Here is a 113,451-nt window from a genome sequence, read left to right on the forward strand (position 1 = left end):
TCGCTACCAACGGCCGTATAGGCCTGCTGCGAGAAATTCGCGCCTGAATCTTCGATGCGCCGAAGAAGGTCGCCGAGAAAGTCCTGCACGAGTTCACCTCACTTGCGATTGAGAATCCCGATGGCCGCAAAGGCTTGTATCGGGTCGTTGACAGGTTGTGCGGGACCGCACTGGCTCCGCACGTCCTCGGCGAAGGAGGTCAGATTCGCGGGGCGCTTGCAGGGTGCAGTCTTCTCAGTCGCCGTGCCGCAGCCCGCAAGGGTGACAGCTAGCGGCAACAAGAAGCCGATTAGCTTGGTGGATGTCATGTCAGTTCCCATAGGCAAGCGTCTTCTTCGTGTTGGAAATGTCTGTCAGCCGTCGCTGGTTTTCCGCCTGAAGAGATGTGACGGCGCCATTAAGGACCCCGATCATCTCGTTCAGCGTGAGGCCGGATTGGACTTGCAATTGTGTGTTCTGGTCGATGGAACCTTTGATATCCTCAGCCGCCCCAATCTGAGTACCCGCCTGCTCGAAGGCTGTGCGTCGAGACGCGATCGCTTGCTGCGACCCGCTGACCAACGCTGACACGCCAAGCACAGTCTTGACCAACTGCTGATAGGATTTGTCGCTGGAGAAGGAGCTTCCGTCTTGGCCGGAGAGCGATTTGACGAGCTGTAGGCCGTTGACGAACTCGGAGGCGGTTTTTGCAATATCGCTACTAAGCGACCCGAAATTGGGAACTCCATCCTTGAGGATCCCGTCGATTGCGGGGACTGCCGACGCACTGAACCCGCTCCCAATGGCCAGTCCCTTGAGGGGTGCCGCAGTGCCGGCCCGATCGCCCGTAACGGCTTTCAGAGTATCCTGGACGGTCGAAAGAATGTTCTTGTTGGTGTCGAGGATCTGATCGGTCGTTTCAGCGGTTTTCTTCGCGACCTCGTAATTGGTCTTATCGATGACCGGGACGTCCGCCCAAGCCATTGTCGGCAGTGCGGTAAGTAACGAGATGACCGCGGTTACTAACTTCATGCTAAACTCCAATCATTGTGCCTGTAAAAGAAGTTGTGGTTGCCCCGCTAATTCGCGCTGCTCGATGCAGGCGTGTTCTTCATCGCTCCAAACTTGGTTTTGGTGCGGATCGCAAAGCCCAATAAGCTTTTTTGGGTTTTGATTGACTGCGGTAGAGCCCGTACTTTGAGAGGATCCAGAGATGTGGGAGGCTGTCTCGGAGGTCCGTGAATTGAGTAAGCTTGCCATCGCAATCTCCAACTTAATGACATTACTCATCATGCTAAGATTGGCATTGCGCACAGTGGAATTATGATCCCAGCTGTCTTGGATAGTGCCGGTATCGATTTGCGCGACTTGCTGATACCAGGCTGCGGCATCTGGAAGGCTATCACTGACGGCCGATGTTGTTGCCATGGCATTGACTGTCGTTGATTGCGTTCCGGTAAAGGCAACTTCACCGCCGCCGAAATTCAAGGGTATCCCCGATTTATCCGAGCCGCCAAAAGCTGGCATCCATTGCTGCGTGATCGAAGCCACGTAGTTCTGGGTCTCTTTGAAAGGCGGAATCCCCCCGTACTTGCTGACATTGCCCGGCCCGGAATTATATGCCGCAAGCGCCAGTGGAACGCTTCCTCCGAAACTATCGAGCTGCTGCTTGTAATAGCGTGCCCCGCCGCGCAGGTTATCCTCAATGTTGTTCGGATTTACACCGAGCTGTGCCGCAGTTCCTGGCATCAACTGTGCCAGGCCGGTGGCGCCGGCCGGTGACTTTGCGCAAGGGTTGAAGCGGCTTTCCTGGTAAACCAGGCCAAGGAACTGATTTTCGTCGACGCCTTCCTCTTGAGCGATGCGGCGTACGAGACCGGAGATTTCTGGATTGGCGTCGGCCGATGCGACCGGATCGTTGTTTTTGGCAGGGTGGTACATCGCGCAAGTCACAGAGGCGTGCACCGTGTGGCGGTCATTATCCGTCTCTGCAATTCCACTCACGGCCCGATCGCGTTGCTGCCGCTCGTCGCGATTTGTATCGTCAACGGTGGGAACGTCCGCCCACGCCCGCGTAGGGGCCGATATCGCGATCAGCGAGGCGGGCACGATCGCAATCCCGATACGGAAGGCCTTGGCAGCCCTGCTTCGGCCCGGGAGTTTCGCAACAGGCAACAGGCTCATGTTACGCCTCCCATCCGCAGAACTCGGCGAGCCAATTGGCAGGATCATCTCCGAGGACGCTGCGCAGGCGAGTACATGCTTCAATCGTCTCCTTGCGGCCCGAAAGAACCTTGATAAGGTCGGGCATTGAGCCGAGGTCCAACTTGGCGATGACGCTGTCGTTGCCATGCTTGATCAGAAACGTCCGCCTTTCCGGCGGGGTAGTTCGGATGAAATTGAACTCCTTTTCCGTGAGGCCAAAGCGCTCGACGTAACTCTCCTCGTCGGCTCGTGGATTTGGAAAGTGGATGTTCGTGGCGGATTGTTCGATCAGAGTATGGGCGGCCGGCGAGTTGGAGATATCGGAGGCAGACTGTGTGCCAAAGCCGACGATGCCGTTGAGTTTGCGGATCGTCTTCATCTTGTCGACGATGAAATCGCTAAAACCTCGGTCTTTGAGTAGGCGCCATCCTTCATCCATAAAGATCAATGCTGGCGTACCATCAAAGATCTCGTCCAGCCGATGGTAGATATACATCAGAGCTGGCGTACGGATCTCGTCATTATCCAGGATGCTGGTCATGTCAAAGCCGAATGCGCGCCGCCCGGAAAAGGAAAGGGCGTCTTGGCGAGCATTGAACAGCCAGGCCTTCTCTCCTTCGACCCACGGTCGCAATCGTGCATGCAGATCATTCGGATCGGCCCGCGAGCGGCCGACCAGAAGCGCGGAAAGATTTGCGAGATTTCGTTCGGAGGCGGGCTCCTGCATCAGCCGGACAAGTGCGCGTTCGAGCGTATCCTCCTCTTCCTGGGGGAAAGAGGCGTCGCGCTCCTTACGCAGCATTGATTTCAGCAGGCGCAGGAGGAACTCCCTGTTCGCCCCTGTATTTTCGAGCTGGAGAGGGTTGAAGCCAGTCGGTGTTCCTGGAGAAAGAACCTCATAGCAGCCGTTCATCGCACGAATGAAGATCTCGGCGCCGCGGTCCTTGTCGAAGAAAACAGCTCGCGGCGCCGGGCGGATGCGGAATGCCTGGGCGAGAAGGAACGTCAACACGACCGTTTTGCCAGATCCAGTTGGACCGGTCACAAGGAAATGCCCGATGTCACGTTGATGAAAATTGAACCAGTAGGGTGTCTGGCTTGTCGTTTCCAATATTGTGATCGGCAAACTCCAATGCATGCCCTCACGTTGCCCCGATGCGAAATTGTGCATCGAGGAAAGTCCGGAAAAGTTGGCACTGGATAACATCGAGCGGCGGGCAATATAGGCATGGTTGCCAGGTAGCTGCGCCCAGAAGGCAGCCTCCAGATTTAGATCTTCCCTTAGCCAATTGATGTTCATGTCGGTCAGGCAGGCGCCAAGATCAGCAACCGCCTTGTTGACGCCCTCAAAGTCGCGAGACAGGCAAAGAAGAGACAAATGATGAAGGCCGAAAACAGCCTCCTGGTTCAGGAGGGCGTTCAGGGCGACATCAATATCATCTTCGACATCGCTGCCACCCGCGTCGGAAGCCCCAATCTGGCGCTTTAGGCGTGATATTCGCTCTTGCGCAATCGGCTTGTCAGCGATGGCGAATGATTGGGTAAGGATGAACTCATTATTGACCTGTAGCAACCCGTCCAGCATTCCCGGTCCTGTAAAGGGCGGATACTCCTTGATCGAGAGCATGGCACCGAACCGGTCATTCTCCTTGACGGCTGACTGTGTTTGCATCGTTCGACGCGAAAAGTGCAGCCGCGAGGTTCCGATGTAGTTGGAAAGACCCATCCTTGGCAGGCGCATTCTGCGCGGAACACCACAGGTCAGGATCAGATTCAGAAACTCGCAGACTTCTGAAAACGGCTGACCATTGCGCGTCCGTATGCCCAAGGGCCGCGCGCCGTACTTGTGGAGATCGCGGCAGATATTGGCGACGAGCTCCTCCAGCTCACTCGCCGTTTCCCGATTTTGCGCCTCCGCCACCTCGCGACCGGCCAGCCGGTTCAGCAGACGGGCCATTCGCTCACCGGATGCGAGTGCGCCTCGCATGCCGGAGCGCAAAATGGTGAAATAGAGTTCGTTTGTGAACATGCGCTTACCGGCCAATGACGCGGTATAGCGCCGGTCAAGCTCCGCGCAGAAATCATCGTCGAAGCCGCCTTCGATGGTGGTGTCGATCTGACGACGAACGACTGTCGACCAGATCGAGAAGCGGCTGGAGCCAAGGGCGCGAATGAGTGTGTTTTGGACGAGCGAACGCATGTTCAGTTCGGCTTGATCTTCAGTCTGAAAGAACAAGCCGTCGAGCTTTACGACGCTCATCATCGCGCCATCTTCAAGTTTGATGATAGTGTCGGCCTCGTGGCGACTATAGGGGATATGGGTTGCCATCGGTCGTTCGTGATGACTCGCTTTTCCAAAGCCGAGTTCTTGCCGGATAACGCGAAGCATGATCATGGTCCGTAGGAGTTGGTGCCCCACAGGGTCTTGTTCGGCGTTCTCGGGGTGAGACGCGTCGAGACCTGGAGCACATCAAGGATTCGGGCATCCCAGGCGCAGAGCGAAAACAACGCGGCATAAGAGGCCGGCGCGGTCAGGAGCGCCCAGAAGCTGCCGGTGGCGAGCCATGCGATGATCGTTACCCCGATGATGAGGACAACGGCCATATAGGGCACGCCCCAAAGCGTCGGTGCCCGCGTCAATCCAAGCACCAGTGGCGTGAGTTGCGGCTTTTCGTCTTCGGTTTGTCGCATCAGTCAATTTCCGACCGTAGAAATAAGCTGGTCGACGATGGTGGGTGCGCCGAAAACAAGTCCGATCCCAAGCACGACCGCGCCCGCGGTGAACCAGCTGAGCCTTCCGGCAAAGGCCAGAAAACCAAGGCCAATAACCGCAATGATTGCGATCAGGCGGCCGAATGGGCCCGTTATGAAATCGACGACAGATTGCACGACTGTCTGAAGTGGTGCGAAGGCCTGGCTCGTGCCTTGAGCTATGGCAAATTCCGCGCCGGCAAGCTGGCAGACCGTAATCGTGCAGAGAAACGCTGTGATTTGGACAGCCGTCCTCTGCCGAGGAAACAATCGGTAATTCATAGTCAATTCCTTTCGTTTGAGAACTGTAGGACCCCGTTGACGAAGTTTGCGCTGGGAGCGCCGATTACGCCCGGGGCAGGAGGTTTTCGGTTACTTGCGTCTGGCTGGTTGCGCTCGCTCCCTTGCTGGGGATTGGCGGAAACGGGGGCACCCAACTGGCGATTGATGACCGCTGCGACGTAACGCACTGTCTCCGGAAAGGCGGGCACACCGTCATGCTGGTAGACTGCGTGCTCGCCTGCATTGTAGGCGGCAGCGGCAAAGATCTGATTCCCAAAGCGGTCAAGCAGGATACGAAGATAATGCACCCCGGCATCGATGTTCGATGCTGGATCGCAAATGTCCGTCACTCCGAAGCGGCTTGCCGTCTCCGGCATCAACTGCATCGGCCCGCGGGCTCCTCGTGGGCTGTTTCGGACCCGATCGTACCGGCTCTCCGTCCAAGCGATGGCGAGAGCGAAATCGGAGTCGATGCTGTATTTGGCCGCAGCTCTCCTGACCAGGAGCTCGATGCCCGCTGGATTGACGGTGGAGGCCCCGCATTCGCCTCGCTCATCTTCTCCACCGTATGTATCTATATTAGTATTGTTAGGTGGCGCCTGATGTTTTCTTTCCGGCGGCGGAAAAAATAAACCAATATAGTTATCTAGTGTGATGCCTGCGGTTACAGCTAATTGCGCTGCGCTCTGATGCGTCCCGTTGGTTTCCGATCCGTTCTCCGTTGCAGCAGATTCCCGAGTGGTGACCTTACCGGACTCATCTGGTCGGTCAAAACCATCGCGTCCTGCGGCAGAATTGACACCGAAGGCCGCCTGGAGGGCTACGCCGGTGAGAAGGAAGAGCGCAGGCCACATGGCAATGCCTTGGCGGCCGTTCACTCGCGAGGAGTATCGATGTGTGGGCATTGGATGCAATTGACTTGACCAAAAAATATAACTGAATACGTTTAGCGATATATCGATTCTCACACTGATGGAAGGGAAAATAATAGAAATGGTTCTAAAAAAAGTAACGAAAATAGTTAATATGACTATGACCGGTGGATCGGTGGCCCTGTTGTTGGGCTTTAGCGCGGCGCAAGCAGCTGGGAACGTGAACGACGCCTACGTGAAATCGCTCGCGGCGCCAGGCAAAACCGTGCTCGTGATCGAGTACTATGATGGCAACAAGCAGGTGGCGGGCAGGAAGGGCTACACGTCGACGACCGGCTTCAAGGCGGCGTCGGCGACCGATATCGCCGTCGATGCCTCGAGGAGGTTGCATCTTTATGGACTTGAGCCGTGTAGCGGGGAGATGGTCAATCGACGAGAGGGCTTTGCAGGCAAATGCGAAGACTTCGCCAGGGCTCAACTCGCGATTCTCCTGAAGTCCCCCAAAGTGCTTTTCTGCAGAGCGTTTGTCTCGGAAGAGAATGCCGCTGATCAAGACGTCACATGCTTCGGCTACTACAACTATCCGGGAACACTCGACACAGTCGACAATCTGGAAGAACAGCTCCTCTCTATCGGTGCGGTGAAGCTTGCGAAGAAGCCTGACGGGTCTCTGATGCGACCCGATCTTGCACACGCCGAAACCATCGGCCGTGGTGGGTATGGCATGTGGGCGGATCCGAGGGAGCAAGCACAATGAACATTCGTCAGGTGTCTCCTAGATTGAAAGAATTCCCTCCTCTCCCGACGCCGGTCAGAACGATAAGGAGAATTGGCCGGTTTTATGTTGCTTTGGGGCAGATCGCTGCTCGCTCATTGGGGTCCAACCCGCGTTTGGGTGCGGGCATCGCATTGGTGGGGCTGATCGCGTTTGGAAGCTCGTTCGCACCGGCGCACGCGGACGAGTGGGGATGCGAGGTGCTGTTATGTGCCGCATCGGACAATCCATCCTGGCATGGAGTTGAAAGCTGTCATCCGCCAATGCAACGATTGATCACAGCAATGGGCGAGCCAGGGTTCTCATGGCCCACCTGTACCGAGGGCGGAACCGGAAAGCCGGGTTACGAGCGGTTTGCAGATTGCCCGACCGGGTGGCAACCGGCGCAGGGGGAGGAGGATTCAGGGCACGGGCTATCCGAAGACCTTTCGCTATGCACGCGGACCGTCAACGTCTGTGGAAGTAAGCAATCAGACAGTGACAACCGGGGTGGGAACGACCCGATCGACGTGGATCGTATCACGCGGGTCTATTCCAGTTCATCGACCTGTGAATATAGCGAGTCGATCGCCCGACCACTACGAGAACAGCCCTATTACTTCGACCTGCCGGGCGAGCAGGGAGGGGCCCCTGAACGACATTACTTTGACCTCGAGGAGTGAAGGGAGGGATCAGTCCACTCGTTGTCCGATGAAGGTTTGGACCGAGTCGAGGATGTGTTGTACCGCCTCGTGGTCGAAGATCACGCCCGTCAAGGACACACGGACTATATGCTCGACTTTTCGATAAGCTTCGCGCCGATCGCATGGCGACCACGCGACGATCTTGGCGCGGAGCTGTAATTCTGCCAAACGCAGTTCAGCGATGCCTTCGTGGGATACTCCGCGTTCGGTCTGGACCTGAGTATGGCGGTGAAGCCGGACGACAAGTTCTCCATGCTCGGCAATCAACCTGTCAAACTCGCGGGCCGCGACGTTGCAGTCCCTTGAGAATCCGTCGGAGGGAGGCTTTCGAGTGAAGAGGCGGGTTATCGCACGGACACCCTTTTTGATACGTCGGTAGCCAGAGACAACGCGGTTGATGTATGAGGGTAGCGAAAAATAACGGGTAGGATTCATGGCCAGCAGACTTGAAAAATACATTGATGAAAATGATCTGGTCGAAATTCGCGATCCGGAAATCGATAAGCCGACATATCGCCGACCCGGCTTCGAGGGGATTACGGAGTTTGCGGAACTTGACCGGCGTCTCTCGGAGGCATTGCGCGATGCGCGCGACAAGACGGGACTGACCCACGCCGATGTCGCGCCTTTGCTTGGGGTGCATCATATCGTCTATGGCAGATACGAGCGCGCCGAGACCAAGATGAATGTGTCGCGCCTGATACATCTCAGCGAGCTTTTGAATTTCTCGCCGCTCGATCTGATTATGGCGGCCGCGCCGTACCGGTTCGGTAACACGCAGGAAGAAGCCGAACGGCGCTGCCGATTAATCAAGGTAGTTGAGAACCTGCCCGAAGACGCAGTTGAATCGCTATTGTCGCTTGTTGAGGCCATGACGAAATTGGGCAACCGGGACGACAAGTGAAGTTTCGTATATACCTGAGGCAAGCGCTGCGGTGGTCTGGACGAACGCCGGTAGTTTCTATGAGCTGCCCCATAACCGGCAAGGAAGCTTGAGATAGACATATTCGGCCGGAATGGAAGGCGGGCAAAGCTCTCCCATAAATCTTTGAAGGCTGATGCCGCTGTTGCTTGCCGCAAGCGTATAGAAATTGCCGCTGTTCCAGGTGATGAAGCAATGCTTGAAATGGACGCGAACGGCCGAGGCGAAATCGGCGAGCGTGAGCAAATTCTTTTCCATACCCCTCTGAAGCATCTGCCTTTTCGTGTGGATATCATCTGATGAGAAGTAGCGAGCCTTGAAGCCGTGATCCTTCTGGTGCTCGCGGCGCCGATATTCTTCCTCGTCCTCATGTCGGAATTTCTCGACGAACAGGAATATGCCGCGAGGACGAAGGTTCTGTTTGACGAAACGGACCTGTTCGCGGCGATTGGGCGAGTACATCTGAAATGTCGTATCCTCAAGAATGATATCGAACCCATCCGTGAATGGTTTGTACCGTGGGTCGGTTTGAAGAAGCTCTCGTGTGAGCTTGTGAAATGGGCCGTGAAAGAAGCTCGCGTAGGGTGGGACGCCGTAGGCATAGAAGCTGTGGAAATTTTCCCGATCTGGACTGCAGGACAATGTCTCGACCCTACCAATCGCGAGTTCGGAGATTGTTCTCGCCATCGTGCCTTCGGCTGTCCCAAGTGAGTATACCTTCAACACGCCGGTCCGCTTGCGTGCAAAATTGAGGATAGCGCAACCGATGCGGCACTCCTCTTCGAGCCGATAGGGAATGTTCGTGAAGTAGTGTTGATCGAAATCACCCTGTCGAGCCTGATGCAAGATGGAAAATTGGGAGAATGGACCCGACGCCGGGAGCAGGCGGCGGTCCAGTTTTGGCCGTTGGCTTGGTACCCCAGAGTTTCCGCCGGCAGTGTCTGAAAAGAATTGTCGCAGCTCGTTGAGACGAGGCGCGCGTTCGCATTCTTTGAAGAAGTCGTCAAAGTTCCGCATGGAATAGTCCGCCTCATGAGTATGTCGCCTGCCTGTGGCGATCGGCGGGAGGTAGCGATCCTCACGCCGGAGCCCGGCACGCATTTCCTGATTGTGATGTTGGGTGTGAAGGTATTGCGCGGCGTTAGTTGGAGCCTCGCGCCTGCCGTCGGCATCCAGGATATTGATATCCTTTCAGAATATTGCTCAAAAAATTCGCCCAACGGTTAGACGGTATTTATTTGGCAACTTTCGGTGAAATAATTCCCTCTCGATGTAACCTGATTTCTGCTTAGGAGTGTCGTAGACGTGAAATGCTTGCGAGCCGTTGATCCGCGGCACATCAAAAATTCGGATGGTTTGGTCATTTTCCAAAAGCAGGTCATGTGGAACGGCGCCCGAGCTGACGTCGTGCACAGAACTGCGCTACAGCGGCAGGAGATCAAACTCGCGGCAGACAAACATCTCATCTTTCTGAATATCCGTGGCGCGGCCACTCTCGGTGAGGACTTCATCGATGGCCGAAGGGTCGGATTTGTAGCGCGACCGGAAGGTTCATTGACCTATCTTCCGCCGGGCTGCCAGTGGAGGGGCTGGGACGAGGGCGATAATAGCGCAGCCTATCTCCTGATCTCGATCGAAGAAGATTTTGCGTCGCGGATTTTCGACAAATCACCCCGCTTGCAGAGCTTGCATCCCGAGTTGGCGTTTAAGGACCTGCAAATGCAGTTCACGGCGCGGCGCATTGCCCATGAAATGGGGCATTGCGAGACGGGCAGCGGACTCGTCATTGAGGGATACCTGACGGCAATTCTTGGACATCTCCAGCGCCGGTCGGGAGTGAACGGAAAGGCATGCCGGGGTGGATTGACACCATACGTTCTCAGAAGAACGATCGAAAGAATCGACGTTTCGATCAGCGAGCCAATCAGCATCTTGCAGCTAGCGGAGGATGCCGGCGTCAGCCTTGCTCACTTCTGCAGGGCATTCAAAAAGTCAACCGGATCTTCCCCCTACGCCTTCTTCAATCGAAGGAGAGTCGAGCGAGCAAGCGAATTCCTGCGAACGACGACGATGTCGATCACCGAAATCGCGTTTGCCTGTGGCTATTCGAGCGCCAGCCATTTGTCGACAAGCTTCCGGCAAGAGATCGGCGTTCCCCCGATCGAATACCGAGCAACTTGGCTCGATTAAGTGCGCCGTGTGACGTTTGCATCAATATCCTGAAAGCGCGCATGTATCTCGCCCCCTAAGATCATCGTAGGCATGGCCATTCCCTGCCGCTGTTTAGACGGATCAACAGACCATCTTCGATGAGTTTGAGAAAGGCGGTTGGTGAATTGGCAGTGGCGGGATGGGACGCACCGAATGCAAATGACCTTTTGTCAAAACACCAGGTTTTGTCGCTTCTATCGACCATGTTTCCGTGGGCCCCTCGATATGGCGAGATGAATATCGCGCGGTATGCCGAGCTGGTCTTTGCCAGTACCCGCTTCGCGTCCGCATCCCCGGTGCGTGAGCATGCTCTATCATTGCTAGGCGAATGGATTGGCGTGAGCGCACGTGCTAACGGCTTTTCCGACGCGCAGGCAAGAATGTTCGAGGGAGAGATTTTGGCGGCGCCGGTTATTCAGACCGGGCCGCACCTTCATCTGCTCATCGAACCGGACGCATTCTTTACGCATCTGTTCTCTCTCATCGGCATGCGTCGCCACCAGCGATGCTGCTATCTTTCCTATGCCTGCGCGACCGTGAAGTTCCTCGAGAAGAGTAGGAAGGGGCCGGGATGGATTCGCGTTGGAGGACAGGCCATCAACCTCTTCGGGCTAAGCCGTAGCCGGATGGTCCCATTCAGCATCCTGGCGGCAAATGACCGATATCGGTTTGTGTTGCAGAATGTCGATCGTCCGGGCGAGGAGACCGAGCAATTGGCGCGCCTGCGTGAAGCCTTGCCGTCGGGAGACTTTTCGTCCGCGGCCGCGGCGATCAAAGTGGCCAACAGGTCACTGTGGAGCAGATATGTCGGTACGGATGCATCCTTTCTGCAGCTGGACGAAGGCGATATCGCAGGGCTAGTGATCAGGCATCTTCTGGATGAAAAGTCATGGTTGCGTGTTCGCCTGATTGAGGATCGGGACTTTGCCCGCAACATACTTGGTGCCATCGATTTTCTGGCAGAGACGCCATGGCGCGGATGGCTCAGAAATTCGACGCATTTCTTTTGGTCGAACCGAGGCGGCCATCTCTCGCCGCTACTGCTCGACGGCGCCTATCTTGTCGAGACTGAGGATCCGGATTGCAAGATCGAGTTCGCAGCCTCAAGTCTGATCGACGCCCTGACGGAAGGGCGCATTGTTCCGAATCTGGTGACCGTTTTCCTGGTGCTCGCCATATTGCCGGGCGTGCGCGTCCTCGGTGGTAGCCATCATGCCGTCTATTACCCACTGATGCGTTACGTCCTCTCGCAGGCGTTGCGGCACTGTGGCCAAGACCGATCGTTGCTGCGGGCCATATCACAGGACGAGAAGCCGTCTGCCTGGGGCCATCGGCTGATTACCTCGGACGCGGAACCCTTTTCGATCCTCGGCAATCTTGGCGCCAACGGTGTCGATAGCCTCATCGAAACCTACGGCCGGATGTCGATCAATGACGCGTCCGGATCTCTTTCCGGCTTTACGAACGATCCGTCCTGGGCGGACCTGGCTGCAAGATTTGCATCGGGGCGGGCAAGTGTAGCCTCGCCCGAATGGGCTTTCGCATAGCCTGGTGATTGCCGCGTGATTGAGAGCGGGACTAGCTTTCCCGCGCCCTTTCGCGCGTCTGCTTGCCAATCCCGATTCGACAGAAGCCCTTGAATCTCGTGATGAATTTTGTTGCGGCGCGACCCGATCTCATCTATCTTTTGCGTTGAGGCAGTACGCGCTGCCTTGGGGCGTAGTAACCCCTGTAAGCGGTTGGTGTCGGCCGGTACGGCACCACACTCCTTGACCTTTAAGGTCGGGGAGCCTGTGGCGTATGTCCAGGTTCCCCGGAACTAAAGGCCATAGGGCCGTCTTGCACGGTTACTAACTCCCCGATCTGTGGGTTGAGCGAGTTTCTCTGCGGGGGCGCACCGCATGAAACTCTCCATGCGGGGTCTCAAACGTGAATCACCGTAAAGCAGCCGGAAAACCTGCCTCAATGAAGCGGAATGCCGTCAATCGGCCGCCACTGGAGGCGCAGTCAGTCCATCCAGTCGATCGCTATGTCGGGCAGCAGATCCGCATTCGGCGCATCCAGTCGAATGTCTCCCTGAACGATCTCGGAGCCGGCATCGGCGTCAGCTTTCAGCAGGTGCAGAAATACGAAAGCGGCCGCAACCGCGTCAGTGCGTCAATGCTCTATGAAGTTGCGAGCTGCTTGAAAGTCCCCGTGTCGACGTTTTTTGAGGGGCTTCCCGACGTCCAGGGCCCCAGGGAGGAGGCAGCGATCCCCGATGTTGACGATCGCATCGCCTATATTTCGACAGCGGAAGGCCGCCGGTTGATTGAAGATGTCCTTCTTTTACCGCCGAGGGTCCGCAGCCGCGTCATTTCGCTTGTAAGCTCAATGGCGGATGAAGAGATGGATGACCGTTTGGACCGGGGCGCGTAGGCGAGAGCGGGCGCCACTTGGAGGCGCCTAAGCACCCGCTCGACAGTTAAGGGAAGATTCGTCCGGTATCCCCATCACGCATGATGACCGTATCATAGTCGATTGAGTTGCAAGCGAGATCTTCGAGGATGTCGGCTGCCATTGGTCCTTTGGCCCGCACCGGATACGGGAGCCGCCTTATGGACGGATCGACAAGTGCGTCAGGGCCGCCGATGACGATGGGATGAAGATCGATCTGGCGTAACCTGCCCTCAGAGGCAAACGAGCAGACTGCGATAACACTCTTCCAGACTTCGGCCGGTCGCCACTCTGTCTCATCGTGGTCGGTATGGAACAGGAAGTTTCCAAGGCCATAGAAGATCGGCGCGTCGCGATAGATTTCGATCGCCTGTAACGTCGGTGCACCATGGCTGACAAATATGCCGGCTCCCGCGTCGATGCAGGCGCGAGCAAACTGGCGTACCCAGCCCGGCACCTGCTGCCAATTTGGTTCCCAATGGTGATGGTGCAGATAGGCGATTACGAAAGTACCATTTCGCGCCTCTTCTGTGATCAGGCGCAGCTGTGCCGATGCACTTTCGGCGTCAACATCAATCCGCCTTGTATTCTGATCCGCCCGCCGAAAGGTTGTGCCGTAGAAATCGATTTCGCCAGGGGTATTGATGCGCGGTGGATCCTCCGGCTGCGAATAGTTGGCGCGCTCGAGCGGCGTGCTCATAAATACCTTCTGAATGGCCTCAAGTGTCTCGAACGTTTGCGGCTCAACGTCGAAGCTCCGCGACACCTGAAGGCGATTGACGCCAGGCCGCGCCATGCGCCCCTTTGTTCCGTTTTCTGCATACATGAAGTTTGGCCCAGGCCCCGCGTCCATGGCAATCAAGCCAAAGGTGCGGCCGGCAATGCGCTTCTTTCCGATTGCTTGTGCGTAGTGTTTGTCCGCACCGATCCCGGCATGGAGGAAGTCGTAAGCCTTCACCTCCTCAAGGGTGGACAAGATGCCTGGAGGGCCAAGGTCGAACGCATGATTGTTCGCCAAGGCAAGGCTGTTGAAACCCAATGCCCTGAGCGCCGCAATTACCGCGGGACCCGAACATCCAAAGTAGGAATCCTTAAGCGGCCAGCCTCCTTGTTTGCCGTAGATGGTAGTCTCGAGATTGGTGAACGTCAAATCGGCTCGCTTGAGAATATCAGCGATTTCTTTGAGGCGGGGGTCGCCGACGGACCGCAGGTCATCGTGGATAAGCGACTGGCCCGTCACGACAATCGAAAAGGGTGAAGACATGGTTCGTCCTATGTTTGGGGGAGCAGCGCGTCGGGCCACCGGCCGGCTGCAAATGAGGTGATGAGGCGACGGAAATCAGTTCGTCGGATGCGGGGATACATCGATCCCGAACCATTGCATGCTCAGCCGTTCCAGGGTGCCGTCTGTTGCCGCGGCCTTGATGGCGGCGTCGAAAGCGATCTGAAGGTCTTCGTCGCCCTTGCGAAGGCCAACTCCGACGCCTGGTCCCCACAACCCGCCTGAGAGTTCGGGACCGTAGAACGAAGCGATGCTGCCATCCTTGGTGTCCAGAAAGGCCTTCCAGGTGAAATAGTCGGCGAGGCCGCCGTCGATACGTCCAGCCACCAGGTCGAGATGCATATTGTCTTGTGTATCGTAGCTCCTGATCGTAGCGACCGTCCCGAACAGCTGATTGAGCACCGCTTCCGAATTCGAGGAGCGCAAGACGCCGAAGGTCTTGCCTGCAAGAGCGGTGCGAAGCGTATCCAAAAGCGCCTCTTTGGAGCTATCGATCAGGGTGAGATCGAGCTTAGCGCTTGCGTCGGACGGGGGCAGCGACAGATCCTTTCGCATCACCAACTGGTTGAAGCCGCCGGCATAAGGCTGCGAGAAGGCAATCGACTTCTTGCGTTTCTCGGTAATCGCCATGCCCGACATGATCGCATCGAATTTTCCGACGGTGAGCGCCGGTATGATACCGTCCCAGTCTTGCGGAACGAACGTGCAATCGACATGGATCCGTCTGCAAAGATCGCGCCCGACATCTATGTCAAATCCAATGAGTTTGCCGTTGCTGTCGATCGCATTCCACGGCGGCGAAGCGCCTTCCGATGCGATCGTAATCGACTTTCTGTCCATGGCATCTGCGTTCAACGTGCCAAGAATGAGGACACAGGTACCCAATGCAATTATATGCGTCTTCATCGCTTATCTCTCTTTTGATGTGAGCTGGTCGGTAACGCCGGGTGTCATCCACCCGTCGAGTACTAGGCACTTCCTGGATTTGGCACGGCGCCCGCAGCGGCCCGTTTGTTCGCCTGGCTTACCCTTTGGTCGGCGATCGCCCAGCGCGCTTCCACCATTTGGAACAGTCGGGTCATTGCCAATGTGAGAAGGAGGTAGAGTGTTCCCGCAACCAAAAAGACCTCATAGGGAGCGAAGGTTTCGGAAACGAGCTGGCGTGACAATCCGGTGATTTCCAGAAGCGTGATCGTGCTTGCGAGTGAGCTGGCCTTCAGCATCCCGATCGCGTCGTTGGAATAAGCCGGCAATGCGATCCTCATCGCTAAAGGGAATATAATCAATCGCATCGTCTGAAGGCGCGTGAGTCCGAGAGCCTTTGCTGCCTCTCGCTGGCCTGTCGGAACGGCCCGTATTCCGCCATGGAGGATTTCGGTGGTGTGGGCGGCGCAATTCAGCGTGAAGGCGATCAACGCGCACCAGAGTGGTTCCCGCATAATCGGCCAGAGAAAGCTCTGCCGCACGATCTCCAATTGGCCGACGCCGTAGTATATCAGGAAGAGCTGGACCAGCATCGGCGTGCCGCGAAATGCGTAGGTGTAGGCCAGCACTGCCGCCGAGAGATACTTGTTTCGCGAACTACGCGCCATGGCGAGCGGAATAGATAGGGCAAAACCCATAAGCAACGAGACGGTCGTCAAGGTCGCGGTAAGAATAAGCCCCTTTGGAAGGGTCCACATGGCTTCGAGGACGATACTGAGATTCATGGTTCTAACCTCTCACGCGGCGCATCGACGCGCGATTTTCCAGCAGCCGGAAGGAGAGCAGGGTGAGACTGGTCAAGACAAGATAGATCGCTGAGGCCGCCAGATAGAAAGATAGGGGTGCTCGCAGGGAGCCGGCGCCAACATTGGCAACCCGCATAATGTCGACTAATCCGACGACAGAGATGAGAGATGTATCCTTGATCAAGGAAATACAGATGTTGCCGAAGGCCGGCAGGGCGATGGGAACCATCTGCGGAATGACGATCAGGCACCAGCGCTGCCAGCGGTTTAGCCCTAGCGACATCGCTGCTTCGGACTGTCCACGCGGTATTGCGTTGATGGCGCCGCGAAAGGCTTCCGCGGCATAGGCACCAAAGACAACCGTGAGGGCTACAACGCCGGCTGTCATCGCATCGACCTCAACGTAGCGACCGACAACGGCGCTCACGGCAAGCGTCCCGCCGAAATAGACGATCAAGATGATCAGCAATTCAGGAATGCCGCGGATCGCGGTCGTATAGGCGGAGGCAAGCGCATAAGCGAGACCTCTTGCCGATGTCTTTATGATTGCGACCAAAAGGCCAAGCGCCGTGCCGAGAAGGCAACTCACACAGAAAACTATGAATACATTCTCGATTCCGTCGAGAAACTGAAAGTAATACTGAGATTGTATCACCGATTGCCTCGCATTAATTAAAAACAAGTCCCTTAAACGGCGTTTTAATGCGCTGTATTATAAATATAATCCGCTGTATCAACCAGTTGGCGAAATAGTATATTTCGACAATGATTGATAGATGCGCTGTTGAGTGAAGAATATGCTTTGAAATTCGACCGTCAATTTATAAGGTACAGAAATTGCGCTATAAGCGTCGCTTATAGCCCTGTTCACTTCTGCTTGGTGTTTGGACGGTCTGAAATGGAATTTGACGACTCCGGACTCAGAATTCGCCAGCTGCAGATCCTGCGTGAAGTCGTTCGCGCGGGATCCGCTCGTTTGGCTGCAAAGATGCTTGGCATCAGCCAGCCTGCGGTGAGCCAGAACATCAAACAGCTTGAGGACACCGTGGGGTTTGCGCTCTTCCGGCGCGAGAGTAACGGGCTCGCTCCGACGGAAAAAGCCTTCGAACTACTGAGAGTAGTCGAAGCTGCGCTCACTGGATTGGATCGCGTTAGGCAGTCGATCGGAGCGCTTCAAACGATAGACACAACGACGATTGCGATCGCCGCACCTGCGATATTCTCCTTGAACGCCATTCCAAGGGCTGTCTCCAAGATGCGGGAGAGCAATCATGCCTACAGGTTTCAGATCAAATCTGGAGACTATGAGCAAGTCAGCGATCACGTGCTCCGTGGTGTTGCCGATCTGGGCATCACCCGACTACCCTTGCATGACGAAATGTTCGATTGGGTCCCCGTCGGCATAGCGACCAACGTCTGCCTTTTCCGACCCGATCATCGATTTGCGACAAAAAAGATAATCACAGCTGATGATCTCATTGGTGAGACCCTTGTCGACATAGATCCTCAGGTCGCGTCTCACCAGATGAGCGTCAACGCGTTGCGCTATGTGGGAGCGAAGGCTGATATCGCGGTCGAATATGATGGCAATGGCCATGATGCGGGGTTTGTTAGCGCAGGCATTGGTGTTTCCATCACCAACGAGATCATCGCCCGCGAATATGCTGCCTTCGGTCTGACGAGCCGTCGATTTCAGCCCGGCGCTACTTATCATTATGTCGTCTTCTGGCAAAAGGGACGGCAGCTCAGTGACACTCTGCGCCTTGCCGCCGAGCACTTGGTTGCCGCCATCGCGGCATGAGCGCCGCCTCCCTCGATACTCTGTGGATAGCTGGGCATTTTTAGCAGTTCCCAAAAATGGACGGAGACAAGCTTAGAAAGCCCTCGTAGCGTTTTCGCCAAGAGGATTCGACTGGAGAGACCTTTGCCGGAAGTTGATACCGAGTTCGCTTATGCGGTGCGCCGGGATGCGAAGAGGACATGGACTGTCTACGAGACGACAAGTCACGCGCCTGCCTCGATGGGAGATATGGTGCTGGAAAAGCTTTCGCTGATGGATGCTGAGGATTTTATGGCGCTGTTGAATTGGGTTGATGCAAGGCGGCGGGAATGCGGCAATCTTTAAGCGACCGGACGCCTACCGTCCACTCGGTGTGACGACTTCTGAAGCCTTTCTCTCGCGCAGCCGGTTCACAGGAAACTGTTCATCCGCGGCTTTTTATCGTGACGAAGAGTCAACAAGAGAGGCAATTCGATCTTGCGTGCTCGTGGGTCGCAGCTGGTCGGCACATTAATTGCTTGCCATTTTCGGAAGTTTGCTTCGTACAGCTCCGCCTACCTCCGACATGCGGTCTCCACCACTCATTTCAAGCTCAAAAGAATTATGACAAACACTTTCGTGAAACTTGTATCCGTCAACACCGATCCCGATCGCATCAGTGAGATCATTCGCCGAACGCTCACGCCAGCGCGATATGAATGCCTCCCTTCAAACACCAGATTCCATCACAAGTTGGACTTCGGCACGGCGTGCGAGACCCATGTCTGGACCACTCAAACCGATACTGGTTACTCGGTCGCTTCGGACGACACTCTCAGGAACCACATCGAGGTCCATTTCGTGGAAGCGGGGCGCTATCAATCAAAAACAAACACGCAGCGAGTCGTTGCGGATGCCGGCCAGGCCTATCTTCTCGTCGATCCTGAGGGTCATCGTATCGCCTGCCAACCCGGTACGATTCAGAGCAGTATTGCCTTTCCAATTCAGAAGCTTTCTCGATTGATGGAACTCAATGCAGAGGACCCGATCGAGACCTTGCGCACTTTGGTCCCGATACTCGATGTCGGGCATCCGGCCCCCCGCCTCATCTGGCAGATCGGTAAACTCCTGCAAGGGGGTTGCGATCCCGATCTCGGTGTTGCTGCGTCACCAATTGCTGCCAGCCTCCTCGAGGAGGCCTTGCTGCAAACGCTGGTCGACGCGTGGCCGCGTCAAGGGCCAGAGTCCAGAGCGCGCCACAATCCACATCCTCGCTACATCAAACGCGCAATGGAGTGGATCGACGCAAACCTGTCGGGGAAAATCACTCTTGAGAGTATCGCTGAAGCATCGGGGGTAGGCGTTAGGACGCTTCAAACGCAGTTTCGGACGGAGCTCGGTATGAGCCCGATCCAATATGTGATCAAACAGCGACTGCAGGCCGCACATCGAGAGCTCATCGCAGCGGCGGACGATCAGACAATAGCCGCGATCGCGGCTCAATTCGGGTTCGGGCATATGGGTGAGTTTGATCGCCGCTATAAGGAGGTCTTTGGCCGCAAGCCTTCCGAGACGCGCAGATCATCACGTCACCTTCGCTAGTTCGGTAGAGATAGTCCGGATGGCAAGATCGTGGCCATTCGCCTTGCCGCGGAGACACTGACCGGTCCCCTAATCAGCGTGGGCGAGGGTTGAAATATCTACATTGCGAAAGGCTTGCGAGAAAGCGCAATGATTTTCCCTCGGGCATTCCTTGGGATCCTCATTCGAAAGGGTTCGTTTACTTTGCGAGCCAAATCGTGAGGTCGCTCGCGACACGTGGGTAGTCGATCTGCTCATCCTCTTAGCCCGCACCCTTCGCCTCGGTGGTGGAAAAAGGAACCAGATCGATTTGGGCCCAATGATTGGGCAATCGACCATATTCGTTTCAATTCGATTACCCGTGTCACGCGGGAAGCTCTCATGGAAGAGAATTTACCCATGTCTTTTCTGACCAACGCCAGCATCCGATCGAAAATACTTTCTGTTATCATCCCGCTGTGTATCGCTGGCGTGCTTGCCGCAGGATTTATGTCCTATCGTTACAAGCAGACCGACACCGCTTATTCCGGTTTCATTAGTATCAACAACATCGCAGCGATCGATATTGCCCGGGCAAGCCGGAATCTCTTGGCACTAAGCTATAGCGCATACCAGATCATGGCTTACGATCCAAAAGATCCTAACTTCAAGGCTGCGGACGCGCTGTATCGCAAGACGTCCGTCACGCTTATGACAAGGCTGAACAACGCAAGATCGAGCCTGCCCGATCAGCACGAGATCCTGGATAGATATATCGCAAAGGCACAGGAGGTGTTGGCGCTCACCGATAAAGCTGTCCAGTTTGGGGCCGCCAATCGAAACGATGAAGCGCGTATCGAGCTTGCAAAGGCGGACGCTATCATCGTTCCCCTCTCGAACGACATGAGCGACTTCATTACCAGCGAGACAGAAACCATCCTCAAGATGAGCGACGATCTGACAAGCGAGACCGATTCCACCATCTTCTTTGCATTGGTGTTTATCGTGACTGCTTTTCTTGCAGGGATCGCCGCGGCCCTGATGATCGTCTCGAAGGCAATTATAGGTCCGATTGGCCGTTTGAGGGAGCGAATGGTGGCTCTCGCTCGCGGGGAGACCGAGGCGCCTGTACCTGATAAAGGTCGAAGCGATGAAGTCGGTCAAATGGCCGGTTCAGTGGAGGTATTTCGGCAAAGCGCTGTTGAGCGTATCCGCCTTGAGTGCGAAGCGGAAGAGACCCGCGCTGCTCATAAATCCACACGTGAGGGATACGAAAGGCAGAAAGCTCAAGATGCCGCCGATATGCAATTCGCTGTCGAAAATCTTGCGACGGGCCTGTCGAAACTGTCCGATGGCGACACCTCATTCCGTCTTGAGAAACCGTTCGTCCCCAATCTCGACTCGCTGCGGACTGATTTTAATGTATCGGTCGAACAGCTCCATCTTACTCTCAGTCAGGTCGCGGCGTCCGCAGACGGTATCGCCATGGGCACAAATGAAATGCGGTCCGCTGCTGAACAGCTTGCCAAGAGGACGGAGCAGCAGGCAGCAGCGGTGGAAGAAACCGCTGCAGCCCTAGAGCAGATCACGACTACGGTCAAAGAGTCGACCGCAAGGGCAAGGGAGGCAGGCGTGCTTGTCGGTAAGGCAAAGGCGAGTGCGGAGCACTCCGGCGCCGTGATGCACAATGCCATTCGCGCAATGCAGAAGATTGAAGGCTCATCTTCGGAAATCGGCAGCATTATTGGCGTCATCGACGAGATCGCGTTTCAGACGAACCTTCTCGCACTTAACGCAGGGGTAGAGGCGGCCAGGGCCGGAGACGCTGGCAAGGGCTTTGCCGTCGTCGCCCAGGAGGTGCGTGAACTTGCGCAACGTTCGGCCAGTGCTGCAAAAGAGATCAAGACGCTTGTGACGGCGTCCTACGCGCAGGTTCAGGAGGGAGTAAAGTTGGTCGGCGATACCGGTGAGATTCTGCAGACGATCGTCTCGGAGGTCCATGTCATCAATGGGCATATGAAGGCAATTGTCGACGCCGCTCATGAACAGTCATCCAGTCTGCAACAGATAAATCAAGCCGTGGTCACGATGGATCAGGACACCCAGAGGAATGCTGCGATGGTTGAGGAAACGACGGCAGCAAGCCATAGCCTCGCGGGCGAGGCCGCATCGCTGAAGAGGCTCTTGTCCCAGTTCAAACTTGTTGCTGGAGCTTTCGAAGTAGCTCAGCCGCATCGGTTGCCGGTCACGGCCGACCAGAGCGGGTTGATGCCATCCGTTCATGCGCTTCACCAGACAATCGGGTCGGCATCTGCTGATCGGGGCACAATCCCGATGCGCAGACGAAGGGTTTCGTGATGATTGCGAAACTCGCCAGCCCAAGCGGGCGTCTTGAACATGCGGGCTTTGTCTAACCGTGAGATGGATTCAATGATTTGCGGCGGGTCCAGCACAGGTAGCGCCCTACAGATCCACCGTCGGTCCGGAACACCAAGCGCCGCTATGGACGCCATGATCACCAATTTCTTTAGTAAAATATCCTTATGAAAATCGCCGCGAGTATTCCCAGACCAGCGAGGTTGCCCGCTCTCCTTGGAGCTGTTTGTGTCGAATATGGATTCGAACTTTTCCTTGCGACTGAAGCCTCCGGATCGGGTGACGAAAGAGATGAAGTGAGCGTGATTGCGAGCAACTGGCCGGGCTATAATCGCCAGTTGGCTGGCTCGATACAGCGTCACTTCATTAAGGAACTGCGCGTTCATTTTAAACAGTCGAAGCTTTCAATCGTCCGGGCACCTATGTTCGATCATGGAGAAAGAGTGGGCCAGCAGTTGCAAGGCGTGAAAGTACTGGGCCATTCCGTTGCCTTCAGTTTCTACAATGGTCTCGGCATTCACCATATCGTTGCCTACACCTTTGGCCCAGAAACCCTTTCGGGACGAGAAACACACGAAATGCAGGCGCGTACCATCGAGGCCGTAAGGCTGGCGGAGCAGCCGAACGAACCTAGAGAGCGGCTGTCTGTTAGAGAGCTGCAATGCCTTCATTGGTCAGCCGAGGGAAAGAGCAGCGTCGAAATTGCCCGTATTCTTGTGCTCTCGCCTCACACAGTCAACACTCACTTGAGGAGCGCAATGCAAAAATTGAATGTCGCGAATCGCACACACGCAGTCGCAGAGGCTTGCCGTAATGGATTGATCTAACGGCCATGCGTATATTGCAGCGTATCCCACTTGTACAATGGACGATCGCGGTCGCCCTCCGGCGCGGTCGCTACGCGCCTTCGCGGCGAACGATACATCTGCCCACTGAAGTCGCCGGTGGGTTCGACGGCCAACGAAAAATCACGTTCTCGTGGCGTAAAATGTAGGAAGTGAGGCGCAGCCCAACCCCTCGCAGAGGGTGCTGACATCGATCATGCTTTTATGCAAAACCATCAATGATCCATCGGAATTAATGCAGACTCTGCACAAGCCGGTCAGTTCTTAAGTTGTTATGGCAGTTAGATACCGCCCGGTGTTACGGTTGTTGGATTGTCTAAGTCGTCGTCTTTTCCCTCTTCGGGCTTATGGTCAAAGCGCTTCACGTAATCCAGAGTTGGGAAATCCAGTCCGATGGAGATTGTTCGGCGTGGGCCAGGCGAAAAGTATTGCTCGTGACGGACGATCTTTCTGCCCGTCCGTTGCTCTTTTTGTTGAATCGCCAATTCGAGCGCGGCGCGGTCGCGGTTGAATATGGCTTGGCGATTTTCAAGTAACGCGTCGGTCTCGTCAGGATAGAGCTTATCCGTCTGGATATCGAACCCCTCAGGCGATCGAACGTTGAAAAAGTGAGCGAGGATGAACAAGGCCCATGGGGTCGGGTTCGACGAGGGGCCCGAGAACAATGCATTGATTGAGGAGGGGAACGAATGATTAAGCCAGAAGCCAGCCTCGCTATAATGGCTCAAAATCTGCGAACTGGGATTGTTCGCGGCTAACTTCTTCAAAATCAGTGAACGGGGAACAAGCTTCAATGCTTCTGTGGGACAATAGAGGTGGTAGCGGAGGCCGCCGTCCCCAACGACTTCTCGGAGCCGCTCTATAGCGATCGATTGAGGCTTGTCACGAGAGAAGGTGTCGTATCGATCCCATCCGCGCTGCTCGTCGCGTAGTTTCGCAACTTTCGACTGCATGAAATACGTTGCGCGCCAGCTGTTCTTGATCCCCACATGTGGGCTGGTATCGTGAAAAATGATGTTGAAGGCGTAGTCGGCTTGGGTGACATCGCCTTCGAAATTTTGAGAGAATCCCTCTGTCTCGAACTTTATACCGAGCTCGGGGGCATCACCCAAAGCGCTCCGAACCGCGGCCTTAAAAGCTTCGACCGTCCCATGGAAGTCGCCGCGGGGCCTTCTAGCGTTGTTCATAAACCAAAGTAGCTGGTTCGTAATCGTTTTTTCGTCTGTGTCTGGATTGTCATGCACATCAGATGAAAGGATACGATCGATAGCTGTGAAAAAATTGAAGAGGGGATCGAAGAGTATATTAGGAAGCATTTACAGATTGGATCGCTTAGTGGAAATCTTCCCACTGTGACCAGGAAACACTTAAAGACAGGTATCTTCGAAGGCCGAGAAGGTGTGTGCCCTTTCGAAAAGGGCCGTATCGTTGTGGACCTTGATGCCAAAAGTGAATTTTCGAGCAAAGATGACGCCCGATGAGGGTGAATATGAGTTCGTTTCGTCAGTAAGCTGTTCGCGGACTCATGCAAAGCGCGGATTGTCGATGATCTCTTCCCGCCCATTTCTGCGGATCATGAGCTTGCGCATTCCGCGCTCAAGGATATCGCCGTAGTCATGACCCGCTTCTACATTGCAGACCCAGACAAAGACGAGCTTTTCACCACCGGTGTTGATGGAACGATGCGCCCAGTCGGGTGGAATGAAGGCGCAGACCCCTGGATCCATGCGCACGATCTCGCTTTGTCCGTCCCTCGATTCCAGCAGAAGAACGCCATGGCCACTCTGGGTGTAATAGACCTCGCCCATGTCACGCCGCTTGTGGAAGTGGCCACGGGTCATGAAAAATTCCTCGCCGACTGTTCCCGGTTCCATGGTGGTGGTGCCGAAGAAGAGGTCGCTGCCTTCCTTCTTGTACTCGACAACTTCGTAGACGACCGGATCATTGTGCTCGGATACGAGCGTCTCCAATGCCGGACGATCCTGAAAGATCGGCCGCAGCTCGCTTAAACGCTTCGTGTAGCGGCCGGTCTCGGGCGAGACGCTTCCGGTTTGGCCATCGATGAGCACTCCTTCGGGCAAAAGCATACACAATTCCTTGAAATGTTGGCCTACTGATAAGCTAAAATGACAATTTTTCGCCGGCAGGAAATCGGATGTGTTCGGTTGACTTTGCTGCAGGAGAAGAAATGCAACTCTAACATTAAGCCTATGAGCACCCTCTCCGGCGTTGGGCAAATCTCGCTGAGATCGGTCTCATAGTCAATGTTGTTGTATGAGAATCGTTTTGTTCAACCATGTTGGGCGAGCCATAATCGACGAGCAGGACCTGCTCAGTCATGATCCAAACACCTGGCGAGGGGTCCGCGCACAGCTTCCAAGCGCCCACTGGCGGGCTCCGTATTAAACGGTTAGAACCGTTGCACGAATGCAGTTTTGGGTCGTAGTGGTGTCGGATAGCGTGGAAAAAAACGGAAAAAATGGTGGCGATAGGCCTGCCCGCCTCATCGATGTTGCACGTCTTGCCGACGTATCGCGTGCCACCGCTGCCCGTGCTCTCGGCGGGTATGGCCTTGTCAATGAGGAGACGAGAGAGCGGGTTGCCGCCGCCGCCCGTGAATTGAACTACAGCGCCAATGTTGTCGCCCGGTCCATGCGGGCGGGGAGCACGCGGACAATCGGTATCGTCGTCGCCGACATCAGCAACTCGTTCTTCAGCTATGCCACGAGGGCCATCATCGATACGGCCGGCCAGGCCGGCTACCAGACCCTCGTCCTCAACACGGACGATGATCTCATCAAGGAAATCGACGCCGTTCGGGTGCTGTTGGAAAAGCGCGTGGACGGGCTCATTGTCGTCCCGTCGTCGCCGACAAAATATGAGCACCTCGTACTCGAATCGGATCTGGCAAAGCCGCTAGTGCTGCTTGATCGTCGCGTAGAGGGCTTCGACGCCGTCACTGCATGCACCGACGACCGTTCAGGCGCGAAGGCCGCGGTGGATCTTTTCCTCGAGCGTGGCCATCTCCACATAGGGCTTCTGTTCGCGACTGCAGCCGCACATGGAACCGAAACGGCACAGCCGAAGGGCGTCGTATCCACAGTGCTTGATCGCGTTGCCGGCGCACTGGACGCGGTTTCCGGCAAGGCGATCCCAGCGCCTGTCATCCGGTATAGTCGCAGCGAATTGGGAGCGAGCCGTGAGGCAGCCCTGGAGCTTCTCGCGCAACGCCCGCGCCCGACGGCCATTCTTGCCACCAACGAAGAGATGGCCTTGGGTGTTTTGGCAGCCTGCGGGGAGCTCGGTCTTTCCATTGGCAGCGATGTCTCATTGGTCAGTTTCGACGATACGCCCTGGGCAAAGGTTATAGCGCCTGCCGTCTCCGTGATCCGGAGGCCCGTGTACGAGCTCGGATATGCCGCCGTCACTGCTCTCATTCGCGAAATGAAAGGCGAGGGCAGGCCCGCCAGCATCGAGCTGCCGACCCAATTGATCGACAGGTTCTCGGTTGCCACCCTTGTGAAAAAGTAGATCTCTACCGCCCATAGTCGCTGAAGGCCCACGCGAGACTCGATCTCGATCGGATGCGTCTTCGGGCTCGGTCAACGTATAGATCCCAAAAAGAGATCGATCTCTATTGACATAAACGCCTGTCTCAGTCATTTTCGCGATGTGAGATCGATCTCACTAGGGAGGATATTATGATTTTGATGGGAACGAAGCGTCTCCTGGCCGGAGCCGTGTTTGCTGGCGTTGCGCTTGCACTGGGAGCAGCAGCTCCAGCGGCAGCCAAAGAGGTTAAGAGTGTCGGCATCTCCGTCGGGTCGCTTGGCAACCCCGGTTTTGTCATCATTTCCAATACGGCGACACGGCTGATCAAGAAGGCCAATCCGAACGCACAGGTGACGACAGTCGGCTACGACTACGACCTCGGCAAGCAGGTCAACCAGATCGACAACTTCATTGCAGCTGGCGTCGACTTCATTTTGCTGAACCCGGGCGATCCGAAGGCGATTTCGCCGGCGATCAAGAAGGCGCAGGCCGCCGGCATTCCGGTCGTTGCCTTCGACACGACGGCTGAAGGCGCCGATGCGTCCATCACGACCGACAACGTCATGGCCGGCCGGGTCGCTTGCCAGTACATCGTTGACAAGCTGCAGGGCAAAGGCAACGTCATCATCCAGAATGGGCCGCAGGTCTCGTCAGTGATCGATCGCGTCAACGGATGCAAGGAAGCACTTGGTAAGGCTGCCGGCATCAGGATCCTGTCCGACGATCAGGACGGCAAGGGATCGCGAGACGGCGGCATGGCCGTGGCGCAGGGTTATCTGACCCGTTTCCCGAAAATCGATGCCATCTTCACTATCAATGATCCGCAGGCGATCGGCACGGCGCTTGCCGCCAAGCAGGCCGGCCGCAGCGACTTCTTCATCACCTCAGTCGACGGGTCGCCGGATATCGAGGCTGCCCTGAAGGATCCGAACTTTGACATGATCAAGGCTTCGGCAAGCCAGGACTTCTATGCCATTCCGAAGGTGTCAGTCGAAACGGCTCTCGACCTGATCAACGGCAAGAAGCCGGCTAAGCCGGTCATTCTGATCCCGTCCACCTTGGTTACTCGCGAGAATGTCGGCGAGTACAAGGGCTGGAACTTCAAGCACGAAGATTGAGCTTCAGAAGATCACGAGCAAAACCCTCTCCGGGCGCCGGGGAGGGCACCTTCAATATTGGAAAAGATCTGCACATGACGAAGCTCAGCCAAGCAACCCTGCGGTCTCTCGGACCGAATGTGACGACACCAGGCTATGATCGCAGCCTTTTGCGAACCGGCATCGTTCACTTTGGTGTCGGAAACTTTCATCGCGTTCATCAGGCGCTTGCGATCGAGGCTTGCCTGCATCATCCCGGCAATGAGGGATGGGCAATAACAGGTGTCGGTTTGACGGACGGGTTGGCGGCTTCGGCGAAGGCGGAAGCTTATCGCCGGCAGGACAATCTTTATACCGTTACCGAGTTGACGTCGCCAAACCCGCGTCAGACGCAGGTTGTCGGGGCAATGATCGAATATCTCCATGCTCCCAATTCCCCCGAAACTGTTCTGGCACGTCTCGTTGATCCTGCGACCCGTATCGTCTCGCTCACCATCACCGAAGGCGGCTATAACATCGATGAGATGACCGGCAATTTTCGCCTCGATGCACCCGAGGTGCGCGAGGAACTGGCCGGCGGTCCACCCAAGACCGTGTTTGGCTACATCGTCACGGCATTGGCACGTCGCCGTCAGGCGGGAGTACCGCCCTTCACCGTCCTCTCCTGCGATAATCTCCCGCGCAACGGCGATACCACGCGCCTGGGCGTCGTGACATTCGCAAAGGCCGTTGATGAGGACCTTGCCGCCTGGATCGATGCGCAAGGTGCATTTCCGAATTCGATGGTCGACCGTATTGCTCCGCAGGTGCCGGAAGTCGAACGGGTGCGCCTGGCTGAACTGACCGGTGTTGACGATCTCGTGCCGGCAACCTGTGAGACCTATACGAGTTGGGTCGTTGAGGATCGTTTCTGCGCCGGCCGGCCGCAGCTTGAGCTTGCTGGCGTTGTCTTTAGCGACGAAGTCGCAGCCTATGTCGCCGTCAAGGGCAGGCTGTCCAACGCCGCCCACATGCTGATGTGCTATCCCTCCTTGTTGATGGGGTCGCGCTTTGTCGACGAGGGGATGCGGGAACCGAATATCGTCGAACTGCTCCAAGCCTTCTGGGATCTCGATGCGAGTGATCTCGTTGTCCCCCCTTCGGGTTATTCCATTCCGGCCTTTACCGGCAAAGTCATTGAACGCTTTGCCAACCCAGCGATCAAAGATCACCTGCTGCGGGTTTGCGGCGACGGTGCCTCGAAGATTGTGGTCTTCCATGGCAAGACGATTACGCAGTTGATTGCGAACGGCAGCGATCTTACCCGGGAAGCTTTTCTTATCGCATGCTTTGGTCGCTATCTGCGTGGGATCGACGATAGTAGCGAGCGCTATGAAATCTTTGAGCCCCACATCAACGACTGTGACTGGGCGCTTTTGCGCTCGGAGGATCCGACCGCAGTCCTCGATATCGAAGCCTTCCGCGGATTGCAGCTACGGCAAAGCAGCCGCTTCGTAGATGCGTTCCAAACGATATCGGATCAGCTTCTGCTGATGGGAACGTCTGCCACACTAAAGCAGCTATTGGCTTAGGAGGAGAGAGATGAGCGACACATCGACAGTACCTTTTCTGGAAATGCGGAACGTTTCCAAAAGCTTCGGCCAGAACCGGGCGCTGACGAACGTGACGCTCGATTTCAAGTTCGGCGAAATTCACGCATTGATGGGCGAGAATGGCGCCGGCAAATCCACCTTGATGAAAATCCTGGCAGGCGCCTACATCCCGGATGAAGGCTCGGAGATCCTGATCGACGGCGAGAAAGTTGCGATCGACGGACCGATGGCGGCCAAGCAGCTGGGCATTTCGATCATCTATCAGGAGCTGGCTCTGGCTCCCAATCTGTCCGTTGCAGAAAACATCTACTTGGGCCGAGAGGCGTCGCGGGGGGCTTTCATCAATCGGGAGGCCATGTTTTCGGGCGCCGAAACTGTGCTGCGCCGTCTCGGTGCGAGCTTCACCGCCAGGGACAAGGTAGCGACCCTATCGATCGCTGAGCGGCAGTTGGTGGAGATTGCGCGTGCCGTTCACGCCCACTCGCGCATCCTGATCATGGATGAGCCGACGACGACTTTGTCCGAACGGGAGACCGAACGTCTTTTCGCCCTGGTTCGCCAGCTGAAGCAGGAAGGCCTGGCGATCGTCTATATCAGCCACCGCATGAAGGAGGTCTACGAGCTTTCGGATCGGGTCTCGGTTCTGCGCGATGGCAACTATGTCGGGACGCTGAATCACGACGCCATCACGCCGGAAGCCGTCGTCCGCATGATGGTTGGCCGCGATCTCTCGTCCTTCTACAAAAAAGAGCACGATGCTCATGGCAGTCGTGGTCGGGCTGTCCTCTCGGTTCGAGAGATTAGTGACGGGTGGCGGGTCAAGCCCTGTTCCTTCGATATTCATGAAGGCGAGGTTCTCGGTATCGCCGGCCTCGTCGGAGCCGGCCGAACCGAACTGGCACGACTGGTCTATGGTGCCGATCCTAAAGTCACGGGGACAATCTCTGTTGATGGGCGAGAGGTCGCCATTCGAGCGCCGTTGGATGCTGTCAATGCCGGTATTGCCTATCTGACAGAGGATCGGAAGGCACTTGGCCTGATGCTCGACATGTCGGTGTCTGAGAACATCAATCTCGGCGTGATTTCGCGCGATGCGCGGCCACTAGGCTTTCTCAACGGCGGCAAGGGCCGCCAGCGAACCTCGGCGGCAATTCAGGCAACGGGAATTCGCACCTCTTCACCGGATGCAACAGTCGGCGGCCTTTCGGGAGGCAATCAGCAGAAGGTTCTGCTCTCGCGGCTGTTGGAGACCAAGCCACGGGTGCTCATTCTCGATGAGCCCACACGCGGTGTCGATATCGGCGCCAAATCGGAAATCTACCGCCTGATTGACAAGCTCGCCCGCGAGGGCGTGGGCGTCGCTGTCATCTCTTCGGAACTGCCCGAGATCATCGGGATTTGCGATCGCGTTATCGTCATGCGTGAAGGCGAGATCGCCGGCGAAGTCGGCGGTACCGCCGGAGAAATCACGCAGGAAAACATCATGGCCATTGCGACCTCGGCAGGGAAGCAAGCGGCATAGAACTCTGCGTCGCCCCCGTGGGGGAGCGCAATTGCAAAGTGAGGAGGATGCCATGACATCGACCAACCCTTCAGCGGCAGAGGTGTCGCGCCGCAAATTTTCCCTGAGCGCCACGCTTCGTGCGCTCGGTATGTTGCCAGCGCTCGTGTTGATCGCCATCCTGTTCCAATTGTTGTCTGGCTACGTCGAGACTGGGACCCTGTCGTGGACGGACGGACGGTTCATGTCCTGGAATAATTTGTCGATCGTCGCCCAGCAAGCATCGATCAACACAGTGCTCGCGGCTGGCATGACCTTCGTTATCCTGACCGGTGGCATCGACCTCTCGGTCGGCGCCGTGCTCGCTGCCACTGCGATGCTTGCCATGATGGCCTCGCTCGTCCCTGGACTGGGCATGGTCGCGATTATCATTGCCCTCGTCGCCGGGATTGTCCTTGGACTGGTCAATGGTGCGTTGATTGCCTTCTTGCGCCTCCCGCCGTTCATCGTCACCTTGGGAACGATGACGTCTGTCCGTGGCCTTGCCCGGCTGTTCGGCAATGACAACACCGTGTTCAACTCCAATCTTCCCTTTGCGTTCATCGGCAACGGCACCGTCTTTGGTATCCCGTGGCTGGTCATCATTGCGCTGGCAACGGTGGTGGTCTCCTGGTTGATCCTGCGCCGCACGGTGCTGGGCATGAGGATTTACGCGGTCGGTGGCAACCCTGAAGCATCTCGCCTTGCCGGTATCAAGGTGTGGCTGATCACCCTCTTCGTTTACGGCATGTCCGGGCTGCTGGCTGGTCTCGGTGGAACAATGTCTGCGGCCAAGCTCTACGCGGCAAACGGTTCGCAACTCGGTCAGTCCTACGAGCTGGATGCCATCGCGGCAGTCATCCTCGGCGGCACCAGTTTCGTCGGCGGCGTCGGTTCTATCTGGGGCACGCTGATCGGCGCACTGATCATCGCGGTTCTTTCAAATGGCCTTATCCTGACCGGTGTCTCCGACATCTGGCAGTTCATCATCAAGGGTCTCGTGATCATCGGAGCCGTCACACTCGACCGGCTGCGCATGTCGGGTAATGCCCGGACCTAATTCGGTAGCGCGCAGATTGCGCGCTCACCTCCACCTCCCAAATGCGCCAAGAGGAATGATACTGTGGCAACCTCTCTCTCTCTCGCTAACCTGGTTGCAATCTCCGATCGCGTGCCTGTGCCTTCCTATGCGCGAGAAGATCTTTCCCCAGGCATCGTGCATTTCGGCGTCGGCAATTTCCACCGTTCGCATCAGGCTGTCTATCTCGATGCGCTCATGAAATCGGGAGACGCAAAGGATTGGGCGGTCATTGGTGCCGGTGTGACCGCCCATGACAGCGCCATGCGCGACAAGCTCAAGGCGCAGGACTATCTCACCACGGTCGTCGAGCAGGATATCGGCAAGACGGCAGCACATGTTACGGGCGTCATGGTCGACTTCCTGACGGCCGATGATCGCGAGAAGATAGTCGATGCGCTTGCTGATGCTGCCATCCGCATCGTCTCGTTGACGATTACCGAGGGCGGCTATTTCATCAATCCGGCATCGGGTCGATTTGATGTGGATCATCCGGCCATCCGGGCTGACGGGTTGACACCCAGCGATCCGAAGACCGTCTTCGGGATAATTCTCGCCGGGCTGAAGCGTCGGCGATCGGCCGGGATCGTACCTTTTACCGTCCTTTGCTGCGACAACATTCCGGGTAATGGACATGTCGCCATGAATTCGGTCGCAGGCCTTGCCCGACTGTCTGACCCGGAATTTGCCGATTGGATCGAGGCAAACGTTGCCTTTCCAAACGCGATGGTCGATCGTATCACTCCGGCGACGGGCGCTCGCGAGATCGATCATTGCCGCAAAACGTTCGGCATCGACGATCAATGGCCCGTCTATTGCGAGGAGTTCAAGCAATGGGTGCTTGAGGACAAATTCACCGCCGGCCGGCCGGCACTTGAGAAAGTCGGCGTCACCTTCGTTGAAGATGTGGCTCCCTATGAGCTGATGAAGCTCCGCATCCTCAATGGTGGGCATGCCTCCATCGCCTATCCCGGTGAACTTCTCGATATCCAATTTGTGCATGAGGCCATGGAAGACCCGCAGATCGGAGCCTTTCTGGCGAAACTCGAACGGGATGAGATGATCCCGACCGTGCCGCCAGTGCCTAACACTGATCTCCATGCTTATGCCGATCGGGTCCAACAGCGCTTTCACAATCCGAAAGTGGCTGACACGATTGCGCGCCTCGCTTACGATGGCTCCAATCGCCAGCCGAAATTCATCGTACCCGTAATTGCCGATCGAATTCGCTCCGGTGGCAGCGTCGATGGGTTGGCGTTGGTATCGGCACTTTGGTGCCGCTATTGCTTTGGAAGCACCGACTCCGGCAGGGAGCTCGCTCCGAGCGACCCCAAATGGGATCTACTAAGAGCAACATCAAAGGCCGCGCGCAAAAACCCGTCCGCATGGATATCGCAGGCCGATATATACGGCACTCTCGGACAATCTGAGGTCTTTGCGAAAGCATTTCGCAAAAGCCTGATTTCCCTTTGGGTCAATGGGACTCGTGGAACCCTGATGGGCTACGCGAACGGCGACTTTTGACGGGCAAGCTGCTTGTGCCCTGGAGTACATCAATGCACTGCTATCTTGGAATCGACATCGGCACGACCGCGGTGAAAGCTGCAGCGATTGGGCTGGATGGGTCTCTCATCAAGTCGTCAGAGGTGATGATTGAAACGATCAGGCCCAAGGCCGGTTGGTCGGAGCAGCACCCGGATGCCTGGGTCGAAGCTGCGCATTTCTGCATCGCCAAAATCGCCGAAGGTCTTCCGGCGAGATTGAACAACGTCTTGGCGATTGGTTTTTCCGGGCAAATGCACGGTCTCATCGCCCTGGGCGCTGACAATCGACCACTCCGAAATGCTATTCTTTGGAACGATGATCGCGCGTCGGCTGAAGCCGAATACTTGAACCGGGCGGATCCCGACCTTGCAGCCATTCTTGGTGTTCCCGCGACGCCAAGCTTTCTCGCACCAAAATGGATGTGGCTTGCCAAGCACGAGCCTGAGATCGCCGCGAGCACACATAAGATCCTGTTCCCTAAGGACTATGTGCGAATGATGTTCACAGGCGATGTATCGACTGATGTCGTCGATGCATCGGGCGGATGGCTTCTGGATCAGCCGACGCGGTCGTGGTCCGACCGCGCGCTCGATTTGTGCAATCTCTCTGCCGACCTGCTGCCGAAGCTCTGCGAAAGCGCGACTGTTGTCGGCGCAGTCTCCCCCTCGGCTTCGGCCCGCTTCGGCTTGCCGCAAGGAGTGCCGGTTGTTGCGGGTGCGGGCGACGCCGCAGCTGGATGCGTGGGCTTGCGAATGGTGCGGCCGGGTCAAGGTTTCATCAATCTTGGCACCTCGGCGCAAATCTTCGTCACCAGTGATCGGCATGAGCCGTCTCCGATTGAAATGATCCACAGCTTCAGTCACGCACTACCGGACCGATGGTTCCGAATGGCTGCTCTGTTGAATGGTGCGAGCGCCCTTGGTTGGCTAGCACGGATACTCTCCGAAACACCTGCGAAGTTGGCGGCGGGAGCGGCAAGGGCATGGTCGGCAGAAACGCCACTATTTCTGCCCTATCTGTCCGGAGAAAGAACCCCGCACAATGACCCGCGTGCGAGGGGCGTATTCTTTGGTCTTGCGTCAGCAAACGAGCGTGCGGATCTTGCTGCGGCCACGTTGGATGGAGTTGCCCTGGCACTGCGCGATGCTTTCGAGGCACTCGCTCGCAGCGGTTCGGTATCGTCTGTCATGGGTGCTACCGGTGGCGGTACGCGAGACAAGTTCTGGCTTGAGCTGATCGCTTCTGCTCTCAAGCTTCCGATCGAAGTCTATGGGAGTGCTGCCAGTGGCGCCGCGGTCGGGGCAGCTCTGCTTGCCCGAGCAATCTCGTTCCCGCTCGAAGATCTGCCGCCACTGTCAGTTTCAGATCGCATCGAGCCAAATCGCGAAATGTCGGACATACTCGACGGCCGATATTCTCGCTCTACGAAGCTGTATGAGACAATGACGGCCGACAGGGCAAGGAGCTTGGGTTAAATTCCGACTTGAGCGACCTAGAACTGAATGGCCATATCTCGCCTAGTGGAAGAACTAATAGTTGATCCTAGATACTTTATGCGGAGTGCATCTTGGCTCGATTTAGGGGTAGTAGATTGGTCCTCAGCGAACGATCACGGCACGCCTGCCGCAGTCATAGCGGGAGCACGGACTAGATCAGCTTGCGTTGCCGGCGCCGTTGAAAGGCGGTCGGGTTGGCGCGGAATCCGAACGGCCGCTGCTGTTTATGCGTGGTTATGCACTTCCATAGTTGTTGAAGCGATATTCCGCTTATTTGTGTAATAAGTTGCGTAATTCCGCATGCTTTGTTATTGTGTGCCCATAGCGATATTCCGCATGCTTTGGACAAAAGGGTGCTATTCCGCATGATTCCATCAATTTTCAATATGCTTGGCGACCAACTCCTCGCTGCACGAAAGGGGCGAAAGCTCAGCCAGCCGGAGCTTGCGAAGCGGCTGGGCCGCGACCGAGCACGTATATCGGAGTTGGAGCGCGACCTCACGAACGATCGCTTAGGACGAGACCGACTGACATTGTTTGCCGAAGTTTGTGATGCCCTTGACCTCGTACCGGTCCTAGTGCCGAGGTCGCGGGCGGCTGCCGTGCGACATCTCATTGACGAGCCCAGCGAAAATCGCCACACGGCGCAGGCCGCCAATGCATTTGACGAGCTTTTCGTTGACCTCGATGAAGACGAGATCGGCTGATGGCAAAGGCATCGGCCATTCTTGGTGTTCATATTCTTGACCGGACGCTTGGCCCAATGAGGGCAGGGACGCTGACACGGGACGCCGACGGCGGCGTCGCATTCATCGTTGCCGAGCCTTACCTTCGTCACACGAACCGCCCAATCTTAAGTCTTGGATGGTATGATCCCGATGACGACGCTGGCACGCGGGATCGTTTGGCCAGAAGAGGGGACAAGATCGGGCTGCATGGCACGCTACCGCCATGGTTCTCGGGATTGCTCCCGGAGGGCGCTTTGCGAGACCTTGTTCTGACAGAAATGGGACCAGGTAATCACGATGAATTCGATGTCCTGACGCGGCTTGGTGCGGACTTGCCTGGCGCCGTCCTCGTTGTGCCAGAAACCGAGACGCCATCGTCGGTAGGGCCACTCACCCTCGAGGATATGCAGGGGTTCAAGGCACCGCGTCCCACGGGAACCGTGAAGTTTTCCTTGGCCGGTATCCAGCTGAAGTTTACGGCAAATCCTGATGGAGAGCGACTAACGATCCCTGGTCGTGGAGATACTGGTCGCTGCATCATAAAGGTTGGCAGTGAGCGATTTCCAGGCCTTCCAGAGGCCGAATTCAGCGCCATGCAATTGGCAAGCGCAATCGGTGTCAGGACCGCCACGTGTCGTCTGGCACCTCGCAACACGGTGCAGGGTGTGCCCGAAGAATTATTGGCGCATGGAGAGAGTGTCCTGGTTGTTGACCGCTTCGACAGAGCGGACGAGGGCGCCCGTATTCATATGGAGGACGCTGGACAGGTGCTCGGGGCAATCGGCGATCGGAAATACACGATGGCAACGACCGAGACCATCATCAACATGGTTCGCCGGTTTAGCACTGACCATCGTGACGATATCTTGGAGGCGGTACGCCGCGTTGTCGCCGACGTCTTGATCGGAAACGGCGACAGCCACCTGAAGAATTGGTCCTTCCTGTTTCCGCGACCAGGTGAAGTCCGGCTGTCTCCTGCCTACGACATTGTGCCCACGGTTCTCTACATGCCAGCCGACACGATGGCGCTCCGATTTGTGAAAGCGCACAGTTTCGAGCATGTGAACCTTCATCGTTTCGAGAGGGTTGCGAGCTTCCTTAAACTGGATCCCAAACCCATCCTCCGTGAGGTGACCAATTCCATTGAGCGTGCACTGGAAATCTGGCCGGATCTGGCACCTGAACTGCTGGGGGAGGGAAGGGGGAAACGGATCCTGTCGCGATTACAAACACTCAGTTTGGTCCGTGAAATGTCGTGACCACGGCCAACATTTACATCCCGCAGTCGAATCAGGCTCCACCACAATAGGCCGGTGTGAGAGCAAGGATCACTGATTGAAACCACCGGAATCAATCCACGCTCAATCATGAGAATGCGGCCTGTGAGTTCATGCTGAATCGCGACTTGCAAGCTGGTTGAAGTTAACCGGCATGTCTCATCTGCGCGAGCAGTTTCTTGCGGAAGACTTCGGCCGGTGTGCGGAAGCCGAGGCTTTTTCGTGGCGTCGTATCGCAGATCTCGATCAGGCCGGCCTTGGATACGGATAGTGGATCAATCTCTCTCGAAAGCCATTTTCGCACCCGGCCATTGGTGTTCTCGACGGTGCCTTTCTGCCAGGGTGATTGCGGATCGCAGAACCACGTTTGGGTGCCGATGCTGGCTTGCAGATAAGGCCAGTCGGTGGACTCCGTGCCCAAGTCGAAGGTGATCGAACGGCGCGCGAGGTGGGGTAGGGCATGCAGCGTCTGGATGAGACCGTCCATGACAGGTCGGGACTGCCGGTCATTATTGCGCAGGAAGATCGCGAAGCGGCTGACCCGCTCAACCAGTGATGTAATATTGACCTTGCGGAACTTCTTTCGGAACTGGATCAGATCGCATTCCCAATGGCCGAACTGTTTGCGATCGGCAACGACGTCCGGGCGACGCAGAATGTTCAATTCCGGGCTAAAGCGTTGGCCATGCTTGCGTCTGGAATGTCGCGGTCCACGTCTGGCACGATGCTTCGCTAGGTACCGCCATAGCTTGATAGCCTGTCCGTCCGCCGAATAGGTGAACTTGTAAATTGTCTCGTGGCTCACTGAGATCGGATGACGTTCCTAGCGCATGCGACCGGCTATCTGTTGCTTATCAAAAATGGCAAACAGGGTGAGTTTTATGTGGAATTCAACACTTGGATACGAGCCTATTGATCTGGACATTGGCCTACAGGCAAAAAAGAACCCCACTGAGTGAACAGCATGGTTTAGGCTCAGAGATAGGAACGGGGGATGCCGTGTGGGCTTGGTCCGAAGACACAGGCCGTCTCCCGCGGCCCGTTGAAAAAGTGTTGCTGTCGGCGAAACTTGAAACAAGCGATATTTGCTGTCAGGGGCGGGAAGCGCTATATTCAGCGCATAGGAGATCAACGATGCTTTTGAAAAAGTACGACGAGAACAAGGAAGCCCTGAAGCAGATCGGCCGGGAAGCAATTGCCGAGCGACGCCGTCTGGGCTTGCCGATCTCCGCCAAGGACCTTGCTAACGAGGCCAAGGATCGCGCTGAGCACGAACAGGAAATCCGTGTTCCCGCTGCCATGAGGCGGTAATTGCTGAAACCATCGTGCATCATTCTGGGCGGTCCCAACGGGTCCGGCAAGTCGTCCGCTTATGGCAAGCTGAAGCTCGACGGCGTATGGATCAATGCTGACGAGATCGCCAAGGAGCTGACCGGAACCAGCGACGGCCGGGCGGCGGCCATGGCAGCGGGCAGGGCGGCCATCAACAAGATTCGGGAGATGATCGATGCCCGGCAATCTTTCGTTTTCGAAACGACTTTGAGCAGCCAGCAGGCCATCAATCTGATGCGGGATGCGAAGGCGGCCGGGTTCACGGTTGGCCTGTATTATACGGCGCTAGATTCTGTAGAGACGAACATCGAGCGCGTCAGACAGCGGGTCGAGGCTGGTGGCCATGACATTCCTGAAGCGGACATCCGCAGGCGGTGCAAGGGATCTCTGGATAAACTCAGTGCGGCCCTCAAGCTGGCAGATGAGGCTCTGCTGATTGACAATAGTTCGATCCAGCCTCGCGAAGTGATCCGGGTCAGCGCCGGGAAGGTTACGGCCTTCGACGTCGACGACGAGAACGAGCTGCACAAGCTGTATGTTGCAAAAGTCTGTGAAGTTCTGGGACTGGCGAGGACATACGACAGCTTCAGAACGCCGGAATCCGTTGCTCAGGAGGTCGAGGATCTGACAGCTCGGATCCTTAGGAGCATGCCGGGTCACAAACCGGACCCCTCGGGAGACAAGTAAGAGCGGCATGTTCGAACTGATCAAACCTGCTCGAAACGGTTTACGTACGCCACCCTTGTTGTTGAAGAAAGCTAGAGGCCAGCCTGCAATTAAGACGCGAAACCTTGCGCAACAGGTAGGATCCTCCACTGGATTCAGACGTGCCAAAGCCCCAACGCTGCTGGTTCCAGATTGAATGCAACGTTGTTCGGAAATCTACATGCTATGGCGTTCCATAGCCAATAAATGCCGACTGAAGATCTCCTTCGGTGTCTGGAACCCCAGGCACTTGCGTGGCGTGTCGTTGAGCCGGTTGCACAGAGAGCGGATCTCCTGATTGCTCACATCCAACACGACGGTCTCCGGCGGAAGGTAGCGCCGCACGCGCTTATTGGTGTTCTCGACTGTCCCTTTCTGCCATGGCGCTTGCGGGTCACAGAACCAGGCTGTCGTTCCCATTCCAATCTCCAGTTCGCGCCAGGAGACGAATTCCAATCCTCTGTCGAATGTCAGGCTTTGCCGCGCTTGCGCGGGCAGGGGTGCCAGCTGACGGATCAACTGGCTCATGATCGGCTTCGAGCGTCGGTCATTGTTGCGAAACAGAACCGTGTAACGGCTCTTGCGCTCCACGACGGTGGCGATATTAGCGGCGCCATGCTCTTTTCTGAAGATCATCAGGTCCGCTTCCCAGTGGCCGAATTCGCTGCGGGAATTGATGACAGCGGGCCTGTTTCGAATGGCGCATTCGATTGGAAAAACGAGACTTCTCGGCTTGCGCGCATATCTTGGCCGTCGCTTCCTGCGCCGCTCCGGCAAGTGTCGAGCCAGTTGCTGATCCCGACCTTCCGGAGAATAGACATACTGATAGATCGTCTCATGGCTCAGTGTTGCAGACGAACCGCTGACAAGCCTCAGACGCCCGGAAATCTGTTCCGGCGACCAGCCGTCCTTCAGCCGGTCGATCACCGCAGCGCACAGATGTGGATCGCGCAACAGCTTTCGATAGCGACGCCGGCGGCTCTCAGCCATCTGATGCGCCGTCACATGCCAGTAGCCTTCAGCGATTGGAACGTCGCGATCATGCCAGAAATTCCGGCGCAGCTCGCGACAGATTGTCGAGCGATCACGACGAAGGGTGCGGGCGATCTCCGCCTGGCTGATCTTCTTCTCATGCATCCGCGCAATGACGCGGCGTTCGTCCATACTCAACTGCACAAAAGAGCGGGCCATTCCATCCTCCTCAAATCATGGCCATTATTGTCTTCGTTGCATTTGAAATTGGAATCTGCCCCCGCTACACAAAAAAATCAGATAATAGAAATTATGGAACTTCATTCGCACCAAAGCTGCCACAGATTGGAGGGTTAGTGAAAACATTCAGAACCTTGTCCTGAGCTGCTTTCATAGCATGACGGTATTGTAAATATAACATCGCTTCTATCGCCACGCCTCGACAATAAGCCGTTTGAAATTCGGCCCGGCGACTCCTATCTCTCTTCCTACTTTGGGAGAGACGATGCGAGACTTTGTGCACGCGACATTCGGTTCGGTTGAGCTCGATATTATTAGCCAAGCCCTCGAAGAATGGCGGCGTTCAATTGGCGTTGGCCGAGACACGCCGGAATATGAACTCGCAGCGGCCACCATCGTCACCCTCTTCAGAGAGGGCAATCGCACGCTTCCAGAGCTTCGAGCGTCGATTGCCGGCCATCGATGGCTTTCCGGAGACGCCATGGAATTCGCGCGAAGCTCGCCGAGTTCAGAAAATGCGGATTGATAGCAAATGTCGCCATTGATGGCCGCAGAACGATCGAAGGCTGGGTGAACCGCCGATGCCTTCAAGACGAAGGCGACAGATCACCCTTCTCATGTAGTTCATCAGTATGAAGCGAAGGACGGCGCTTAGGCGCAGTCATTTCAGTCGCCTGGTCGATCAATCGACTTTTGCAAGCAACTTGGCAATCCGCATCTTTGGCTGCACAGGATTTTCGTGGCGCCCCGACAAAGACCCGATGATGACGGCAACGGCCGCAACCACGACGTAGATGATGGTCCCCTTAGGCTTTCGGTCCGACATGCAGTGCCTTGTCGACTCTAGCGAACGCGATTGCTCAGACATCTTGATCCTTTGGTACTGAAGGGCGCGTATGTAGTCCATCACCGACACCTAATAAATGCTCAGATTCGCGTGCCTCCTTTGCAAGGAGCGAATAGCGGGAGATCATGTCACGAGGTTGGATCGGTAGCCTGAGCTTCTCACGCGGGCCTGTTTGACTGCGGCAAAGATGGCTTAGGCACGATGGTCATAGGCGGCCAACTTGTTTGGCCTTGCGCGGAGAGCCGGGAACTGGAAATAGGGAGGTCAATGACCGGCAGCATCAACTCGCAGCCTTGAACAAGGAAACAGCCATGGTGAAGCTCGCATATCTTTTAGGAGGGCTGCTCGTTCTGATCGGCCTCATCTGGGTCGGTCAGGGTAGCGGGTATTTTCCATATCCTGCCGAAAGTTTCATGATCGATCAGTCACCTTGGATTTATTGGGGTGCCCTGGTAGCCGTTTTCGGCGTCGCAGTGATCGTGATGGCGCGGTTCAAACGGCCGCTCCAATGACTACCTTTTGAATTCCATGTGAAACTCACCACTTTTTCCATTTTTTGTGGTAACCCGAAATGGTTCAAAATAGTGAAGCACTTCATAGGCTTGCCTCCTCTCAGTAGGGTCGGCGCCGCTACGACGCCGAAATGATCTTCTCCAACTGATTGTTCGAGCGCGCCATGGCTTTCCCCAGCCGGGCGTACCGAGATAGCCGAGCGTCTGGCTGGAAACGCCGCGAGGGAACCGATGGCCGCAACATCGCCTATCGCCGGCTTTTGAACCGATCGAATGACGTCAACCGCTGGACCGGCGGATCGGCGTCCTCCCAATGGTAGATATCCTTCCGCAGAAAGCGAACCTCTTCCTCCATCTCTTGTTCAGCGACCTCGATCCACCATGATTTTGGCCGGCCGTCGGTCCCGTCTGACCAGCGGTAGCCCCTCGCCTTTAGATGGTCTTTCAAGTCAAACGGTGCGTTCTCCGCGAAGATGCGCATGCGCGAACGCTGGCTTGCGCGGTAAAGTTCGGCAAAGGGCGATGAACCTGCTCCACCACCCGAGGCGCCCAAAACCTCCAGCAAGGCAAAGCAGTCATCGACTGCACGATGCCCATCATGAAAATATCCGCTTTGACCGATAAGATAGCCAAGCTTGCTGCCCTCATAGCCCCTTGCACTCCAATCGATCTCGGAATTCGAGCAGGCCCAGGCCTTGCGAGCAAAAAGTGGCGACAACGCCTCACAGAACGGTCGGTCGAATGCGGCATTGTGGGCGATTGTGAGATCAGCAGGCTCCACGAGAGCCCTCACCGCGGACATGTCGATCATTTGGTCTCGGACCATTGCATCGGTTATTCCGGTCAAGCGGACAATCTCTGGCGGGATCGGAACGTTCGGCTGTTGTAGACCGCAGTAGAGGCCGGTGACGTCACCAATCTCGCCTTCGTCATTGAAGGTAAATGCAATCAGCCCAATCTCGATTACCTCGTCCTTTTTGGCATCGAGCCCGGTGGTCTCCGTATCGAGGATGATGCCTTTCAGCGGGTAACCTGCTCGGGGAGTTGTAGTAATCGCACGTGGCTCGAGCTTTCGCAGGATCTGATAGCGTCCAGTCGCCTCAAGGAGCCGCACCATCTCGGTCTCGTCTGGTAAAGAGCCAGCCGACCGCAAACGCACCGGCTTCGCACTCGCTGCGCCGGTAGGCTGTGCGGTCGCCGAGAACATGTCGAGCTGAGAGGTCATCGCGTTCCAATTGCTGCGAAGGCCAGACTCTAATGTCCGATTTCCCTCGTGAAAAGAAGCGGAGCACCGGGGATTGGCAATACCCACCGATATTCGCGAATATAGCATCAGATGACAAAGCAAGAGCCGATCTGGCTCATGGAGCAAAGCGCGCGTCCGACGACTGTTTTGAGGGCTGCCGTCGGACGCTGCAATGTCCGGCCCGTGGGTGGCGTCCGGGCCGGTATTTGGAAGACTAGAGCCTACCATAGGTTTAGTGAACCTGCCCGGATGGGCAGGTTCTGCCGGCTCGCGCATTGCGCTTACGAGAAAAGGAAACTGCAGTCGGTTACGAATTGTCGTTCGACGTGCGGTTGCGAGAGCACAGAGCTTTTTCCTGAGAGCACGATCCGATATCGCCGGGTTCTTCTCTTCGATCGCTAGTGAGGCCCGGTTCAAGAACTGTGCACAAAGAGATCCAGGGGCTGTCCGATAGCAAACCTTCCCCTATGTTCCATCACCTGACCAGCGAGGTGAGACGATGATCCCATTGACGAAACTGGAGCCCGATTGCTTTTATTGGGCTACCCCAAAGGCCGACCGCGGCGCAAAGGCCCAAGTCGTGCAGCTATCAACCATTTTCGGTGTGGAACCCGAATATTGGACGGTCGCTTGCCTCGGATCTGACGAGCATCGCATGCCGACGGACTTCGAATTCATTGCCAGGATCGTGCCACCGTCCTCTAGGTTCGCCATGGACGTTGCGGCCGAGTGAACACGCTACTGATCCATCGGGGAAGGATAGAGCTTCCTTTTGGGGTGCGTGCTTTTAGCCGCACGCGTTGCAGGCCACAGTCTGGGCACTACGGCGCAGGAGCGAAGAATAAGTCAACGAGATAACGGTGTCGCCTTCGTAAGCTAGCACCGATGATACTCCCCCAAGCAACGCGTGTTGCACACTCAGCCGAAGTCTTGTTTCTCGATCAAGTGTGGAGATCGAAACCTCCATCATGGAGCGATCTGATCGCACTATAACCGCGGACTTTGTCAACAGGGCCTAATTTCCGACAACACTCAACGGCCTACGAGCGGTCGAAGCGCTCAAGCATTTTTCTGAGCTGGGCATTCTGCAGTCGCAGTTTTTGAGCCAGCTGATCTTTCAGTTGCTTGATGTCGTCGTCTAGATTTGCCGCCTCGTCAAAAAACGGATTTGTGGACACCGAAAGAGATTGTAGAGTCGGCTCTTTGCCGGCGGTCGCAGAATGCGACGCAGCCCGATTGACGGGAACCTTGGTTGTGGGCTTCGAGGCTGTTTTCCGGGGCTTAGTGAACGGCTCAACAACTTCGCCCTCCGGCGCGAGGCTTGCCATACCGGTGACAAGCTGTGGATGCTCGTCAAGCGCCCCCACGCTTGGCGCTTTTGCTTCAGCAATCGGCGATACTGGCTCTGGTGGTTCGACTTCTGTCGGGTTCGACGCAGTCATCTCCACGGGATCTGGAGATCTGCTGTCGTGATCGTGTTCTCCACCAAGGGTTGCTGTTTGCGAAACCGGCGATGGTTCGGATGGTGGCTGCAATTCAATTTCGACAGGCTTGCGATCGTTATCGCCTTCGCGGGTCTGGTCGGTCTTGTCGGCCGATTGTCGCCGTGACACTAACTGGGCAAGGAACTTCCATGGTGGTTTCATCGTGCTTCAACCTCAAGCAACAGGCGCCGCGACAAGGTCGCAACTCCAAAGCCGGGCTCGCGACACGAGCCAGGTCTTTTCCAAACTGTCCGGAAGCATACCGGCGAAAGCCGATGGCGCAACCGTCCGAATGTTTGTTATGATCGATTAGGACCCGAGACGCTTGCGCAGGTCAGCATTTTCCGCGCGCAGCTTTTCAGCCAGAGCCTTGCGAAGCTGCTTGTTTTCTTCCTCGAGCTGAAGGAGGTCTGCCATTTCATCAGCAGCCGTGACAGGCGCCTTCGCCGGCGCTTTGGCAGGGCTCGCTACCTTGGTCTTTACAGCGGCCTTGGCGCGGGTCTTTTTGGCGACCTTCACAGCGGGTTCTGCGACGGCAACGGGCGCAGCTTCAACCTTGGTGGCGCGGGGCGCTCGGACCTTCGGCGACTTCACAGCCGCGGCAGATGCCGACCGAGCCGCTTCAATTTCAGTTTTCGAACGGCGTGGTGCGCGCTGCTTTTTAACGACCAACGGTTCTGCCGCTACCGGTGCCAAAACCACGCTCGTCGCGCCTGTGTTATTCTCGTCAGCCATCGTCGTCTCCCTCTAAAGATGCTTTTGTTTTCAACCGTGCAAAAGCCGGTGTCAACATCGCCGCTGTGTCTCCGCTGCAGTTTGGCAGAAAACGCCCGAGATTTCGGGTAAAATGACTGGAGGTCACCGCCGTCCGAGCATACCCGAACGACTGTCCGTTAGCACCATAACGGAACTACTCGGGGCCGGAATTGACAGCACAGTGATTTCACCGTGGCTGCGTTTCCAGAGTAAATCTTATCAGCGATAACCCAGCTCAAATCGGGTGGGCGAGTGTCTATCATTCGATAAGTGCTGGGAACGGCCGAGATACGCTTGGCATCCCGGCCGAAATGAGGATTCTTATCTAGACGCATCCTAAGTCAGTGCTCACAGCGACATCGTAGTTGTGCGCAGTTGACTTTCTATCGGAGGCTCCGGCGGCGGCGCTCTAAAGCCCGCGTCTCAGAGCGCCGCCGTAATTGCGTTCTCGACCCGATATCACCACAATGTTGGCATAGGAACTAACGGCGGATGAGTACGTTACACATCAACGATGCGAGCAACTGTCCCCGTCGCCGAGACATGCTCGAAGCTTCCAGTCAGCGATTTCGAATAGCCGCGGCCGAGTATTCTCGCTGCGCGGATTCTATAAAACATATCCAGAATAACGTAAATTCACGGCTCCAACGCCGTTGTTCCGCCCTACGCACGCAATCGCTCCCAACACGGCACACTTCCGCTGAAGCGTCTTTGAGCAGATCGATTAGGCACCAGTTATCAAAGCAATCAGGGATCGCTCCCAAAGGATTGGAAATTCCTATGAGCAGAAAAGGCATGGCCCGTAACGCGGCACGTGTAACAGCCTCGAGACAACATATGCTGGATCGATACAAACGGCACCTTCAGGCCGCGGCTTCGAAAATCGCCGCCGGTGATCGCATCGGTGCGGAAAACGACTATCAACACGCCGAACATTTCTTCCGCTGCGCTGCCGAAGAGAAAGGCACCCATCGACTATGAACGCGATACTATTGGCCGACCACCCCGGCGGTGAAACTGAGAAAGCTTGGCTCAAGATTCTCTCGAACTATCGCAAGCCCGTCATAGGTCGAAGCCTTTACGAGCTGGCCGTGACATTGATCCCGTTTTTATTCTTTTGGGCTGCAGCTTGGGCTGCCGTGCATTATGGCTATTGGCTCGGCTTGATCCTCATCGTTCCGGCAGCAGGCTTTCTTTTGCGCCTGTTCATGCTGCAGCATGATTGCGGCCATGGTTCATTCTTCGGAGTGCGGCGATGGGATGACTGGACCGGCCGCGTGATTGGCGTTCTTACATTGACGCCCTATGACTACTGGCGTCGCGCCCATGCTGAACATCATGCTTCAGCCGGCAATCTCGATGAAAGGGGTGTCGGTGACATCACGACCCTCACTGTCGCCGAATATCGCGCGCTCACGCGTCGAGGAAAACTCGGCTACCGGCTCTACAGGCATCCCTTGGTGATGTTCGGTATCGGCCCCGCATTTCTTTTCTTATTCAAGCAGAGATTGCCTTTCGGCATGATGCGAGCTGGTGCGCTGCCCTGGATTTCAACCATGACAACCAACGCAGTCGCAGCGGCTATAGCAATTGCCCTGGTTTGGATTTTTGGTATCGCGCCGTTCTTGCTTGTTCACCTGCCAATCGTCCTGCTTGCCGGCTCGGGCGGCGTGTGGCTGTTCTATGTCCAGCATCAGTTTGAGGATACTCATTGGGCCAAGCCTCCAGAATGGTCTTTCCCCTATGCGGCCATGCATGGCGCCTCGCATTATGATCTACCGCGCCCGTTGCGCTGGATCACCGCCAATATCGGCATGCACCACCTCCATCATCTCTCCAGCCGCGTGCCGTTTTACAGATTGCCTGAAGTACTGCGTGACTACCCCGAACTGGCGAAGCTCGGCCGCATCGGCCTGCGCGATAGCCTTGGCTGCGTGAAACTCATTCTCTGGGACGAGGCGACGCAGCGGTTGATATCGTTGCAGGAGGCGGAGGCGCGCCGTTCTCAGCCGCCCGGATCGTTCTCTTGAGAGGACAGCGTCATGGAAAGCTGATGCCGGTTTTCATATTTATCGAGTTGGCGGATGATGATCGCGATCGGAAAGTTGTCGCAGACACTTCCATGGCCGACGCGAGGGCCAAGCGGCGTGGTTCCAATTACGAGAGGCGACCTGAGCGATAATGAATGGCACAGATTAGAGCCATTCCTTTAGAGGGAAACAGTGACGTAAGCCGCGCCCCCAATCGATAGCCAGGCAAGGATTGAAGAGCAACGTCGCAGGCCCTCCGGCAATTTCGGGACCGATATATTTCAGAGCCAGCATTTGGAATTGGCTCAAATTCCGACGAACGGCTGGAGCAATCTGCCGAGAAAGCCACGGAAGTGGATTCGACCTTCGATCGCTGCGAGGGAAATGCATTCGCCCTCGCTACCGATGATCGGGCTGTGATCTGTCTCATTGTCGCCTTCGACGAAGTCACCTGGAATATACCTGTTACCACCATCCGAAAAGGATCCGGACAACACCTGGGTGACCTCTAGATCGGAGTGTCCATGGGCGGGCATATGCTTGTTTGCTTTGACCTTGAGCAGAATGACATTCGCTTCAGGTGCATAAGGTACCGTGATTCGACTGAGCTTGACGCCCGGACCGACAGACCGCCACGGCCCGATGCCGCAATGGCTGAGTACCCTTGGAAGGACAATGCCACCCATCGAGGCATCACCCGGTCGCGTTGCGCCCACGCTGATCTTTTGATCGTCTGTCTCCAGTTTCGCGAGTGCACGGTTGAGGGCTCCTGGAGAAAGCTCTTCCGGTTCGAGCCGCGCCAGGAACGCTCCTCCGACAGCCTCGAAATTCGCAACCTTCCTTCGGCAGGCGGGACAACCGCCAATATGGGCTGCAACTACGAGCGCAGGCCCGGCCGGCAAGTTGCCAGCTGCATAGCGCAAAAGCGTTTGATCACTGGGGTGATAAGTTGCAGTCATAGTGTCTCTTCAAGCATGGTCTTCAACCTGACCAGCGCTCTCCTTATACGTGATTTTACGGTGCCAAGCGGCAGGTCAAGTTCCTTCGCAATCTCCGAATGCGGGCTATCGCAGAAAAACGACAATCTCAGGATCGTTTCCTGCTCCGGGCTGAGAGCATGCATCGCGGTCCTTATCCTTTCCTCGTCCACCCTGACGAAAAGGAGTTCCTCGGGCGTTTGCTCGACTTCTTGAAAACTGCTCGGATCAGCCCCTGAAAACTTCGATGATTTCTGCTTGCGCTGCAAATCAATGCGCAGATTTCGAGCGAGGGTGAAGATCCATGTCGCAGCACTGGCACGCGCAGGGTCGAAATAGGATGCCTTACGCCAGACTAGCAGCATGGCTTCCTGCGCGATCTCTTCGGCAAGTTCCGGTGCCGAGCCGGTTCGCATCATGTAGGACTTAAGCTTCGGGGCCGCCAGATTGAACAGCTCAGCAAAAGCTGCCCGATCCTGTCTCTGCGCGATGGCGAGAACAAGCTGATTTGCATCATCGGATGACAGATTGTCACGGCCGGATAACCTCTTCACCACTCTCCTCTCGGCAAGCGCGACGTGGCGGGATGATTTTTTTGAGCGGTCGGTCTGCAGCGCTGAGACATTCATACTCCTTATACGACAAACCGAAACGCGCGGATCCCGTGATCCAACTCAAATTGGGTCTCGTATTACATTTTAAGTTTAAAAAAAAGGCCGCCTCTTAGCAACAACCTGAACCCACCATTACATTTTTGACTATCGCAGATGGAGCGCTTCTCGCTGGTCAACACGGCGAGGTACCGGCTGCGAAAGCCGAGCGAGGAAAACAATGTTGTCCGATACCGAAAACAGATCGAACCGCTGGATTAATGCGGCGCTAGCGATAATTCCCGTGGTTGCCGCATTGCTGCTCGGCCAGTGGGCCACTTTCCCCAGTCTGGCGAACTGGTACGCAAACCTCGCCAAACCTGATTTCAATCCGCCGAACTGGATCTTTGGGCCGATGTGGACGCTCCTCTACGCTCTTATGGCCTATTCCAGCTGGCGCATATGGAATCTACCGTCCGATCAGCCAAGACGATCGACGACATTGGTTGTGTTTTATGCGCAGCTTGCGCTCAACGCGCTTTGGTCATGGATGTTTTTCGGCCTCAATAATCCCCTCGCCGGCCTGCTCGATATTATCCCGCAATGGCTTTTGATTCTTGTTACGATCGGTAGCTTTCGCCGGCTAGACGCGCGCGCCGCTTACTGCTTGGTGCCAGTTGCAGCATGGGTAGCATTCGCCATAGTTCTCAATTTCGAGATCTGGAGACTGAACGGCTAGGCTTATCACGTATTGATGTGCCATCACCATTAGACGTTCGTTCTTGATTATCAGCAGCATACCGCCTATTGTTGGCAAGCCACACTTCATTTTACCACGTTGCCGACAAATTTGATGACGCAACAAGGCTTCCGGGAATCGCTTTTACTGGAGGCGGTGTACAGACGCTCTCCTGAAGATAGATCAACGCGTTCATGAAGCCATGCCGAGAGAATGGCTTGGATATCACACCGTGTGCACCGGCAAAATCGTCGGGGATCTTCTTCGGATTCGCTGTGACGAATACAATGATCGTGTCTGCCCAACGGCTCTTTATGTATGCACAGACATCCAAGCCGGTTGAGTTGTTTGCAAGCTGCATATCGACGAAAGCGATGTGCGGCGGCTTGATAGCTTGCATTTTCTCGAGTTCATATAAAGAAGCGGCATCCCCGACTACGATATGACCGGCGTCCTCAATCATCGTCATAACATCCATGACCAACAACGGTTCATCTTCGACAATCAAAACGCTCAACGGCGGCTTGGGGCGTTCCATTTTTCAGTTCCGATCATTCAGGAAAACGGTTACGCGTGTGCCCGTTGGTAGGCTCGCCCACTCAACAGTAGCGTTTGTCTGTTTGGCGAGCCGACTGATCAAGGTTCGACCGAGGCCTACGGGCGGCTTATAAGGCATGCCGAGCCCGTTGTCAGTGATGGTTATGGTCGCGTCACTCTTATGACAACGACCCGACAACTCGATCCTACCTGCCTTGCCGTCTGCGAAACCATGCTTGATGGCATTGGTAAGTATCTCGTTGAGGATGAGCCCCAGCGATGACGCATTTCCGGCCGCGACCGAAATCTGATCAACATCAGAAACCAGAGAAATATCCCCGCGCCCGCTCGCGCCAATGACATCTTCAGCGAGCTTCACTGCAAATCCGCCAATGTCAAATTTGCCCAAATCCTCGGACTGGTAAAGGGTCCTATGTACCGTCGCCAACGCGTCAATGCGTTCCATCATGGCGTCGAGCTTCGATGAAATCACGGGATCGCCGATCGCGCGCGACTGCAATCTGAGAAGGGATCCAATCATGGTCAGATTGTTCTTCACACGATGGTCGACTTCGTGGAGCAACAAAGTCTTCGCCTCAAGGGCGGCTTCAAGCTCCGCGGTGCGACGCTTTACCTCGTCTTCGACAATCGATTTTTGTTCGCTGACACGGTCCGTCGCGTCAACATGTTTGCTGACGTCCAGTTGCGACGCGAAGAAGAATTGGATCTTGCCGTCGTCGTTTCTTACCGGACTGAGATAAAGGGCGTTCCAGAACTTCGAACCGTCCTTTCGGTAGTTGAGAACTTCGACGGAAATGCTTTCCCCATCGGCGATCGCAGATCGAATCTGAGCAACAGTCCCCGCATCTGTCTCCGGTCCTTGAAGAAAGCGACAATTTTTGCCCAAAATCTCCAACTGATCGTAACCTGTGAGCTGCTGGAAGGCCGCATTGCAAAAGACAATCGGGTTATCTGCTTGGGACGGATCGGTGATAACCATCGGCATTCTGGTTGCCCGCACTGCCGCTGCAAAAGGATCGCCTCTACCGTGCGAATAGTGAAGCCTGTCCGTTAGGCGCCAATCGTCTCGTTCTTCCAAGGTACCTCCAAACATTCTCAAAATAATAGGCGACCCGGGAAACGCCACAATTCGCCAATTGGTTCCTCCTTAAAACGATGTCTGACATCTGTTGACACAGGAATAGGCCGGTGGCACGAGTTGAGCATGGTCAATCGTTCATCACTTAATGTCTCGCTCACCCCTGAACTTGAAGGCTTCATAAGTGAACGCCTGGCGTCAGGCGATTACGCAAACGCCAGTGAAGTCGTTCGCGCAGCTTTGCGTTCACTAAAGGCTGTTGCCACTGCTCCCCAACCAGCCCTCATCGATGGCTGGCCGAAGGGCGGAGGCGAATGCGGTTCGATCATCCGCGAAAAGGATTGGACCCAGAGCCCATTGGGCGCGATCCCAACGTGGTCCCACGAGCTGCGTGCGACGGTCGCCAACATCGTTAATTCCCCCGTCGCCAAGGTGTTGATGTGGGGGCCTGACCACATCATGCTCTACAACGACGCCTACAAGGAGATCGCCGGCGAACGCCATCCGATGGCGATCGGCGCGCCTGTCGCCAGTGCATTTCCGGAGGTCTGGGACTGGAACTGCCCTATTCTTGAAGCGGGACTGAAGGGCGACACGGTCTTCCATCGCGATCAGCCTATCGTTTTGCAGCGCGCAGATGGCCCGCAGACGCTGTTCCTCGATCTTTTTTACACACCTGTCTACGATGCCGACGGTAGCGTCGGCGGCGTCATGTGCACGATCGTGAACAATAGCGCTCGCATCCTAATGGAAACGCGGCTCGCGGCAAGCGAAGTAGAATTGCGCCGGGTTACGGATGCAGTGCCTATGTTGATCTCCTACGTCGATCGGGATCATGTTTATCGCTTTGCGAACGCCGCCTATCGCGACTGGTTTGGAGTCGAGCCTGAAGCGATGATCGGCCGGCACATCCGCGATATGATAGGAGAGGCTGCATACAACGACCGTTACCCCTCCATCGATCGCGGATTGGCCGGAGAAACTTTCTCTTCCGAAACGGATATGCCTCATAGAGATGGATCCTCCAGGCGTCTGGAGGTCCGCTACGTGCCTCGCATCGAACCAGACGGATCGATCCCCGGCGTCTATATTCTCGGTATCGACGTACAAGATCGGGCGCTTCGCGAAGCAGCACTCGCAATCAGCAATGGCCGTTTTCACACGGCCATGGGTGCGGTTCACGGCATTTTGTGGACCAATAGCGCTGAAGGCCAAATGTTGGGTGAACAGCCAGGGTGGGCGGCGCTGACGGGGCAGACGTTCGAACAGTACCAGGGCTATGGCTGGTCGAATGCAGTGCACCCGGACGATTCCGCCGCGAGTGTCACCGCATGGCAGCAAGCGGTCGCGGCCAAATCCATGTTTGTCCATGAGCATCGTGTTCGCCGTCATGACGGCGCCTGGCGCCAATTCTCTATTCGCGCTTTGCCCATCGTGAGCTCGTCGGGGGATCTTGTCGAGTGGGTTGGAGTTCATACCGACATTACCCATCAGCGCGCCGCCGAAGCCGCTCTGCGAGAGCAGGCAGAAATACTGACGCAACAGGTGCTCCAACGCGAACGCGCCGAGGAGCAACTCCGGCATCTCAACGAAACGCTTGAGGCCCGCGTCATCGCCGAAATTGACGAGAGGCGCCGAGCCGAAGCAAAGCTTGCCCAATCGCAGAAGCTGGAAACGATCGGAAAGTTAACCGGCGGCGTGGCGCACGACTTCAATAACTTGCTGCAGGTCGTGTCAGGCAATCTTGCTCTTCTTGCCAGGGATATAGCCGGCAACGAGCGAGCCGAAACCCGGGTTGCCAATGCGATGGCAGGCGTCAGCCGTGGAGCGAAACTGGCAAGCCAGCTTCTCGCTTTCGGTCGCAAACAGCCTCTCGAACCCAAAACCGTCAATGTAAGCCGCCTTGTGCAAGGCATGGACGATATGCTGAGGCGCGCGATCGGTGAAGCTGTCGAGGTAGAAACCGTCGTTTCAGGTGGATTGTGGAACACATTCATCGATCCCGCTCAGATCGAGAATGCTCTCCTAAATCTTGCCATCAACGCTCGCGATGCAATGGATGGCCGCGGCAAATTGACGATCGAGCTCTCCAATTCCCATCTGGACGACGCCTACGCGCGAAATCACGAGGAAGTGACGCCGGGTCAATATGTATTGCTGGCGGTGACCGATACCGGATCAGGAATGGCCCCGGAGATAATAGACCGGGTATTCGAACCGTTCTTTTCGACGAAAGCCGAAGGAAAAGGCTCAGGTCTTGGGCTGTCAATGGTTTATGGTTTTGTCAAACAATCCGGCGGCCACGTGAAGATTTATTCCGAGCTCGGTCACGGAACTACGATCAAGCTATACCTACCGCGTGCACTCCAATCGGAAGATATGGAAGTCGCCGTCGAGAACGGACCCATCGCCGGTGGTACCGAAACGGTGCTGGTGGTTGAAGACGATGAGGCCGTTCGGGAAACGGTGGTGGCGCTGCTGGCAGATCTCGGATACCGCGTGCTTAAGGCGACGGATGCCGCCAGTGCGCTCAATGTGATTGATAGCGGCATTCCGATCGACATCCTTTTCACCGACGTGGTCATGCCGGGAACCCTTAAAAGCCCCGAGCTTGCGCGAAAGGCGCGTGAGCGGCTTCCCAATATCGCGGTTCTGTTCACCTCGGGCTACACCGAGAACTCTATCGTGCACGGCGGCAAGCTCGATGCCGGCGTCGAACTCCTCTCGAAGCCATACAGCCGCGACGCCCTAGCCAGGAAATTTCGGCATGTACTCAACAATCAGCGCCAACGTAGCGGAGCGCCCATTGCCGCTCCGTCGCTTCAAACAGGCGAGTCTTCAGGAAGACTTGATGTCGCCAAGCAGCTGACCGTGGTGCTCGTCGAAGACGATGCTCTCATCCGGATGAACACTGCTGATATTTTGCAGGAGGCGGGCCATATAGTTGTGGAGGCTGCCAGCGCCGAGGAAGCTATGGCGGCTCTTGAAACCGTTCCGTTCGATGTGCTGGTCACAGACATCAACTTACCCGGCGTGTCCGGTGAGGTGCTTGCGGAACGTGCGCAAACATTGCGACCGTCGGCCGCTATTGTGTTTGCAACGGGCGATCCCTCCCGTATCAGCGCTGCCAACGGAGCAGCGATCCTGGGGAAACCATATAACGAGAGACAATTGATCGCTGCTGTTTCATCGAGCCGGTCCCGCGGCTCGGGGCAGGCACATAGCTTGGAAAGTGATGGCTAACGTCCAAGCACTACTGCTACCGACAATGCTCCTGCAACTCAGTATCCGATGAGCGCTTTGCCGATTGGCGGAGTATAGACACCAATAAAAGGACGGCGAACGATAGTGGCGGAATTGATCTCCTGCTTCGATACTGCAATACCGTGCGCGACGGAGACACCTTGACAGACCCAAGTGTGAGATCTGCGCCATCTAGTAGGCCTGAAGCAGTAGGAAAAGCCAACCGCGATCTACACTGACATGGCTCCGATCTACGGCATCGCGATCGCGCAGTTTATGGCCGAAGCCAAGTCTCCTTGGTAGCTTGCACATTGGCAGGTCAATCTAAACAATGTGATCGAGTCCGAGAGTGGCAAGTTTGTCGAATTCCACACGACGCTCACCCAGTTTACCATTTTGCGGTAACACGCGGATGAACCAAAATAGCGAAGGATCTCATACACCTGCCTCGGCTCAAGCAGGTCAACGCCAACCGGGAGAACTGGCCAAACCACGGTGCAATTCAACACATCGGGATGAGTTTGAGATGATCCTTGCCCTTCTCCCGGTCAATTTCCTTTAGCGTTGGCTTGCAAAAGCACTCCACGGCCTTGCAGCTTGTCGAGCTATGCTGATGGCCGTCAAAGAGTTTCACGCGATACTGACGTGTCACGCGGTAGATATCGCAAGGATAAGCGCTACGATTGGCCACGTAGCGCTCCAAGAACGTACTGCTGGATTAATAAAGTTAAATGCGTCCGCGTCGATATAGGGCCAAGAAAGGCTCTGCCGTATTGGAGTCCTCGACCATGAACATCATGCCGCGCTTCTCTCCTGTCCGCGTTGTTCGCAGCTCTACTGGCGAAATCAAAACCGTAAGAAGCGCCGACGATGCCTGGAAGACGCTTCTTGACGATTGGCCGGCCGACGAAGGAAACTGCTTCATGTCCGCGCTGCTGATCTGCATGGAAGTGCAGCTCGGCGAACGCTCGCCAGAGGAAGCTCGTATTGCTTTTATAGATGCCGCGGTGGAAGCAGGCGTTCCCTTGCTGTCGTGACATGGCATCCGGTTCGATCCCACCACCCACCGGAACCTTCAGCGTCCCGGCAAGTTGACTCTTCAAATTCACAGGAGATGTCCAATGGCCCAATGGTGGAACAAGCCCGTAATCGTCGAGACCCGTAAGACCGGCGACCGATTGGTGATCTCGAATAGCGAACGAGCTGCTGAGTACATGCTCAACGAATGGCCGACCCTTGAGGATGGCCAAGCGTATAGGGCCGCCCAGAAAGCGCTCCAGCAATCTCACGATGGCAATCTCGAGGCTGAAAAAGCCAGAGAGGCTTTCCTTGCGGCTCTCGCAGAAGGCGAAGTATTTGTCTTTGATGAGTGAGCTGGGCAATTACATGGGACTACATAGCCTACACCATTTCTATGCGAGTTGGCTAATCAGTCGAAAAGCGGATGGCGTTCTGGGATTGCCCGCGAAGATGGTTCACGAACGTCTTTGTCACGCTGCGATCTTGATGAGGATGGATGGGTGCGGAAATCTTTTTCGGCGGAAAGCCGAAGGGACAGAACTAGCACGAACGTCAGACATACCGCTCAGCTGAAGGCACCATGGATCCGACACGAGGCAAAATAGCGCTTTGAAAACAATAAGCGGTGAAATCCTGCAAATCCCCCTAGCTTTGGCGTGAATCCAGGCGACGCCTTCAGATTGCATACCTCACCTCACCACCATTGGAATTCTGAGCGTAAGAACCGCTTAAAGCTGAAACCGGCTGATCTGTCTGATATCTTCCGTAAAATGTGCCATCTCCTCATCTCGCCTGACCTGATCGGGAATACGCAACAGGTAAGACGGATGGACGGTCACAAACAGAGTACGCGTCTGATCCATGGCGATTGGCCGGCTGCGAAGATCCTCAAGGCGGTGCTTTCGATTCGTTAGCGAAAAAAGCGCCGTTGCTCCCATCGCAACCACAAGGCTGGGCTTGACCAGATCGATCTCACGCGTCAGCCACCACCTGCACTGCTCCACCTCGCCCGCATTTGGTCGTTGGTGTATACGACGCTTGCCCCTTGGCTCGTACTTGAAATGTTTGACCGCATTCGTGACGTAGAGCGCGCGCCTGTCAAGGTTGGTAAGCGACAAAGCCTCATCGAACACACGGCCGGCGGGACCGACAAACGGGCGCCCGACAAGGTCTTCCTGATCGCCGGGCTGCTCTCCGACGATCATGACCTTCGCCTCGACAGGTCCTTCGCCAAATACCGTCTGTGTCGCCCGGCAGTGAAGATCACAGCGCGTACAGCGTCTCGCCTCTTGGCGCAGCGCATCAATCGTACCGGCCTCGACCGTCGGTGCGTCTGGCGCACGCGCGGCAGCCTCCCGAAGGCGATGGTGAAAGGGAAGAGGTTCGGTTGCTTGCCGCCGTCCCATATTGATGAGCTTGGCTTCCGCGCCGGCGATTAGGCTCGGAATGAGCTCCGCCTCCGGCAGGTTCTTCCAATACTTCTTTGGCATTTCCGTCATCATCATCTTCACCTTCAACCGCGCGGGATTGAAAATGGAAGCATAGTAGGTGCGCCAGAGGTCGTCGATCTTATCGGATATATCAGGCTTTGGCGAAGGCTCGGTCGAGGTCTGAAGAGTTCGGCCATCCCAGGACGCCGAGCCGCGTGGTGTTGCAATGATCCAGTCCATGTCGTTGAAACGGCGCTGAAAGAATGGTGCGACTCGAGCGACGATAAAGTGGTCGGGCTCGAACCAGGCGAGAAAGCGGCGCCGGCCAGCGACGCCGGCAGGCAATGGAATTTCCTTGAACCGCACGAAAGCCGTCATCTTGTGATAGTCGCGACCGATTGATTTTTGCATGCGCAGCGCCAACGCGACGTCGGCATCGGTCTTCACGTTCAGCAAATGCCGTTCCGCCTTCAAACGAAAGAGAAGCCTGTAAAGCAAAGCGAATCGGTCGGGATTGGAGTGACAGACGACAGCATCCGCCAACCGAATGAAAGCAGGCGGCACAGACATTTGTGAAGCGTTACTTGAGGGAAGTTGCACCGGGGCAATCTCATCGGTCAGTACGCCAACGTCTGACCCAAACATCCCCTGCTCTTCGCCTTTCAGCCTCCAGTCAATCGCAGTCGGTTTGAGCCCCGCAGCCAGGAAACGTCGCGCCGCATCACGCCATTCGGACAGATCGCCGCGTCCTTCGAGAAAGCAGGTCTCTGTCATAGCAGCGAGAGCTGTTCCGGCTTCGGCATGAACATCGATCTCAGGTCGGCGCGATCAATCAGTCGATGTGGCGTCCAGTTTTCCGCAATGATGAACGTCTGCACCTTTTTCAACGACACGCCGAGCCGCCCGACATCCTCCAGTCGCAGCCGCTTGAAGCGTCGTGTCGACAAGATCGACTTGACGGTCTTGGTACCAAATCCGGGTACACGCAGGAGCGTCTCCTTGTCTGCAAGATTGATATCGACCGGAAAACGATCACGATGGCCGAGCGCCCAAGCCAGTTTTGGATCGAGGTCGAGATCGAGCATGCCGTCCGGTCGTGACGAGGTAATTTCCGAAATGTCGAACCCGTAGAAGCGATAAAGCCAGTCTGCCTGATAGAGACGATGTTCACGCATCAGCGGCGGCTTGATCAGCGGGAGGTTTTTCGACGAGTCGGGGATAGGGCTGAATGCGGAGTAATAAACGCGCTTCAGACCGTAGCTGCCATAGAGCCGTGCACTGGTTGCAAGGACGGTAGCATCGTCGGCCGTATCGGCGCCGACGATCATCTGCGTGCTTTGCCCAGCTGGCGCAAACTTCTTCCGCCGCTTTGTCTGCAACGTCGGCTCGGCCATTTCCTCGATCTTGAGGCGGAGATTGCCCATCGACTGACGAATACTATCCGGGCGCTTTTGCGGAGCGAACTTGCCGATGCCCGCATCGGTCGGCAGTTCGATGTTGATCGACAAGCGATCGGCATAGAGCCCCGCTTCCTCGATTAGTTGCGGGGATGCCTCCGGAATAGATTTCAGATGAATATAGCCCCTGAAATTATGCCTCGTGCGCAATTCGCGAGCTATCCGGACCATCTCTCCCATTGTATGGTCGGAAGAGCGAATGATGCCGGATGACAAAAATAGACCCTCGATGTAGTTCCGTCGGTAAAACTCAAGTGTCAGCCAGACGACCTCTTCGACCGAAAACCGCGCCCGCTCTACATTACTGGACGACCGGTTGATGCAATACGCACAGTCGTAGATGCAGAAGTTGGTCATCAGGATCTTGAGAAGCGAGATGCATCGCCCGTCCGGCGCGTAAGCATGACAAATGCCGGAGCCCTCGGTCGACCCCAACCCACCGGAAGCGGACGAATTGCGTTTCACAGTCCCGCTGGAAGCACAAGACGCATCATACTTTGCCGCGTCCGAAAGGATAGCTAAGCGTTCTCTGAGCGACTTCTTCATGAGGATGTTCACTAAATGTTCTAATAGCATTTGTCAATGAAATTACGATACCGAGGAAGCGACCGAATTTTGCTCCTGCTGCCCTCCAAGGGGTCGATTCGAGACAGGAGCGAAATAACGCGCTACTTCGCCCAATTGCAGGCCGTCGTGGATCGCGCTTGCGAAAAACGGTTCGGCGGTCGAAAAGGCTTGTTGCCTTAAGGGAAGACGCGTCTTCTTTGGAGGTAACGTCAGAGCCGGAGAAGCGCTCCTCATTGAACTTGCCGGAATGTCCAACGACCATCTCCATCTGCATTGTATCATCCGGTGAGGCGACGGACACGTGATTGGGAGCGTTTTCACCCAGTACAGAACTTGATGCGCTCAGGTAACTTGTCACTGCGACGATCGGGAGCTTGAACGGATTGGAATAGCTGGGCCACCTAATGACGAGCCTAACGATCAGCTCTGCCCAACGTCCCAATAGCCAGATGAACCCCAATTGCCGGAATCTAAGTTTCGGCGTTTGCCGTCACTCAAACAGGAAGATGCTATCCGTGTGCAGCAAACACAACGCTGGCGTCGCTGACGATGGCGACGTGCCTATAGGCCGCCTGCGTAGCTGCTTGAGTATCCGCACGCATAATCGCGGTAACGATCACGTCGTGCTCATCGAAGGATTTGGCCAGACGTCCAGGGAGCCGGAACTGCGCCCGGCGGAAGGGAGCAAGCCGGGCTCGGGTTTGCGTCACCAGCTCGAAGATATGGTCGTTATGCGCACCACGATAGAGCTGGGTATGAAACTCGACATTGTACGCGGCATAATCCTCCTCGGCGCCGGCGCGCACCAGCCGAGCGGACGCACGATGTTCAAGCTCGAGCGTACGACGTTCGTCGACAGTCATTCGTTCCGCTGCTAGGCGCGCGCAAATGGCTTCAAGCTCAGCCATCGCCTCAAACATCGAATGCAGATAGGCGCCACTAACATTCGCCACAACAGCGCTACGGTTCGGTTCGCGCCCGACAAGTCCCATCGCGCTAAGCTCGCGCAGCGCTTCGCGAACTGGGGTCCGCGACACTTCGAAGCGGCTGGCAAGCGTTGTTTCGTCAAGCTTCTCCCCAGGCAGGAGCGCACCCGTCACGATCATATCAGCCATCGCCCGCACCATCTGTTCGACGGTCGTTCCGGCCCTGACAATTTCTCGGCGCTTGGCTTGCTTCACAGGAATATGCGAATCCTCGATTATTGCATACACATGTATGCGCTGGGTACGCAAAGTCAAATAGTCATTTAAGTGCATGTTTTAAAAGAATATTATATCACCTATGACTTATTGTGATAGTTGATTTTCTTTCGACTCTCCAATTTTAGATTAAAAAACAAGCACTGCCTTCTGTTGAGCAGATTTCAGAATGAATCTGCATACACTTTTCGCTATCAGCATGTCGCGAAAAATTTTACACAACAATATCATATGCTTATTATCTGGCATAGCGATTGCATACACTTTCTTGCAACTCTTTTACAAACCGGGCTCCCGCCCTCAAGGAGCATTCCCATGACCAGACTCCTTCACATGAATCGCCGCAATTTTCTCCAGGCTTCGGCAGCAGGTGTGCTCGCCAGCGTTGCCCCGGGCCTTCTGGCATCCCGCGCCTATGCACAGTCCGCACTCACCGTCGGCTTCATCTATGTCGGCCCGAAAGACGATTACGGCTACAACCAGGCCCATGCCGAGGGCGCCGCCGTCATCAAGGCGCTGCCCGGTGTGACCGTCGCCGAAGAGGAAAACGTGCCCGAGACCGTCGACGTTCAAAAGACGATGGAATCGATGATCAACCTTGACGGCGCAACGCTGCTCTTCCCAACCTCTTTCGGCTATTTCGATCCACATATGCTGGCCATGGCCGCCAAATATCCCGACATTCAGTTCCGCCATTGCGGCGGCCTCTGGCAGGCCGGTAAAAATCCGGCCAATACCGGATCCTATTTCGGTTACATCTTCCAGGGCCAGTATCTGAACGGCGTCGCTGCCGGTTATGCGACGAAGAGCAAGAAAATCGGCTTCGTTGCCGCCAAGCCGATCCCGCAGGTTCTGCAGAACATCAACGCCTTTCTGCTCGGTGCACGCTCCGTCGATCCCGCCATCACCTGCCAGGTCATCTTTACCGGCGAATGGTCGCTGGCCGTCAAAGAAGCCGAGGCCACCAATGCGCTGATCGACCAGGGGGCAGACGTCATTACCTGCCACGTCGACAGTCCGAAGGTCGTCGTCGAAACCGCCGCCGGCCGCGGTGCCTTCATCTGTGGCTATCACGCCAACCAGAGCCCGCTCGCTCCGGCCAAATATCTGACCGGTGCTGAATGGGCCTGGGGCAATGTCTACTCGGACTTCGTCAAGAAGGCGCAGGCCGGCGAAAAGCTTGGCAATTTCGTCCGCGGCGGCCTGAAGGATGGCTTCGTCAAGATGAGCCCGCTTGGTCCCGGCGTTTCCGATGAATCCCGCAAGAAATTCGAGGCGACTCTCGCCCAGATGAAGGCCGGCGGTTTCTCGGTGTTCAAGGGCCCGATCAAGGACAACAAGGGCAACGTCGTCATTACAGCGGACAAGAGCTTCGCCGAGGACGCGATCGAGCTCGAAAGCATGAACTATCTCGTCGAAGGCGTCGTCGGCTCCACGGCCTGATCATCGAGGGACAAGCGTCATGACAGTTGAAGTCAATGAGCCAGCATTATCCGTCGCTCCGCAAAGCCGGGCCCAGCTGCGCCCTGCCCTCCAATGGCTCGCGCGACGTGCCGAGCCACTGGTAATCACGCTTGGCGCAATTCTGGTCGGCTTGGCGCTGTTCTCCCTGTTCATCCTGGCGGTCGGCAAATCGCCGGCCGACCTCTACCGCTTCATGTATACCGGCGGCTTCGGCAGCTGGTTCTCCATCCAGAACAGCCTCAGCCGCGCCTCTCCGCTGCTGCTCACGGCGCTCTGCGTCGCGCTGCCGGCGAGACTCGGTCTCGTCATCATCGGCGGCGAAGGTGCAGTCGTCCTCGGCGGCGTGGCGGCGGCGGCGATCGCATTGCCGATCGTCGGCCTGTTGCCGCCGATCATCGTTCTTATACTCATGGCGCTCGCCGCCATGATCATCGGTGGCGTCTGGATCGGCCTCGCCGGTTTCCTCAGGCACTATCGCGGCGTCAACGAAACCATTTCCTCGCTGCTGCTCGCCTATATCGCCATCGCTTTGATGAACCAGTTCGTTGAAGGCTTGCTGCGCGATCCGGCAAGCCTCAACAAACCTTCCACCAAGCCGCTGCCGCACGACTACATGCTCGGCAATATTCCAGGCATGGACGTACATTGGGGCCTCGTCATCGGCATTATCGCCTGTATCGTCTCGTGGATATTGATCGAGGTGACGAGCTATGGCTTCGCTGCCCGCATCGCCGGCGGCAATGTCCGCGCCGCGCAGATCCAGGGCTTGCCTGTGGGACGGCTGATCGCCAGTTTTACTGCCATTGCCGGCAGCTTCGCCGGCCTTGCCGGCATGATCGAGGTCGCCGCGGTTCAGGGTAGCGCCAATGCCTCACTCGCCGCAGGCTATGGCTACACCGGCATCCTCGTCGCCTTTCTCGCTCGGCACAATCCGCTGGCAATCATACCGGTCGCCATTCTTCTCGGTGGCATCAACGCATCCGGCGGCCTGATCCAACGCCGCATGGGCCTGCCCGATGCGACGGTCCTCGTGCTGCAGGGCACGCTCTTCATCACCATCCTCTTTGGCGAAACCTTCTACGGCCGCTTCAAGATCTTCAATCCAGACCTTTGGAAAAGGAGCGCATGATGGACGATACCGCTATCGGTCTCTGGGGTGTGCCCCTTGCCATCCTCGCCGGCGCCATCCGCGTCTCGACACCTTTCATCTTCGTCAGCCTCGGCGAGACGATCACCGAGCGTTCCGGCCGCATCAATCTCGGCCTTGAGGGCACCCTCGTCTTCGGCGCCATGACGGCCTACGCCGTCGCGGTCATGAGCGGGTCCGCCTGGCTCGGCGTGCTCGCCGCGATGGCGACCGGGGCAGTCTTCGGCGCCGTCCATGGGTGGATCTGCAAGTGGCCGAAGGTCAACGACATCGCCATCGGCATCGCCATGATGCAGTTCGGCCTCGGCCTTGCCTTCTTCCTCGGCAAGTCCTTCATCCAGCCAGTCGCACCGCATCTGCCGGCGATTCCCTTCGGCTTCTGGTCGAGCTTGCAGCCGGTGCAGGCAGCGCTGAACATCAATATCCTCTTCATTCTCGGCGCGGTCCTCGCCGTCCTCCTCTGGTGGGCATTCAAGAACACCAGGATTGGCCTTGTGCTGCGCGTCGTCGGTGACAGCACGGATGCGGCGCGCGCCATGGGCATCAATCCGGATCGCGTCCGACTGCTGGCAACGGCCGCCGGTGGAGCACTGGCGGCAATAGGCGGCGCCTATCTCTCGCTTTACTATCCCGGCTCCTGGAACGAGCGCATCTCTTCTGGCCAGGGTCTGATGGCGGTAGCATTGGTGATCTTTGCCCGATGGAATCCGATTGGCTGCTTCGCGGCAGCCCTTCTCTTCGGTGGCGCCGGCGCGCTCGGCCCGGCCTTGCAATCCGTCGGCGTAACGCAGGGCTACTACCTCTTCTACGCCGCCCCTTACGTGCTGACGCTCGTCATCATGATCATCACTTCCTCGCCCACGCGCACCCTTGCCGGCGCTCCCGGCGCACTCTCGCTCACCAAATAGGGGATCAGCCATGAACCATCTCGCGACCACCTCCACCAGCCAGACCCTGACCTATATCGACGCCGATCCCTATGCCTGGCCCTATAACGGAGCACTCAGGCCGGACAATACGGCCCTGATCATCATCGATATGCAGACGGACTTCTGCGGTCCCGGCGGCTATGTCGATCATATGGGCTACGACCTGTCGCTGGTGCGCGCGCCGATCGAGCCGATCAAGAAGGTGCTCGCCGCCATGCGCGCCAAGGGCTATCACATCATTCACACCCGCGAGGGTCATCGCCCCGATCTTGCTGACCTGCCGGCCAACAAGCGTTGGCGTTCGCAACGCATCAACGCCGGCATCGGCGATCCAGGCCCCTGTGGCCGCATCCTCGTGCGCGGCGAGCCCGGCTGGGACATTATCGGCGAACTCAAGCCGGTCGATGGCGAGACGATCATAGACAAGCCTGGCAAGGGTTCCTTTTGCGCCACCGACCTGGAACTGATCCTCAACCAGAAGCGCATCGAGAATATCATTCTCACCGGTATCACCACCGATGTTTGCGTTCACACCACAATGCGCGAAGCGAATGACCGCGGCTTCGAATGCCTGCTGCTGGAAGATTGCTGCGGCGCGACCGATTACGGCAATCACCTGGCCGCCATCAAGATGGTGAAGATGCAAGGTGGCGTCTTCGGCTCCGTCTCCAATTCCACGGCTCTGGTTGAGGCTCTGCCCTGATGCCGTCAATGTGTGCCCAAGTCTATCGTATCGCCGCCGACGGACCGGACGACGTCTCCGGCCTCGATGCACTTTTTGCCAACGGCGTGTCCGCGAAGAATGTTGTGGCCGTGCTTGGGAAGACCGAGGGCAATGGCTGCGTCAACGACTTCACCCGCGGTTACGCCACCCGCAGCTTTGAAGCCCTGTTTCAAAAACACGGCGTCGAGGGTGTCTCGCTTGTCATGTCGGGCGGCACGGAAGGCGCGCTTTCCCCACACTGGACGGTCTTCACTCGTGAAATGGTCGATGCCGTGGCCGGCCGCGCGCTTGCGATCGGCGTTGCCCGCACCTCGCATTTACCACCTCACCATCTCGGTCGGCGCGAACAGGTGTTGCTCGTCGCAGACGGTGTGCGCAAGGCGATGCGCGATGCCGGCATCGATGACCCGAGGGATGTGCATTTCGTCCAGATCAAATGCCCGCTACTAACGCTGAATCGCATCACCGAAGCGGAAGCCGAGGGCCAGACGCTCGCCACCCGTGACACATTGAAATCCATGGGCTTGTCGCGCGGTGCCTCTGCACTCGGCGTTGCCGTTGCCCTTGGCGAAGTGGACGCGCAGGAGATCGCCGATGCCGATATCTGCAGCCGTTACGAGCTCTTCTCGCATTGCGCCTCCAGCTCGGCTGGCGTCGAGCTGACCGATCATGAAATCATAGTGCTCGGCATGAGCGACAGATGGTCCGGGCCGCTTGAAATCGACCACGCCCTCATGCGCGACGCCATAGACGCTGCGTCCGTTCGTGAGGCATTCCGGCGTCTGCCGCGGCCAAGCCGCCTGGCCGCCGTTCTCGCCAAGGCGGAGCCTGATCCCTCCGGCAAGGTCGGCGGCAAGCGTCATACCATGCTCGATGATTCCGATATCTCGGGCACGCGCCATGCACGAGCCTTTGTCGGTGGGGTTCTCGCCGGCGTTTTCGGCATCACGGATCTCTACGTCTCGGGCGGCGCCGAACATCAGGGGCCGGCCGGCGGCGGCCCTGTCGCCATCATCGTCGAAAAGGAGCATTGAAGTGAGCGTCATCCGCGATACTCCCCTTCCGCAAGCCGGCAAAGCCGTCGGTATCGAAACGCTCGATATGACCATGCGTTTTGGCAGCTTTACAGCGCTCGACCATGTCTCGGTCAGCATTCCGGCTGGCAGCTTCCATGCCCTGCTCGGCGAAAACGGCGCTGGCAAATCGACTCTCGTCAAATGCATTATGGGCTTCTACCATCACATCGCCGGGTCATTGTCGGTCGACGGTCGCGAAGTGGCGATTACCTCCCCGAAGGATGCTGCCACCTATGGTCTCGGCATGGTCTATCAGCATTTCACGCTGGTTCCGTCGCTGACGGGCGCGGAAAACCTCGTCATCAGCCGCGCTAAAGTGCCCGCTGTTATCAACTGGGCCAAGGAGCGCAAGGCGCTTGCCGCCTTCATGGAACGAATGCCCTTCAAGATACCGCTCGATCGGCGGGTCAGCGAGCTTGCGGCCGGCGAAAAGCAGAAGCTCGAAATCGTCAAACAGCTCTATCTCGGCCGCAGCTTCCTCGTGCTCGATGAGCCGACCTCGGTGCTGACGCCAGCTGAAGCCGACGAGATGCTCGGCCTTGTGCGCGGGATGACCGAGCGCGGCGAGCTGACCGTGTTGATGATCAGCCACAAGTTCCATGAGGTGACGAAATTCGCCGATGCCGTTTCGATCCTGCGCCGCGGCAAGCTGGTTGGCGGCGGTAAGGTCGGAGAACTCTCGACAGGCGAGATGGCGGCGATGATGATCGGCGACGTCAAGCTTGCCGAGCTCGACACGCGCGTTCCCGTCACCGATACGGCAAAGCCGGTATTGCAGGTCGAACAGGTCAAGGCGCCGGACCGGTCTGGCCTGAAAGCCATCGAAATCGACAGGCTGACAGTCCACTCAGGCGAAATCGTCGGTATCGCCGGCATTTCCGGCAATGGCCAGAAGGAACTGACCGAGATCCTCGCCGGGCAGCGGCCGACCCAGAGGGGATCGGTCACCGTCAAAGGCGAGATCTATGGCGCCACACGGCCCGAGACACGCAGGAGCAACGTTCGCTTCATTCCCGAAGAACCTTTGCAGAATGCCTGTGCGCCACGCATGACGGTCGGCGAAAATCTCGCCTTCCGCACCTTCGACCTGAAGGAAAACGGCGCCGACGCCATCTGGCTGAACAAAGGCAAGATGAAAAAGCGCGCGGCGGCGCTGATCTCCGACTTCAAGGTCAAGACTACCTCGTCCTCGTCACCGATCGCGGCCCTTTCCGGCGGCAACGTCCAGCGCGCAGTCCTGGCGCGGGAACTGACCGGCGACGTCGATCTCTTGATCGTCTCCAATCCCTGCTTCGGGCTTGATTTTTCCGCCGTTGCCGAGATCCGCGCCCGCATCATGCGTGCCCGCAATGCCGGGACCGCCGTGTTGCTTTTGTCGGAGGACCTGGACGAGCTTCTGGAATTATCGGATCGCATCATGGTGATCTCCGAAGGCAGGCTCGTCTACGAAACACCGGCGCGTACAGCCGATATCTCCGTGATCGGCGCCCATATGGCAGGGCATCACTGATGGTGGATATCAAGGCTCAACCTTTCTCCTTCCCGCTGCAATACGGTGCCGTGGCATTGATCGTCATCGACATGCAGCGCGACTTTGCCGAGCCCGGCGGCTTTGGTGCCAGTCTCGGCAACGATGTCAGCCGCATCACGAAAATCATTCCCGACGTCAAGCGGCTGATCGCAGGTTTCCGTTCTGCTGGCTTGCCGGTCATCCACACGATGGAATGCCACAGACCCGATCTTTCCGACCTGCCTCCTGCTAAACGCGACCGCGGTAATCCCTCGCTCAGGATCGGTGATGAAGGGCCGATGGGTCGCATTCTCATAGCCGGCGAAGCGGGCACAGCCATCCTGCCTGAACTCGCACCCATCAAGGGCGAGATCGTCATCGAAAAGCCCGGCAAGGGTGCGTTCTATGCTACCGACCTCGGCGCTATCCTGAAAGAAAGGCGCATCAAGCAGCTCGTCTTCGCCGGCGTTACCACGGAGGTTTGCGTGCAGACCACCATGCGCGAGGCCAATGATCGCGGCTATGAATGCCTGCTCGCTGAAGAAGCGACTGAAAGCTATTTTCCTGAATTCAAAGCCGCCGCCATCGCGATGATCCGGGCGCAAGGCGCCATCGTCGGCTGGACGGCGCATGTCGACGATATACTGGAGGCGATCAGCAATGCCTGAAACGACGCGCGAACTGTTGACACTCGGAGGCTGGAAGGAGCTAGCGTTCGGCCCGTTTCGCGATGGTGTCACGATCCACTGGATCCAGCCTTTCGAGCGCGACCAGCCGGGCGTCGCCCTGCTGAAATACGAGATCGGCTCATCCGTCCCCCGCCACCGGCATGAAGGGCTGGAAACCATTCTCGTGCTCGACGGCATACAATCGGACGAGGCGGGCGACTACGCCAAGGGCTGCTATATCGTGAACGCTGCCGGGAGCGAGCATTCTGTCTGGAGCGATACGGGCTGCGTCGTCCTGATCCAGTGGGATCGACCCGTCAGAATATTGGAAGAGGAAAGCGCGTGACCGGCCCCGTATTCGACATTTCGTCCCTGCATGCCTTCTATGCAGGCGGCGGCACGGTTGCCGCAATCATAGAGGCCGCATTTGCGCGCATTGCCAAGGTCGACGATCCCGGCATTTTCCTGCACCTTGCCGACAAGGAGAGCCTGCTTGAACAGGCGACCACCCTTGGGGCCTTTGATCCGGCGTCAAAACCACTCTGGGGCATCCCCTTCGCCGTCAAGGACAACATCGACGTTGCGGGCATGCCAACGACTGCGGCGTGCCCCGACTACACCTATATGCCTGATACCGATGCCACCGTCGTTCGCCTGCTGAAGGAGGCCGGTGCCCTGGTGATCGGCAAGACCAATCTCGATCAATTCGCAACCGGCCTCGTCGGCGTCCGTACGCCCTATCCGGTTCCGCGCAACGCCATGGATGCCGATCTGGTGCCGGGCGGCTCAAGCTCCGGCTCGGCGGTGGCGACAGCACATGGCATCGTCTGCTTCGCGCTCGGCACGGATACCGCCGGATCGGGTCGTATTCCAGCCGGTCTCAACAATATCGTCGGCATGAAACCCAGCCTCGGCGCATTGTCGACGAGCGGTGTCATTCCTGCCTGCCGCACGCTGGATTGCGTATCGATCTTCGCGCTAACGGTGGACGATGCCTGGCGGGTCTTCACGGTCGCGGCCCGTCATGATGTCACGGACGCTTATTCGAGGTCCGTTCCAACCGATGGCTACGGCCGGACGCTACCGCCCCTAACCATTGGTGTACCTGCAAAGGCGGAGCGGCTCTTTTTCGGCGACGCCGTCATGGAAGCAGCTTATGACGACGCCTTGCGCATGTTGATGGAACTGGGCCATCGTCTGGTGGAAGTTCCTTTCGGCGACTTTTACCGGGTGGCCGAATTACTTTATGAAGGCGCCTGGGTCGCGGAACGCTACGCCGCGGTGAAGGATTTCTTCGACACCAGCGAGACAAGCTTTCATCCTGTCACGCGCAAGATCTACGCTGGCGCCAAGCAGCTTTCGGCCGCAGACGCCTTCAGGGGTCTCTATGCCCTGCACGCCTTGAAGCAGAAGGTCGCTCCACTGATCGCTTCAGTCGATCTCTTCTGCGTGCCGACCGCGCCAAGGCATTATACGCGCGCGGATCTCGAAGCCGAACCGATCCGCGAGAACGCGCGTCTCGGGACCTACACCAATTTCGTCAACCTCCTCGAGCTCTGCGGCATCGCAGTGCCAACGGGCACACGTAGCGGCAATCGCCCAGCCAGCGTTACCCTGCTCGCACCTTCGAGACGTGACGGCCTGACAGCTTCGCTTGCTCGTGACATTCACAGGAGCAGCGGCTTGGCGCTTGGCGCCACCGGCTGGCCGCAGCCGGTGGCTCAGGAGGTGGCCACGGTTGATGAACCCGGACTGATCGACATCGCAGTCGTCGGAGCCCACCTCTCCGGCATGCCGTTGAACGCACAGCTGGTTGCCCTCGGCGGACAGCTTCTCAGGACAACATATACATTGGATTGCTACCGGCTCTATGCCCTCTCGGGACAGACGCCGGCGAAACCGGGGCTTCTCCGCGTCGAAAAGGCGACAGGCGGTCAAATCGATGTCGAGATCTGGCAATTGACGCCGGCCGCTTTCGGCCAATTCGTTGCGGCGATCCCCTCACCCCTCAGCATCGGCACCCTGTTCTTAGCCGACGGCACTTCGGCCAAGGGATTTCTGGTCGAGGCCGCCGCCGTCGCTGACGCGACTGATATTACGGATTATGGCGGGTGGCGGAGCTATATTGCGGCAACGACGTAGAGCCAATGGGAGACGTATTTAAACCTGCCCTAGGCCGCCCCGTTTGCCAGAAAAACCGTCCCTTAAATGATCGCAGGGACATGAACATCACAGCAACATCGAGGCTCCGCGATCGAGATAGGTATCGAGGAATTGTTCGAGGCGCAGATTTCTTGGTTTTTTGAAGACCTCCTGCGGTGGGCCGGTGAATTGTACCTTGCCGTGGTCGAGGAAGATGATCTGCTGGCCGACCGTCGCGGCGAAACCTATCTCATGCGAGACGACAACCATGGTCATGCCCTCGGCGGCCAAATCGCGCATGACGTTGAGGACCTCTCCCGTCAGCTCCGGATCAAGCGAGGAAGTGGGCTCGTCGAACAGCATGATCTTCGGCTTCAGCGCCAGAGCACGAGCGATCGCCACCCGTTGCTGCTGGCCGCCTGACAGTTGCGAGGGATAGTGTCCCGCCCGCGCCTCCAGACCCACTTTGACCAGCTGCGCCATCGCAGCATCCTCGGCCTGATTTCGGCTCATATTGTGAACCATTTTCAGCGCCTCACTGACATTGCCTAGCGCGGTCATATGCGGCCAGAGATTGAACTGCTGGAACACCATGCCGATTTGTGCGCGGATGGCACGGTTGGCGGCAGCCGAGATGCGCTCACGCCGTCCTTGCAAATCCTCGGTGAACCCGAGCGCCTCGCCATTGATGGAGATTGTTCCGCGCGTAGCCTCCTCGAGAAAAGCCATGCAGCGCAAAAGCGTGCTCTTGCCGGAGCCGGACGGTCCGATGAGGCAGGACACCTGCCCCGGTTCGATGGCAAGATCGATGCCATGAAGGACTGTAGTCTCTCCGAAAGTCTTGACGAGATTGCGGACTGCTATTGCGGGGACGCTCATGCGTTGAAAAACCTGAATCTGGAGAGTTTCTTTTCGGCGAGATTGCCAAGCCAGCCGGTGACTTCGACGAGTACCCAGTAGAAGAGTGCCAGCGCAGACAGCGCTTCGACGAAGGCATATTGCTGCGATCCGATTGCGCTCAGGGTTGCCGTCAGCTCCGGCACGGTGATGATGGACAGGACCGCCGTCTCCTTCATCAGGATGACCACCATGTTCACGGACGGCGGTAGCACCAGCATCGTCATCTCAGGCAAGAGAATGCGCCTGATGATCTGTCCCCGGGTCAGGCCGACGCATTCGCCGGCCTCGATATGGCCCTTAGGCACGGCCTGAAAGCCGGAGCGGAAGATCTCGCTGAAATAGGCCGCGCCATAGATCGAAATGCCGATCAAACCGGCAGGCAGAGGATCGAGCTCGAGGCCGAGGAAGGGGCCACCATAGTAGACAAGGAAGATCTGAATGAGAAACGGAGTACCGCGCAGCACGGCGACGATGGCACCCAGTATCGTGTCGACCACCATGCCGCCATATTGCCTGGCGATCGCCATCAGGAAGCCTATGATGGCCGCGGCAACGGTGCCGAGTATCCAGATCAGGATCGTCACGCCCGCGCCGCTGAGGATGGCGGGCCATTGCCCGATAAGGACATTGATGTCGAAGGTCATCGCGCCACCCCGGGCAATCTGCTTTCGATCAGGCCGCCGGCAAGCGCCACCATCCAGTTGATCGCGAGATAGACAAGGCCGGCGGATGCGAAGATCTGCAGCGGCAGAAAGGTGCTTCCGGCAAGATCCTGAGCCATGCGGGTCAACTCGACGATGCCGACAACCGAGACCAGCGATGATGCCTTCAGAATGAGGATCGCCTCGTTGACGAGAGCTGGAAATGTCAGGCGCAAAGCAATTGGCACCTTGATGCGGCGGAAGATCTGGCGCGGCGTCAACCCGACCATCTCTGCCGACTCCACCAGGCCGAGAGGCACGCTGGCAAAGCCGCCACGAAGGTTCTCCGCCTGATACGCGGCCGTGCAGAGCGACAGGCCGATGATCGCTGCAACAATGCTTGGCACATTGATTCCGACGGCTGGAAGCAGATTATAGATCAACAGCAATTGCACCAGCAGCGGCACGCCGCGAAAAAAACTGATGAAAATCTGAGCAGGTCGCACAAAAAGGCTCCGCTTCGTCAGCAGCATTCCCGAAATGAGGATCGCGATTGCAAAGCCGATAAAGATCGACACGACGCTGATCGTCACCGTGTAGATGGACGCCTGCAGAAGCAACCCAAAGAGCTCGAAGGACATTGAGATTTCGCCCGCTTGGTAATCAGGACGCTTTGATCCCGTTTATCGGCCATGCCCCGGCAAAAGCTGCGCACGGCCGATTTCCGGAAATTGATCAGAACGCAGGGTCCTTGACGGAATCCGGCGTATCGAAGCTCGCGCCGAACCACTTCTTTTGCAGCGTCGCCATACGGCCGTCGGCCTTGATTTTCAGCATGGCGGCGTCGATGGCGTCCATCAAGGGCGCATGATCCGCATCCTTCAGGCCGATGAAGCCGAAATAGGATTTCTTGCCGAAGGGCGGCAGCACGACTTCGAACGTGCCTTCACGCTGTTTGGCGACAAAAGCGATATTCGGCAGCGAGTTGGCGACGCCGGCGATGCGGCCGGCCGCGAGATCCGCATAGGATTCCGTAAAGGCCGGATACTCGCGGATATCGGCCTTGGTCGGCAGCGTGTCAGAGAACTCCTTAAGCTGATCGAGCTGGGCAGTGGCCTTGCCAACGCCGATCTTCTTGCCGGCGATGTCTTCCGGCTTGTTGATTGTCTTGTCACCAGCCTTCTTCAGGATCGCAATCGTTGCTTCAGCCAGCGGCGGCGTAAAGCGATAACGCTCCATGCGCTTCTTGGTAATCGTTGCCGGCCCGGCAACGACGTCGAATTTGCCGGCTTCAAGCGCCGGGAAAACGCCGTCCCATGGCAAGGTGACCCATTCGATCTTTACGCCGAGTTCCTTGCCGATCTCATCGAATAGATCGACGTTCAAGCCGACATGTTTGCCGGCATCGATGAAATCGAATGGTGCGAAGGCGGTCTCGGTGCCAACCTTCAGCGTACCCGCGGCCTTGATGGCGGCAAGCGTATCGGCCGCATGGGCCGAAATAGTGGCACCAAACAAAAGTGCTGCGCCAACCAGCCCCTTCAGAAGCGAATTCTTCCTCATGTTTTCTCTCCAGTTTTTTGCCCTTCCGGTGGAAGGTTCAAGTTCCCCAAAGCGTTGTCCCGCCGAGCAGATTTCTATGATCCGCTTTTGTCTATACAAATAGATACGGGCTGGCCTACACTGTCAAACGCAAAACTCGATAGAAGCAATATTTGTGCCTAGTAACGGCAATAGCCCCATCAAAAACGGCTTTCACGGAAACTGCATGTCATCGGAGCAAGGCGAGCGTTGGTCTCAATTCATCAGAGAATTTTCGAAGACATCGAAGCCAGGATCATGATTGGCGCCTGGCCGCCCGGTCACCGCATACCCTCCGAGCACGAGTTGCTGAAGGAGTATCAATGCTCCCGGATGACCGTCAACAAGGCGCTTTCGGCCTTGGCGGAACGTGGTGTCATCATACGCCGCCGCAAGATTGGTTCTTTCGTCGCCTCGCCGCAGATCGACCGCACGGTGATGGATATTCAGGACATTTCCACGGAAGCTGCGTTGGCGGGGCATGACCATAGCTACAGGATCCTCATGCGAAGGATCGAAACGCTGGATGCCAGCACCGCGACGCAACTCGGCGAAACAGCAGGAGCAGAAATCCTGCGGGTTCACTGCTTGCATGTGGTGGACGGCAAGCCGATCGCGCTGGAGCGACGCATCATCATGCTCGCGATGGTTCCATCAGCCCGAACCGAAAGCTTTGCTATGGTTCCGCCCGGCAAATGGTTGCTGGACCTAGTGCCCTGGTCGAAGGCGAGGCATGTCATTCGTGCCTTTTCGACCGATGCCGTCACGGCGCGTCTGCTCGAAACCGAGCGTGGCGAGGCCTGCCTCAGACTTATCCGACAGACATGGCAGAACAGCCGCACGGTCACTTACGTCGAGATCATCCATCCCGGCGACCGGTTTCAGTTCGCCGGCGACTTTCATCCGACTGAGAGAGGCGTCATGGATCAACTGCCACGGAGAAGCATCTCTTGACCGAAAAACAGGCTATCAGGGCGGTTCCACTCAAGGGCTTGCAAGCCTTCGAAGCCGTCGGCCGTTGTGGTGGCGTCAGCGCCGCCGCCCTGGAGCTGAAGGTTTCCCCCGGCGCGATCAGCCAACAGATCCGAAAGATCGAGAGCTTTCTCGGCGTCACCTTGCTGGAGCGCAACGGCCGCACCGCGGAACTTACCCAATGGGGGCGGCTCTATCATCAGGAAATATCGAAGGGCTTCGAGCAATTCGCATTGGCAGAACAGATTTTGGAGCGAGCACGCAACGAAAATGCCCTGGTTCTCAGCGCCCTGTCTTCCGTCGTCAACAAATGGATAGCGCGCCGGATCTTCGACTGGCAGGTCCTTCATCCGAATGCACATGTCAGGATCGTCGGCCGTGACAAGGAACCGCGCATGGGCTTCGACGATATCGATTTCCGCATCAGTTACGGATCGGATGTGCTTCAGCATGAACATTATACGGAGTTGTTTCGTGATTGGGTCGTACCCGCCTGCTCGCCGGCCCTGATCAAGGGCAAGGCGCCCTCTGTCGCACGGCTTCTCGAATATCCACTCCTGCATGTCGAATGGGAGCGGCATTTTACGCCCTATCCGAGTTGGCGCGAATTCGCCGCAAAAACGGGAGTTACACTCGAGGAGAGTACCGCGGGCCTTTCCTTCACCCTGTCGAGCAGCGCCATCGATGCCGCCGTTAACAAACGCGGCGTCGTCCTCGCACAGATGTCGATGATTGCGGATGAGCTCGAGGCGCAAACGCTCGTCATTCCCGTCGACACACGCATTCCATTGCGCGAAAGCTACTTTCTCGCCTGGGACCGGGCGGCCTTGCAAAAACCGCACGGACTCCAGTTCCGCGATTGGCTCATTGCCATTTCCCGTCAGCAGGCCCTGGCATCGGCACCCCGCCCGACATTTTAGGAAAACTAAAACGGAACCCAGCTGCACGATATTGATGAAAATTTATACCTGGCGATAATTTACGCATTCGCCTCCAAGAGGACGGCGAGACCGGCAAAACAGGAGAGCTCAATGGCGCGGACCGACAAGATGAAACTCGGGACTTTCGTCTATACGTTCGGCTTTCATCCTGCCTCCTGGCTGCATCCGGAAAGCGATGTCAAAGGCGCGAACGACTTCGCTCATCTGCTCGATGTCGCCAAACGATCCGAGGCAGCCAAATTCGATTTCATGTTCATGGCGGATTCTCCTGCCGCCGCTGTTGGCGACCCGAGCGCGCTTGCCCGCATTCCAACCAAGATGAACCGCTTCGAGCCCCTCTCGCTGCTTTCAGCATTGGCTGTTACGACCAACGATCTCGGTCTCGTGGCGACGCTTTCGACGAGCTACTATGAGCCGTACAATGTCGCGCGCCTGTTTTCCTCAATCGACCATCTGAGCAAGGGCCGCGCCTGCTGGAATGTCGTCACCTCCGACCATGACGAGACCGGCTACAACTTCAACCGCGAAGGGCTCGATCCGCACGCGCTGCGTTACGAGCGCGGCAACGAATTCGTCGATGTCGTCTTTGGCCTTTGGGATAGTTTCGAGGACGGCGCGCTCCTTCTCGATCGCGAAAGCGGCGTCTACTACGACAAGGACAAGCACCACACGCTCAACCACAAAGGTAAGCACTTCAAGGTTCGCGGTCCGCTCAACATCGCGCGAACGCCACAGGGGCGTCCTGTCATCGCCCAGGCGGGCGGTTCGGAACCCGGTATGGACATGGCGGCACGCACAGCTGAGATCGTCTTCAGCCTGGCGTCGAATATCGAGCGAAACCGAAGCTTCTACGAAAATGTCAAAGGCCGGATGGCCGCCTATGGGCGCGATGCGGACGACCTGAAAATCATGCCGGGCATCGTTATCAATGTCGGGGAAACCGAGGCCGAGGCAAAGGCGAAGGTGGACTATCTGATCGACAAGATGCATCCCGATGTTGGGCGGCTAATGCTCTCCGAATTCCTGGAGGCGGACCTGCGCGACGTGGCGCTCGACCAGCCATTCCCGATGGATCGGCTACCGGCAGCGCCAAAGGGATCGCGCGCTTTGTTCGACGAATTGGTCGATTTCGTCAAGAGCGGGCACACCGTCGGCGAACTCATCCGGCACTATGCCGAAAAGCATACCGGAAACGGCATAACGGGTACGCCGGCTCAGATCGCCGACTTCATGGAGGAGTGGTTCGAGACGCGCGCCGCTGACGGCTTTATCCTGATGTTTCCGACCTTGCCGTCCAGTCTCGACGACTTCGTGCGGCTTGTCTTGCCGGAACTTCGCCGCCGCGGCCTGTTCCGTGAGGAATACGAAGGCAAGACCTTGCGCGAAAACCTCGGTCTTTCGACGCCGGCAAACCGCTTTGCCAAAACGCAAGCGCCAGTCAGATGAACGATAAGGCCTTGATCACCGACACCGAATTCAAGCTTTCGATGCGCCATCTGGCCGGTGCGGTCAGCGTGATTACCGTCGGAGACGGACAATATCGTACCGGCTTCACCGCAACGTCGGTCTCCTCGTTTTCGGGGGAACCGCCTTCCGTCATCGTCAGCGTCAACCGCGCCTCGTCCTCATGGCAGGTACTGCAGCGCTATGGCTGCTTCTGCGTCAACGTGCTCGCGGCCGATCAGCGGCAGGTGGCGCGATCCTTCGCCGGCCTTGACGGCCGCAAAGGCGTTGAACGCTATAGCGATGCGGAATGGTACAGTCTCAAGACCGGCGCCGCGGCGCTTGAAAATGCTCTCACGATCCTCGACTGCGAGCTCGAAACCGCATTTCACCATCATTCCCATGCCATTCTGATCGGGCATATCCGCGCGATCGCAATCCGGAGCGGCATTGGACCGCTTCTCTATTGGCAAGGCGATTATCATGACCTTCCGGCAGAGGTTGATCGCCGCCGCCTAGCCGAGCCGTTGCGACAATAGCTCTATCGAGCCGACATCCGCGTTTGCGAAGGCAAGTCTGAGGTAACGCTCCTGCCCTTCGCCGAAATAAGCTCCGGGGATGCAGACAACGCCAGCCTCCCTGGCAAGCCGTTCAGCGACCTCGGACGATGACCGATCGGCAAAGGGATGGCGAACGAAGGCGAAATAGGCGCCGATCGCTGCAATCTCCCAGTCTGCCAGCCGTGACACGACCAGTCTCAACGCATCCGCGCGGCGAGCAATCTCCAGCCTGTTGCCGGCTCGCCAATCGGCGAGGACAGGCAGAGCCTCTGCTACTGCGATCTGGGCCGAACGCGGTGCGCAGATCTGCATGTTGTCCATCACCTTCGCGATCTCGGCGATGAGCCTAGGTCCTGCCGTAATCGCACCCAGTCGATGGCCGGGAATGCAGAAGGATTTCGAAAAGCTGTAGAGAAGAACGAGCGTATCCTCCCAACCAGGCTCAGACAGAAGAAAGTGCGGGCGGCCGTAACCCTCGGCCAGGAAGTCGCGATAGGTTTCATCGAGGACCAGCCAGGCACCATGTTTGCGGCAAAGCACAAACAGCTCGTGAAGCAGGCTTGGCGGATAGACGGCTCCTGTCGGATTGTTGGGCGTAACGATGGCCAGCATCTTTGCACCGGCCGCAAGTGCAACCTCGGCCGACCGCAAATCGGGAAGAAAGCCGGCGGCAGGATCGCAATCGACCAATTGCCGCCCGATCCCCAACATCGACAGCGTCGTATCATGGTTGAAATAGAAGGGATTGGTAAGTGCTACGGTGTCGCCTGCTCGCGCAAGCGCGATCGCCGTACACATGAACGCCTGATTGCAGCCGGCAGTAATGTGGATATTGCCGGCGGAAATCTCGGCGCCGTAAATCTCGGCAAGATGCGCCGCGTAGGCAGCTCGCAAGAGAGGTTCGCCTTCGATCGGCCCATATCCCGTCATGGCCTGTTGTCCGGCCGCCTCGCCAAGAAGCCGCAGCATCTCCGGATGCGCGGGATAGCCGGGCACGGCTTGCGACAGATCGATGAGTGGCCCTTTTCCTCCCTTATATTCGCGGCCCCAGGCGATGACGGAAGGAATGGGCGGGGCAGAGAGGCGGGCAACGAGTGAATTGGATTTTGCGACGGTCATATCGATTTCTCTTTGATACCGATTGCTACAACGATACCAATAGCGTTCTCAACCTCTTTGTTGGCTGAGACGGACCTTGAGCGGAGACGCATGCGCATGGTGTGGGACAAAATGCGGCTCGAACAGCTGCGCGCGGAATTTGCAGACGCCAATGGTGGCGAGATATTCGACGAGAAGTTTCGCAAGGTGGCGGAGAGGATCATCTCGAAGAACGGCACGAGGCTGGCGCCATATTCTGGAGTGCCGACTTTCCTCAGCGCACCCTACATGCAGGCTGCCGCCGATGAGCCGGACTTTGGCAATCTCCAGGTCGCGATAACGGGAATCCCCATGGACCTCGGCGTCACCAATCGCCCAGGCTCCCGCTTCGGACCGCGCGCACTTCGCACCATTGAAAGGATAGGCCCGTACAATCACGTTCTTGGAACGGCGCCGGTTTTCGATCTACGGGTCGCCGACATAGGCGACATATCGTTCCAGAGCCGCTATCGGCTGGAGCTCAGTCACGCCGACATAGAAAAGCGTATCGGCCAGATTGTCGATGCCGGCGTTGCGCCGCTCTCCGTTGGAGGTGATCATTCCATCACCCACCCGATCCTGAAGGCCGTCGGTCGGCAGCAACCGGTCGGTCTCATCCATATCGATGCCCATTGCGATACAAGCGGCGCCTTCGATCAGACGAAGTTTCATCATGGCGGACCATTCCGAAACGCAGTACTCGACGGTGCGCTCGATCCGACGAGGACGATCCAGATCGGCATCCGTGGTTCGGCGGAATATTTGTGGGAATTCTCCTATGCGTCTGGAATGACGGTTATCCACGCAGAGGAGATCAGTGGGATGGGGATCGCGGCCATTGTCGCCAAGGCGAAATCCATCGTCGGCGACGGACCGACCTATCTCTCATTCGACATTGACAGTCTCGATCCAAGCTTTGCGCCAGGCACGGGCACGCCGGAAGTCGGTGGATTGACCACACGGGAAGTTCTTGAGTTGATACGCGGGTTGAAAGGCATAAATCTGGTGGGCGGCGACGTCGTCGAGGTTGCACCGCAATACGACGCAACGACCAATACCGCGCATGCTGCCGCTCAGGTGCTTTTCGAGATACTGAGCCTCATGGTGTTCAGCCCATCGATCGGTCAGCGCTAGGCATTGTGACGGTCGGATCCAGACGAACCGAATTGAAAAGGGTAGAGGTACGACACTCTACCCGTAGAAGCACCAAGTCTCAAAATGCGTCGAATGCTACTTCGAGCAGGTCCAGCTCTTGACGTGACAGCCGCTGTCATTTGCCTCACAGTTCCCGAGCGCAATCTCTTGTGCTTGGTTGCGGCTTGCGCTCCAACCATAGCCGTAACCCAGGTTGCTGCCGACAGCGAGTGCACCGCAGGCGTTGCGGAAATAGACGACCACCCTACAATCATCGGCGTAGGAGGAGCATCCGGACAGCGCTTCCTCCTCGGCACCAGCCCGCGAAGAATAGTTATGGGAAGAGCCGTAGGAGCCTGTATTTTTCGAATAGGCAATCGCGCCGAATTGTGCCGCGGAAGCAACGCCTGCGCTGAGGATGAATGCCAGCGTGACGGTCGCGGCTGTCGATTTCATGGCTATCATGTGTCTAAATCCCAAGTGAAGATTGAGGAGGGCTATAACTGCTTATGGGGCGTATTTCGCCCACTATGGTCGAGGTGATGACTGAAGGCTTTCCTATCATATCAGGATCTGCACATGCTCCTACGTCGCAAACAACTGTGGTTAAGGTACTGATCTTGTCTATATCTGGTTCTCTCAGATTGATCTGGATGTCAGCTTTAGCACCTTTGGTATGGAGACCGAAAGCGATCATTGAGGTCGCCTCTCGATGGTTACGGGTCTCGCGACCTTGGAAGCTTTTGAGGTTCAATTGGCCCCAGGATCGAAATCGAGAACGCTACCAACATCATCGACACTCAACAACACAGTCGGCGCCAGTTTTGATGTCGTAATCCTGTCGATATCGTTGGAGATCTTGCCTTCACGACGCTCCGATCGATGCGTCAGATAGTCAATGCTCAGGCCGGTTGTGTCACCGGTATCGCGTTGTACTTCGGTACGATCATATCCAATCAGCTCGAAGCGACCGGCTTGCTGACGGAAGATCACCGTTATATTCGTCACCGCAGTTGCAAAAGTGCTCAGTGACAGCTGCAACGTACCGCGCCTGATAACGAGCCCATTGTCGAAGACGTCATCAAGCGTGGGATCGTCACGGCGCGGTATCAGCGCATGATTGGCGAGAACAAGGTCGAAACCGGAATGATCCTTGCGCCCGAGGGCAACGCCGACGACGCGTGGATTCGTGTCCAGTTTCGTGTTGTCTGCTCCATCCGGATCCCTCACAATATTGGCGGGGTCCTGATCATGCAGCACGAAAGCAATGTCTTCGACACCATCGTCGTTGAGGTCTCCCCCGGCGGCCTGCTCCAGCGTCCAGCCCTTCGGCACGAAGCCCTCCGCAGACGCTGCCGCCTGCGGTAGAGATGGATATGTCACCTGCGGCAAATCCATCGCCATCGCAGATCCGGCACCTAACGTGCAGGCGGCCAAAGTCATTGCAATCCGTACGGGTTTCATCTTCCAAACCGCCCAAAGGTCTTTCAGGTCCAGGATTTCAGCTTGTGTCCGTTTTTGTCGGCAAACGCACCGATGATTATCAGGACGAGATCGATCATTGTCCACAGGCCCAGACAGCCCAACGTCAGGAGCTGGATAATGCCGGTGCCGATCTTTCCAACGTAAAATCGGTGAAAACCGAAAACGCCGAACAGGAAGCATAATAAAAAGGTCGGCAGGATTTTCTTGTTGGATTCGACCTGAGCATCCGTCTGATTTGTCATGATTTATTCCTTGTTTCGCCTGGGGGTATTTCGAAATAGGGCTTTCTCGCAACGATCAGGAAGGACACTGATCATAGCTTCGCGCGTTACACGCCGGTCTGGTCGTTGCATGAATTTTGGGCGTCTCGGCGAGAGGTCGCGAGCAGCCCCGCACTACGTGTGCGGGCCTCGGGGCTCAATTCTATTGGACGAAATCGAGGCTGCCGATGGTCTCATTTTTTCTCCGGATTGCCGTTGTCCGCGTGATGTCTGTTTTTTGGATTAAAGCCCTAACCCAATTTTGTAGGTGTGTGGCATAGTCCGTCAACGCACCATTTTTGGGCGTATTTGTTTTGGCGGTAGCGTCCCCTTAACATTCTTGGCGGTATTTCTCGGCATGAGCCCGAACCTTCCGGTCGATGTCACGACGCCCCGATCAAACATCATCCTTTTCCCGGCGCCATTACAGCACATGCGGCGTGGCGTAAGCTCGACGAAGTCCTCACTGTCTGCGATGAAGCCACCGTCCTCTCGGGCGGAAAGGTCGTCTATTCCGCCGCCGGCAAGGATGTCAGCAAACAGGCCATCGTCGCTGCCGTCGTTGGAGACGCCCATGGAAAGCACGTAGCCACGCGGCATGAGGAAAGGCCAGCGGGCGACGTTTTTCTGAGGGTGCAGCGACTAACAGGCAAGTGGCTCAAGGGCGCCGATGTCGAGGCGCGACGCGGTGAGGCTCTTGGCCTCTACGGTCTGGCGGGCTCCGGCCGGACCAGATTCCTGCGAACATTGTATGGAATAGAGCCAATTACTGCCGGGACGATCGAAATCGCCGGAGAGCCATATATACCTTCAAACCCAAAGCAAGCCTTTAGAACAGGGATCGCGTTTCTCACGGAAGAGCGCAAGATCGACGGGTTTATCCCGCTGATGTCCTCCTTCCAGAACGTTGTCCTTTCAACCCTGCGGAAGTATCGGAGAGGCGGGTTCGTCGATCTCGCCGGTGCGCGTGCCCCGGCGCAACGCACCCTCGGCTCCATCGGCACACGCGGGCGCCTTGATGAGCCCACCAAGTCCTTGTCCGGCGGCAATCAGCAAAAGGTTCTGCTTGGCCGCATCATCGAGCAGAATGCCGACCTCATCCTGTTGGACGAGCCGACCAAGGGCGTCGACATAGGCGCCAAATCGGACATTTACGACATCGTCCGGATGGCCTTCACACGGTTGTCGACGGCAAAATCGGGCCTGATCATTTCGAGCGCTTGCAAGATCTGAATGTCGACGTTGCTGTGGTCGGGGCCGCTCTGTTCTTCGCTGGAGACACCAGGAGAAGAGCAAGGATATTCGCGGGAATGCTTGACGGCAAGCTCGGTAGGTAGATAGGCTATTGAATTACATACGAAAATTACCGAATTTTCTGCTTTGCGAAAGCCAACAACCGCTTCGGAATAGTCGCGCATTTCATATGCCCGCCTCTGGTCAGCAGGGTCAATGCCAAGCGGAAAGGCAGGGATGCGGGCGAAAACAGGATTCGAGAGACTATAAAGTGTCGTGTTCACCGCGCCATAGGCGTGCGTAATGTCCGCCAGGGCCCTTCAAATATCTATGATCAACCCTTTGGCCTTTAGAACCGGTTCAAGCTTGCTGACCTCGATGACTGATTTTCCCTGCTTATAGGCTTCGATATAGGCAGCCTCCGCATCATCTCGCTCCTGCGAGAGCCGCGCAACATCAAGCGCTTCTTCCCGACGAACGACAACCAGACCGTCTGCGTCGCCGACGATAATATCACCGGGGTTGATTGTCTCTCCGCCGACGATGATCGGATCGTTGACAGCTGCGATCGTCTCTTTCACCGTGCCCTTGATGCAGACGCTGAACGAGAACACGGGAAAGCCGAGTTCCCTCAGGTGAAGCGTGTCGCGCACGCCGGTGTCGGTCACCAGCCCGCCGATTCCCTTGGCAAGGCAGGCATTCGCCAGAACGTCGCCGAAGGAGCCTGCTTCTTCATATTCGCCCGCGGACACAACGATGATATCGCCCGGCTTGGCATAGTTGATGGCCAGCTGCAGCATGATGTTGTCGCGTGGCGCGCACTTCACCGTAAACGCCGGGCCGCAAAGCTTCATGCGATAGTCCACCGGCTTCAGACGCGACGAAAGCGCGCCACGGCGGCCCTGGGCCTCATGGATCGTCGCCGGCGAGAATTTCGAAAGGGCGTTGACGTCTGCCTGGTTCGGCCGATTGGCGATATCTTTGATGTGGGTCACGGAAATCTCCCATGGTTAAGCGGGCGGCGCAGATATCCGCCGCCTGCGATCAATGACAATTTGGGGTCGGATGATTTCTAACGGGTGCGGAAACGCGGCCCTATGGAATCGGGTCGAATTTCAATTCCGAGATCGGCACCACCTTCTCGGTGCGGGTCATCTTGTATTCGGTGTTCGGGCCCAGCCACTTTTCCCAGATCCTGTTGATCTCGCCAGTGTCGTCGAGCTTATGCAGGATGGCGTTGATCTTTGCGGTCAGCGCAGGCTGCTCCTTTTGCATGCCGATGCCGACCGGCTCCAACAGCAGGGGATCCTCGATCATGCGCATTTGCTTGCCTTTCGTCTTCGATTGGTTGACGAGCAACGTCGTCGTCATGGTATTTGCGACCATACCGCGGGCTTTCCCCTGCTGGACGGCAAGATATGCCGACCCCGTATCCTGGAACGTCAGCGGGTCGGATTTGTTGAGCTTGATCGCCAGCTCGGACGTTGAACCCTTGGTCGAGGCGAGGCGCTGGCCCACATAGTCGGTCTTGCCCTTGCCGGCGTCATCGGCCAGTACAACCAGCATTTCCTTGGCGATATAATAGGGATCGCTGAATTGGATCTGTTCGGCCCGGCTCAAGGTGTAGGCAAGATTTGCGACCGTGATATCGACCCGGCCGAGCTTGACTTCAGGAACGCGGGCTTCGACGGAAATCGGCTTGATCTCGGCCTTGACGCCAAGCTCATTTGCGATTGCCTTGCACAAGTCGACGTCGAAACCTGCCATCTCGCGGGTCTTCGGATCTGGTGAAGAAAATGGCGGAACGTCGGCATATGTCGCACAGCGAAGCGTCTTTGCCGACATGATCGTATCGAGCTGGTCGGCCTTGGCCGGCAAGGCGGCGGCGATGCCTGCCAGCACGGATATGACAGTCAAATATTTCCAGTTCATTGCTGTTCTCCTTGTTATTGGTTTCTGATGCTTAGTGGCGCAGATCGGAAAGAAAACGCTGAGCTCTGGGATGCTGGGGGCTTTTGAAGAATTCTTCGGGAGGCGCGGTCTCGAGGATCTCACCCGCATCGATGAACCAGATTCGGTCCGCCACATCGCGGGCAAAGCCCATTTCGTGCGTGACGCACAGCATGGTCATTCCTTCGGCCGCGAGACTTTTCATGACGCCAAGGACTTCGCCAACCATTTCCGGATCGAGCGCACTCGTTGGCTCGTCGAACAGCATGACCGGCGGTTCCATCGCAAGCGCCCGGGCGATGGCCACGCGTTGTTGCTGGCCGCCGGAAAGCTGGGCGGGATAAGCATTCGCCTTGTCGGCAAGGCCTACTCTGTGAAGCAGCTTGATCGCCTTGTCGCGGGCTAGGTTTGCCGGCACTCCCTTGATCCGGATAGGCGACATGGAAATATTTTCGACCACCGACAGATGCGGAAACAGGTTGAAATTCTGAAAGACGAAACCAATCCGGCTGCGCAGGCGATTGAGCGCTCCACTCGCCATCGGCGCATGGATGTTCTGCCCCTCGAAGCTTATCGAACCGCTGTTGATCTCCTCCAGCCTGTTGATCGTACGGATAAGAGTGGACTTGCCTGAGCCGGAAGGTCCGCAAATGACAACCACCTCGCCACGACTGACCTCGGCATTGATATTCTTCAACACCTGATAATGACCGTAGCTCTTGCAGACCTCGTGAAGGCGTATCGCCTGAGCGTCGTCCTGCGACCCGGAAACTGGGATGCTCATGGCTGCTCCGTAAATGTTTTCAAGGGAACGACATCCGTGCGAAGACGAGCCTTGCGTGGTCCCGCACGTCGGCGGGAAATTCGCTTCTCAACGCTGTTGGCGATCTGGGTCAGGCTCCAGCAGAGGAGGTAATAAACCACCGCAAGAATGAAGAAAACCTGGAAGGGTTGCGAGAGCAGCTGGTTGTTCACCTGGCTTGCCGCAAATGTCAGGTCCGGCACGTTGATGACATAGCCGAGCGTCGTATCCTTGATGGTTGAGACAAATGTCGAGATCATACTCGGGATCATGTTGTAGAGCGCCTGCGGCAAGATCACGAAGCGCATCGCGCCGATATAGCTGTGGCCAAGTGCCCTTGCCGCATCCATCTGGCCTTGGCCGAGCGACACGATCCCCGCCCGCACGACCTCACTCAGGAAAGCGCCCTCATATATGACCAGCGTTACCAGCAGGATCAGGAAGCTTGGCACGTCAGCGCCAGTCCAAAGCGGGACGATGAAATAGCACCAAAGGATCAACATCAGCAGCGGAACACCGCGCGTGATGTAGACGAGGCCGGTCACCGGCCATCTGAGCACCGACCATTTGGAAAGGCGCGCCAAGGCGAACAGGATGCTGACGGGAAAGGCGAGTGCAATGGCGAGTGCTGAAAGGATGAGCGTATTGGCGAGACCACCCAGCGGGCCATTGGGATATTGGCCGACGAGCAACAGTAGCCAGTAGTCATGGATGATCGTCATGACATCCTGGATCATGTGCGCGCCCTCCGCACCGGGTCGGCGCGCATGGAAAGGTGTGCGCCCAAAGCCATGATGATGAGGGAGAAGAATAGATAGATGACAGTACCGATTAGATAGATCTCAAAGGTACGAAAGCTGACATTGTCGATTTCCTTTATCGCATGCGTAAGCTCTGATGCACCAATGACAATCGCGATGCTGCTGTTTTTGAAAAGGGATACACTGTGATTGATGAGTGGCGGCAGCGCGTTGCGCATGCCCTGAGGCATGATGACGAAACGCAGTGCGGAGACATAGCCATGACCGAGCGCCTTGGCAGCTTCCATCTGTCCCGGGCTGACCGAGCGCAGGCCGGAGCGTAAGTCTTCGCTGAAGTAGGCCGCCTGGCACAATCCGAGCCCGATGACGGCGAATATGGCTTCGGCGTTGTGATTGGCGAGCCAGTCCGTAAGGCCCTGCGGCATCAATGAATAGATCCCGAAATACCATAGCATGAGCTGCACAAGGGTCGGGACGTTGCGATGATAGGAGACGTAGGCCTTTACGATGGGGTCGCCGATGCGGAATGGCGACATCCGCAAGGCAAAAAGGAGAATGGCGAGCAGCATGGCAAGCAGCCAGGAGCCGATGAAGATGACAAATGTCATGCCGATGCCCTGCAAAAGCATCGCCAGATAGTCTGGATTGGTCAGGATAGCGGAAAGATCGAACCCGCTCACGGTTTCGTGCCTTCCGCATCGGGTGTCGCTATGGGTATTTGCGGTTTTGCCGTCTGAAGACCACCCATCACCTGCAATGTCGGGGTGATCTCCATATGGCCGATATTGACCGCGACCGGCGCCGAAATCGCGAAGGCGATCGCATTCGCGATATCGGTCGCCTGCGGCAGCTCAAACCCGTCGATGAAGCGCTCGCGCACAGCCGGATCATCGCCGTGGACGTGATTGAAAATATCGGTCGCAACGCGGCCCGGGCAGATTTCGGTCACGCGAACCCGTTTGCCAAATGCGTCGATGCGCAGCTGGTTCGACAGCATGGCGACGCCGGCTTTCACGGCATGATAGGTGGAGTTGCCGCCGAAATTGTAGTTGCCGGCAATCGAGGAAATATTGACGACATGCCCACGATCCCGAGCCACCATGCCGGGCACGATCAGACGGCAGATATGCAGGACGGCACGAAGATTGACATCGATAAGAAGATCGATGTCCTCCTGGTCCGCATCAAGGAATTTCTTCGGCCGGTCGACACCGGCATTATTGACAAGAATATCGAACTGAACACGGTTCGCGAGATCGGCGATGGCCGCACGATCCGTCACATCGATGACATGTGCAATGCATCCCGTCCGCTCGGCCAGTTCCTTCAGCGCACCGGCGCTGCGCGCAATCGCATGCACCTCGATGCTCTCGCGGCGGAGGCGCTCTACCACTGCTGCGCCGATGCCGGAGGAAGCGCCGGTGACCAATGCGGTCTTGTAATCGGAGAATGGCATTCTGGTTCCCTTATTGTTGCTGCAGACAGTAGCGGAGCTTCAACGGCTTGCCTAAGACCGATTAGTTTTGGAGCAATAAGTAAGTTTTATGGAGATCGGCCGGCTATCAGTGAATATGCTGTCACCACAGGTAGTTGCGCTCTTTTTCAGCAAGAGCCCACCTGGCTTTCCGACCCCGATCCGCGTTGCAAAACAGATGCGCGTCTGCAAACATGACCTTGCAGACTAAACAGCAGCCAATGCCATGGACATCAGACGTTTCAAATCCTTCATCGCGATCGTTGATAGCGGCAGCATCACGCGGGCCGCCGATATCCTGCACCTCGCCCAGCCGGCCTTGAGCCAGCAGCTGGCGGCGCTGGAGGAGCATTTCGGCCAGAAGCTGCTGATCCGAAGCCAGCAGGGCGTCAGCATGACCGACGCGGGACATGCGGTCTATCGGCACGCGCAGATCATTCTACGTCAGATGGAGCAGGCCCAGGCCGATGCGGCTGCCGCCGGAAACTCCCTTGCAGGGCGCGTTTCGGTCGGCCTCGTGCCCTTCAGCAGTGCTGCCACGCTCTCGGTCGATCTTCTGGCGGAAACAAGAAAGAGGCATCCGGGGATCGTCCTTCATCTGACGGAGAGCGTCGGCCAGACCTACAGTCAGATGATCATGAACGGTCGGCTGGAAATGGCGCTTATCCACGGGGTCGGTCCGATCAAGGGCGTACGCTTCGAGCCGATCCTCCGGGAGGAATTCTATTTCGTTGCCCACCGCAATCTGGCAGTCGACTCGGACCCGAAACCCCTGCCCGTCGGCGCGCTGGATGGCATGCCGATGCTGTTGCCGCCGGCTTACAATTTCGTCCGTCGCGCCGTCGATGCCGCATTCACCCGTAGCCGCATCAATCTGAAAGTCGTGGCCGAAGTCGAAATCGTGCGAACACTGGCCCGCGCCGTTGGCAGCGGGCTTGGCGCCACCATCATGCCAAAGGCCATCGCCGATCGCATTGTGGCGGAAACGAACGAACCGCTCGTGTGCCGGCTCGTCTCTCCCCGGATCGAGGAGACCTTGTCCCTGTGCACATCCGATCAGAATTCGCTGTCAGAACCAGCATTTGCCGTCAAGGATATCCTCGTCGAGTTGACTGAACAGCTAAAATTCCAAAATCTCTGAATTGCCTTCGGTGCCCGCCGCCTCGAAGACCGGGCCGGCGGGCGGCATTCGCTTTCAGCGCATGTCGCGGCAGAACTGGGCGATACGCGCACAACCCTCACGCAGCTTTTCCATGCTTGTCGCATAGGAGATGCGGAAATAAGGGCTCATGCCATAAGCCGAACCCTGCACCGTCGCGACGTGATGCTCGTCGACAAGCGCCATGACGAAATCGACATCGGTCTCGATCCTGCGCCCACCCTTGGTAATCTTGCCGATCAGGCCGGACATATTGGGATAGAGATAGAAAGCGCCTTCGGGTTTATGGCAGCGCAACCCTTCGACCTTCGACAACTCATCGAGAACGAAATCGCGTCTTTCCCTGTAGATTGCCGCCCGCTCCCTCAGAAGATCCTGCGGACCTTCCAAGGCCGCAATGGCAGCCGCCTGAACAACGGTCGCAATGCCTCCGGCATTCTGTCCGTTGACATTGCTGATGGCGGCAATCAGTTCCTTCGATCCGCTAGCACAATAGCCCAGCCGCCAGCCGGTCATGGCATAGGCCTTCGAGATGCCGTTCATCGTCAGAACGCGATCATAGAGCCGGGGTTCGGCATCGGCGATCGTGCAGAATTCGAACCCATCATAGACCAGGTGCTCATAGATATCGTCCGTGAGGATCCAGACATGGGGATGGCGCAGCATGACTTCGGCAATCGCTACCATTTCGGCGCGCGAGCAGGCGGCTCCCGTCGGATTGTTTGGAAAGTTCAGAATAAGCCATTTGGTGCGCGGCGTGATCGCAGCCTCAAGATCCTCGGGACGCAACTTGAAACCCGCCTGCTCGAAGCAAGGAACGGGCACCGGCACGCCGCCGGCAAATTTGACGATATCGGCGTAACTGACCCATGACGGAGTGGGAATGACGACCTCATCGCCGAGATTGCAGGTGGCAAGCATGGCGTTGAAAATGACCTGCTTGCCACCACCAGAGACGACGATCTGGCTGGCATCGTAGTCAAGATTATTGTCCCTCTTGAACTTTCTGCTGATTGCCGCCTTCAGCATCGGGGTGCCGTCCATCGGCGGATACTTCGTATCCCCACCGAGTGCAGCGGCGTGCGCTTCCTCGATGGCATGACCAGGCGTCGGAAAATCCGGCTCTCCGGCCGATAGGCTGACGACCTTGACGCCGCTCGCAGCCAGTTCCCTGGCGCGCTGGGTCATGGCAGCAGAGGCGGATATGGAGACTTCCTTGAGGCGATCGGCGATAGAAGGCATTGGCATGATCTTTCGATAGGGAAACGGGAAACTTGGTTATCGCAGGCAATCAGGCAGCAAGCTCGGCGGCGGGCGCAAACGTTGCTCCGGAAGCCTCGATTTCGCTGCGGATGAGCCGGGCAAGCTCCAGAGAGCCGGGCGTATCGCTATGCACAAGGATCGACCTGGCGGGTATCGTAATTATGGTGCCATCGATGGTCTCGACCGTCCCGTCGTTCAGGAAGCGTCTTACCCGTGCACGGACCGAAGCCTCGTCTTTGACCAATGCGCCAGGCTGGCCGCGCGCAACGAGCGTACCATCCGCCTGATAGGCACGATCGGCCAGAAACAGCGCCAGCGTCTTGAGCCCTGCACGTCTTGCTGCGGTCTCGATCAGGCTACCCGCGGTGACAAATATCGCCAGGCGGGGATCGACGGAAGAAATGGCACCCATCATCAGGTCGGCGAGCGCGGGATCACGATTGACCATGTTGCCCATGGCGGCATGAAAGCTGAAATGCCCAACCGTCATGCCTTCGCTCTTGGCGATCGCAGTCAGCGCGCCGAGTTGATAGAGCATCTGTTGCCGCAGTTCGTCCGGCTGAAACGGCATCTCGCGCCGGCCGAAACCGTAGCGATCCGGCAGGCCCGGATGCGCGCCGATACCGACGCCATTTTGCTTGGCCAGACGTACCATGCGCGCCATCGTGTCCGGATCACCGCCGTGAAATCCGCAGGCGATATTGGCCGACGACACGATCTTCATCATCGCTTCGTCGTCGCATAGCCGATAGGGGCCAAAGCCCTCGCCCATGTCGGAGTTCAGATCGATCTTCACCATTTCCCTCCCCTTGATCCCCTCGACCGCGTCAGGCCATCGCCTTCAAGGCGCGCTTGACCATCTGCGACGTCTGTCTGATGTCCTCGACATATCGGGTAACGGCTTGCTCTACCGTGCGTGCCTCGGCATGCGTCGAACGGAGGAATCGCAAACGACTGCCGATGCGAGCCTGGCCAAGACGCCACAGATCGCATTCGATGACGCCTGCGATCTTGGGATAGCCACCCGCGGTGTTGGCGTCGCTCATCTGAACGATCGGCTCGCCCCCGGGTGGAACCTGGATCACCCCAGGCACGACACCATGAGAGCGCATCTCGATGGTCGTTACCGGCCTGATCGGCTCGCCGGAAAGGCGATAACCGGTACGGTCGCTACTCGATGATATCCTCCAGGTCTGGTTCCAGAAGGCCGCTCCGTCGGACGCGAACAGCTCATGTTCGCCAGCAACGATCGCGCGGACTGGCAGTACCCCATCGACCATAGCCGGGAAGACGTCGCGCAACGCTACCGCCGGCTCGATGACGGCCATGCCGCTTGGCGGCAGTGGGAGCGCATCGCCAGATATGCCAATTTCAAGTCTGTCGCCTTTGGCAAGCGGCCGGCCGGCATTTCCGCCAAACCCACCGCGCAGGGCTGTGCTTCGCGATCCCATGAGAACCGGCACGTCCAGACCTCCGACGAACACGATGTATGCACGCGCCAATCTCGGTGGTTGCCTGAGTTCCAGGATCTGACCCGGCTCGGCGACATAGGCGCACCATGGCAGCAATTCCCGGCCGTCCAGGATCGGACCGCCATCGGCACCCGTCACGGCAAAGGCCATGCCGGCTTCAAACCGCAGCCTGAATGGAAACGTCTGAACTTCTATCGCTGCGGCATCTTCGTCATTGCCAACCAGGATATTGCCGATCCTTAAAGCCAGAGGATCCATTGCACCGCTGGCCGATACCCCGATGTCACGATAGCCGGGGCGCCCAAGATCCTGGACGGTGTTGAACGGACCGGTTTCGACGATCTCGATCATAGCACGATCCTTGCCGGCACAAACCGCACTGTATCGCCGGGCGCCAAAAGAGCCGGCCTAGAGGAAGACGGGTCGAACATCTGCAATTCGGCGTGGCCGAGGGAGTTCCACCCGTTAGGGCCAGTCAGCATTGCAATGCCAGTCTGCATCCCGCCGATCGTCACGCTCCCCTTTTCCATCTTCAACGAGGGCACGGTCTTGCGAGGCATGTATATGCGCGGATCGAGACCGTGCAGGTAAGCGAAGCCGGGCGCGCTTCCCAGGGCGAAAACACGGTAGCTTGCCTCATGGTGAATGCGCACAACCTCGCGGTCACTCAATCCGCAAAAATCGCAGATGGCTGGAAGGTCGATTGCGTAGGGACCGCCGTAGTGGACAGGAATTTCGACGATCTTTCCAGCCAGATCGAGACTTCCAGCGGCATCCCAAGCTTCAATAAGCCGGCTCACGATAGCTTGTGGATCTTCAGGCGTCTCCTTGAAGTTTACCAGGAGATTGGTCATTCCGGGGATCATTTCCGATACATCGGCCCAGCCCTTTACCGCATGCGCCAAGGCCCATATCCATCGCTGCGCGGGAAGATCGAATTCACCCGGTGCTTCGAGCAGGAAGGATCGAGCACCGATGCAGGAAACCCGCGGCGCGCCTTTGGTAGCGGGAATGATCTGCCTCGATGCGGCGAGAGGGTTCGAGGTCGCAATCATGATATCGGCTCGATTTCGAACAGGGGATCTCCAAAACCGACGAGGGCGTTGGGCTCAGCCAAATGCCTGGTCAACGATCCCGACCGTCCAGCGGCGATCGGAAGCAGAATCGAGCCGATGCGGATGAAGCCGATCATGTCTTGCTCCGAGACCATGCGTGGCAGATGCATTGCTGCGTCGGAAGCGGTAGGATGCGAAGGGTAGAAGCGTCCTGCCATAGGCGCTTTGATGATTGACAACGGCATTCCGACCAAATTCTGCTGTGTATTTCCTGTCAGGCGGACTTGAGCGCCCTCGACCTTCGAAACGACGATGCGCAGCTTGCCTGTGGGCCTTGAGATTTCTATGCCATTTACGCCGGCTGCCGTCAGTGCATCGGTCAGGGCCGCAATGAGCGAAGGATCGCTGAAATCGAGCGTGCTCATTGCGCCCTCCTCCGCTTCAGCCATTGCTCCAGATAGTGGATATCCATCTCGCCACGGACAAAGGCATCATCGTCGAACAGCGCGCGCAGCAATGGCAGGTTGGTGGAGACGCCCTCTATCCGCGCGGCGACCAGCGCCTCGCGCATTTTTGCCATCGCCTCCGCGCGCGTCGGCGCATGGACGATCACCTTGGCGATCAGCGAGTCATAATATGGCGAGATCCGATAGCCGGCATGAAGGTGTGTATCGACCCGGATACCAGGCTCCGCCGGCAGGGCCAGATCGGTTATGGTGCCGACCGAAGGAAGGAAACTATCAGGGTCTTCGGCATTGATGCGGCATTCGAAGGAATGACCGCCGCATGTCACCTCATCCTGATGCAGCGCCAGCGGCGCGCCTTGCGCCACCATGAGCTGCGCATGAACAATATCGACTCCGCTGGTCATCTCGGTGACGGGATGTTCGACCTGCAGGCGTGTGTTCATTTCGATGAAATAGAAAGCACCGTTTTCATAAAGGAATTCGAAGGTTCCGACGCCATGGTAGCCGATCTGCCGGCAAGCTTCGACGCAGGCTGCACCGACAGGCCCGATGACTTCAGGCGAAATTCCGGGTGCCGGCGCCTCTTCAACGACCTTCTGATGTCGGCGCTGCATCGAACAATCGCGGTGCCCAAGCCAGACGGCGTTGCCATGGGTATCGCATAGAACCTGTATCTCGATATGGCGGGGATGCTGGAGGAATTTCTCCATGTAGAGCGCCGGAGAACCAAAGGCTTGCCGCGCTTCTTCGCGCGTAAGCGCAATCGCCTCGAGCAGATCTTCAGCGCCCGGAACTACGCGCATACCCCTTCCGCCACCGCCCGCAGCGGCCTTGATAATCACGGGATAGCCGATCTCCTGCGCGATGCGCTCGACGGACGCCGGATCGTCTGGAAGTGAGGTATCAGGACCGGGCACGCAAGGCACGCCCGCCGCGATCATCGCACGCTTGGCCGATATCTTGTCGCCCATGGTCGCGATCGACGCCGCGTCAGGGCCGATGAAAACGAGGCCAGCTTTCTCGATGGCTTCAGAGAACCCAGCATTCTCCGACAGGAAGCCGTAGCCTGGATGGATCGCCCCGGCTCCGGTCAAACGCGCCGCCAGGAGGATCGCATCCTGGTTGAGGTAACTTTTGGCCGCATTCGAGGGACCGATGCAGAGAAAACTGTCGGCGGTTTCGCCGTAAGGCGCCTGCCGGTCCGCCTCGGAGCAGATCGCAACCGTCTTCAGGCCAAGTTCGCGGCAAGCACGCTGAATTCGTGTGGCGATCTCGCCTCGGTTGGCAATGAGGACCGTATCAAAACGCCGTTCCACTGTGGCTGCGCTGTCAAACTCCGTCACCTCGAAATCTCCGCCAGCACGTCGCCTGGTTCAACCTCTCCGCCATCGATCTCGGTCAGGGACAAGACGCGGCCAGCATGCGGCGCAGCGATTTTGTTGAAGACTTTCATCGCCTCGAGGACAAACAGGGTTTGGCCTTCCCGCACTGCGTCGCCAACCTTGACGAAAGGCTCCTGCCCGGGCGCCGGCGCGCGATGCAGGATGCCGAAGATCGGCGCCTTCACGGTAATGATCGAAGCGCGCTCATTTACAGAGGCGTCGCGATCATGTTCTGCAGGTCCAGTTTCCGCGCCCTCCAGCGCCTGCGCCAAATCAACGCTAGCCAACATGCGGAAAATTCGAACAGAGACATCTTTTTCCGTTACCGTGAGTTCAGTAACGTTGGATCGCCCAACAAAATCGATCAATGTTTTTATCTTCGACAGGTCCATGCGGAGGCTCGCGATTTCGCAGTACCTCCCGCAATCCAATCGGTGATGACTGCGTTTGGCTGACTTCCTCCCTACACGATGGCTCTCACGATGGGGTCAAACGAACTTTTGATGGCACTGGCTATCAACTTGTGCGCCAGCCGGCTCGAGAAAGATATCTGCGTCATCTTCATGCTTTGGACGCCGCGTAACGATGCCGTGGGAAACGCTATCTCAAGCAAATATTGTGGTGATCTTGAATAGATTCGAACCGGCCTCCTGGCTCCAAGTTCACCAGGCGGCTGATAAGTCCTACGCGTGGCGCGCAATTCGATCAAAGGGCGTCTGGCGACTGCGGGAGTCACCATCTCTAATGATGCCGTGTTGGGATACGACGGAATACTCCTGACTTATGGGCTGATCCGCACTGCAGCGCGAACCAATCCGCCCGCTCGCACTGGATGCACCTTAATGACGAGAAAACCACCGAGCCGGGTCTTTCGAGACACGCCAAGCTATTTCGGCCATCCTCAGCCAGCGTTGATCCAGCTCCAGTTTCGTGAATGGACCGGTACGCCCGGAAGCACTTTGCAGGGGAGTTTCGAACGAAAGATACGAGCCTTTGCGGAGATCCGCCCCTGCTGTCCGGCGACCTCGAAAAATTTACCGGGTACATGATTGACCTGATCTATCATCGGGAAAGATCAGCTACGCGCATAGGTCGAATCGACTGGCCAGAGATCAATACAAAGCTGAACGCATGCGTCCGTATCCGAGTTCGCGGACGTTCGCGTCGAATTGGAATCAACGAGCTTAGGACTATGGATCATGTTTTCAGGTGTTAGGCGAAGGGGCGGTAGAAGCCGCGCCGCCTACTTTGTGGATTGATCTAATCTCCTTCGCAACAAGCTGCTGCAATAGCCATAAATCGCGATCGCGAATTCCCCATTCCTCCAGATGCTTGACCGTCAGATACAGATATTCTGCACAAGAGCCTCTATGCCCGCAGGCTCGGGCCAAAACTCCGGCCACCTTCTCGAGGGGCAGTTTCGATGTAACCCGCCCTCCTTTCGGGCCGGCCCAGAAGACCAGGGCACGCACCGGACCTTGCTGCGTCTGAACCTGGATCCACCGAATCGTCGCGGCGTCCTCAAGCGTACCGATCTCCCGGCGAAGCATGCGCCGCATCTGGCCCAACCGGTCATCGTCATCAAGTCTGAAAACGACGGCCTTGCAATGACCGCCCCGCTTAAGGGCGAGCATCAGCCCCGGCTGCGTCTGCGAACCCCGCCAACGTGTCATCTGCAGACAGAACGATCGATGCCACCCCTTAACAGTTCCGACACGCGCCTCGACCGCTTCAAAGTCCGGCTTCCATATCAATGAACCATAGGCAAATACCCAAAGCGGGTCATCGCCCGACTCCTCGCAGAGCCGCTCCGCCAGCGCCTCGGTCTCGCTTTCTGTGATCGGTATTCGCAACGGATCAGGACCGGGATCGATTTCCACGCGCAGGCTGAGGGACACCAGTTCGTCGGTCAGCTCCATTTCCGATCTGTTCGCCGACATAATGGCGGTTCGGCGAACAGTCGTATCCGCAACCGCCCTGCTGCCGGTCATCCCGATTTCGCAATGATTGACCGAAGCACTTGCCATGCGTCTTACTACCCGCCCCATCAAGCCAATTCGCTTGTCGTATCAAAGGGTGTGATGATCTTCCGATAGCCGACCGCGACCGGCTTCTTGCCGGACACGGCAAATTCACCGACGACGCGGTCGTGATAGATGCGCGGATTGTGGGACGTGATCGTGCGGGCGTTGCGCCAGTGTCGATCGAGAGCCGTGGCCCGTTTGGCGGCGGACGCGCCGAGCGCATCGAAAAGCACCGTCGTCGCCTCTAGGATCAGTTTCGAAATGACGGTTACCGACTGGCTCAATTCGATTTCCGCAAGCAGATGGATATTCGTCTCGTCCGGGTCTATTCCGGCGAGATTGGCGTCATGGGATCGCTGGAGGGCGGCGGCAACATTCAGCACGATGGCGCCGGCGGCATAGGCCGGCCCCCTCACCCGTCCGACCACTTCGAGAACCTGAGGATCGTCCGCGCTCGCAGCGCCGTTGCCGCGGGGATATATGCGGGCCCGCGCGCCGACGTGTCGGGATAGTTCCGTGGCGGCGGCTCGACCGATGCCGGCAAGGCTTGCAAGGTGCACAAGCTGGAAGAATGCCGTCGTATAGGGAAAGCGCGCGGAGTTCGGCTTGATATGGAAGTTTTCCAGCCGGACATTCTTGAACCGTGCCGTGCCGCTGCCGCTCAGAGCCTGTCCAAAGCCATCCCAGTCATCGAGGATTTCGACACCGGCAGCCGCCGTCGGCACCAGAGCGGCCACCGGCTCTCCCGCTGCATCGACGGCACCAAGATTGATCCAATCGGCATAGATCGAACCGGTCGTATAGAATTTCTCGCCGTTCAGACGATAGCCGTCGCCATTCGGAACAATCGTCGTCGCATAGTCGCCGACCTTGGCCCCGGCGAGCTCCGAGAAACCGCTGCCGACCATCTCGCCGCCGCCCAGACGGGACAGCCATTCGTCTCGCCATAGATCGCGGGGAGCGTTCAGGAGATCCTCGGTGAAGCCTTGGTGACTGCGGAAGATATTCGTGATGTTCGGGTCCGCAGCCGATAGCTCGATCAGAAGGGCAAACAGCTCCGGCAGCGTCACTTCGCTTCCGCCGTAGGCCTTGGGGATTCGAAGTCCGCCAAATCCGGCCTCGCGCAGCCATTGCACCTCCTGGAAAGGCAGGCGCCGCTCCTGATCGCGCTCGATGGCGGACCGGGCGATCTGCTCGAAAATCGGCCGGAAATGCGCGGCGATCTCTTCATAGCGAGCACTAGGACCGCTGCCCCAGCCTTCATTGATCCGGGTCATGAGGTGTTCCTCGATTAAGGGCCTGTGCGAATTGGCGACGTATCATAAGCTTGCCTTCCAGCGATCTGATCCGCCTGTCGATTAAGGGCGCGGCAGATAGGATTTGCACTGCCGAGGACGTCGCTGTTCAATGATGTGAACACTAGGAAAGCATTGGCCTCATCGTAAGAAAATTTTATCTATAGATTTTATAGACTATGAAAACACTTTTTCATTTGTCTGGCGATCGCGCATGCCGCCGTCGTCGCCACGCTCCACTGCGGAGACTAGGCTTACCTGTGAAAATAGCACCACACGGGAGCGAACCATGAGCCGGAAGACAATTTCCACCGATACCCTTCGCAGCTGGCTGCGGGACGGCCGCGAACTGGCCGTGCTGGATATTCGCGACCCTGAACTTGTCGGATATGCCTCGCCGCTGTTTGCAACCAACCTGCCGGCCGAGCGCGTCGCCGGCGAACTTATCCGCTTCGTGCCGCGCAAGGCCGTTCGCACGGTCCTTGTCGACGGCGGTGATGGGGTCGCCTCGCGCGTGGCAAACGAACTCGAGATCGGCGGCTGGCCAAATGTCTTTGTGCTTGAGGGCGGCATACCGGCCTGGACGGCGGCGGGCGATGGAGTGCCCCTACCGACATTCGACATACCCGGCGTCGACTTCGTCAAGGCTGTCGAAAAAGAAAAGAAAACACCGGTCATCTCGGCACTGGAACTGAAGACGCTGCAGGACGCAGGCGAAGACATCATCGTGATCGATACGCGCACCGTGGCGGAATTTACGCGCGATCACGTACCGGGTGCAGTCAGCGTGCCGGGGGCTGAGCTGGTTCTGCGCTACAAGGATCTGGTGCCTCTCGAAACCACAAAGGTCGTCGTTTCCTGTGCAGGGTTGCCGCGCGCTATACTGGGCGCCCAGACGCTCATCGACGCACAGGTTCCAAACGAGGTTTCGTACCTCGATGACGGAACGAAAGCCTGGACCGCCGCGGGACTTCAGCTGGAAAGCGGAAAGACACGCATCTACCAGGACCCAAGCGATGAGGCCCGGGACTTTGCACGCAAGCATATTGCAACACTGAGCAGCCTGGACCTTTTTCCCGAAATCGATATCGATACGGCGACAAAATGGGCCGCCGATGCCGAGCGAACCACCTACCTGCTCGATGTCCGGACGCCCGAAGAATTCGAGACGGCGCATCTTGACGGAACCTTGCCCTCCGAAGGCGGGCAGTTGCTGGGCGTCGCCTACCGCACCATTGCCGTGCGAGGCTCGCGGGTCGTTCTGATCGACGATCTGCTTGGCGTTCGCGCCCGCACCGTTGCCCATTGGCTGCAACGTCGCGGCTATGAAATAGCCTTGCTGCTGGTCGACTTTCGCACGCAGAATTGGCAAAGCGCCGCAAGGTCGGGCGAACTGGTGATCTAAGCGGTCTGCTTGGGCCGCCAGCGCAACAAATAAGCCTCCAGCATATAGGCGAGGCGATTGAGCGTGAAGCCGACGAGGCCAAGCACGAGAACCCCGACCATGACAAGCGCCATGTCGAACCTCTCGCGTCCGGCGATCACCAACCCGCCGACCCCTGGCCCGACCGCAAGGAAATATTCTGCCCCGACGGTCGCCAGCCACGCATAGATCAAGCCCAGATGCACGCCCGTGGCGATCGACGGCATGGCCGCCGGAATATAGATCCGCAGCGCCTTTTGTCGTGCATTGAACTTCAGCGCCCGTGCGACCTCCAGCAGATCGGCCGGCGCCTGGCGCATGCCGTCATAGCTATTGAGAACGATCGGGATAAAGGCGGCCAGAGCAACAAAGACGATCTTCGCCTGTTCGCCGAAACCGAACCAGACCGAAATCAGCGGGATCCAGGCAAGCAGGGATATCTGCTTCAGCCCGTTGAACGTCGGCATAAGCAGGCGATCGGCAATACGCGACAAGGCGAGCACGCTCGCAAAGCCGACACCGAGCACACAGCCGATCAGAAACCCGGCGACATTGCGCATCAGGCTGCAGCCCAGCTCGCCGATGAGATCATTGTCGATCAGTTCGCGCTTGGCGGTTGCGGCAACATCTTCCAGAGACGGCAGAAAACGCGCATCGACAAGACCGGTCCGACTTGAGACTTCCCAGGCAACGAAGAGAAGGATCGGCAATGTGATGCCGCGACGAAAACGGACGAAACGGCTTGTATTCGCCATCCTCAGATCTCCTGTCGCTTCCAGCGCCGGATCGACAACTCGACGCGATCCAGCCCCTTGTCCATGATGAAGCCGACAAGCCCGATGGCGATCATCGCGACGATGACCGTGTCGAGCCAGAACATCTGCCGCCCCCAGACCAAAAGGTATCCAAGCCCTTCCGAGGAGGCCAGCAATTCGACCCCGACCAGCGCCGTCCAGGAATGCGTCAGTCCGTAGCGGATCCCAGTGAATATCGACGGAATGGCACCGGGCAATATGATGAGCCGCAACGTCTGCCAGCGACTGAAGCGCAATGCCCTGCCGACCTCGATATATCTAGGCGAAACGCCGCGAATTCCCGTCAGCGTATTCAGCGTCATCGGCACGATGGCGCCCTTGGCAATAATGATGATCTTCAACGTCTCCTCGATGCCGACAAACAGCATCAGGAGCGGGATCCATCCGAGTGTCGGGATCTGCGCAAAGGCGAGAAAAAGCGGCTTTACGTAGTCCTCCACCGCCTCGGAAAGCCCCATTGCGATGCCGAGAAGCAGACCCAACCCCGCGCCAATCGTAAAGCCGACGAGGACGCGCACGAGGCTCACCCCGGTGTGATAGGGAAGCTCGCCGCTCAGCATCATGTCGCGGCCCGTCTGGTAGACATAGGCAGGCGCCGGAAGGATCTGTTCCGGCAGCCAGCCTTTGATGGAGGAGACCCACCAGAGGCCAAGCAGGCCGAGCGGAAAGATCAGGCCTGTCGCGAGCACGGCGAGACGCTTCAGCTTCGCAGAAGGCGGCTGCATATCGGTACGGTTGGCAGCCTCAATCACAATGCTCATGCCAAGCTGCTCCACCGAGATCGATAGCCATGGCTCACGAGGAAACCGGTTTGCCATCCGCGCCATAGGGCTGCCAGAATTTCTTCAAACCAAGCCTTTCCAGAGCACTGTCGAGGTACTTCGGCTCGAACCAGCCGTTGAGATCGACATCACGACGGATGAGACCGTATTCCTTGCTCTTGACGGCCTGCTCCTTGTACTGCGAGACGAGCAGGTCATCGATCAGCGGCGAATTGCGATAGGCCAGCGTATCGTTGCGGAAATACTCCTCGAGGATCGGCACCGGCGTGCCGGACTTGTGCCAGAGTTCGAAGAGCTGAGCGCGGTTCGGCTCTTCGGAGGACCATTGCGCCGCCTTGACGAAGGCATCGACAACGCGCTGCGTGATCTCCGGATGGGCTTCGATGAAAGCCTCACGGCCGATAATGCCGGCATTGCGGCCGAAGCGCGGATCGTCACCCTTGGTCGTATAGATGATGTCGGCGCTATCCTTGGCCGCCAGGTTGATGAGCTGCGTGTCGCCGAATGCGGCATCGATGTCCTTGCTGGTCAGCGCCGCCACGGTTCCAGCGCTGTCGAGATTGACGACCTGCACGTCCCGTTCGGTCAGCCCGTGTGCCTGCAAAACCTTGATCGCGGCAAGGTGGCCATTGGTTCCGCGCTGCAACGCGATCTTGCGGCCCTTCAGATCCTCGATCGTCTTGAAGCCGGATCCCTTGGCGACGGCGAGATAAAGCGGCTTGCGGGCGCCGCTTGCCAGCAGGAACCTCGTCTTCAGGCCGGTCGCCCGCCCAATCAGCGCCGGCAGATCGCCCTGATAGGCAAAGTCAAGCTGATCATTGGCAAAGCCTTCGTTCACGGCCGGGCCGGCGCCCTTGAAGAAGGTCCACTCGATCTTGACGTTGGGATCGCCCGCAAATTCCTTTTCGAGAAAATCACCGGCCCGGGCCGTCGCCGCCGAAGTCCCCTCCGAGTAAGGGCGATTGTCGATGCCGATCGCGGCATAGCCGACATGAATGACCAATGGGTCCTCAGCGCGGGCGGAGACCGAAAGCATGGTCAGGGCAATGGCGGCTCCGGCAACCAAACGCGGGATGGATAGCAGCTTCATTCTTATTCTCCGTTTATCTATTCTGCGGCGGCGATGGTGGGTCGCGTCTCGGTGACGCGGCTGCCTGCCACGGGTATGGCGCGAGCACCTGTAGGTATTGAGGTTGTTGCGTTGAGGCTTTCGAGAACGCGGTTGCGGACGTCGACCAGCCTCGGTGAGGTTCGGGCGCGCGGCCGCGGCAGGTCCACCGGGATGATGTCGCGAATGCGGCCGGGCTGCGGTGACATGACGACGACACGATCACCGAGGTAAACAGCCTCCTCGACATCATGCGTCACCAGAACCATGGTGATGCGCTCCTTGGCCCAGATGTCCTGAAGCTCATCCTGCAGCCTTGCCTTGGTAATCGCATCGAGCGCTCCGAACGGTTCATCGAGAAACAACGCATTCGGTCGATTGACCAGGCCTCTGGCAATGCCGGCGCGTTGCGCCATGCCGCCGGAAAGCTGATGCGGATAGGCGTTGGCAAAGCCTGACAGCCCGACAAGCTCGAGGTGGGATTCGACCAGTCTTTTCTTTTCCGCTTTCGACAGGCCGGAATTTTCCAAGCCGAGAGCGATATTGCGCGCGACCGTCAACCAGGGGAAAAGCCGCGGCTCCTGAAAGACGATGCCGCGCTCGAGACTCGGCTCGGTGACCGGCCGCCCGGCATGGCCGACGAAACCGGAGGTGGGGGTGTCGAGGCCCGCGCCCAGGCGCAGCAATGTTGATTTCCCACAGCCGCTCGCGCCGACGATGGTGACGAATTCGCCCTCGGCAATATCGAGGCTGACATCGTCGAGCGCGGTCAACGTCTCGCCATTGACCTTGAACCGACGCGTGACGTGACAGATCTGGAGATGCAGGGAATTGCCCATCGCCGCCTACTCCGCAGCCACGGCGTGCCGCGCCGGATGCCGCGGCACCTTCAGCCCGAGATTTTCACGCAACGTCTTGCCCTCGTACTCGCTGCGGAACAGACCCCGTCGGCGCAACTCGGGCAGCACATGCTCGATGAAGTCGTAGAGGCCGGTCGGCAGTTGCGGCGGCATGACATTGAACCCGTCAGCCGCACCCGCCCTGAACCACTCCTCCATCTGATCGGCGATCTGAACGGGCGTTCCGACGATCTGCCAGTGTCCACGCGCGCCGGCAATGCGAAGGTAGAGCTGCCGGATGGTCAGATTTTCACGCCGTGCCAGGTCGAACAGCAGCTTTTGGCGGCTCTTGCTGCCATTGGTCTCCGGCAACTCGGGAACGGGGCCGTCGACGGGATATTGCGACAGGTCGACACCGCCGGACATGCCGTTCAGGAGGGAAAGCCCGACGGCCGGATGGATCAGCTCCTGGAGCTCGGCGAATTTGTCCTCCGCCTCCGCCCGTGTCCTGCCGACGACGGGAAAGATGCCCGGCATGATCTTGAGATCATCCTGGTCGCGACCGTATCTCCCCAGCCGGCCCTTGAGATCCGCATAGAAGGTTCTCGCATCCTCAATTGTCTGATGCGCGGTGAAGACGACCTCGGCGGTGCGGGCCGCGAGCTCCCTGCCCGGCTCGGAGGAGCCTGCCTGCACCAGCACCGGATGTCCCTGCGGCGCACGCGCGACATTCAGCGGGCCTCGCACCTTGAAGTGTTTGCCCTTGTGGTTGAGGATGTGCTGCTTGTCCGGATCATAATAGACGCCGCTCTGCTTGTCGCGGGGGAATGCGTCCTCTTCCCAGGTATCCCACAAGCCGCGCACCACATCGGCAAATTCTTCCGCCCGCTCGTAGCGTTCGGCATGGGCATAGTGCTCGTCCCGACCGAAATTATGCGCCTCATGGTCGCTCGAGGACGTCACCAGGTTCCAGCCGGCGCGACCACCACTGATATGGTCGAGGGAGGCGAATTTGCGCGCGATGTGGTACGGCTCGTTGAAGGACGTCGAGGCGGTGGCAACGAACCCTATATTTCGCGTCACCGCGGCCAGCGCCGACAACAGCGTGATCGGCTCGAACTGCGCGACGTAGCGGATCGCCGTCCGATGCAAAGCCTCAGTGTCTGCTCCACGCGTTCCAACACCGTCCGCCATGAAGATGAGATCGAATTTTGCCGCCTCGGCGATTTGCGCAAGCTCGACGTAATGGCCAAAATTGGAACCGGCATCGGCTTGCGCCAAAGGATGTCGCCAGGCAGCAATGTGGTGGCCCGTCGGATAAAGAAATGCTCCAAGCTTCAGCTGGCGTCGTTTACCCGTCATCGTCTTCTCCCTCATGGCAGCGGGAGGAAGGCTAATCATTAAATCTAATAATCTATAGAAATTATATTCTATTTAGCGGCGCCGCCTCGGATTTGTCGTCGCGCACAGCAACGATCGGACGGAGAACGTTTCGCAGCGACCTCTCATGAAGTCCGGGCATTCATATTGCCATCCGCCCGCATCCTTTCTCGGGAAAGAATTTCTTCCCGCGGGATCAAATAGATATTGCTGGACTTGCGACGACACTGGCCGAACCCTTCACACCACCAGCGGCTCAGCGCCGTGACGATCCATCGGCGTGGAGCAGACATGTCTTTCAATTCCGACAGTTCCGATCCTTTGGTCGCCAAAGCCATCGAACTCAGGCACGCATTCCATCAGGACGCCGTTGAGCGCGACAAACTTGGCGGCAGGCCGACTGAACCGATCCTTTTGCTGAAGCAGAGCGGGTTGCCATCCGCACAAATTCCCGTCCAATACGGCGGAAAGGGCGCTTCCTGGCTTTCCATCCTGCGTGTCGTCAGGGAATTCGCCCGCACGGACGGTTCGCTCGCCCATCTGTTCGGCTATCACCACTTGCCGCTGAACCTCGTTCTTTTCCGCGGTTCGAATGCCCAGAAGGACCATTTGCTGCGTGCCTCGGCTGCCGGAAATCTCGTCTGGGGCAATTCCGGCAACGCCATGTCGAAGACCTCATCGGGGCGGCGGATCGACAAGGGCTGGCTTGTCAACGGCAAACGCCCCTTCTCCTCGGGCTCCCACATTGCCGACTATATCCAGATCTCATTCGAGACCGCAAAGGGCGATCGCCTCACCGCTGCCGTTCCAGCCGACCGTGACGGGATCGTCATCGAAGACGATTGGGATGGCATCGGCCAACGCCAGACCGGCAGCGGCACGGTCAGCTTCCATGATCTCCAGATCGAGGATGATGAGCTCATCAGCTCGCCCGCCATCCCGCTGACACCCTATACATCGCTGACCTCCCTGCTGCAGCAAAGCGTGCTGCTCAACGTCTTCGTCGGCAGCGCCCAGGGCGCGCTGGAAGAAGGTAGGGCCTACACGACGACATCGTCGCGCCCTTGGATCTATTCCGGTGTCGAAAATCATACCGACGATCCCTGGATCAAGCGGCAATATGGCGATCTCTATATTCGCGCGCTGGCCGCCACCGAGCTTGCCGACAAGGCTGCCCGCAGTCTCGACGCGGCATTCAACCAGGGGCCTGGTCTGACCCATGAAGACCGTGGCGCTGCGGCCATCGATATCGCCACCGCCAACATCTATGCCGGCGAGATCGGCCTTGCCGTCTCCAGCGAGATCTTCGAGGTCATGGGGGCACGATCGGCGACGACAGCCAACGGCTTCGATCGCTTCTGGCGCAATGTCCGCACCCACACGCTCCACAACCCCGCCGAATACAAGAAGCGCACGATCGGCACCTGGCTGCTGACCGGTGAGCTTCCGACGCCGGCTATGTATCGCTGAAAGGATTCCCCATGGCGAGACGCAAGGACCAGATCAAGCTCGGCGCCTTCCTGCTCTTTACCGGCCATCACGTCGCGGCCTGGCGTCATCCCGAGGCCTCCGTCGGCACGGAATTCGAAAACTATCTCGAGCTTGCCAAGCTTGCGGAGGCAGCCAAGTTCGATACCATTTTCTTTGCCGATGGGGTTGCGGCACGGTTGAAGGATGTCAACGCTGCCAGCCGAAAGGCGCATAACGGCGTGTACCCGTTTGAACCGATCACGCTTCTATCCGCCCTTGCCAGCGTCACCCGCAATATCGGCCTGATCGCAACCGCGTCGACGAGCTTTTCCGATCCCTTCAACCTTGCCCGCCAGTTCGGTTCGCTCGACCGGCTGAGCGGCGGTCGTGCCGGCTGGAACCTGGTGACCTCCTCCGATCCGGAAGCCGCCTTCAATTTCGGTCACGACACGCATGTCCTGCATGCGGACCGCTATGATCGCGCAGAAGAATTCGCAGACGTGGTACTCGGCCTCTGGGACAGCTGGGAGAGCGGCCGCTACTTCGATCCGGAAAAGCTACACCGGCTGGACCACAAAGGACGTCACTTCAAGGTGCGCGGGCCACTGAACATACCGCCCTCGCCGCAAGGGCGACCGGTGGTGGTGCAGGCAGGCGCATCTGACCCGGGCAAGGAACTAGCCGCACGCACGGCGGAAGCCATCTTTGCCGCGCAGATCACGCTTGACGAGGCCAAGGCCTACTATGCCGACGTCAAGGGGCGGCTCGACAAATACGGCCGCTCTGACGACGACCTGAAGATCCTGCCGGGTATCTTCCCGGTGGTCGGGCGCAGCGAGGCGGAAGCACAGGACAAGTTCGAAGCGTTGCAGAACCTGATCCAGCCCGAGGTTGGCCTCAACCTCCTGTCGCAATTGACCGGCGTCGATCTCAGTTCTTATCCGCTTGACGGTCCCGTGCCGCCCAACCCACCGGCAACCAATGCCGGCAAGAGCCGCCAGGAACTGGTGCTCGATCTTGCCCGTCGCGAGAACCTGACCATTCGCCAGCTCTATCTGCGCATCGCCGGCGCGCGCGGTCACTGGCAGGTTGTGGGAACACCCACCCAGATCGCCGATGTCATGGAAGAGCGGTTCGAGAATTACGGCGCCGACGGCTTCAACATCATGGCGCCGATCATGCCCGGCGGGCTTGCCGACTTCATAACGCTCGTCGTGCCGGAGCTGCGCCGTCGCGGCCTGTTCCGAACCGAATATCAGGGCACGACGCTGCGCGAAAATCTCGGCCTCAAGCGCCCCGTCAATCGTTTTTCCGCAGGCAATGCAGCTGCAGCAGAATAGGAGAAGATCCATGGCACGCGACAAACTGTTTCTGATCTCACCCGGCTTTGCCGACCCCAAGCATCCGGGCGTCAGCTTCGTTTGCCCTTATTGCAATTCCATCGAGGGTCTGCTTGCCGCATTCCCGAACCTTGCTTCCAAGATCGATGTCGAGCGGGTCGCTTTTCCCCGGCCGCGACGACAAGTAATCGATGTCGTCGGCGAGGAAAACCAGTCGCTGCCGCTGCTCATTCTGGCGGACAATCCTCCCGCCGATGCAGGCGAGCGCGAGGGAAAGCGGTTCGTCAATTCGACCGATCGCATTCTCGAGCTGCTGACCGAACGGCACGGATTTCCGCGCCTCCACAAATGAACGGGGAGCGATATGACCATAAAGCCAAACGGCTTCGAGCCGCCCCACCTGCTGCCGGCACTGTTCGAGACCGACAAGACCAATCCCCATCTCGCCAAGGCAGCCGAGCTGCGCGACATCTTCGCCAAGGATGCTATCGAGCGGGATCAATTGGGTGGCAGGCCTGACGAGCAAATCAAGCTCCTGAAGGAAACCGGCCTCGTCAATCTGCTGATCCCCGAGGAGTTCGGCGGCGCCGGCGAGCGCTACTCCACCGCCATGCGCATCGTCCGCGAATTCGCCAAGGTGGATGGATCGGTGGCCCATCTCTACGGCTATCACTTCAGCCCGCTGCAGAATGCCGTCAACACCGGCTCCGACGAACGTTCCCGCGATATCCTGCGCCGCTCGGCCGCCGGTCGCTGGTTCTGGGGCAATACGACCAACAGCTTCTCCAAAAGCCTTTTCGGTCGGCGTGATCAAGGCAAAGTCATTCTCAACGGCTTTCGGCCATTCGCCTCCGGATCGCATGTCGCCGACTATCTGATGGTCGCCTGGGAGGACAAAGAGACCAACAAACGGAGCTTCGCCTATATACCGGCGGACCGAGAGGGCATTACTATCGCCGATGATTGGGACGGGATCGGCCAGAGGCAGACCGGAAGCGGCTGTGTCTTCTACAAGGACGTGGTGATCGATGCCGGTGAGATCCTGCCGGAGCGACCACAAGATCCGATCACCCTGTTGGCCCCTTTGCAGCAACAGAGTGTGTTGCTCAATGTGTTCGTCGGCACCGCGCAGGGCGCGCTGATTGCCGCTCGCGACTATACAGTTACGCAATCGCGGCCCTGGATCTATTCCGGCGTCGAACGCCATTCCGATGATCCCTGGATCAAGCGGCAATATGGCGAGCTCTGGATCAAGGTGCAGGCGGCAACCGCACTCGCTGACCGGGCCCTGGCGGCGCTCGATGCTGTCTATGCCAAAGGCGCGGATCTGACGCCAGATGATCGCGGCGAAGCGGCGATTGCCGTCGCCTCGACCAATGTATTGGCTGGCCGCGTCGCTCTTGAAGTCACCAGCGAGATCTTCGAAGTCATGGGCGCCCGCTCCGCCGTCAAACCGCTTGGGTTCGACCGCTTCTGGCGCAATGCGCGCATTCATACGCTTCACAATCCCGCTGAATACAAGACCCGCAATGTCGGCACATGGTTCTTGACTGGCGAGTTTCCGGAACCGGGGATATTTCAGTGAGCCAGAAACGCGAGCTTCATCTCAACATCAACATCCTGCATTCCGGCTTCTCGCCGGCAGCCTGGCGAATGGAGGGAAGCGACCCACGCGCGTCCTTCGATATCAATCACTACATCAACGTTGCCCGCATTGCCGAGCGTGGCACCTTCGACGCGGTTTTCCTCGCCGATCAGGCGGCCATCTCCGATCGGGTCGATTTCAGACCGCTCACCTCGCTGGAACCGACGATCGTGCTGGCGACCGTCGCCGCCCACACACAGCATATCGGCCTTATAGCCACGGCTTCTACCACCTACAACGAGCCCTACAATATCGCCCGCCGCTTCGCGACGCTCGACCATGCAAGCAGCGGCCGTGTCGGCTGGAACATCGTCACCAGCGCCGACCTCTCGCAAAGCCGGAATTTCGGGCTGGAAAAGCCGGTTGAGCATCATGGTCGCTATGAGCGTGCCGCCGAGTTTACCGCCGTCGTAAAGGCGCTCTGGGACAGCTGGGAGGAAGATGCCTTCATCGGCGATGTCGCCAACGGTCGTTTCGTCGATCCCGCCAAGGTCCATCCCATCGCCCATCGCGGCAAGCATTTTTCCGTTTATGGCCCGCACAATGTTCCGCGCCCGCCGCAGGGCCATCCCGTTCTCGTCCAGGCGGGCGGTTCCGATGATGGCCGCGAGCTGGCGGCGCAACATGCCGAAGCCGTCTTTTCCGCCTCACAGTCGTTTGAGGAAGCCCTCGACTATGCCCGGGACTTGCGGGCACGCGCGGCCCGCTATGGCCGTGCACCCAATAGCCTGCTGGTCCTTGCCGGCCTCGCGACGATCATCGGCAGCACGGAGGCTGAGGCGAAGCGGCGGCAAGAGGAATTGCGTGAACTTATCCCGCTGGAATACAGCCTTGCACGGCTCTCCGGCGTTCTCCAAATCGATCTGAAACGGCTGAAGCTGGACGAGCCACTGCCGGATGATATTCCGCTGCCGCCGGATGGCGGTCATACTTTCTTCCGGGCAACCCTCGCCCTTGCCCAACGCGAGAAACTGACCGTGCGCGGCCTGATCCGCGCGCTGAACGGCGGAACCGGCCACCGCACCATCGTCGGCACGCCGGATGCAATCGCCGACGATATCGAGACATGGTATCGCGCCGGTGCCGCTGATGGTTTCAACCTGATGCCGGATGTGCTGCCGCACGGCCTGGAGGTCTTCGTCGACGAAGTCGTGCCGATCCTGCGTCGTCGCGGTCTTTTCCGCCAAGCCTATACCGGCCAGACTTTGCGGGATCATCTCGGCCTCGCCCGGCCCGCCAACCCCTACGCCATTGCAGCCGAATGAAGGAGAATAGAGCATGACGTCATTTGCGACCGCCAAGGTCTCCGCGCCACATCGACTGGCAAGCCTTGCCGAAGAGCGCTATCGCGACGCTGACCAACAGCTTGGTGCAGACTGGAACGAGACCGTCGAAACGCTTCTGTCGCATCGCACCGTCCGCAGCTATCTGCCAAAGGCAGTCCCGGAAAGTGCCGTCCGTCTCGCCGTCGCTGCCGCGCAATCAGCCCCGAGCTCATCCAATCTGCAGGCCTGGAGCGTCGTTGCTGTCGAAGACGAAGTGCGTAAAGAGAGGCTGAATACGGTCGCCGGCACACAGCGGCAGATCACGCAGGCACCGCTGCTGCTGATCTGGCTCGCGGACCTTTCAAGACCGCGCGGCATTGCCACGGACCAAGGCTCTCCGGCAGAGGGCCTGGACTATGTCGAGAGCTTCCTGCTTGCCGTCATAGATGCGGCCCTTGCAGCGCAGAACGCAGTCGTCGCCCTGGAGTCGCAGGGCCTTGGCACCTGCTATATTGGCGCGATCCGCAACGATCCGGAAGCGGTCGCGCGGGAGCTGGGATTGCCGGAGGGCGTGTTTCCGGTCTTCGGTCTGACGGTCGGCTATCCCGATCCGGGGGTGCCGGCCGCGGTCAAGCCGAGGCTGCCACAGACAACCGTTCTGCATCGTGAGCGCTACGATGAGAGCCAGCGGTCGGATGACCTGAAACACTACAATGCGGTTTTGCGCGACTTCCAGACCGAGCAAGGCATGCCGCTTTTGGACTGGACCGAGCAGGTGAAGAACAGGATCAGCACGGTCGCGGCCCTGAAAGGTCGGCATTTGCTTGGCGCCGCGGCGCAGCGCCTCGGCTTCAAGTTGAAATAACCACCCTATTCGGCGGCGGCGATGTCGAGCCTGCGGGGTGAATTCCACAGCAAGACATCGCTGATTGCCCGCAGCGCCTTGGTCTCGGCCTGAAGCCAATTGCGAAACAACTCCACGCGCGCGAGCCGAGCCTTGGCCGGCGTCGTCACGAAGAAATAGGAAAAGCTGACGGGCTGCGGGCTGCCGAAAGGACTGACCAATCGTCCCGCCCTCAACTCCGCTTCCGCCAGACGCACCTTCCCGAGGCCAAGCCCCTGCCCGGCCAGCGCCGCGTCGATGACGAGGGATGATTGATTGAGACGGAAACCACCCTGCGAGAGCCGATAGGAAAGACCCTCGGCGCGCAGCCAGGCATTCCAGTCCGGGCATGACTGATCATGCTCGGCGCCATCCTCATGCAGGAGCGGCACACCTTCGATCGCCTGCGGATCGTTCCAGAGCCAGTGCCGCTCTGCAAACTCCGGATTGCAGATCGGCACGACGGACTCGGAGAAGAGATGATCGACCACAAGACCCGGATAGCCGCCGCTGCCGTAACGGATAGCGCAATCCGTGTCATCCCTGTTGAGATCGCTCAGCTGCGTCGATGCGTCGACCAGAACCTGCAGGCCCGGTGCGGCGCGTCTCAGACCGTTCAATCGCGGGATCAGCCACTTGCTGGCAAAGGACGGAGCCACTGAAACGCGGATGGGCAGATCGTGATCGCTGGCGACGAACTGCGTCATCGTTGCCAACACGGCATCGAATGCATCCGTCAGGCCGGGAACCAGAGAAAGGCCGGCGGTGGTCAGTTGCAGCTGTCCGCGTGTCCGGTGGAAAAGCGGCTGCCCGAGATAATCCTCCAGCAGCCGGATCTGCTGGCCGACGGCCGCCGAGGTGACGTGTAATTCATCGGCAGCACCGAGAAAATTCAGGTGCCGCGCGGTGGCGACGAAGGCGCGCAGCGACGTCAATGGCGGCAAGCGCGCCAAGGTCGGCTGGATGGTTTTTTTTCGTGTGCTGGCAACAGTGTTCATGAGCCGATTGCAGCACAAACCGACCATCAAAGACGAGAACGCGCTTTGCGTTTGTCTGAAAGACGACGAACATTTTCTTCCATGCTGCACCAAGGCAGCGGAAGCAAAAACTAAAATCGAGAAATAGTCTATATTTTTACTAGATTACAGGACTCGTAGCCGCTCCAACAAGACGGAGCGTGAAAAGCTTTTCTTCGCCGACGGGTGAGAAAAACATTCTTCCGTTTTGCACGCCCGCACCCTGAAGATGGTCGGGCTTTCGGAACTGGCGGTCTCTCCGCCACCTATGCGATCGCGGATGCTTCAGCTTCAGCAAGGGACCACGACATGACCATCAACCGCCGCCGTTTCAACCAATTGCTGCTGCTGTCCACTGCCGCGACGCTGCTGCCATCTCTCAAAACCCATGCCGCCGAGACGCAGCCACCGCGAGGCGGGACGCTCAATTTCATCGTCGAGCCTGAACCGCCGACGATCCTCGCTCTCGCCCATACAGCCGGCGGCACACAGAAGATCAGCCCGAAGATCACCGAGGGATTGCTGACCTACGATTTCGACTTCAAGGCGAAGCCGCAACTGGCCACCGAATGGTCTGTGAGCGCCGATGGGTTGACCTATACGTTCAAATTGCGGCCGAACGTCAAATGGCATGACGGCAAGCCATTCACATCGGCCGATGTGGCCTATTCGATCGAGCTTCTGAAGCAGGTCCATCCGCGCGGACGCGGCACCTTCGCCAATGTCACGGCAGTGGAGACGCCGGACGATCTGACGGCGATTTTCCGCCTCTCCAAACCGGCGCCCTACCTGTTGAAAGCACTCTATGCGGCAGAATCGCCCATCGTGCCGAAACATGTCTACGAAGGCGTCAAGATCGCCGATGTTCCGATCAACCCGAACGGCAGTGCGCCCATCGGCACCGGTCCCTTCATCTTCCGGCAATGGGTTCGCGGCTCCCATATCATCCTGGAACGCAATCCGGATTATTGGGATACGGGCAAGCCCTATCTCGACCAGGTCGTCGTGCGTTTCGTGCCCGATGGCGCCGCTCGCGCAGCAGGCTTCGAGACCGGCGAATTCGATCTCGGTGGCGATAATCCCATTCCGCTTGCCGATCTCGAGCGCATCAAGGCGCTGCCGAACATCGGCATCGATTCCCGCGGCTACGAGACCAAGGGTGACCAGACGCAGCTTATCCTCAATCTCGACAACGACTATCTGAAAGATGTCCGCGTCCGACGCGCGATCGCCCATGCGATTGATCTCAACGTTATTCTCAATACGGTCTGGTACGGCTACGGCCACGTCTCTCCGACGCCGATCAGCACCTTCCTGCCTGATTATTCCGACGCCTCTATCAAGCCCTATGCCTTCGATCTCAAGGCGTCCGAAACATTGCTCGACGAGGCAGGCTACAAGCCCGATGGCAGCGGCACCCGCTTCACGCTTCGTCTGACCCACAATTCCTACAATGAAGGCTTCAAGCGCGTCGCCGAATATTTGAAACAAAACCTTGCGCGCATCGGCATCATTGCCAGCATCGATTCCTACGATTTTTCGACCTATATCCAGAAGGTCTACAACGAGCGCGCCTTCGATCTTACCGCCGAATATCTCGGCAATCAGTTTGACCCGACGCTTGGCGTGCAGCGCGTCTACTGGTCGAAGAATTTTAAGATCGGTTTGCCGTTTTCCAATGCCAGCCACTACCAGAACGCGGAGGTCGATCGCCTGCTCGAGGCTGCATCCGTCGAGGTTGATGAGGCGAAGCGCAAGCAGGAATTCAACGACTTCCAGAAGATCATCGCCGAAGACCTTCCGGTGATCAATCTGATCGCGCTCGAAAACGTCACCGTCTTCAACAAGCGCGTCAAGAATCACACCACCGGCGTCGAAGGCGTGCAATCGAATTTCGCCGATGTCTACATCAAGGAAGGCGAAGGCTGAGGCACTACCTGTCAGACGATTATAAAGGGGCGATGATACGCCCCTTTTTTATTGTCATGCTTTAAGAGGCGACAAGAGCAAGCGGCGTGAGTTTGCCCAAAATGCGGTCGGCAAGCGCGATCGCCTGGGCCCGCTGTTCCGTGATCGAACTCGATTCCCAGGCAACGCCGCGCAGCGGATGGCCGATCGCGCTGATGTTGCGATGGATCCGCCCTTCCTCGGAGATGATATCACCATCGACAGTGGCATCGATGCCAAAGCCGGTGTTGTGCGGACGAACCTCACCGCTTTCGAGCAGGCTGCGGACAAAGGGGGCGGAAATGCGCCGCCAATCATGCAGCTGATGGCCACGGCAATCGATGACCCCGCCGAAAGAGCGCGTTTCAACACCGGTTCGGCTCTTCAACGTCGCCGAGATCCGGCGGGCGGCGGGCTTCATTGCGATCAATCTCGCCGTCTGGTGCCGGAGGCGGCCCTCGGCGATCGCCTGAGTGACGGCACGGTAGCTGTCCGGTGCCGCGCGATGCGCCGTCACATCCCAGAAAGCGCGAAGGTGGCGGGCAAAGCGCAAGCGCTCGACATCGTCAGCCTTTTGCCAAAGCGTCAGAATATGCGGTCTGATGGCGATTGGGAGACCCTGCCAGTCCTTGCCGGCTGCGGCAAGCGCGCGACGCTCCGACTTGACGATCGATAGCAACGAGCGTGCCGTTGTCGGAAATGCTTGTTCGGCAAGGAAGTCTCGCGCCGGTTCGGCATCCCGTCGGTCTTCGATGAATTGGCCCCGACGGGATATGACATGATATCCACCGCGAAAACCCCGCGCCTCCATGCTGGCCACCGCGTCGACCATCGACAGGCTGGAGCCGATCAGAAGAATCTCTTCAGCCTCCCGAAGGCGGTCGAGTACGGTGGCATCCCACGGTGAAGCCGCAAAAGCCGGATGGCCT

At 57.6% G+C, this 113,451-nt stretch carries 110 protein-coding genes and 2 pseudogenes (2 of these 112 running past the window's edge); 54 read left to right on the forward strand and 58 right to left on the reverse strand.

All coding sequences use genetic code 11. The features are described 5' to 3' along the window. The 8 genes in view from ACQZ6F_RS27385 to ACQZ6F_RS27420 are tightly spaced (at most 12 nt apart) and all read right to left on the reverse strand, a layout consistent with a single transcriptional unit that may run on beyond the window. On the reverse strand, nt 1-89 hold the start of the coding sequence (locus ACQZ6F_RS27385) for a type IV secretion system protein (RefSeq protein WP_449095251.1). Its footprint begins 940 nt before the window's first position; the window shows 89 of its 1,029 coding nt (coding positions 1-89); its start codon is at nt 87-89; its stop codon lies beyond the left edge, outside the window. Nucleotides 90-98: 9 nt separating this feature from the next. Beyond that, entirely contained in the window at nt 99-308 is a 210-nt protein-coding gene (locus ACQZ6F_RS27390; protein WP_449095250.1) for a hypothetical protein, read from the reverse strand. Between the two features lies 1 nt (nt 309). Beyond that, entirely contained in the window at nt 310-1,011 is a 702-nt protein-coding gene (locus ACQZ6F_RS27395) for a type IV secretion system protein (RefSeq protein ID WP_449095249.1), read from the reverse strand. Between the two features lie 12 nt (nt 1,012-1,023). Continuing rightward, nucleotides 1,024-2,163, reverse strand: a complete 1,140-nt coding sequence (locus ACQZ6F_RS27400; RefSeq protein WP_449095248.1) for a lytic transglycosylase domain-containing protein — start codon at nt 2,161-2,163, stop codon at nt 1,024-1,026. 1 nt (nt 2,164) lies between these two features. Further along, entirely contained in the window at nt 2,165-4,573 is a 2,409-nt protein-coding gene (locus ACQZ6F_RS27405; protein WP_449095247.1) for a VirB4 family type IV secretion/conjugal transfer ATPase, read from the reverse strand. Nucleotides 4,574-4,575: 2 nt separating this feature from the next. Then, nucleotides 4,576-4,875 carry a type IV secretion system protein VirB3 gene (locus ACQZ6F_RS27410; RefSeq protein WP_449095246.1) on the reverse strand — a complete coding sequence of 100 codons (300 nt, stop codon included), beginning with the start codon at nt 4,873-4,875 and terminating at the stop codon, nt 4,576-4,578. Between the two features lie 3 nt (nt 4,876-4,878). After that, nucleotides 4,879-5,217, reverse strand: a complete 339-nt coding sequence (locus ACQZ6F_RS27415; RefSeq protein WP_449095245.1) for a TrbC/VirB2 family protein — start codon at nt 5,215-5,217, stop codon at nt 4,879-4,881. Between the two features lie 2 nt (nt 5,218-5,219). Then, nucleotides 5,220-6,071 carry a lytic transglycosylase domain-containing protein gene (locus ACQZ6F_RS27420; RefSeq protein WP_449095244.1) on the reverse strand — a complete coding sequence of 284 codons (852 nt, stop codon included), beginning with the start codon at nt 6,069-6,071 and terminating at the stop codon, nt 5,220-5,222. Between the two features lie 172 nt (nt 6,072-6,243). Between ACQZ6F_RS27420 and ACQZ6F_RS27425 the strand changes: the two genes are divergently transcribed. The 3 genes from ACQZ6F_RS27425 (at nt 6,244) to ACQZ6F_RS27435 (ending at nt 8,451) form a co-directional block, all read left to right on the forward strand. Further along, on the forward strand, nt 6,244-6,846 hold the full coding sequence (locus ACQZ6F_RS27425) for a hypothetical protein (protein WP_449095307.1): 603 nt from the start codon (nt 6,244-6,246) through the stop codon (nt 6,844-6,846). Then, nucleotides 6,843-7,526, forward strand: coding sequence for a hypothetical protein (locus ACQZ6F_RS27430; protein ID WP_449095243.1), 684 nt, complete (start codon nt 6,843-6,845; stop codon nt 7,524-7,526). The genes ACQZ6F_RS27425 and ACQZ6F_RS27430 overlap by 4 nt, the downstream gene beginning before the upstream one ends. A 454-nt stretch (nt 7,527-7,980) precedes the next feature. Then, nucleotides 7,981-8,451, forward strand: a complete 471-nt coding sequence (locus ACQZ6F_RS27435; RefSeq protein ID WP_449095242.1) for a helix-turn-helix domain-containing protein — start codon at nt 7,981-7,983, stop codon at nt 8,449-8,451. Between the two features lie 57 nt (nt 8,452-8,508). Here ACQZ6F_RS27435 and ACQZ6F_RS27440 read toward each other — a convergent pair whose 3' ends face one another. Continuing rightward, nucleotides 8,509-9,486, reverse strand: a complete 978-nt coding sequence (locus tag ACQZ6F_RS27440; RefSeq protein ID WP_449095241.1) for a class I SAM-dependent methyltransferase — start codon at nt 9,484-9,486, stop codon at nt 8,509-8,511. 15 nt (nt 9,487-9,501) lie between these two features. On the opposite strand from ACQZ6F_RS27440, the gene ACQZ6F_RS27445 reads away from it, so the two are divergent. The 4 genes from ACQZ6F_RS27445 to ACQZ6F_RS27460 all read left to right on the forward strand — a co-directional run bounded on the left by ACQZ6F_RS27445 (nt 9,502) and on the right by ACQZ6F_RS27460 (nt 13,098). Further along, entirely contained in the window at nt 9,502-9,696 is a 195-nt protein-coding gene (locus tag ACQZ6F_RS27445) for a hypothetical protein (RefSeq protein WP_449095240.1), read from the forward strand. Nucleotides 9,697-9,774: 78 nt separating this feature from the next. Then, the gene (locus tag ACQZ6F_RS27450; RefSeq protein WP_449095239.1) at nt 9,775-10,659 is read left to right on the forward strand and encodes a helix-turn-helix domain-containing protein; all 885 of its coding nucleotides are present in this window, start codon (nt 9,775-9,777) and stop codon (nt 10,657-10,659) included. Between the two features lie 359 nt (nt 10,660-11,018). Continuing rightward, nucleotides 11,019-12,227: a hypothetical protein gene (locus tag ACQZ6F_RS27455; protein ID WP_449095238.1), complete on the forward strand. Its 1,209-nt coding sequence runs from the start codon at nt 11,019-11,021 to the stop codon at nt 12,225-12,227. Between the two features lie 418 nt (nt 12,228-12,645). Beyond that, nucleotides 12,646-13,098, forward strand: coding sequence for a helix-turn-helix domain-containing protein (locus ACQZ6F_RS27460; protein ID WP_449095237.1), 453 nt, complete (start codon nt 12,646-12,648; stop codon nt 13,096-13,098). A gap of 46 nt (nt 13,099-13,144) precedes the next feature. On the opposite strand, the gene ACQZ6F_RS27465 is transcribed toward ACQZ6F_RS27460, so the two are convergent. From ACQZ6F_RS27465 to ACQZ6F_RS27480, 4 genes are all read right to left on the reverse strand, one after another. Further along, nucleotides 13,145-14,380, reverse strand: coding sequence for a CapA family protein (locus tag ACQZ6F_RS27465; RefSeq protein ID WP_449095236.1), 1,236 nt, complete (start codon nt 14,378-14,380; stop codon nt 13,145-13,147). A 75-nt stretch (nt 14,381-14,455) separates the two neighbouring features. Continuing rightward, nucleotides 14,456-15,304 carry a transporter substrate-binding domain-containing protein gene (locus tag ACQZ6F_RS27470; protein ID WP_449095235.1) on the reverse strand — a complete coding sequence of 283 codons (849 nt, stop codon included), beginning with the start codon at nt 15,302-15,304 and terminating at the stop codon, nt 14,456-14,458. Nucleotides 15,305-15,366: 62 nt separating this feature from the next. Then, complete coding sequence (locus ACQZ6F_RS27475; RefSeq protein ID WP_449095234.1) at nt 15,367-16,107, reverse strand: ABC transporter permease; 741 nt, start codon at nt 16,105-16,107, stop codon at nt 15,367-15,369. 4 nt (nt 16,108-16,111) lie between these two features. After that, on the reverse strand, nt 16,112-16,783 hold the full coding sequence (locus ACQZ6F_RS27480; RefSeq protein ID WP_449095233.1) for an ABC transporter permease subunit: 672 nt from the start codon (nt 16,781-16,783) through the stop codon (nt 16,112-16,114). Nucleotides 16,784-17,026: 243 nt separating this feature from the next. Between ACQZ6F_RS27480 and ACQZ6F_RS27485 the strand changes: the two genes are divergently transcribed. From ACQZ6F_RS27485 to ACQZ6F_RS27505, 5 genes are all read left to right on the forward strand, one after another. After that, entirely contained in the window at nt 17,027-17,929 is a 903-nt protein-coding gene (locus tag ACQZ6F_RS27485; RefSeq protein WP_449095232.1) for a LysR family transcriptional regulator, read from the forward strand. Between the two features lie 123 nt (nt 17,930-18,052). Next, complete coding sequence (locus ACQZ6F_RS27490; RefSeq protein ID WP_449095231.1) at nt 18,053-18,253, forward strand: hypothetical protein; 201 nt, start codon at nt 18,053-18,055, stop codon at nt 18,251-18,253. Nucleotides 18,254-18,511: 258 nt separating this feature from the next. Beyond that, nucleotides 18,512-19,489 carry a helix-turn-helix domain-containing protein gene (locus ACQZ6F_RS27495; protein ID WP_449095230.1) on the forward strand — a complete coding sequence of 326 codons (978 nt, stop codon included), beginning with the start codon at nt 18,512-18,514 and terminating at the stop codon, nt 19,487-19,489. 378 nt (nt 19,490-19,867) lie between these two features. Continuing rightward, complete coding sequence (locus ACQZ6F_RS27500; RefSeq protein WP_449095306.1) at nt 19,868-21,805, forward strand: methyl-accepting chemotaxis protein; 1,938 nt, start codon at nt 19,868-19,870, stop codon at nt 21,803-21,805. A 185-nt stretch (nt 21,806-21,990) separates the two neighbouring features. Next, a complete protein-coding gene (locus ACQZ6F_RS27505) occupies nt 21,991-22,650 on the forward strand; it encodes a helix-turn-helix domain-containing protein (protein ID WP_449095229.1) in 660 nt (219 codons plus the stop codon). 299 nt (nt 22,651-22,949) lie between these two features. On the opposite strand, the gene ACQZ6F_RS27510 is transcribed toward ACQZ6F_RS27505, so the two are convergent. After that, entirely contained in the window at nt 22,950-23,984 is a 1,035-nt protein-coding gene (locus ACQZ6F_RS27510) for a hypothetical protein (RefSeq protein ID WP_449095228.1), read from the reverse strand. Between the two features lie 207 nt (nt 23,985-24,191). Beyond that, entirely contained in the window at nt 24,192-24,755 is a 564-nt protein-coding gene (locus ACQZ6F_RS27515) for a glucose-6-phosphate isomerase family protein (RefSeq protein WP_449095227.1), read from the reverse strand. A 373-nt stretch (nt 24,756-25,128) separates the two neighbouring features. Here ACQZ6F_RS27515 and ACQZ6F_RS27520 point away from each other — a divergent pair, with 373 nt between their 5' ends. The 9 genes and pseudogenes from ACQZ6F_RS27520 to ACQZ6F_RS27560 all read left to right on the forward strand — a co-directional run bounded on the left by ACQZ6F_RS27520 (nt 25,129) and on the right by ACQZ6F_RS27560 (nt 36,555). Then, nucleotides 25,129-26,199 carry a LacI family DNA-binding transcriptional regulator gene (locus ACQZ6F_RS27520; RefSeq protein WP_449095226.1) on the forward strand — a complete coding sequence of 357 codons (1,071 nt, stop codon included), beginning with the start codon at nt 25,129-25,131 and terminating at the stop codon, nt 26,197-26,199. Nucleotides 26,200-26,369: 170 nt separating this feature from the next. Continuing rightward, nucleotides 26,370-27,338, forward strand: coding sequence for an ABC transporter substrate-binding protein (locus tag ACQZ6F_RS27525; RefSeq protein WP_449095225.1), 969 nt, complete (start codon nt 26,370-26,372; stop codon nt 27,336-27,338). A 74-nt stretch (nt 27,339-27,412) separates the two neighbouring features. Next, nucleotides 27,413-28,888 (forward strand): mannitol dehydrogenase family protein, encoded by a 1,476-nt coding sequence (locus ACQZ6F_RS27530; RefSeq protein ID WP_449095224.1) that lies wholly within the window; start codon nt 27,413-27,415, stop codon nt 28,886-28,888. A 10-nt stretch (nt 28,889-28,898) separates the two neighbouring features. After that, a complete protein-coding gene (locus ACQZ6F_RS27535) occupies nt 28,899-30,431 on the forward strand; it encodes a sugar ABC transporter ATP-binding protein (protein WP_449095223.1) in 1,533 nt (510 codons plus the stop codon). Nucleotides 30,432-30,483: 52 nt separating this feature from the next. Continuing rightward, a complete protein-coding gene (locus tag ACQZ6F_RS27540) occupies nt 30,484-31,509 on the forward strand; it encodes an ABC transporter permease subunit (protein ID WP_449095222.1) in 1,026 nt (341 codons plus the stop codon). Between the two features lie 63 nt (nt 31,510-31,572). Continuing rightward, nucleotides 31,573-33,051 carry a mannitol dehydrogenase family protein gene (locus ACQZ6F_RS27545; protein WP_449095221.1) on the forward strand — a complete coding sequence of 493 codons (1,479 nt, stop codon included), beginning with the start codon at nt 31,573-31,575 and terminating at the stop codon, nt 33,049-33,051. A gap of 32 nt (nt 33,052-33,083) precedes the next feature. Beyond that, nucleotides 33,084-34,547: a xylulokinase gene (gene xylB / locus ACQZ6F_RS27550; RefSeq protein WP_449095220.1), complete on the forward strand. Its 1,464-nt coding sequence runs from the start codon at nt 33,084-33,086 to the stop codon at nt 34,545-34,547. A 407-nt stretch (nt 34,548-34,954) separates the two neighbouring features. Then, nucleotides 34,955-35,113: pseudogene (locus tag ACQZ6F_RS27555) on the forward strand (helix-turn-helix domain-containing protein); the annotation flags it as partial. A gap of 161 nt (nt 35,114-35,274) precedes the next feature. Continuing rightward, nucleotides 35,275-36,555: a type II toxin-antitoxin system HipA family toxin gene (locus ACQZ6F_RS27560; protein WP_449095219.1), complete on the forward strand. Its 1,281-nt coding sequence runs from the start codon at nt 35,275-35,277 to the stop codon at nt 36,553-36,555. Nucleotides 36,556-36,718: 163 nt separating this feature from the next. On the opposite strand, the pseudogene ACQZ6F_RS27565 reads toward ACQZ6F_RS27560, so the two are convergent. Further along, nucleotides 36,719-37,423 (reverse strand): annotated as a pseudogene (locus ACQZ6F_RS27565) (IS30 family transposase); the annotation flags it as partial. A gap of 284 nt (nt 37,424-37,707) precedes the next feature. Between ACQZ6F_RS27565 and ACQZ6F_RS27570 the strand changes: the two are divergent. After that, nucleotides 37,708-37,884, forward strand: a complete 177-nt coding sequence (locus tag ACQZ6F_RS27570; protein ID WP_449095218.1) for a hypothetical protein — start codon at nt 37,708-37,710, stop codon at nt 37,882-37,884. Continuing rightward, nucleotides 37,885-38,592: a zeta toxin family protein gene (locus tag ACQZ6F_RS27575; protein ID WP_449095217.1), complete on the forward strand. Its 708-nt coding sequence runs from the start codon at nt 37,885-37,887 to the stop codon at nt 38,590-38,592. 195 nt (nt 38,593-38,787) lie between these two features. Here ACQZ6F_RS27575 and ACQZ6F_RS27580 read toward each other — a convergent pair whose 3' ends face one another. Then, complete coding sequence (locus ACQZ6F_RS27580) at nt 38,788-39,801, reverse strand: IS30 family transposase (protein WP_449095216.1); 1,014 nt, start codon at nt 39,799-39,801, stop codon at nt 38,788-38,790. A 1,179-nt stretch (nt 39,802-40,980) separates the two neighbouring features. Here ACQZ6F_RS27580 and ACQZ6F_RS27585 point away from each other — a divergent pair. Beyond that, nucleotides 40,981-41,181 carry a hypothetical protein gene (locus tag ACQZ6F_RS27585; RefSeq protein ID WP_449095215.1) on the forward strand — a complete coding sequence of 67 codons (201 nt, stop codon included), beginning with the start codon at nt 40,981-40,983 and terminating at the stop codon, nt 41,179-41,181. 247 nt (nt 41,182-41,428) lie between these two features. Here the strand turns inward: ACQZ6F_RS27585 and ACQZ6F_RS27590 are convergent, their stop codons facing one another. The 3 genes from ACQZ6F_RS27590 to ACQZ6F_RS27600 all read right to left on the reverse strand — a co-directional run bounded on the left by ACQZ6F_RS27590 (nt 41,429) and on the right by ACQZ6F_RS27600 (nt 44,646). Next, nucleotides 41,429-42,406, reverse strand: a complete 978-nt coding sequence (locus tag ACQZ6F_RS27590) for a 3'-5' exonuclease (RefSeq protein WP_449095305.1) — start codon at nt 42,404-42,406, stop codon at nt 41,429-41,431. A gap of 1,061 nt (nt 42,407-43,467) precedes the next feature. Continuing rightward, nucleotides 43,468-44,073, reverse strand: a complete 606-nt coding sequence (locus tag ACQZ6F_RS27595) for a hypothetical protein (RefSeq protein WP_449095214.1) — start codon at nt 44,071-44,073, stop codon at nt 43,468-43,470. A gap of 147 nt (nt 44,074-44,220) precedes the next feature. Beyond that, nucleotides 44,221-44,646: a SyrB-like regulator gene (locus tag ACQZ6F_RS27600; RefSeq protein ID WP_449095213.1), complete on the reverse strand. Its 426-nt coding sequence runs from the start codon at nt 44,644-44,646 to the stop codon at nt 44,221-44,223. Nucleotides 44,647-45,447: 801 nt separating this feature from the next. Between ACQZ6F_RS27600 and ACQZ6F_RS27605 the strand changes: the two genes are divergently transcribed. Both ACQZ6F_RS27605 and ACQZ6F_RS27610 read left to right on the forward strand, forming a co-directional pair. Then, nucleotides 45,448-45,648 (forward strand): DUF4167 domain-containing protein, encoded by a 201-nt coding sequence (locus tag ACQZ6F_RS27605; protein WP_449095212.1) that lies wholly within the window; start codon nt 45,448-45,450, stop codon nt 45,646-45,648. Then, nucleotides 45,645-46,697 (forward strand): fatty acid desaturase, encoded by a 1,053-nt coding sequence (locus ACQZ6F_RS27610; protein WP_449095211.1) that lies wholly within the window; start codon nt 45,645-45,647, stop codon nt 46,695-46,697. The genes ACQZ6F_RS27605 and ACQZ6F_RS27610 overlap by 4 nt, the downstream gene beginning before the upstream one ends. Nucleotides 46,698-47,002: 305 nt before the next feature. On the opposite strand, the gene ACQZ6F_RS27615 is transcribed toward ACQZ6F_RS27610, so the two are convergent. Both ACQZ6F_RS27615 and ACQZ6F_RS27620 read right to left on the reverse strand, forming a co-directional pair. Further along, nucleotides 47,003-47,656 carry a ChrR family anti-sigma-E factor gene (locus ACQZ6F_RS27615; protein ID WP_449095210.1) on the reverse strand — a complete coding sequence of 218 codons (654 nt, stop codon included), beginning with the start codon at nt 47,654-47,656 and terminating at the stop codon, nt 47,003-47,005. Further along, nucleotides 47,653-48,303 (reverse strand): sigma-70 family RNA polymerase sigma factor, encoded by a 651-nt coding sequence (locus tag ACQZ6F_RS27620; RefSeq protein WP_449095209.1) that lies wholly within the window; start codon nt 48,301-48,303, stop codon nt 47,653-47,655. Before ACQZ6F_RS27620 ends, ACQZ6F_RS27615 begins: the two co-directional genes overlap by 4 nt. A 202-nt stretch (nt 48,304-48,505) precedes the next feature. Here ACQZ6F_RS27620 and ACQZ6F_RS27625 point away from each other — a divergent pair, with 202 nt between their 5' ends. Further along, nucleotides 48,506-49,003, forward strand: coding sequence for a TspO/MBR family protein (locus ACQZ6F_RS27625; protein ID WP_449095208.1), 498 nt, complete (start codon nt 48,506-48,508; stop codon nt 49,001-49,003). Between the two features lie 91 nt (nt 49,004-49,094). Here ACQZ6F_RS27625 and ACQZ6F_RS27630 read toward each other — a convergent pair whose 3' ends face one another. Both ACQZ6F_RS27630 and ACQZ6F_RS27635 read right to left on the reverse strand, forming a co-directional pair. After that, entirely contained in the window at nt 49,095-49,541 is a 447-nt protein-coding gene (locus tag ACQZ6F_RS27630) for a response regulator (RefSeq protein WP_449095207.1), read from the reverse strand. Nucleotides 49,542-49,544: 3 nt separating this feature from the next. Beyond that, complete coding sequence (locus tag ACQZ6F_RS27635) at nt 49,545-50,654, reverse strand: PAS domain-containing protein (RefSeq protein WP_449095206.1); 1,110 nt, start codon at nt 50,652-50,654, stop codon at nt 49,545-49,547. A gap of 111 nt (nt 50,655-50,765) precedes the next feature. On the opposite strand from ACQZ6F_RS27635, the gene ACQZ6F_RS27640 reads away from it, so the two are divergent. The 3 genes from ACQZ6F_RS27640 (at nt 50,766) to ACQZ6F_RS27650 (ending at nt 55,255) form a co-directional block, all read left to right on the forward strand. Next, complete coding sequence (locus ACQZ6F_RS27640; RefSeq protein WP_449095205.1) at nt 50,766-53,882, forward strand: PAS domain-containing protein; 3,117 nt, start codon at nt 50,766-50,768, stop codon at nt 53,880-53,882. 788 nt (nt 53,883-54,670) lie between these two features. Further along, nucleotides 54,671-54,919 carry a DUF982 domain-containing protein gene (locus ACQZ6F_RS27645; RefSeq protein WP_449095204.1) on the forward strand — a complete coding sequence of 83 codons (249 nt, stop codon included), beginning with the start codon at nt 54,671-54,673 and terminating at the stop codon, nt 54,917-54,919. An 84-nt stretch (nt 54,920-55,003) separates the two neighbouring features. Next, complete coding sequence (locus tag ACQZ6F_RS27650; protein ID WP_449095203.1) at nt 55,004-55,255, forward strand: DUF982 domain-containing protein; 252 nt, start codon at nt 55,004-55,006, stop codon at nt 55,253-55,255. 375 nt (nt 55,256-55,630) lie between these two features. Here the strand turns inward: ACQZ6F_RS27650 and ACQZ6F_RS27655 are convergent, their stop codons facing one another. From ACQZ6F_RS27655 to ACQZ6F_RS27665, 3 genes are all read right to left on the reverse strand, one after another. After that, nucleotides 55,631-57,106, reverse strand: coding sequence for a UdgX family uracil-DNA binding protein (locus tag ACQZ6F_RS27655; protein WP_449095202.1), 1,476 nt, complete (start codon nt 57,104-57,106; stop codon nt 55,631-55,633). Next, the gene (locus ACQZ6F_RS27660) at nt 57,103-58,335 is read right to left on the reverse strand and encodes a putative DNA modification/repair radical SAM protein (RefSeq protein ID WP_449095201.1); all 1,233 of its coding nucleotides are present in this window, start codon (nt 58,333-58,335) and stop codon (nt 57,103-57,105) included. The genes ACQZ6F_RS27655 and ACQZ6F_RS27660 overlap by 4 nt, the downstream gene beginning before the upstream one ends. Before the next feature lie 530 nt (nt 58,336-58,865). Beyond that, entirely contained in the window at nt 58,866-59,537 is a 672-nt protein-coding gene (locus ACQZ6F_RS27665) for a GntR family transcriptional regulator (RefSeq protein WP_449095200.1), read from the reverse strand. Between the two features lie 336 nt (nt 59,538-59,873). Between ACQZ6F_RS27665 and ACQZ6F_RS27670 the strand changes: the two genes are divergently transcribed. From ACQZ6F_RS27670 to atzF, 9 genes are read left to right on the forward strand one after another with little or no spacing between them, the layout of a single operon-like run. After that, nucleotides 59,874-61,001 carry a BMP family ABC transporter substrate-binding protein gene (locus ACQZ6F_RS27670; protein ID WP_449095199.1) on the forward strand — a complete coding sequence of 376 codons (1,128 nt, stop codon included), beginning with the start codon at nt 59,874-59,876 and terminating at the stop codon, nt 60,999-61,001. Nucleotides 61,002-61,020: 19 nt separating this feature from the next. Continuing rightward, nucleotides 61,021-62,151, forward strand: coding sequence for an ABC transporter permease (locus ACQZ6F_RS27675; protein WP_449095198.1), 1,131 nt, complete (start codon nt 61,021-61,023; stop codon nt 62,149-62,151). Beyond that, nucleotides 62,151-63,077: an ABC transporter permease gene (locus ACQZ6F_RS27680; RefSeq protein ID WP_449095197.1), complete on the forward strand. Its 927-nt coding sequence runs from the start codon at nt 62,151-62,153 to the stop codon at nt 63,075-63,077. Before ACQZ6F_RS27675 ends, ACQZ6F_RS27680 begins: the two co-directional genes overlap by 1 nt. A 10-nt stretch (nt 63,078-63,087) precedes the next feature. Beyond that, the gene (gene biuH / locus ACQZ6F_RS27685; RefSeq protein WP_449095196.1) at nt 63,088-63,801 is read left to right on the forward strand and encodes a biuret amidohydrolase; all 714 of its coding nucleotides are present in this window, start codon (nt 63,088-63,090) and stop codon (nt 63,799-63,801) included. Next, nucleotides 63,801-64,856 carry a cyanuric acid amidohydrolase gene (gene atzD / locus ACQZ6F_RS27690; protein ID WP_449095195.1) on the forward strand — a complete coding sequence of 352 codons (1,056 nt, stop codon included), beginning with the start codon at nt 63,801-63,803 and terminating at the stop codon, nt 64,854-64,856. Before biuH ends, atzD begins: the two co-directional genes overlap by 1 nt. A gap of 1 nt (nt 64,857) precedes the next feature. Beyond that, nucleotides 64,858-66,408 (forward strand): ABC transporter ATP-binding protein, encoded by a 1,551-nt coding sequence (locus ACQZ6F_RS27695; protein ID WP_449095194.1) that lies wholly within the window; start codon nt 64,858-64,860, stop codon nt 66,406-66,408. After that, the gene (locus ACQZ6F_RS27700) at nt 66,408-67,076 is read left to right on the forward strand and encodes a cysteine hydrolase family protein (protein WP_449095193.1); all 669 of its coding nucleotides are present in this window, start codon (nt 66,408-66,410) and stop codon (nt 67,074-67,076) included. Before ACQZ6F_RS27695 ends, ACQZ6F_RS27700 begins: the two co-directional genes overlap by 1 nt. Next, nucleotides 67,069-67,422 (forward strand): cupin domain-containing protein, encoded by a 354-nt coding sequence (locus ACQZ6F_RS27705; RefSeq protein ID WP_449095192.1) that lies wholly within the window; start codon nt 67,069-67,071, stop codon nt 67,420-67,422. The genes ACQZ6F_RS27700 and ACQZ6F_RS27705 overlap by 8 nt, the downstream gene beginning before the upstream one ends. Beyond that, the gene (gene atzF / locus ACQZ6F_RS27710) at nt 67,419-69,218 is read left to right on the forward strand and encodes an allophanate hydrolase (RefSeq protein WP_449095191.1); all 1,800 of its coding nucleotides are present in this window, start codon (nt 67,419-67,421) and stop codon (nt 69,216-69,218) included. The genes ACQZ6F_RS27705 and atzF overlap by 4 nt, the downstream gene beginning before the upstream one ends. Nucleotides 69,219-69,305: 87 nt before the next feature. Here atzF and ACQZ6F_RS27715 read toward each other — a convergent pair whose 3' ends face one another. The 4 genes from ACQZ6F_RS27715 to ACQZ6F_RS27730 all read right to left on the reverse strand — a co-directional run bounded on the left by ACQZ6F_RS27715 (nt 69,306) and on the right by ACQZ6F_RS27730 (nt 72,322). Then, nucleotides 69,306-70,097: an amino acid ABC transporter ATP-binding protein gene (locus ACQZ6F_RS27715; protein ID WP_449095190.1), complete on the reverse strand. Its 792-nt coding sequence runs from the start codon at nt 70,095-70,097 to the stop codon at nt 69,306-69,308. Next, nucleotides 70,094-70,762, reverse strand: coding sequence for an amino acid ABC transporter permease (locus ACQZ6F_RS27720; protein ID WP_449095189.1), 669 nt, complete (start codon nt 70,760-70,762; stop codon nt 70,094-70,096). The genes ACQZ6F_RS27715 and ACQZ6F_RS27720 overlap by 4 nt, the downstream gene beginning before the upstream one ends. Next, on the reverse strand, nt 70,759-71,400 hold the full coding sequence (locus ACQZ6F_RS27725; protein WP_449095188.1) for an amino acid ABC transporter permease: 642 nt from the start codon (nt 71,398-71,400) through the stop codon (nt 70,759-70,761). Before ACQZ6F_RS27725 ends, ACQZ6F_RS27720 begins: the two co-directional genes overlap by 4 nt. Before the next feature lie 94 nt (nt 71,401-71,494). Next, nucleotides 71,495-72,322: a transporter substrate-binding domain-containing protein gene (locus ACQZ6F_RS27730; RefSeq protein ID WP_077470889.1), complete on the reverse strand. Its 828-nt coding sequence runs from the start codon at nt 72,320-72,322 to the stop codon at nt 71,495-71,497. 228 nt (nt 72,323-72,550) lie between these two features. Between ACQZ6F_RS27730 and ACQZ6F_RS27735 the strand changes: the two genes are divergently transcribed. From ACQZ6F_RS27735 to ACQZ6F_RS27750, 4 genes are all read left to right on the forward strand, one after another. After that, nucleotides 72,551-73,294: a UTRA domain-containing protein gene (locus ACQZ6F_RS27735; protein ID WP_449095187.1), complete on the forward strand. Its 744-nt coding sequence runs from the start codon at nt 72,551-72,553 to the stop codon at nt 73,292-73,294. Continuing rightward, nucleotides 73,291-74,232: a LysR family transcriptional regulator gene (locus tag ACQZ6F_RS27740; protein ID WP_449095186.1), complete on the forward strand. Its 942-nt coding sequence runs from the start codon at nt 73,291-73,293 to the stop codon at nt 74,230-74,232. Before ACQZ6F_RS27735 ends, ACQZ6F_RS27740 begins: the two co-directional genes overlap by 4 nt. A 111-nt stretch (nt 74,233-74,343) precedes the next feature. After that, on the forward strand, nt 74,344-75,699 hold the full coding sequence (locus ACQZ6F_RS27745; protein ID WP_449095185.1) for an LLM class flavin-dependent oxidoreductase: 1,356 nt from the start codon (nt 74,344-74,346) through the stop codon (nt 75,697-75,699). Then, nucleotides 75,696-76,235: a flavin reductase family protein gene (locus ACQZ6F_RS27750; RefSeq protein ID WP_449095184.1), complete on the forward strand. Its 540-nt coding sequence runs from the start codon at nt 75,696-75,698 to the stop codon at nt 76,233-76,235. The genes ACQZ6F_RS27745 and ACQZ6F_RS27750 overlap by 4 nt, the downstream gene beginning before the upstream one ends. Here ACQZ6F_RS27750 and ACQZ6F_RS27755 read toward each other — a convergent pair. After that, on the reverse strand, nt 76,212-77,375 hold the full coding sequence (locus tag ACQZ6F_RS27755) for an aminotransferase (protein ID WP_449095183.1): 1,164 nt from the start codon (nt 77,373-77,375) through the stop codon (nt 76,212-76,214). The genes ACQZ6F_RS27750 and ACQZ6F_RS27755 overlap by 24 nt on opposite strands. Before the next feature lie 96 nt (nt 77,376-77,471). Between ACQZ6F_RS27755 and speB the strand changes: the two genes are divergently transcribed. Then, on the forward strand, nt 77,472-78,527 hold the full coding sequence (speB, locus tag ACQZ6F_RS27760; protein WP_449095182.1) for an agmatinase: 1,056 nt from the start codon (nt 77,472-77,474) through the stop codon (nt 78,525-78,527). A gap of 96 nt (nt 78,528-78,623) precedes the next feature. Here speB and ACQZ6F_RS27765 read toward each other — a convergent pair whose 3' ends face one another. The 4 genes from ACQZ6F_RS27765 to ACQZ6F_RS27780 all read right to left on the reverse strand — a co-directional run bounded on the left by ACQZ6F_RS27765 (nt 78,624) and on the right by ACQZ6F_RS27780 (nt 80,872). Next, nucleotides 78,624-78,992: a DUF4189 domain-containing protein gene (locus tag ACQZ6F_RS27765; protein ID WP_449095181.1), complete on the reverse strand. Its 369-nt coding sequence runs from the start codon at nt 78,990-78,992 to the stop codon at nt 78,624-78,626. 285 nt (nt 78,993-79,277) lie between these two features. Beyond that, nucleotides 79,278-79,931 (reverse strand): hypothetical protein, encoded by a 654-nt coding sequence (locus ACQZ6F_RS27770; RefSeq protein WP_449095180.1) that lies wholly within the window; start codon nt 79,929-79,931, stop codon nt 79,278-79,280. 83 nt (nt 79,932-80,014) lie between these two features. Then, nucleotides 80,015-80,254 (reverse strand): TM2 domain-containing protein, encoded by a 240-nt coding sequence (locus ACQZ6F_RS27775; protein ID WP_449095179.1) that lies wholly within the window; start codon nt 80,252-80,254, stop codon nt 80,015-80,017. Between the two features lie 303 nt (nt 80,255-80,557). Continuing rightward, nucleotides 80,558-80,872, reverse strand: coding sequence for a hypothetical protein (locus tag ACQZ6F_RS27780; RefSeq protein WP_449095178.1), 315 nt, complete (start codon nt 80,870-80,872; stop codon nt 80,558-80,560). A gap of 33 nt (nt 80,873-80,905) precedes the next feature. Between ACQZ6F_RS27780 and ACQZ6F_RS27785 the strand changes: the two genes are divergently transcribed. Then, nucleotides 80,906-81,505: an ATP-binding cassette domain-containing protein gene (locus ACQZ6F_RS27785; protein WP_449095177.1), complete on the forward strand. Its 600-nt coding sequence runs from the start codon at nt 80,906-80,908 to the stop codon at nt 81,503-81,505. A 320-nt stretch (nt 81,506-81,825) separates the two neighbouring features. Here ACQZ6F_RS27785 and ACQZ6F_RS27790 read toward each other — a convergent pair whose 3' ends face one another. From ACQZ6F_RS27790 to ACQZ6F_RS27815, 6 genes are all read right to left on the reverse strand, one after another. After that, the gene (locus ACQZ6F_RS27790; RefSeq protein ID WP_449095176.1) at nt 81,826-82,500 is read right to left on the reverse strand and encodes a 4-carboxy-4-hydroxy-2-oxoadipate aldolase/oxaloacetate decarboxylase; all 675 of its coding nucleotides are present in this window, start codon (nt 82,498-82,500) and stop codon (nt 81,826-81,828) included. 100 nt (nt 82,501-82,600) lie between these two features. Then, nucleotides 82,601-83,437 (reverse strand): ABC transporter substrate-binding protein, encoded by an 837-nt coding sequence (locus ACQZ6F_RS27795; protein WP_449095175.1) that lies wholly within the window; start codon nt 83,435-83,437, stop codon nt 82,601-82,603. Nucleotides 83,438-83,468: 31 nt separating this feature from the next. Beyond that, complete coding sequence (locus ACQZ6F_RS27800; RefSeq protein ID WP_449095174.1) at nt 83,469-84,239, reverse strand: amino acid ABC transporter ATP-binding protein; 771 nt, start codon at nt 84,237-84,239, stop codon at nt 83,469-83,471. Further along, nucleotides 84,236-84,994, reverse strand: coding sequence for an amino acid ABC transporter permease (locus ACQZ6F_RS27805; RefSeq protein WP_267554291.1), 759 nt, complete (start codon nt 84,992-84,994; stop codon nt 84,236-84,238). Before ACQZ6F_RS27805 ends, ACQZ6F_RS27800 begins: the two co-directional genes overlap by 4 nt. Then, on the reverse strand, nt 84,991-85,698 hold the full coding sequence (locus ACQZ6F_RS27810; protein WP_449095173.1) for an amino acid ABC transporter permease: 708 nt from the start codon (nt 85,696-85,698) through the stop codon (nt 84,991-84,993). Before ACQZ6F_RS27810 ends, ACQZ6F_RS27805 begins: the two co-directional genes overlap by 4 nt. Further along, nucleotides 85,695-86,474, reverse strand: a complete 780-nt coding sequence (locus ACQZ6F_RS27815) for an SDR family oxidoreductase (RefSeq protein WP_449095172.1) — start codon at nt 86,472-86,474, stop codon at nt 85,695-85,697. Before ACQZ6F_RS27815 ends, ACQZ6F_RS27810 begins: the two co-directional genes overlap by 4 nt. Before the next feature lie 244 nt (nt 86,475-86,718). Between ACQZ6F_RS27815 and nac the strand changes: the two genes are divergently transcribed. Continuing rightward, nucleotides 86,719-87,633, forward strand: coding sequence for a nitrogen assimilation transcriptional regulator NAC (nac, locus tag ACQZ6F_RS27820; protein WP_449095171.1), 915 nt, complete (start codon nt 86,719-86,721; stop codon nt 87,631-87,633). Nucleotides 87,634-87,687: 54 nt separating this feature from the next. On the opposite strand, the gene ACQZ6F_RS27825 is transcribed toward nac, so the two are convergent. The 9 genes from ACQZ6F_RS27825 to ACQZ6F_RS27865 form a co-directional block, all read right to left on the reverse strand. Next, nucleotides 87,688-88,899: a pyridoxal phosphate-dependent aminotransferase gene (locus ACQZ6F_RS27825; RefSeq protein ID WP_449095170.1), complete on the reverse strand. Its 1,212-nt coding sequence runs from the start codon at nt 88,897-88,899 to the stop codon at nt 87,688-87,690. Between the two features lie 43 nt (nt 88,900-88,942). Continuing rightward, nucleotides 88,943-89,710, reverse strand: a complete 768-nt coding sequence (locus ACQZ6F_RS27830; protein WP_449095304.1) for a 5-oxoprolinase subunit PxpA — start codon at nt 89,708-89,710, stop codon at nt 88,943-88,945. A gap of 31 nt (nt 89,711-89,741) precedes the next feature. Next, entirely contained in the window at nt 89,742-90,737 is a 996-nt protein-coding gene (locus ACQZ6F_RS27835; protein ID WP_449095169.1) for a 5-oxoprolinase subunit C family protein, read from the reverse strand. Beyond that, nucleotides 90,734-91,441 carry a 5-oxoprolinase subunit PxpB gene (gene pxpB / locus ACQZ6F_RS27840; RefSeq protein ID WP_449095168.1) on the reverse strand — a complete coding sequence of 236 codons (708 nt, stop codon included), beginning with the start codon at nt 91,439-91,441 and terminating at the stop codon, nt 90,734-90,736. The genes ACQZ6F_RS27835 and pxpB overlap by 4 nt, the downstream gene beginning before the upstream one ends. Further along, complete coding sequence (locus ACQZ6F_RS27845; RefSeq protein ID WP_449095167.1) at nt 91,438-91,866, reverse strand: acetyl-CoA carboxylase; 429 nt, start codon at nt 91,864-91,866, stop codon at nt 91,438-91,440. The genes pxpB and ACQZ6F_RS27845 overlap by 4 nt, the downstream gene beginning before the upstream one ends. Beyond that, complete coding sequence (locus ACQZ6F_RS27850) at nt 91,863-93,251, reverse strand: acetyl-CoA carboxylase biotin carboxylase subunit (RefSeq protein WP_449095166.1); 1,389 nt, start codon at nt 93,249-93,251, stop codon at nt 91,863-91,865. The genes ACQZ6F_RS27845 and ACQZ6F_RS27850 overlap by 4 nt, the downstream gene beginning before the upstream one ends. Continuing rightward, nucleotides 93,248-93,682 carry an acetyl-CoA carboxylase biotin carboxyl carrier protein gene (locus tag ACQZ6F_RS27855; protein ID WP_449095165.1) on the reverse strand — a complete coding sequence of 145 codons (435 nt, stop codon included), beginning with the start codon at nt 93,680-93,682 and terminating at the stop codon, nt 93,248-93,250. Before ACQZ6F_RS27855 ends, ACQZ6F_RS27850 begins: the two co-directional genes overlap by 4 nt. A gap of 813 nt (nt 93,683-94,495) precedes the next feature. Further along, nucleotides 94,496-95,281: a gamma-glutamylcyclotransferase gene (locus ACQZ6F_RS27860; RefSeq protein ID WP_449095303.1), complete on the reverse strand. Its 786-nt coding sequence runs from the start codon at nt 95,279-95,281 to the stop codon at nt 94,496-94,498. A gap of 56 nt (nt 95,282-95,337) precedes the next feature. Then, a complete protein-coding gene (locus ACQZ6F_RS27865; protein WP_449095164.1) occupies nt 95,338-96,591 on the reverse strand; it encodes an acyl-CoA dehydrogenase family protein in 1,254 nt (417 codons plus the stop codon). Nucleotides 96,592-96,898: 307 nt separating this feature from the next. Here ACQZ6F_RS27865 and ACQZ6F_RS27870 point away from each other — a divergent pair, with 307 nt between their 5' ends. Beyond that, nucleotides 96,899-98,014, forward strand: a complete 1,116-nt coding sequence (locus ACQZ6F_RS27870) for a rhodanese-like domain-containing protein (protein WP_449095163.1) — start codon at nt 96,899-96,901, stop codon at nt 98,012-98,014. Here ACQZ6F_RS27870 and ACQZ6F_RS27875 read toward each other — a convergent pair. The 5 genes from ACQZ6F_RS27875 to ACQZ6F_RS27895 are packed head-to-tail and all read right to left on the reverse strand — an operon-like array spanning nt 98,011 to nt 102,938. Beyond that, the gene (locus ACQZ6F_RS27875) at nt 98,011-98,787 is read right to left on the reverse strand and encodes an ABC transporter permease (protein ID WP_449095162.1); all 777 of its coding nucleotides are present in this window, start codon (nt 98,785-98,787) and stop codon (nt 98,011-98,013) included. The genes ACQZ6F_RS27870 and ACQZ6F_RS27875 overlap by 4 nt on opposite strands. Before the next feature lie 2 nt (nt 98,788-98,789). Next, nucleotides 98,790-99,608, reverse strand: coding sequence for an ABC transporter permease (locus ACQZ6F_RS27880; protein ID WP_449095161.1), 819 nt, complete (start codon nt 99,606-99,608; stop codon nt 98,790-98,792). 34 nt (nt 99,609-99,642) lie between these two features. Beyond that, on the reverse strand, nt 99,643-100,719 hold the full coding sequence (locus ACQZ6F_RS27885; RefSeq protein ID WP_449095160.1) for an ABC transporter substrate-binding protein: 1,077 nt from the start codon (nt 100,717-100,719) through the stop codon (nt 99,643-99,645). Nucleotides 100,720-100,736: 17 nt separating this feature from the next. After that, the gene (locus tag ACQZ6F_RS27890) at nt 100,737-101,576 is read right to left on the reverse strand and encodes an ABC transporter ATP-binding protein (protein ID WP_449095159.1); all 840 of its coding nucleotides are present in this window, start codon (nt 101,574-101,576) and stop codon (nt 100,737-100,739) included. A gap of 6 nt (nt 101,577-101,582) precedes the next feature. After that, a complete protein-coding gene (locus tag ACQZ6F_RS27895; RefSeq protein ID WP_449095158.1) occupies nt 101,583-102,938 on the reverse strand; it encodes an LLM class flavin-dependent oxidoreductase in 1,356 nt (451 codons plus the stop codon). A 309-nt stretch (nt 102,939-103,247) separates the two neighbouring features. Between ACQZ6F_RS27895 and ACQZ6F_RS27900 the strand changes: the two genes are divergently transcribed. From ACQZ6F_RS27900 to ACQZ6F_RS27925, 6 genes are read left to right on the forward strand one after another with little or no spacing between them, the layout of a single operon-like run. Further along, nucleotides 103,248-104,426, forward strand: coding sequence for an acyl-CoA dehydrogenase family protein (locus ACQZ6F_RS27900; RefSeq protein ID WP_449095157.1), 1,179 nt, complete (start codon nt 103,248-103,250; stop codon nt 104,424-104,426). An 11-nt stretch (nt 104,427-104,437) separates the two neighbouring features. Next, a complete protein-coding gene (locus ACQZ6F_RS27905) occupies nt 104,438-105,766 on the forward strand; it encodes an LLM class flavin-dependent oxidoreductase (protein ID WP_449095156.1) in 1,329 nt (442 codons plus the stop codon). Between the two features lie 10 nt (nt 105,767-105,776). Beyond that, on the forward strand, nt 105,777-106,118 hold the full coding sequence (locus ACQZ6F_RS27910; RefSeq protein WP_449095155.1) for a DUF3088 domain-containing protein: 342 nt from the start codon (nt 105,777-105,779) through the stop codon (nt 106,116-106,118). A 12-nt stretch (nt 106,119-106,130) separates the two neighbouring features. Then, nucleotides 106,131-107,351 (forward strand): acyl-CoA dehydrogenase family protein, encoded by a 1,221-nt coding sequence (locus ACQZ6F_RS27915; RefSeq protein WP_449095154.1) that lies wholly within the window; start codon nt 106,131-106,133, stop codon nt 107,349-107,351. Beyond that, nucleotides 107,348-108,676: an LLM class flavin-dependent oxidoreductase gene (locus ACQZ6F_RS27920; protein WP_449095153.1), complete on the forward strand. Its 1,329-nt coding sequence runs from the start codon at nt 107,348-107,350 to the stop codon at nt 108,674-108,676. Before ACQZ6F_RS27915 ends, ACQZ6F_RS27920 begins: the two co-directional genes overlap by 4 nt. Nucleotides 108,677-108,689: 13 nt before the next feature. Further along, on the forward strand, nt 108,690-109,541 hold the full coding sequence (locus tag ACQZ6F_RS27925) for an NADPH-dependent oxidoreductase (protein ID WP_449095152.1): 852 nt from the start codon (nt 108,690-108,692) through the stop codon (nt 109,539-109,541). 5 nt (nt 109,542-109,546) lie between these two features. On the opposite strand, the gene ACQZ6F_RS27930 is transcribed toward ACQZ6F_RS27925, so the two are convergent. After that, nucleotides 109,547-110,557, reverse strand: coding sequence for a LysR substrate-binding domain-containing protein (locus ACQZ6F_RS27930; protein WP_449095151.1), 1,011 nt, complete (start codon nt 110,555-110,557; stop codon nt 109,547-109,549). A 327-nt stretch (nt 110,558-110,884) separates the two neighbouring features. Here ACQZ6F_RS27930 and ACQZ6F_RS27935 point away from each other — a divergent pair, with 327 nt between their 5' ends. Continuing rightward, nucleotides 110,885-112,504: an ABC transporter substrate-binding protein gene (locus tag ACQZ6F_RS27935; RefSeq protein ID WP_449095150.1), complete on the forward strand. Its 1,620-nt coding sequence runs from the start codon at nt 110,885-110,887 to the stop codon at nt 112,502-112,504. 61 nt (nt 112,505-112,565) lie between these two features. On the opposite strand, the gene ACQZ6F_RS27940 is transcribed toward ACQZ6F_RS27935, so the two are convergent. After that, a protein-coding gene (locus ACQZ6F_RS27940; protein WP_449095149.1) for an FAD/NAD(P)-binding protein crosses the window boundary here: on the reverse strand, nt 112,566-113,451 show its 3' portion. 536 nt of this gene lie beyond the right edge of the window; the window shows 886 of its 1,422 coding nt (coding positions 537-1,422); its start codon lies beyond the right edge, outside the window — the gene reads right to left on this strand; the stop codon is at nt 112,566-112,568.

The organism is Rhizobium sp. A22-96 (genome assembly GCF_053521805.1).

Bases quoted from the DNA above. Each gene is read 5' to 3' on its own strand.
- ACQZ6F_RS27390 (WP_449095250.1), bottom strand. From the start codon at position 308: ATGACATCCACCAAGCTAATCGGCTTCTTGTTGCCGCTAGCTGTCACC.
- ACQZ6F_RS27395 (WP_449095249.1), bottom strand. From the start codon at position 1,011: ATGAAGTTAGTAACCGCGGTCATCTCGTTACTTACCGCACTGCCGACA.
- ACQZ6F_RS27400 (WP_449095248.1), bottom strand. From the start codon at position 2,163: ATGAGCCTGTTGCCTGTTGCGAAACTCCCGGGCCGAAGCAGGGCTGCC.
- ACQZ6F_RS27405 (WP_449095247.1), bottom strand. From the start codon at position 4,573: ATGCTTCGCGTTATCCGGCAAGAACTCGGCTTTGGAAAAGCGAGTCAT.
- ACQZ6F_RS27410 (WP_449095246.1), bottom strand. From the start codon at position 4,875: ATGCGACAAACCGAAGACGAAAAGCCGCAACTCACGCCACTGGTGCTT.
- ACQZ6F_RS27415 (WP_449095245.1), bottom strand. From the start codon at position 5,217: ATGAATTACCGATTGTTTCCTCGGCAGAGGACGGCTGTCCAAATCACA.
- ACQZ6F_RS27420 (WP_449095244.1), bottom strand. From the start codon at position 6,071: ATGTGGCCTGCGCTCTTCCTTCTCACCGGCGTAGCCCTCCAGGCGGCC.
- ACQZ6F_RS27425 (WP_449095307.1), top strand. From the start codon at position 6,244: ATGACTATGACCGGTGGATCGGTGGCCCTGTTGTTGGGCTTTAGCGCG.
- ACQZ6F_RS27430 (WP_449095243.1), top strand. From the start codon at position 6,843: ATGAACATTCGTCAGGTGTCTCCTAGATTGAAAGAATTCCCTCCTCTC.
- ACQZ6F_RS27435 (WP_449095242.1), top strand. From the start codon at position 7,981: ATGGCCAGCAGACTTGAAAAATACATTGATGAAAATGATCTGGTCGAA.
- ACQZ6F_RS27440 (WP_449095241.1), bottom strand. From the start codon at position 9,486: ATGCGGAACTTTGACGACTTCTTCAAAGAATGCGAACGCGCGCCTCGT.
- ACQZ6F_RS27445 (WP_449095240.1), top strand. From the start codon at position 9,502: ATGAGTATGTCGCCTGCCTGTGGCGATCGGCGGGAGGTAGCGATCCTC.
- ACQZ6F_RS27460 (WP_449095237.1), top strand. From the start codon at position 12,646: ATGAAGCGGAATGCCGTCAATCGGCCGCCACTGGAGGCGCAGTCAGTC.
- ACQZ6F_RS27465 (WP_449095236.1), bottom strand. From the start codon at position 14,380: ATGTCTTCACCCTTTTCGATTGTCGTGACGGGCCAGTCGCTTATCCAC.
- ACQZ6F_RS27470 (WP_449095235.1), bottom strand. From the start codon at position 15,304: ATGAAGACGCATATAATTGCATTGGGTACCTGTGTCCTCATTCTTGGC.
- ACQZ6F_RS27475 (WP_449095234.1), bottom strand. From the start codon at position 16,107: ATGAATCTCAGTATCGTCCTCGAAGCCATGTGGACCCTTCCAAAGGGG.
- ACQZ6F_RS27485 (WP_449095232.1), top strand. From the start codon at position 17,027: ATGGAATTTGACGACTCCGGACTCAGAATTCGCCAGCTGCAGATCCTG.
- ACQZ6F_RS27495 (WP_449095230.1), top strand. From the start codon at position 18,512: ATGACAAACACTTTCGTGAAACTTGTATCCGTCAACACCGATCCCGAT.
- ACQZ6F_RS27500 (WP_449095306.1), top strand. From the start codon at position 19,868: ATGTCTTTTCTGACCAACGCCAGCATCCGATCGAAAATACTTTCTGTT.
- ACQZ6F_RS27505 (WP_449095229.1), top strand. From the start codon at position 21,991: ATGAAAATCGCCGCGAGTATTCCCAGACCAGCGAGGTTGCCCGCTCTC.
- ACQZ6F_RS27510 (WP_449095228.1), bottom strand. From the start codon at position 23,984: ATGCTTCCTAATATACTCTTCGATCCCCTCTTCAATTTTTTCACAGCT.
- ACQZ6F_RS27515 (WP_449095227.1), bottom strand. From the start codon at position 24,755: ATGCTTTTGCCCGAAGGAGTGCTCATCGATGGCCAAACCGGAAGCGTC.
- ACQZ6F_RS27525 (WP_449095225.1), top strand. From the start codon at position 26,370: ATGATTTTGATGGGAACGAAGCGTCTCCTGGCCGGAGCCGTGTTTGCT.
- ACQZ6F_RS27530 (WP_449095224.1), top strand. From the start codon at position 27,413: ATGACGAAGCTCAGCCAAGCAACCCTGCGGTCTCTCGGACCGAATGTG.
- ACQZ6F_RS27535 (WP_449095223.1), top strand. From the start codon at position 28,899: ATGAGCGACACATCGACAGTACCTTTTCTGGAAATGCGGAACGTTTCC.
- ACQZ6F_RS27540 (WP_449095222.1), top strand. From the start codon at position 30,484: ATGACATCGACCAACCCTTCAGCGGCAGAGGTGTCGCGCCGCAAATTT.
- xylB (WP_449095220.1), top strand. From the start codon at position 33,084: ATGCACTGCTATCTTGGAATCGACATCGGCACGACCGCGGTGAAAGCT.
- ACQZ6F_RS27560 (WP_449095219.1), top strand. From the start codon at position 35,275: ATGGCAAAGGCATCGGCCATTCTTGGTGTTCATATTCTTGACCGGACG.
- ACQZ6F_RS27570 (WP_449095218.1), top strand. From the start codon at position 37,708: ATGCTTTTGAAAAAGTACGACGAGAACAAGGAAGCCCTGAAGCAGATC.
- ACQZ6F_RS27580 (WP_449095216.1), bottom strand. From the start codon at position 39,801: ATGGCCCGCTCTTTTGTGCAGTTGAGTATGGACGAACGCCGCGTCATT.
- ACQZ6F_RS27585 (WP_449095215.1), top strand. From the start codon at position 40,981: ATGGTGAAGCTCGCATATCTTTTAGGAGGGCTGCTCGTTCTGATCGGC.
- ACQZ6F_RS27590 (WP_449095305.1), bottom strand. From the start codon at position 42,406: ATGACCTCTCAGCTCGACATGTTCTCGGCGACCGCACAGCCTACCGGC.
- ACQZ6F_RS27595 (WP_449095214.1), bottom strand. From the start codon at position 44,073: ATGAAACCACCATGGAAGTTCCTTGCCCAGTTAGTGTCACGGCGACAA.
- ACQZ6F_RS27600 (WP_449095213.1), bottom strand. From the start codon at position 44,646: ATGGCTGACGAGAATAACACAGGCGCGACGAGCGTGGTTTTGGCACCG.
- ACQZ6F_RS27605 (WP_449095212.1), top strand. From the start codon at position 45,448: ATGAGCAGAAAAGGCATGGCCCGTAACGCGGCACGTGTAACAGCCTCG.
- ACQZ6F_RS27610 (WP_449095211.1), top strand. From the start codon at position 45,645: ATGAACGCGATACTATTGGCCGACCACCCCGGCGGTGAAACTGAGAAA.
- ACQZ6F_RS27615 (WP_449095210.1), bottom strand. From the start codon at position 47,656: ATGACTGCAACTTATCACCCCAGTGATCAAACGCTTTTGCGCTATGCA.
- ACQZ6F_RS27620 (WP_449095209.1), bottom strand. From the start codon at position 48,303: ATGAATGTCTCAGCGCTGCAGACCGACCGCTCAAAAAAATCATCCCGC.
- ACQZ6F_RS27625 (WP_449095208.1), top strand. From the start codon at position 48,506: ATGTTGTCCGATACCGAAAACAGATCGAACCGCTGGATTAATGCGGCG.
- ACQZ6F_RS27630 (WP_449095207.1), bottom strand. From the start codon at position 49,541: ATGGAACGCCCCAAGCCGCCGTTGAGCGTTTTGATTGTCGAAGATGAA.
- ACQZ6F_RS27635 (WP_449095206.1), bottom strand. From the start codon at position 50,654: ATGTTTGGAGGTACCTTGGAAGAACGAGACGATTGGCGCCTAACGGAC.
- ACQZ6F_RS27640 (WP_449095205.1), top strand. From the start codon at position 50,766: ATGGTCAATCGTTCATCACTTAATGTCTCGCTCACCCCTGAACTTGAA.
- ACQZ6F_RS27645 (WP_449095204.1), top strand. From the start codon at position 54,671: ATGAACATCATGCCGCGCTTCTCTCCTGTCCGCGTTGTTCGCAGCTCT.
- ACQZ6F_RS27650 (WP_449095203.1), top strand. From the start codon at position 55,004: ATGGCCCAATGGTGGAACAAGCCCGTAATCGTCGAGACCCGTAAGACC.
- ACQZ6F_RS27655 (WP_449095202.1), bottom strand. From the start codon at position 57,106: ATGACAGAGACCTGCTTTCTCGAAGGACGCGGCGATCTGTCCGAATGG.
- ACQZ6F_RS27660 (WP_449095201.1), bottom strand. From the start codon at position 58,335: ATGAAGAAGTCGCTCAGAGAACGCTTAGCTATCCTTTCGGACGCGGCA.
- ACQZ6F_RS27670 (WP_449095199.1), top strand. From the start codon at position 59,874: ATGACCAGACTCCTTCACATGAATCGCCGCAATTTTCTCCAGGCTTCG.
- ACQZ6F_RS27675 (WP_449095198.1), top strand. From the start codon at position 61,021: ATGACAGTTGAAGTCAATGAGCCAGCATTATCCGTCGCTCCGCAAAGC.
- ACQZ6F_RS27680 (WP_449095197.1), top strand. From the start codon at position 62,151: ATGGACGATACCGCTATCGGTCTCTGGGGTGTGCCCCTTGCCATCCTC.
- biuH (WP_449095196.1), top strand. From the start codon at position 63,088: ATGAACCATCTCGCGACCACCTCCACCAGCCAGACCCTGACCTATATC.
- atzD (WP_449095195.1), top strand. From the start codon at position 63,801: ATGCCGTCAATGTGTGCCCAAGTCTATCGTATCGCCGCCGACGGACCG.
- ACQZ6F_RS27700 (WP_449095193.1), top strand. From the start codon at position 66,408: ATGGTGGATATCAAGGCTCAACCTTTCTCCTTCCCGCTGCAATACGGT.
- ACQZ6F_RS27705 (WP_449095192.1), top strand. From the start codon at position 67,069: ATGCCTGAAACGACGCGCGAACTGTTGACACTCGGAGGCTGGAAGGAG.
- ACQZ6F_RS27715 (WP_449095190.1), bottom strand. From the start codon at position 70,097: ATGAGCGTCCCCGCAATAGCAGTCCGCAATCTCGTCAAGACTTTCGGA.
- ACQZ6F_RS27720 (WP_449095189.1), bottom strand. From the start codon at position 70,762: ATGACCTTCGACATCAATGTCCTTATCGGGCAATGGCCCGCCATCCTC.
- ACQZ6F_RS27725 (WP_449095188.1), bottom strand. From the start codon at position 71,400: ATGTCCTTCGAGCTCTTTGGGTTGCTTCTGCAGGCGTCCATCTACACG.
- ACQZ6F_RS27730 (WP_077470889.1), bottom strand. From the start codon at position 72,322: ATGAGGAAGAATTCGCTTCTGAAGGGGCTGGTTGGCGCAGCACTTTTG.
- ACQZ6F_RS27745 (WP_449095185.1), top strand. From the start codon at position 74,344: ATGGCGCGGACCGACAAGATGAAACTCGGGACTTTCGTCTATACGTTC.
- ACQZ6F_RS27750 (WP_449095184.1), top strand. From the start codon at position 75,696: ATGAACGATAAGGCCTTGATCACCGACACCGAATTCAAGCTTTCGATG.
- ACQZ6F_RS27755 (WP_449095183.1), bottom strand. From the start codon at position 77,375: ATGACCGTCGCAAAATCCAATTCACTCGTTGCCCGCCTCTCTGCCCCG.
- speB (WP_449095182.1), top strand. From the start codon at position 77,472: ATGGTGTGGGACAAAATGCGGCTCGAACAGCTGCGCGCGGAATTTGCA.
- ACQZ6F_RS27765 (WP_449095181.1), bottom strand. From the start codon at position 78,992: ATGATAGCCATGAAATCGACAGCCGCGACCGTCACGCTGGCATTCATC.
- ACQZ6F_RS27770 (WP_449095180.1), bottom strand. From the start codon at position 79,931: ATGGCGATGGATTTGCCGCAGGTGACATATCCATCTCTACCGCAGGCG.
- ACQZ6F_RS27775 (WP_449095179.1), bottom strand. From the start codon at position 80,254: ATGACAAATCAGACGGATGCTCAGGTCGAATCCAACAAGAAAATCCTG.
- ACQZ6F_RS27780 (WP_449095178.1), bottom strand. From the start codon at position 80,872: ATGCCGCGTGGCTACGTGCTTTCCATGGGCGTCTCCAACGACGGCAGC.
- ACQZ6F_RS27795 (WP_449095175.1), bottom strand. From the start codon at position 83,437: ATGAACTGGAAATATTTGACTGTCATATCCGTGCTGGCAGGCATCGCC.
- ACQZ6F_RS27800 (WP_449095174.1), bottom strand. From the start codon at position 84,239: ATGAGCATCCCAGTTTCCGGGTCGCAGGACGACGCTCAGGCGATACGC.
- ACQZ6F_RS27805 (WP_267554291.1), bottom strand. From the start codon at position 84,994: ATGATCCAGGATGTCATGACGATCATCCATGACTACTGGCTACTGTTG.
- ACQZ6F_RS27815 (WP_449095172.1), bottom strand. From the start codon at position 86,474: ATGCCATTCTCCGATTACAAGACCGCATTGGTCACCGGCGCTTCCTCC.
- nac (WP_449095171.1), top strand. From the start codon at position 86,719: ATGGACATCAGACGTTTCAAATCCTTCATCGCGATCGTTGATAGCGGC.
- ACQZ6F_RS27825 (WP_449095170.1), bottom strand. From the start codon at position 88,899: ATGCCAATGCCTTCTATCGCCGATCGCCTCAAGGAAGTCTCCATATCC.
- ACQZ6F_RS27835 (WP_449095169.1), bottom strand. From the start codon at position 90,737: ATGATCGAGATCGTCGAAACCGGTCCGTTCAACACCGTCCAGGATCTT.
- pxpB (WP_449095168.1), bottom strand. From the start codon at position 91,441: ATGATTGCGACCTCGAACCCTCTCGCCGCATCGAGGCAGATCATTCCC.
- ACQZ6F_RS27845 (WP_449095167.1), bottom strand. From the start codon at position 91,866: ATGAGCACGCTCGATTTCAGCGATCCTTCGCTCATTGCGGCCCTGACC.
- ACQZ6F_RS27855 (WP_449095165.1), bottom strand. From the start codon at position 93,682: ATGGACCTGTCGAAGATAAAAACATTGATCGATTTTGTTGGGCGATCC.
- ACQZ6F_RS27860 (WP_449095303.1), bottom strand. From the start codon at position 95,281: ATGACCGGCAGCAGGGCGGTTGCGGATACGACTGTTCGCCGAACCGCC.
- ACQZ6F_RS27865 (WP_449095164.1), bottom strand. From the start codon at position 96,591: ATGACCCGGATCAATGAAGGCTGGGGCAGCGGTCCTAGTGCTCGCTAT.
- ACQZ6F_RS27870 (WP_449095163.1), top strand. From the start codon at position 96,899: ATGAGCCGGAAGACAATTTCCACCGATACCCTTCGCAGCTGGCTGCGG.
- ACQZ6F_RS27875 (WP_449095162.1), bottom strand. From the start codon at position 98,787: ATGGCGAATACAAGCCGTTTCGTCCGTTTTCGTCGCGGCATCACATTG.
- ACQZ6F_RS27880 (WP_449095161.1), bottom strand. From the start codon at position 99,608: ATGAGCATTGTGATTGAGGCTGCCAACCGTACCGATATGCAGCCGCCT.
- ACQZ6F_RS27885 (WP_449095160.1), bottom strand. From the start codon at position 100,719: ATGAAGCTGCTATCCATCCCGCGTTTGGTTGCCGGAGCCGCCATTGCC.
- ACQZ6F_RS27890 (WP_449095159.1), bottom strand. From the start codon at position 101,576: ATGGGCAATTCCCTGCATCTCCAGATCTGTCACGTCACGCGTCGGTTC.
- ACQZ6F_RS27895 (WP_449095158.1), bottom strand. From the start codon at position 102,938: ATGACGGGTAAACGACGCCAGCTGAAGCTTGGAGCATTTCTTTATCCG.
- ACQZ6F_RS27900 (WP_449095157.1), top strand. From the start codon at position 103,248: ATGTCTTTCAATTCCGACAGTTCCGATCCTTTGGTCGCCAAAGCCATC.
- ACQZ6F_RS27905 (WP_449095156.1), top strand. From the start codon at position 104,438: ATGGCGAGACGCAAGGACCAGATCAAGCTCGGCGCCTTCCTGCTCTTT.
- ACQZ6F_RS27910 (WP_449095155.1), top strand. From the start codon at position 105,777: ATGGCACGCGACAAACTGTTTCTGATCTCACCCGGCTTTGCCGACCCC.
- ACQZ6F_RS27915 (WP_449095154.1), top strand. From the start codon at position 106,131: ATGACCATAAAGCCAAACGGCTTCGAGCCGCCCCACCTGCTGCCGGCA.
- ACQZ6F_RS27925 (WP_449095152.1), top strand. From the start codon at position 108,690: ATGACGTCATTTGCGACCGCCAAGGTCTCCGCGCCACATCGACTGGCA.
- ACQZ6F_RS27930 (WP_449095151.1), bottom strand. From the start codon at position 110,557: ATGAACACTGTTGCCAGCACACGAAAAAAAACCATCCAGCCGACCTTG.
- ACQZ6F_RS27935 (WP_449095150.1), top strand. From the start codon at position 110,885: ATGACCATCAACCGCCGCCGTTTCAACCAATTGCTGCTGCTGTCCACT.